The following is a 114,241-nucleotide window of genomic DNA, read 5'->3' as shown; positions in this document are numbered from 1 at the left end:
CCGCCGACGGCTGTGCGGTCAGTTCGTCCGGCACACGCCCTTCGGCGATCAGTGTTCGGAATCGAGAGAGGTCCAGGGTGTTCGAACGGTTCGGCAGGGACCTGAGCAAGGAGGTCCACAGCACTCGGGGGGGCATGTCCGCCGGCAGCGGGAGCCTCTTCGCCAATTCCTCGAAGTCGCTTCGCGTGACGATCGAGGACTCGGCGCGGCGGAACATCAGGCCCACCCACGCGGGAACAGCGCGGTCGCGGGCCGAGCGCTGTACCCGATGCGGGACGCCACCGGCGTGCAGGAGCTCCGAGACGAGCAGAGCCTGGCCGTTCGTCCGGCACAGGATCGCCGTGGTCCCGTCGTGGTCGCGGAGCCCGGCACAGACGAATTCGTCTTCGAGGTCGCCGATCAGGAGGGTGTCGAGAAGCGCCGTGCGAAGTTCCTCGTACCGGACGCCCGCGACTCTTCCCCGCCCCTCCGCTCCCGCCTGCAGGCGAGGTCCGAAGGGCAGGGCCACCCTCGCCTCGTCCGTCGCGGCCCGGAAGTTCCGGCTCAGCCGCAGTTCCGTCAGTTCTTCGCCGAATCTCGCCCGCAACCAGTCGAAGAATCGGTTCGTCTCGCCCGCACGCTCCTCCGGATCTCGCACCTGGAAGCCGTAGATCGCCTGAGCCGGGTCGCCGACCACGGTGAAGCCGCACTCGTAGGTGTCGAGCAGCGCCTCGACCAGTTCCCGACGCTCGCCCACGAGGTCTTGGACCTCGTCGATGACCACATGGCGCAGGTCCTCGTAGAGGTCGTTCACCGCGTCGTCGCCCATCAGCTCCGCGGCGGCGACGATGCGCGCGTCGAAATCGCGTGACCGCCAGTCGCGGGCGGCGTCCACCTGCGTCAGCAGTTCGAGCGCCCAGGAGTCGAAGGTCCGCACTCGGACGTGCCGGGCGGCATCGCCGTGCCGAGCGAGCCGCTCCTTCAGCTCGCGGACGGCCGCACGGGAGAAGCTGAGGACGAGGATCTCGCCGGCGCCCAGACCCTCCCGGTCGACGAGTGCGTCCAGCCGACGGACGAGCGTATGGGTCTTGCCCGCTCCCGCACCGGCGATGACCAGTGCCATCTCGTCCGCGGGCAGGTCGACCACGGCGCGCTGCTCGTCGGTCAGCGGCGGTGCGCCTTCGTAGGGGGTGGTCACCGGGCCCTCCAAAGTTCCTCGAACTCCGTGAAGGCCAGCTTCCTGTCGTAGTTGACGATGTTGTCGTGCACGTCCAGGATTCTGCAGACCTCCTTGCCGCCGTTGAGCGGACCGCGCAGACCGCGTCCGATCATCTGGGTGTAGGTGTTCGGGCTGTAGGTCGGACGAGCGACGATCACGGCCCTCGTCGCCGGGGCGTCGAAGCCCTGCGCCAACACGTTGTAGTTGGCGAGGACCCTGATCTTGCCATTGCGGAACTGGTCGATGCTGCTGCGCCGCTCCGCCGTCGGCGTACCGGAGTCGATCGATGCGGATCTGATGCCCATCCCGTTGAGGACCGCCGTCATCAGCCGTGCGTGGTTGACCGACGTCGCGAAGAACAAGATGGGCCAATCGGCCGGCATGGACTCGATCTCATTGACCAGCATGTTGTTGCGCTCGTCGTCCGCGGCCAGACGCTGTTCGGCGGTGGTGGGAAGACCGCGGAGCAGCGCCACGTTCCGCAGTTCGTCGTCTGACAGGCTGATCGTCGCGCCCCGCAGTTCACGGTGCTCGACGCGCGCCAGCACGCCCAGCTCCTGTAGGTGAGTGAAGGGATCGCCGTCCGGGAAGACCCCGTGGTCGAGCCGCCGCTTCCCGTATCGCTGAGTGAGGAGCCGCGTCTCCTCCGGATTGAATCCTCGGTAGGGCGTCGCCGACAGACCGACGAGAGGACGGGACGTCATGCTCGACGTGAGCCCGAGCGACCGCAGGATCGACGTCATCCGGGTATACGAGCTGTGGGCCTCGTCGACGATGACCACCGCGGCCTCGCGCAGCCACGCGTACTCGTCCTTTTCCAAGACCATCTCGAGCTTCGCGTCGGTGGCCACCACGAGATGCGGACCGCTCCTGTGCGCGGCGGCCTCGAAGCTGCTCCAGAGCCTGCTGATCGTGAGCGGCTCCCCGGGGCCGACCTTCTGCCACACGAACTTCCAACTCTGCACCGCCTGCTCGCACAGTTCCCATGTCTGCGCGATCCAGAGCACCGGGCCCGTCAAGCCCCGCTCCTTGAAGACCCTGATGACGGACTCGGCCGCGACCCGTGTCTTGCCGGCGCCGGTCGGCATGCTCAGCATGGCCCTGCCGGGCCTGCCGTCGATCAGGAGGTCGTACATGTTCGTGGCGAGCCGCTCCTGGTAGTCGTGGAGGCGGGGGAACATCGTCGGTCCCTCCACGACCTCTGTCGGATCGAGTGACTCGACTTTCGTCCCGGCGTACTCCTCGGGCAGGCCGAGCTCGTTCACGAACTGACGGGCGGTGTTCTCGCCGCTGAAGCGGGACGGGGCGTCCGGAATGCGGGCGGCGATGTCCTTGCTGTGGGTCCGCAGCAGGCCCGCGCCATGGGCGTTGACCGCGAGTTCGGCGATCCGCTTGTCGTCGGGCGCCCGCCCGGTGCGTGCCTTCTCGCTCTCGATGAGACCCTCGGGGAGCCGACTCTTGAGGTTCTCGACACCGACGATCTGGAGGACCTTCTCGGCGGAGCTCTGCGCCTTACGCGCCCGCTGGACGCGTTCGTGATTGCGCATCTGTTCGCGCCGACTCAAGATCGACTCGCAGCCCGCCCGGCCCAACCCCAGCTTCAGCACACGATCGACGGACATGAGCGCCGCGAGGTCGTCCTCCGGGCTCTTGACGAGCACCACCTGGTCTTGGGACGCCTCCCGAATCGGTATGGGGCGCTCACCGTTGGGCGACCGGGTGATCTCCTCGAGTTCTGTGCAGCGACCCAGGGACCAGCCGTCCACCTTCGCTCGATGAGACACCTTGAGATGGGGGAATTCGTCCACGAGCAAGGTGGGCTGAATCTCAAGGACGTACCGGAGCTCCTTCTGGATGACGTCGGATGGGGGGATCATCCCCCACGTCTCGATCATCTGCTCAGCGCTCTCGACGGTTGGCGCCAGCAGCGCCGGAATGCCCTCTCGGACGAGGGCGTCGTACTCCGAGCGGATCGCCGTCACGGCGATCTCCTGATCGGGACGGTCGTTCGACCAGTCCTCGCCGACCCGGCACCGGGTGGTGATCTCAGCCGGCCACTCGGCCTCGGCCTCCAGGAACAAGGCGTAGACCTTGCCGGGGAACGCGTCGTCCTCGCTCGACTCGGCCTCCCTGAGCAGACTGGTCCAGGTGCCCGCGCGAATCTCGCCCAGACTGCCGGGCAGCTTCAGAGTCTCGGCGATCCCGGTCGCCACGTCCGCCACTGGAAGCACATCCCCGTGCGCTCTGAGCCCGGGACCGACGGACAACGGAACGCGTCGCAGGCCGCGAGACGTTTCAAGGAACCCGTGCATGCGCGCCATCCACACCAGAGGCGACATCCGGTGGTGACGAGTGGACGGCAAGGCGCCGACCTGGAGCGTCCAGTTGGTCACGTGACCCGTGGGCGGGAGGCTCTTCAGGAAGGCCGCCCGTCCCTCCTTGGAGAGTTCCGTGAGGAAGTGCAGCGGGCCGGCAGGGTCGGCGCCCTGGGCGCGCATCGTCTTCAATTGAGGCCGAGAGGCATCGGTGGGCAGACCGGCGAGGTACTTCTTCCAGCCCGCCTCGACGTACGACTCGAACCATGGCTCCGAGCGCGGGTCCACGCCCATCATGGGACGGTCGAGAAGGCCGAGGGCGCGGAGGATCTGCCGGTCGTGCTCGTGGAACCGCATGTCGACGGCGATCCGCGCGTCGCGTGAGCCGTCCCCCGGAACCACGGGTCCCGGCGCGAGGCAGTCGCCGATGCTTCGGAAATCACCGGACACCGTGCGCACCTTCAGTTCTTCGGTCGGCTTCTTCACGTGCGCCTGGAGCACCGCGAGGGCATCGGTGGGGTCGGCCTGGCGGGACAGGTCCCAGAAGGCCTCCCACTTCGCGTCGGAGTAACCGTGGAAGCCCTGCTCGAGCACCGCGGAGAGTCGCCCGGCGGGGTCGGCCTCATGAATGCCGAGCCCGTCGAGGGCGTGGGACGCCTCGAAGTCGCCCGCCACGGCCGGGTGCACGTAGAGCAGGCTGTCACCCAGAGCGTCGCCGGAGCTGCGGCGGAAGATCTTGCCTCGCACCGGTGCCACCAGACCGTCCGACTCGGTCAAGAGGATTCGGGCCTTGGCCGCCTCCTCCGTGAACTTGCTCTGGTCGCGGCGCATGTCGGAGACGATGCGGATCGCCAACACTGACGCCTCGGGGGAGCCGTCCTCGACCAGCGCCTCCAACCACTCGCGAACGGAGGCCGGGTGAAGGTCCGCCGCCGAGAGGATCCGCTCTGCCCGCGCCCGCCGCTCCCGCGTTTGGACGGAGTGATGGCACCAGGCGACCGGACGGCCCGGGTGGCTCGCCCACAACTTGAGCCACTCCTCCTTCAACTCGTCCGGGTGCAGTCGAATCTCCGTCGGATGACGCAGAATCCCGTCCTGATCCGGCAACGAGGGCTTCTCCCCCGCGATCTTCCAGATGGCAAGGGTCAGTTGCCTGTCAGCCCACTGGGGCGCCTCTCGGCCGCGTCCCGGAAGCAGGTCGATGTACGCGGCCGGATCATCCTCCCGAACCAGCTCCGGCAGGGAGTCCAGCACCAGTGTCGCCGCCTCGTTGATCAACTCGTCGTTGAAGGCGTTGTTCTTGTAGAGGTTCTGCCGGTCCTCGCTTGTCTTCCACGGCGCGTTGAGGATGCCACGGAGCAGCGTGGCGTAGTTGGTGGGGAAATAGGCCCAGAAGGTGCCGAGTTCACGAACCCTGCGTCCGTCGGGCACCGCCCAGGACAGGTCGATCTCCGGACGATCGTGCAGTTCGCCGGCGGCCGAGAGCGCCGCCCGGCTCGGCCGGATCGTCCGGGTGAAGACGCGCCACTCAGTAGTGACATCCGACCCGTCGCGCTTCTCCTCCTGGATCGTGTGGCGTGTTCCCTCCACCTTCTGGGAGATGAGGCGCCGGGCGGGCGGAACGACGCGCCGGTCCTCCAGCGTGACCGTGCCCACGTGCGAGGAGAAGAGAGGGAACTCGGCCGGGAAGTTCATGAGATCCGCACCGAGCCGCTTCACGGACTCCGGCTTGAGCGGGAGCCGGACGACCGTCGTCGCCCAGGCGAGGAGATCGGCGAGGACCGGGTCGGCGGCCATGGCCTCGTCGCGGTCCAACGGCCGCCCCATGCGCAGCACGGGGATCTCCTCGGCCTCGGGGTGGACGGACCTGATCTGCTCCGTGGACCAGTCGCGATCGAATCCGACGCATCCCGTCCTGCTGAAGAACTGCGGGGAGTCCGACACGCTCAGCACCGACTTGACGCCCACCCCGAAGCGCCCGATCTGGCCACCGCGCTTGCGCGAGACGCCCATGCGCAGAATGGTGTCGACGCCCTCCGGAGTGATCGGCGCACCCTGATTGGCGCAGTACAGGTGGGTCGCGGTCAGGATCACGGCGATCTCGCCACCGGGGTCGGCGCGAAGTTCGTCGGCGCCGTTCTGCACCAGTTCGTAGATCTGGCGGTCGCCGTATCCGCCCTGGCTGATGCGGCGCTCTCCGTTGGCGTGCTCCTCGATCAGCCGCGGATCGACCTTGTAGGTCTCCAACACCCGGCGCGACTGCTCGATCACCACGTCCAGCACGGACTGTCGGGGTGGGTGCTCGGACATCGAACGACTCCTTTGAAGCACGAAATGTCGGCGGGGAGCGAAGGGTGAGCGGCCGGCGCGGGAGCAAAGAGCCGGCCAGGGGCGAACGCGATTCGTGTGCAGGCTCGCGCCCGCCCCTGGCCGCAGACAGCCATGACTCTGTGGAACGTCGGGTCGCAGGTCGATTTCTAAGATGGTGATGGCGTCGGTGACGACCCTCCGGACATGGAGGCCCTTCTTGGCGCTTTTGTCCGGATTTGCTCGATTCGGGACGTTGGCTAGATGGACTTGTTCCTCTTGTTGCCTCGAGTCCCCGCCCGCGGATAGTGGACGGACCCGTGGCACGCGGCGCACGTCGAGTGCGCGGTGCCGATGTGCGGCATTTCCTGCCGCCAGCGGTTGACGTAAGTCAGGGGGACGTCCTCGGCGCGCAGCAGCGCGTCCGCCGCAGAGGGGGACACCTGCGACGCCAGGTCGTAGGCCCGTACCAGCGTCTCCTTATAGTGCGCTGGGAAGGTGCGGCGCTGCCTTCTGCCCCCGTGAGGTCGACTCATCCGGGGCCTCCCTTTCAGTCGTGAACTTCTATTGGCCGGTCCGTGTCGACGATCGGTCGTGGGCCGTACTGCTCCTCATGTGAACGCGAGTCGAGTACCGATTGACTCGGGTTCTCGGTCGTCCACCTTGCCACGCCGCACAGGTCGTGTGAAGCCGTGGAATCACGGAAGTCCGAACGATACGAGGTCATGCTCATGACGAGACGAGGCGTCTTCTGGGTCGAAAGACAAGTCGCCCCTTCAAGCGACACTCTTCGGCGCCGCTCCGGTTTCGAAGAAGGTAATGCCTGAGGCGGTGCTCCGCAACACCGGGAGATGTCCGAATTGTATTCTGTCCTGGCCAGAATTGCTCTCGACTACCTATAGTCAGATTGTGGCGACGGAGAGTCGTCGACGTGAGCGTCCGTCCGATGTATAGGCTCGCCTTCGGCGGCCTTGATTTCAAGTCTTTTTGACGTACGATGTGGTGTATAAAACGCGAGGTGATGGAGGGGTGAATGGGTGACCTGGAGGAGTTCGGGCCCTGGCTCGGACGGCAGTTGCGGCGTCGAGGGCTGAGTCAGTCGGAGTTCGCCGAGGAGATCCAGGTCACGCGGGCGGCGGTGTCGGCCTGGATGACCGGCCGGGCCCAACCGCGGATGGACAAGATCCAGGCGATCGAGGAGGTCCTCGAGCTGCCGGCCGGGTCGCTGGTGACTCGGCAGGACCCGGGAACACCGGTCGAAGGACTGACCTGGTACCACCGGCCGGCCTACAAGGACGGCGGACGCGAGTTCGGGAACGCGGCCGCCTTCGCGTTCGACGCCGATCTGAGCGTCCTCGCGCGGGAGGCGACCCAGAACAGTCTCGATGAGCGGCTCGACGAGGGCGAGCCCGTGCGCGTCCGCTACACCCTGCATGAACTGACGGGCGAGCGGCTCCACAGCTTCCTGGAGGTGCTTCGATGGGGTGACATCGAACCCCACCTCCAGGCGTCCGCCGACGCCGACAACAAGGTGGGGCGCGTCATCGCGGACGGCCTGGAGGACCTGCGCAACACCGGTCGACTGCTACTGCTCCGCATCGACGACTACAACGCCTCCGGCCTGACCGGGCCCGATTATGACGACGGGCGGTTCGCCGCCGTGGTGCGTCGCCAGTTGGAGAGTCGAAAGGAAGGGGCCGGGGCGGGAGGCTCGTACGGACTCGGCAAGGCAACGCTCTGGGCTGCGAGTCGGCTCGGCCTCGTGCTTATCAACAGCACGCTCTCCACGCCCTACCAGGGACACAGCGAACGACGCATGATCGGTCGTTTGGAGCTTCCGTGGCGGCAGACCGTCGATGGGCAGTGGGCAGGCCCGTCCTGGTTCGGCGAACCGGATCCCGAACGCGATGGCGCCACCCGTTCGTGGTGGGCGGACGAGCAGACCGCCGAACGGCTTCATATCCGGCGCGACAGCGGCGCGCCCGGTACGAGCTTTCTCATCGTGGGCGCGCACGACCCGAGCGGAGAGGCCGACGACCTGGAGAGCATGCACGCCGCTCTCGTCAAGGGTCTGGTTCAGAGCTTTTGGGCATCGATGGTGTCGACAGCGGACACGCGGCCCATGCTCGCCGCCTCTGTGGTCGCCAAGCGCGACGGCAACGTCGTGGTGGAGGAAGAGCAGATCGACCCGTATCAGTACGAGCCCGCTCGGACTCGGGCGCTGCGAGCGTTCCTCGAAGGCGCCACTGTCGAGCGCCTGACGTCCACTGATGACGTTCTTCTTTCGCACGTGCCGCTTCACGTCCCGGCGCTGAAGAGCAAGGGAAAGGCGCCCAAGATCGAGCACCGAGCGGTGCTGCTTGTCACGCCGACCGACGAGCAGGACATGGACGCCAACCAACTCGTCTGCATGCGCAGCAACCGTATGGTCGTCATGGCGCGTCCCATGACGGACCTGCCACTCGGGGCGCCGCGAGTGCAGGGCGTGCTGCTGGCGGGACACGCGGCCGGTGCGGACAGCCCGGGCGCGGATGCGGCCGAGCACTTCCTGCGCACTGCGGAGCCGCCGGAGCACAACGACTGGAAGCGAACGGACGACCTGACGGCCACCTACGCGCGGGGGGCTGCCACCGCCATCAGGACCTTCCGCACGGCCATGATGGAGGAGATCCGCCGACTGCTCCGGCCCACCGAGCAGAAGAGCGACGACGGGCCGGCCTCCCTGCGGGAACTCCTCAGTCTGGAGCCGCCCTCCGCGCCGCGCAGCCCCGGTTTCCCCACGGTGAAGCACGTCGACGGTTCCGTGGACGCCTCCGGTGCGTGGCGGGTGCGGGTCGAGGTCAGACTGCCGCGGCGCGACGATCCGTGGCTGCTCAGTCCGACCCTCCGTTTCGCCACGCGTTCGGGCCCGAAGCCGATGGCCGAATGGGCTGAACTCATCCCGGAATCGAACTGCGAGCTCACTGAGGCCGGGAACTTGCGCTTCGCGCCCGGCGCGCGCACTGCCGCCTTCCGAGGCGTCAGCGACGTCTCCAGCCACCCGGTGTCCGCGAGGATGGCCGCCGCCGACGTGGATCTGCGACGAGTCAAGGAGGCTTCGGCGTGAACAGGCTCATTCCGTATCCGACCCTCGCCGGTGAGATCTCACTCGAAGTGCGGGAGGTACGGCTGGACGGTGCGCCGCTCAACCTCAACATGATCTCGAGTTCGCGTCACGTCGTGGCCCTTCACGAGGTCGAGCGCGAGAGATGGGACGAGGCGAGGCTCTCGGTCCGGCTTCACCCGCCTCGGCACGAGTTGGACGACGCCGCGTGGTCGGACGTGAACTGCGTGGCGGTGCTCGCGGAGCGCCGGACCAACGCCCGTTCGGTCACGCCCCTCGAAAAGGAACCCGATGGCACCTGGACCGGAGTGGTCGTCATGCACGGCGACCATCACCTCGGGCAGGCGCAGCTCAGCGGCCACGTGATCGCCACGGTCGACGGCGTCGTCGGCCGGACGATCGGTGTCACGGACCGCGCGTGGACGGTCGACCTGCAGGCGCGGACTCCCGCCCGACAGCAGAGCATCAAGGTTCTCACCGTGGACTTCGGCGATGCGGAGCATCCGCATCTGCACTCGTACAAGGACGATCCGTGGACGGTCGAGGCCGTGGGGGAAGAGCCGCTCGTCTACCTCAATTCGAGGTTCGAAGGGCTGGTGCCGCTGCTGACGGACGGCGACCGCGGCGCTCGGGACCTGCTGGCCGCGCAGATCGCCGCGGACGCCTGGACGGCGTTGTTCAACGCGGCCGTCTACGCCGCCGACATGGAGGACGGGCAACCGTTGTGGCCCGGCGGCTGGCACGGTGCCGTCCTCAAGCGAATGCTGCCGGACGTCTTCCCCGACCTGTCGCCGGACGACGCCCTGATCGAGGCGGTCACTCGACGTCTGAACGGCGATGGCGGCGACCTGCAGACCAGGCTCGGCCACGCGGCGGGCAGGCAGGCCCTCATCTCCCGCCGACTCGGCGGATTCATCCGCGCGACCAATCGTAAGGAGCACTCGTGACCGTGCAGAGGCCCGCCCGATCGGTTGCGCGTCTCGCCCTGCTGGCGGAGCGTGAGGCGACCGAATACCTGACCTCGGCCGTCCTGCAGGGGTTGGAGGACCTTCCGCAGACTGCTCTGGAGAAGGCGTGCGAACCGCTTCCCGACGAGGCGCGTTGGGACGCCGTGCCCGTCCGGGAACTCCTGGACGAGGCGATGGACCGGTTCGACGAGGAGCCGACCAAGGCGGACGCGTGGGTGGCGCCGAGGCTGCACGCCACATTGCGGCTCAGCCGGCGCGAAGCCGCGGACTCCCGGCTGTGGAATTTCATGGCCATGCGTTTGGCCCCGGACTACGTCGTCTGGAGAAACCCCCCACGCGCTTTTCCGGGGAACCCCGTTTCGCAGGTCAACAAGAACCACTTCATCGGAGCCTTCCACAAGCAGGCGTTCGCGCGGCTGTGGTGGGCCGCCGAGTTCTTCCGGAACGGGTCCGACTACCGTCCCGTGGAGATCGCCTGCCGGAACCAGGAGACCTTCAACAGCGCCCTGCGGCTGGAGATCGTCTACCACCGCGCGACCGCCCATACGATGGCCCAGCTCATGAGCGACGGGACCATCCGGACGACGCGCGAGGCGAACGCCTTCTTCAAGGCGGTCAACGCAGCTGGGAGCACGCTCTTCTTCGATGTGATGGCGCCCGACGAGCCGTGGGACGCCGACGCTCACCGAGCGTGGGTCGCGGACGCGGGTACGGCTCACGTCCAGTACGAGTCACTGCCGGACGGCCCGGACGACTGGCATGTGCCCGACTCCGCCGTGGACGCGCTGTCACCGCTCTTCAAGGAGCTCTTCGTCGAGGCGCCGATCCGTGGAAAGGAACAGGTCGAGAGCGATGAGTGAGGTGACGGTCGTCAGCCGGCGTCCGAAACCTCGCCCGCGTCCTTGAGGTATGCGAAGACCTGAGCGGCGATAGCGCGGGACAGACCGACCGGGACCGCGTTGCCTATCTGGCGGGCGATCTGGACCTTGGAACCGCACCAGAGGAAATCCTCGGGAAACTCCTGGAGGAGCGCCGCCTCGTAATGGGTGATCGGCCGGTCCGCCCAGGGGTGCAGGTACCTGCCCTTCTCCGGCTTGTAGAACTCGGTGCGGATCGTCACCGCAGGACGGTCGAGGTACATGCGGCCCATGACGTCCCCGGACCCATTGCGGTGATTGAGCCAGTTCTCGGTCGAGAGCTCGGGCGGGAGGTCCCAGCGGTTGCCGCCCTCAGGGATGCTGGCGTATCGGCGCAGCGAGAGATCGGTCGGATTACGACCGATGTGCAACTCCGTCGTCTTGAAGGGGCCGGGCATCGACTTGCCAAGCAGGTCGACCCGGGCGTCCGGCAGTTCGGTCGTCCGTGGCCTCAACGGCGTCCTCGGCTCTCGTTTCAAGCCGAAGACGGTGCTGCTGGGAATCCAAGGCCGCAGACCGTTCGCGAGGACGCCGGACGACGGATCGCCCTCCTCCCAGAGGACCGCCTGATCGTCGTGGCGTCCGCCCTTCACCTCACAATGGGTGGGCTTCGGGTGCGTCAGCGGTAGTGACGAAGGGTGCGCCGCGACCAGGTCCCGGTGGGTGGCGAGCACGATGGTGCGCTTCCGAGCCTGCGGAACACCATAGTCGGCCGCTACCAGATGCCGGGACTCGAGGACATAGTCCTTGAGGGGGCCGCCGTCCACCGCCGCCGTGAGCGCCGCGTACTCGATCGAGGAGAAGAACCGGTCGACGTTCTCGATCACGAAGATCTTCGGTCGTATTCGCTGCACAACGCGCATGTACTCGCGCCAGAGCTGGTTTCGCGGGTCCTCCGGATCCTCACGGCCCAGCCCTGAAAAGCCCTGGCAGGGCGGACCACCGAGAATAACGTCGACGTCCTCGCTGACGTCGTCGGGGTTCCACTGCTCGATATCGCCCGGAAAGATGTATCCGGTACCTCCGGCCTCCGGAGCGAAGTTGGCGGCGTAGGTCGTGGCGGCGGCGACGTCGATTTCCACGGCGCCGACCGTCCGGAACGGCGACCGGTCATGCCCGGGGGGAGTGAACTCGTGGAAACCCTGCGTGAAACCGCCGCACCCCGCGAAGAGGTCCACGATGTTGATGTGATCGGCGGTCATGCGGACAGCCTATCGAGGCGGGACATGACGGGTGGGATGAGAACGATCTTCTCGCCGGGGGGCCGCACGCCGCGTCGATGCGTTCAACCGAGCGCGCCCGCGACACTTCTCCCCACGGCCTCGGCGAGGGGCGGCGGCATGGCGTGGCCGACCTGGCGGTACCGGGCGGTCTTGCGTCCGGCGAACTTCCAGTCGGGCGGGAAGCCCTGGAGCAGCGCCACCTGCTCCACGGTGAGCTTCGGCAGCCCACTGCGATCCTTCGGAACCAACTCCGGGCTCATCCGGAAGTCCGGGCCGGGGACGTCGTCGGCGATGCTGCCGCCGTTGACCCCGAGGCGAGCCCACGTCTTCTTGGAACCGGTGGGGCCGAGGTCGGCGCCGCCTCGGTCCTTCGAACCGCCCACGATCGTCGGTGCGATCTCGTTCGCCCGCGCACGCCACTCCAGGGCCCCCGCCCACCCTCGACTCGCCATCGAGCGCCAGAGGACATCGCCGACCGTGGCGGCGCCGCCCGTCGACGCCGGCCACTCGAACCGGGCCATGCGCTCGGGGCTCATCGCAACGAGCACACCGTGCGGTCGGCGTTGTGGAACACCGTAGTCTTGGGCGTCCAGGACTCTCCAGGCACATGCGTAGCCGTTCGCACCCAGCTCCGCTTCGACGAACTCGCGCACGTCCGCGTGAGCATCGTCCGTCACGAGGCCCGGGGTGTTCTCCAGAAAGATCGCGCGGGGACGTACCTCGGTCGCCAACCACACGGCCGCATGCAGCGGATCACGCTGTTCGCTCTCCCTGCGTCCGGCCCGCGGCCGGGGAAGCCCGCCGGCCAGGAGATCGACGTCCAGGACCTGCCGATGCTCATGCCCCACGAACTCGAAGAGGTCGAGCTGCCTGACATTCCACTTCGGCCGGTTCTCGCGGAGCGTGGCGCAGGCGTTCGCGTCCTCGTCGAAGAGCATCACCGGATGGAAATCCGCCCCCTCGAGACCGAGCGCCAGCCCACCGGCGCCCGCACAGATCTCCAGACTCGTGTAACCCCGTCCCGTCGTCATCACCACGGAGGCTAGAGGCCCGGTGGCCACCTGGGAAGGCCGAGCCGCGGAGTCGGCCGTCCGGCAGCGGCCGTCATGGCTTTTCCGTACGGTTGTCCTGTGGGAGTGGAGAGGCCGACCCGGGCGTCGAGCGCCGGCGTTCGTAAGAGCATGCAGAGCAACAAGAGCCGGGACACGAAGCCGGAGTTGGCGTTGCGTCGTGCCGTCCATGCACTCGGTCTGCGATACCGAGTCTCCATGCGTCCGCTCCCCAAGGTGCGTCGGACGGCCGACCTCGTCTTCACCAAGGTCAAGGTCGCGGTCTTCATGGACGGCTGCTTCTGGCATGGCTGCCCGCAACATCACACGAAGTCGGCGACCAACGCCGCCTATTGGGCGGACAAGGTCGAGCGCAATCGCGAACGCGACGCCGAGACGGACCGGCTGCTAAGAGAAGCAGGTTGGACGGTCATTCGCATATGGGAGCACGAAGACCCGATAGAGGCCGCATCGAGGATCGCCGGTACGGTCTCCGAACGTCGCTCCCAGTAGCCCTTCCACCGCGTCGGTGCGATGGAAGACGAGCCGAACGGCCAGTTGGTTGACACCGTCCGCCCGATCGCGCGTGATCTCTGAACACGTCAGGTCGGGCGTGGCGATCTGTGGTCGTCGTGGCCGCATGCGCCGACCGAGCGTCGTGCAGGTTGAATGATGAGCCGACTGACGGGCCCGAATGACCACGAGACTCGACCGTGAGTTCCTCGTTGCGATCGGTGGGAGCGAGGTCGCCGCTGATGCGTGCTTGAGTGACGGTGACGGTGACGGTGGTCATGGGCGGGCGGGAGGTGGGCCAGGCAATGCTGGGGGGCCGAATGAGCCTCATTGGCCTGACCGGGCGCGACATACAGGCCGAACAAGCGCTGTAGGCGGGTGGTTCAGATGAAGTGGGCGAACCAGATGGTGAGCCAGAGGATGGTCAGCACTAATCCGGCCGTCAGGCTGCCAATTCTGCCTCGGGGGGACAGCCGCCTGCTTCGCCAGGCGAGGAGAATGGCGACGAGCGCGATCCCGCAGGCCCCTAGCCCGACGCTGGCAAGCTCGAACGCCCCTGGCCCTCCATTGCAGTTTGAGTGCTCGCAGGGTCTGATGGCGAGCTGATGAGAGAGAATCCAGCGGCGCCTAAGGCAAGCGCTGGTGCCAGCAGTATCGTAAGGGCGATCATCAGGCGGTGACTGGACGACGTCGGCTGGCTCGCCGGGGACGCCCGCAGTTTCGTCGGCACCGTCCAATCGGTCCCACTCCACCAGCGTCCCGGAGCGGCGGGGCTCTCTGGATCGGGATACCAGCCTGGCGGTGAACCTGGTTCTGGCGCCTCGGAGTGCATGGCCCGAGTGTGAATGCGCTTCGGGAGTGCCGCTAGCCCGAGAGGTTGAGGTGCAATTTAACCGTTAGGAGCGTGTGAGGAGGTAGCGGGCGAGGATGACGTCGCCGATAGGGCGGACCTCGTCGAGGGTCATCCGGTTGCCGGGGTGGTGCGGGAACTCGCCCGTTCCTACAAAGCGCGGGGCGCCTGAGTCGCCGACGAAGAACGGGGCGATGACGAGTTGAAGCTCGTCGGCCAGTCCGGCGGTGAGGAACTGGGTGTGGACGGTGCCGCCGCCTTCGACCATCAAGCGCTGCACCCCTCGGCGGGCGAGGTCGGCAAGGACGGTGTCGAGGTCGACGGGGTCGCCTGCGTCCATAACGGTGGCGACGTCGCCGAGGCGCTCACGGCACTTGTCGACCGCGGCGCTCGAGCAGTACACGATCTTCTCGACGTCGCCGGCAGCGAAGAACTTGGCTTCGCGATCGAGGTCACCGCGGGCGGTGAAGGTGACCTTGACCGGGCTTTCGGGCAGGCCGCGGGCGACGCGTGCCTTGCGGCGCTCCTCGGTCCGGACGAGCAGGCGCGGGTTGTCCCGGCGGATGGTGTTGGCGCCGACAAGGATGGCGTCGCAGCCGGCCCGGACTTCGTCGACTCGGTCGAAGTCCTCGTCGTTGGACAGCAGGAGCCGCTCGTCGGTCGTGTCGTCGATGTAGCCGTCGACCGAGGCGGCGCAGGACAGTAGCACGTAGGGGCGTTCGGTCATGTGGTGCTCCGAGGGTCGTTGTTGATCAGTTGCTCGACGATACGGGCGAAGTCTTCACCGGGGTCGGCGCAGGCGTTGAGGGCGGCGAACTGTTCATCGTCCAGCGGGTCGCGGAGACGGTGGTCGCGGGCCGCTTGGTGGTAGAAGCGGCGGGCGGTGCCTCCGCTGGCCGGCAGGGCGATGATCGGTTTGCCCATCGACAGGGCAAGGTCGATCTCCGCCTGGGTGCCCGCCCCGCCACCGAGGACGATGACGAACTCCGCGTCCTGGATGACGTTGCGGTGGCCGAACAGTCCGATGGCCAGGGCAATGTCAGGGGGACGGTACTGGTCGGCGATGTAGGTCATGACCTCGATGCCCACGCCGACCGGGCCATGGCTGACCTTGTAGTTGCGGCTCATGACCAGGCGGGCCAGACACCGTACGGCGATGTCGATCACGCAGGCGTCGGTGTCGGGCGCCCTGCTGCCGCAGATGGCCACGTGCACCGGTGCCGACGCCGCTCCATCATCCGCGTCACGCGCGTCCGCACGTTGGCGGGGTACGGCTGGCCTCGGGTGGAGCGGAAACGAACCGGCCGGGGCGAGACCGAGCAAGAGACGGGCCTGATCGGGGATCTGCAGGCCGTCGGCGATGCGGGTGAGTACCTCGATGTCGGACACTCGGCCCTGGCGGGTACCACGCACCCAGTTGGAGATGTCGGAACGATCATGCTGGGTGAGTAATGCCAACTGGGTCTGGGTGCAGTCGGCGAACTGCCCGAGGAACAGTCGGAACAGTTGACCGACATCGCGGCCGGTAAGGGCCTGCGCAACGTCCTCGCGACACCAGAATCCTACGGGGACCACTCCGGGATCGAAGGTTCTGCGTCTGGTCACGTCGCTATTCGTCCTTGACTCGCTGAAAGCCCCTTGTCAGAGGGTAGTGGCGCAGAGCCCGTGCGCAACGGTGATTGGCAAGACGCGTCCGTGGGCCCCTTCCACGGGAACAGCCCACGGTCTCGGTCACTGTTCCACTCGCGCCAGCCGCCACAAGCTAGGGCCCGACAGCACCGCCGACCAGAGGCGGGCGGAAAGGAGAGCTTCAGTGGACAGCGAGAACGCCGGCGGCCTGGTGGTGGCCGTGGAGGAGATCGTCGCGGCGCGCGGCCGCGCCACCCAGCCGTCAGACGGCGGGGGCTCCGGCAAGTCCGACCTCAACGACGGCTGACCAGCGATCATGATCGATCTGATCGTCGAGGTCCTGGGCGGGGACCGGTTCCTCGCCCAGGATCTGGGCCGCACCCACCGCGTCTACTCCGCCGCGCTCACCGCCCGAGACCGGTTCGCCGGTCTGCTGGCCTGGCCGGCACTGAACCGGATTCTGGACACCCATCGACTGGACCCACCGCGTCTGCGCCTGTCCGCGGATGGCGCGACTATCCCGGCGTCGGAGTACTGCCAGCGCCGGACGTACCGGCGGATGCCGCCGTGGGAGGCTCCGCAGCCGCATCTGGTCGCCCAGCAGCTCCGCGACGGCGCGACGCTGGTCCTGGACGCGATAGAGGAGATGCATCCGCCGATCCGCGCCATGGTGAGCACGCTGGAGCACCACCTTCGTACGAGCGTGCAGGTCAACGCCTACGCATCGTGGACGGGGAAGGAAGGCTTCGGCGTCCACTGGGACGACCACGACGTCATCGTCCTCCAAGTCTCGGGCGCCAAGCGATGGCGGATCTACGGCCCGACGCGCCCCGCTCCGCTGTATCGAGACGTCGAGTTCGACGACACACCACCCGAGCATTCGATCGACGAGTTCACCCTCCAAGCCGGGGACGCCCTGCACGTCCCGCGCGGCTGGTGGCACGCCGCCGCCGCGTCCACCGGGCAACCCTCGCTCCATCTGACCTGCGGCCTGGCCACGCACACCGGCGTCGACCTGCTGTCGTGGTTGGTGGATGACCTGCGCGCACAGGACTCCGTCCGCGCCGACATCCCGCGCCTGGCCGACCAGGACACCCAGACAGCCTGGCGCTGCGAGATGGGCAAGCTCTTGGCCGAACGCCTCAACGACTCGACGGTGATCGATGCCTATCTGGCGGCGTGTGATGCCGTCCGTGAGCCGCGAGGCGGCTTCTCACTGCCGCACGCGGTGCACGAGCGGCTCCCGGACGACCCTGCCCTACCCGTCCGACTCACGACGCCCAGGGCGGTCCTGCGCCGCGCTGAGCAGGCCGTGACCTTGGAAGCCGCAGGGCAACGCTGGACACTCGCCGACCAGGCGGCCCCGCTCTTGAAGGCGCTCGTCTCCGGACGGCCGACCACGCTCGGCGGCCTGGCCCAGGCCGCGAACGTCACCATCGACCAGGCCGCCGAGTTGCTCGACCAGTTGTTGCGCAGCGGGATCATCGCCGTAGGAGAGACATGATGGCGGTTCTCGGTCTTGGCACCTACCGATGCCGCGACGTGGCCGCCGCCGCCCGCGCCGCCATGGCGACGGGAGTCACGGTCATCGACACCGCCCCCGTCTACGCCAAGGGCAACGCACACGACCAACTGGCCGCCCTGTTGCCCCATCACCCTGGCGTGCAGATCTCCACCAAGGTCGGCCACATGACCCGGAGCCAAGCCCAGGCAGCTCGACGGGCGGGCCTCATCACCCCTGGGGAGGCCGTCCGCTGCCACTCCATCACCCCCGCCTACCTTCGACACCGCATCACCGCCAACATCAGCGAGATAGGCCGCGATCGACTCGACCTGCTGTACTTGCATAATCCCGAACATGACGCGCACGGCGACCGGGGACGACTGCTCGAGCAGATCGCCCAGGCGTTCACGACGTTCGAGGAAGCCGCGCACCGAGGCGACATCGCCGGCTACGGCATCGCCACTTGGAGCGGCTTCGCCAGCGGCGCCTTCACCGCGCATGAACTCATCGCCGCGGCGCAACAAGCAGCGGGAGGCACCCGAACCCACCTGCGGGCGATCCAGCTACCTGTGAGCCTCATCGAACTCGCCGCCCTTGCCGAAGCTCTACACGGTGCCGGCCCGATCGCAGAGGCCGCCGGGGCCGGTCTGGACGTGTGGGCATCCGCGCCCTTGAACGGGGGCGAACTCGCTGACCTGGTCACGCCCGACCTGGCCCAGTTCATCAAACCCGGTTCCTCGCACGTCGCCGCCGCGCTCGCGGTCGTGGCCTCCACGCCCGGACTTACCGGAGCCCTGCTTTCGGCCTCGACTGGGGCACACTGGCAAGAAGCATTCGACGCCTTTCAGGGCCCAGCCATCCCACCCACGCATCTCCAGGACATCTGCCGTGTTCTCCGAGCCTGACGATCCCGACGTCCGCGAACGGATGCGTGCCGCTTTCGCCGACGCGACGGTCCGGCTCGGCTACGCCTCCACAGATGGCATGACCGAAGCTTGGGGCCACAACGGAAGAACCATCGGTGCCCCCGTAAGGACGTCGTACGGAAACGCTTGGCTTCGAGTGCTGGAGGCGCCAGAAGGCAAGGAGGGCGGGAAGCTCTGGACCGGTACCCAGAAAGCCGCCGCCCTGCCGACTGAGGTTCCGCGCCCTGAGCTGTTGGACACGGCCGACTGGATCCATGAGGGGTACGCCTACCGGGCCGAACTCAGCACCTACGTGGCAGCGCTCGTCTGCTCCTCGACTCCAGACCTCATCAAACCCATCCCCCTGCCCGAGGCATGGTGGACGCGATTGCGGCAGGCCATCAGCGCGACCGCGGCCACCCCGGTCCCCGACGACCGCCCACGCGTCATCACCCAGGACTACGTACACCGCACCATCCGGCGCTACCTCGGGGACGTCGGCATCGACACCACCGTCCACCACTGGGAGTTGGCCCATGGCGACCTTCACTGGGCCAACCTCACCAGCCCGGAACTGACCATCCTCGATTGGGAAGGCTTCGGTCCCGCCCCGCACGGTTTCGACGCGGCGCACCTGTACGCCTACACGCTCCCCGTCCCTGAACTGGCGACCCGCATTCGTGCCTTGTTCGCCGACGTTCTGGCGACACCCGAAGGCCGACTCGCCGAACTCACGGTCGCGGCCATCCTCCTGCAAGCGGCCGACCGCGACCCCGTCCACGCCCGACTTGCCCCCGACGTCCGAGAACATGCGCGGGAGTTGTTGAAGCGCCAGGATTGAGGCAGTCCCGAACACGATCGCCGAACCCTGCGGGATCGACTCGCCTCACTTTGTGCAGGTCTTGCCTGCGCCAGGTCAGGTGTTCGATGGGCTCGTATCCGCGGCGGGCCGTGTAGGGGACGGCCAGGTGTGCATGGCTTGGGTGGCTATGTCGGTGAGGGTCTTGTGGGTGGCGCCGTCTCGGGCTTGTTGGGACATGCCTTGGATTACTGCGGCGAAGTAGTGGGCCAGGGCCTTGGGGTTGGCCGTGGCGGGGAGTTCGCCGTCTGACTGGGCCTGCTGTAGGCGGGTCTCGAAGCGATTCAGGTTGGTGTTGCGCAGGTCGCGTAGGAACGTCTCCATCTCAGCGTCCTGCGGGGTGACGTTGGTGGCGGCGCTGATCGTTAGGCAGCCGGCCGGGTGGGACGGGTCCGGGTAGATGGCTGCGGCCTCGTTGAGGATGCGGGCGAACGCCTCGCGGGCAGTGGGTTCTTCGGTGAGGGCGTTGGACATGAACGCGCCCTCTGGGGAACGGCCGTACGCCTCTACTGCCTCTTTGAACAGGGCCTTCTTGTCGCCGAACGCCGCGTAGAGGCTCGCCGGCCTGATGCCCATCGCGTCGGTCAGGTCGCTGACGGACGTCGCCTCGTAGCCGCGCTCCCAGAAGAGGCGGACGGCTGCCGTCAGGGCCGCGTCTCGGTCGAAGGTGCGGGGGCGTCCTCGTGCCATGGGTTCATTGTAGAGCGCTCGCTCAATAAGTTGTGCTACCTTCTTGTTGAGCGATCACTCAACAAAGGAGGACGACATGGGTACGTTGGACGGCAAGGTCGCGCTCGTCACCGGTGGCAGCCGGGGGATCGGGCGGGGGATCGCCGAGCGGCTCGGGAGTGACGGGGCCGTGGTCGTCGTCACCTACGCGCGGGAGCGGGCGGCGGCAGAGGAGGTCGTCGAGCGCATTCGCAAGGACGGCGGGCAGGCTTTCGCGATCCAGGCCGAGTTCGGGCGGCACGGTGATGCCCACGCGATGTGGGACGCCTTTGACGCGGTGGTCGAGCGGCCCGGTGTCGACATCATCGTGAACAACGCGGCCATCGGGACCAGTGGGGACCTGGAGTCGATGAGCGAGGACGAGTTCGATCGGCTGTTCGCCGTGAACGTTCGGGCGCCCTTCTTTCTCGTCCAGCAGGGACTCGGGCGGCTGAGGGACGGCGGCCGGATCATCAACATCTCCAGCGGCGCGGCCTCGATCGCGTTGCCGGACATCATGGCCTACGGGGCCACCAAGGGAGCGCTCGACACCCTGACGCTCAACCTCGCCAAGCAGCTGGGGCCGCGGGGGATCACCGTGAACTCCGTCGCGCCCGGGATCGTGGACACCGACACGAATGCTCCATGGCTGAGGGGCAATGCGGAGGCGCTTGCGCATGCCGAGTCGCTGTCCGCGCTGGGACGGATCGGGCAGCCCGAGGACATCGCCGGTGTCGTCTCCTTCCTTGCGTCCGATGACGCCAGTTGGATGACGGGACGAGTCGTTGACGTGACCGGTGGCGCCGGGTTGTGAGGGCTGGTGGCGTCCGCCCTCGTGGGCTGCGCGAGGGCGGGCGTCGCGTGCAGGGTGGCCGGAAGTGGCGAGTGCGGGCGGGTCGGGGAGCGGCGTTCTAGCATCGGTGCAGTTGGCCTGTGGGCTGGGCGCGGTGGGGGCCTTGATGCAGCGTGTCGTTCCGTTGGAAGCGCGTGACCCTCGGCAGGTCGGCGGGTTCCAGATCCTCGGTCGGCTTGGTGTGGGCGGCCAGGGAGTGGTGTATCAGGGGCGCGGGCAGGACGGGACGCTCGTCGCGGTCAAGGTGCTGCATGAGCAGTTGGTCGCCAGCCGCGCGAACCGGAATGCGCTGGCGAGGGAGCTGGAGGCCGCCCGTCGAGTTGCGCCCTTCTGCACGGCTCAGGTCATTGCCGCCGACTTGGATGCCGAGCGGCCGTATGTGGTGAGCGAGTACGTCGATGGCGCGTCCCTTGAGGAGGTCGTGGAGTCGGAGGGGCCCCGGAAAGGCAACGCGCTCCATCGGCTGTCGGTCGCGACGGCTACCGCACTGGTCGCCATTCATGAGGCGGGGATCGTCCACCGAGACTTCAAACCGGCGAACGTTCTGATCGGGACGGACGGGCCGCGGGTCATCGACTTCGGGATCGCGCGTCTCTTCGAGAACACGACGACGTTGACGGGCAAGGTCGTCGGCACTCCCACGTACATGTCTCCTGAACAGGCCGCCGGGGAGCGGGTCGGGCCGGCGACCGATGTGTTCGCCTGGGGCGGGGTCATGACGTACGCCGCAGTGGGACGGCCGCCTTTCGGGCGCGGGCCGATGGCCGCGGTGATGGTTCGCCTCGCCCATGAAGACCCCGATCTCGGTGACCTTCCGGAGCCGATGCGTGGTCTGGTCATGGCGTGTTTGGAGAAGGACCCGGCGCGCCGGCCGACGGCTCATGCGGTGCTCATGCGCCTGGTCGCAGCGCCCGTGAGCTTGCAGGCGCCGGTCGAGGCGCCTGCGCCGTACCCGGAGCCGGGGCCCGCGCGTAATGTCACCCAATCCGATCCCGAACCTCAGCCCGCCACTTTGTCGCCGGACACGAACCCGGAGCCGGTGCCGCCTGTGGTGGCTCCTGATCGACTGTTGATCCGGCGTCCTTCGCTCGGCCGGAAGCCCTCGCTGTGGTGGTCGACGCTTTCGGCTGTTGCCGCCTTGCTCGTCGTCGCTGGGTTCCTTTTCGTGCAGAACGTGCGGAACGGCTACTACGTCGGGGAGGAGGACGGCAAGGTCGTCCTCTATCGGGGTACGAAGGACACTGTGCTGGGCCTCAGCCTCTCCCGCAAGGCAGCCAATAAGGAGCAGTTGAATCCGCCGATCGTGGTCGCCGACCTTCCCGGGAGTGTGCAGGGGCAGGTGAAGGAGACCTTTGCGGTGCAGGGGCCGGAAGCGCTGCGCGACTTGGCGAAACGGGTCTGTAAGTACGGTCTCGTTGAAAACGAGGGCAAGGTCGTCATCGTGAAGGGGCGCGGGCAGGCCGATTGCCGTCAGACCATGGTCGCGGCCAGCGACATTCGGGTCAGCGAGTTGCCCAGGTCGGACGCGGCCAAGGTGACGGCTGGGGAGTTCGCGTTCGTCGGTCGGGCGGCGGCTGACGCGGCGCTCTCGCAGCTTGCCAACCGGCGGGACGTTTGTAAGCAATCGATCGAGCCGGCGATCGCGGACTGCCCGAGCGCGGCGTGACAGCGGGCCGCGGGCCGGTAGAACAAGTTCTTGTTTTCCAGGGCGGCAGGGGCCAGTCTTGGGCACATGGACCTGGTTGCTCTGGAAGAGATCCGGCGGCTCAAGTACCGCTACCTGCGGTGCGTCGACCTGAAGCTGTGGGACGAGTTCGCCGACGTGTTCGCGGAGGACGCCGTCGCCGAGTACGACACCCCGGTGCTCGGCAAGACGCTCCGGCTGGAGGGGCGGGACGCGATCGTCCAGTACATGCGGGAGAACCTGGACGACGGGAAGATCAGCACCCATACGGCCGGGTGCCCGGAGATCGATCTGGACGGGGACCGGGCCACCGGGATCTGGTCGCTGGACGACACGATCATCATCCCGGAGCACCGGCTGCTCATCCGGGGCGCCGCCTTCTACTACGACACCTACCGGCGCGAGGACGGGCGCTGGCTCGTGGAGAAGACCGGGCACCGGCGGACGTACGAGTACATGGTGTCGCTGGACGACGCCCCGAGCCTGAAGTTCACCACCTCCCATTGACCGGGACCGGCGTTGACCCGCTCCTAGAACGGGTTCTAACGTCCGGTCCTCAGTGTCGCGATCTCAACGGCGCTCGCGCCCCGCGTCCGTTAGGAGTGCCCGGTGGCCACCGAAGGCAAGACCGATTCGTTCGAAGCCGCGACGCGCGCGTTCGCCGACGCGGTCGTGGAGGCGGAGCGCATCATCCGCGCTGCGCCGCACGTCAAGACCGACCAGGACTTGGCCGAGGGGCTCGACTACCTCGCCGGCAGCATTAAAGCCTCGCTGCACATGGTCGGCGCCTACCAGCAGGACTATCCGTTCTTCGCGTCGTCCACCGGGCCGTACACCAAGCTGGGGCTCGATAACCCCGACACCTTGTACTTCCACGCCTACATCCGGGACGACGCCGAGTACGTGGTCACCGGACGGCGGGGGACGACCTCCGATCTGAGCTTCCAGGTCATGAACGGCGACTACTCGCCCACGCAGTCGCCGGACAGCCTGACCGCGTTCGACGACCGGGAACTCGACATCGCCGCGGACGGGTCGTTCCAGCTGCGGTTCGGGCCGCCCAAGGACGATCCCGGGCCCGGTTACGTCACGCTGCCTTCGGGTGCGGCGATGCTGATCGTCCGGGAAGTGTTCAGCGATTGGGAGAACGAGCGGCCGGGCGAGATCCGCATCCATCGCGCCGACACGATCGGGACCTCGCCGCTGGCCGTTCCGGCCGAGCGGATGGCGCGGCGGTACCAGATCGCCGGGAAGATGCTGGTGTCCAGGATTCGCACGTTCCTGGCCTTCCCGGAATGGCACTACCTGCAGCTGCCGGTCAATACGCTGACCGAGCCGCGGCCGACGCCCGGCGGGCTGGCCACGCAGTTCTCGTCGGTGGGGCACTACGACCTCGATGACGACGAGGTCATCGTCATCACGGCGCCGGCCGCCGAGCGGGACGTGGCGCCCTATCAGGGCTTCCAGCTCGGCAGCATGTGGTACATCTCGCTCGACTACATCAACCATCAGACGAGCCTCACCGCCGACCAGGCCAGGATCGACGAGGACGGCAAGATCCGGTACATCGTGAGCGAGCGCGACCCGGGGCTCGCCAACTGGATCGAGCGGACCGGGCATCGCCGGGGATATCTGCAATTCCGCTGGCAGCGGCTTGCGCGGGACCTCACGCCCGAGGACGGCCCGACGGTGGAGGTCGTGAAGTTCGACGACCTTCCGCGCGTCCTGCCGTTCTACGAGAAGCAGCGGGTCACCCCGCAGGAATGGTCGGAGAAGATCGCGGCCCGTCAGGTCGCCGTCGCGAAGAGGATGCTCGGCTGATGGCGGGACTGCTGGAGGACAAGGTCGTCGTCATCTCGGGCGTCGGGCCCGGGCTGGGACGCGGGCTGGCGGTGCAGTGCGCCAAGGCCGGTGCGGACGTGGTGCTCGCAGCGCGCAACGAGGAACGGCTCGCCGAGGTCGCCAAGGAGGTCGAGGAGATCGGGCGCCGGGCCGTCACGGTTCCGACCGACATCAATGACGCGGCGGCCTGCGAGCGGCTCGCGGAGACCGCCCGGGAAGCGTTCGGACGGGTCGACGGGCTGGTCAACAATGCCTTCGCCACGCCGCCGCTGACCGACCTCACGAAGGTCGACCTCGATGCGGTGCGGGCCGGGTTCGAGACCAATGTGCTCGCGGCGCTGCACCTGACCCGGTTGTTCGTTCCCGCGCTCGAAGAGCACGGCGGGTCCGTGGTCATGGTGAACTCGGCCGTCCTGCGGCATTCGCGGCGGACGTTCGGCGCCTACAAGATGGCCAAGGCCGCCCTTCTCGCGATGGCGCAGAACCTCTCGACCGAACTCGGGCCGCGCGGCGTCCGGGTGAACACGATCGCCCCCGGATACATCTGGGCCGACAACCTCCAGTGGTATTTCAACCACCTCGCCAAGAAGCGCGGCATCACCGCGCAGGAGGTCTACGACGAGAACGCCGCGACGACCGACCTCCGGAAACTGCCCGAGCCCGACGAGGTCGCCGACGCCGTGGTGTTCATGCTGTCGCCGCTGGCGCGGGCGGTCACCGGGCAATGCCTGGACGTCAATTCCGGCGAGTGGCACCACTAGGAGAGGGCGGACCGATGAGCGCGGGTCGCGACAGCGTTGGCACGGTCGAGGATCTCCACGCCTCCGCCGGCAAGGTCACCGGCATGGACGACTTCGGTGACGACGACTACCTCGACGGGCTGAAGGTCCTGCTGGAGTCGCTGGCGAAGGAGGCCGGCCTCACTCCGCTCGGGAACAAGGCGCAGCGGGCGATGCTGCGGGGCGCGCTGGCCGCGCGGCAGTTCTCCGAGGCGGCCTGGAAACGGCATCCCGCGCATGCGGAGGTGCCGATCGAGCGCCCGATCTTCGTCACCGGCCTGCCGCGGACGGGGACGACCGCCCTGCACCGGCTGCTCACCGCCGACCCCGCCCATCAGGGGCTCGACCTGTGGCTCGCGGAAGTGCCGCAGCCGCGCCCGCCGCGTGAGACGTGGGCGGACGACCCGGTCTTCCAGGCGATCGACGCCGGATATCGGCGGCACCATGTCGAGAACCCCGAGTTCATGGGCGTCCACTACATCTCGGCCGACTCGGTCGAGGAATGCTGGCAGCTGCTGCGGCAGAGCATGCTGTCGATCTCGTTCGAATCCCTGGCGCACGTGCCGGGCTACTCGTCCTGGCTCGCCGGGCAGGACTGGACGCCCACCTACCGCCGCCATCGGCGCAACCTCCAGCTCATCGGGCTGAACGACGCCGGACGGCGGTGGGTGCTGAAGAACCCGAGCCACCTCTTCGCGCTGGACGCGCTCCTCGACGTCTATCCCGACGCGCTCATCATCCAGACGCACCGGACACCGCGCACCGCGATGGCGTCCATGTGCAGCCTCGCCGCGCACGCGACCGCCGGATGGTCGGAGACGTTCACGGGCGCCACGCTCGGACGCGACCAGCTGGACCTGTGGAGCCGCGGGCTCGACCAGTTCCGCGCCGAGCGGGCACGGCACGATCCCGACCAGTTCGCGGACGTCCACTACGACGACTTCGTCCGTGACCCGATCGGCACCGTGGAGGGCGTCTACGCGCGTTTCGGGCTGCCGTTCACGGACGAGGCCCGGACGGCGATGACGCGGCTGCACGGCGAGAGCTCCAGCGGCGCCGCGAAACCGTCCCACCGGTACTCGCTCGAAGACTTCGGCCTCACCGCGGAAGAGGTCGACGAGCGTTTCGCCGACTACGCCGCCGGCCTCCGCGCCTGACCGCCCCGGCCCGCGCACGGCCGACCGTCATCACCAGGCGCGAGAGGCTTTGAACAAGCGCTCATCGTGCTTGTTCCGGTCTGCAGTCGACGTCGGCGAAATGGCCGATGACATTGCCGCCCGTCCACACGCCGACGATGGTGATCAATAGAGCCTCCGCCGCCGTGGCGTGCTGATGGCAAATTCCGACCAGATTATCGAAGATCCATTTTTGGGCATCCCGCCGCGCCCCGCCCATGGCGGCGGCCCGGCGGGGCATGCCGGCGATCAGTCCGCCGCCACAGACGCCTTACTCCGTGTTTTCGGAGAGTGAGCATCGGGAAGCTGAGAGTAGTCGGACGTGTGCCCGGGGTGACCCGGGCGGCGCGTTCGGCGGACGTTCAAACTCCCCAGAAGGTGGTGGCTTCGATGACCGGCAAGACCCCTCAGCCGTCGATGGTCGTGCAGCCGGGCGACGTGCGGTACCCCTCCCTCAGCCGCGGCTTCAACCAGCGGTGGATCGGCGAGCCCGAGTACGTCGTGGTGGTGCGGTCGTCCACGGAGGCCAAGGAGGCGCTGCAGAAGGCGGTCCGCGAGGAGCCGAAGAACCCCAAGCGCACGCGCATCACGGTCCGCTCCGGCGGGCACTGCTACGAGAACTTCGTCTGCGGCGACGACGTGCGGGTGATCCTCGACGTCTCCCAGATGTGCAAGATCGAGTACGACACGAAAATGGACGCCTATTGCGTGGAGGCCGGTGCCAGCAACTGGCACACCTACAGCCATCTCTTCCCCGTGAGCGGGCGGGCTCTGCCGGGAGGGTCCTGCTATTCCGTGGGCCTGGGCGGGCACATCACGGGCGGCGGGTACGGCCTTCTCTCGCGCCAGTTCGGGCTCACCGTCGACTACCTGTACGCGGTCGAAGTGGCGGTGGTGAAGAGGGACAAGACCGTCGAGCTCGTCGTCGCGCGGCGCGACGACACAGAAAACCCCGATCTGCAGAAACTGTGGTGGGCGCACACCGGTGGCGGCGGCGGGAACTTCGGCCTCATCACCAAGTTCTGGTTCAGGGACCCTCCGAAACCGCCCAGCAAGGTCCGTCTGGCGGGCATCGCCTGGAACTGGAAGGACCTCACCAAGAACGACTTCACCGCGCTGCTCAATTCGTTCGGGAAGTACTTCCACGACAACCAGGACCCGACCCAGGCGAGCGGCAAGCTGTTCGGGATGCTCGCGCTCAACCACCACTGCAACGGCCAGATCGGGCTGACCGCGCAGGTGGACATCGACGACCCGCACGGCATCGCGGCCATGGACGAGTTCATCACGAAGATGAACCGCGGGATGAAGGCCGATCCGACGGAGATGCGCACCTTCATGGGCGAGCGGCCGTCCCTCGGGCATCTGAAGATCCCGCGGGACATGCCCTGGCTGACGGCCACGCAGGTCCTGGACAGCAGCGGCGAGGACCAGTGCGGCAAGTACAAGTCCGCCTACATGCGCAAGCCGTTCAGCACCAAGCAGATCGACGCGATGTGGGCCCATCTCAGCAAGGACGGCCCCTACCGCGACTACAACAACCCGCAGTCCCTCATCCAGATCGACTCCTACGGCGGAGCCATCAACAGACCCCCACGGGACACGGCTGCCCGGCAGCGCGACTCCATCATGAAAATGCAGTACCAGGTCTACTGGACGGCGACCGACCAGCAGGAGCACACCTACCTGGACTGGATCCGCAACACCTACCGGGCGACCTTCGCCGACAGCGGCGGCGTCCCCAAGGTGGGCAGCAAGCAGGACGACCTCGCGACCGACGGCTGCTACATCAACTACCCCGACGTCGACCTGAACGACACGACGACCTGGAACACGTCGGGTCAATCGGCGTCGACCCTCTACTACAAGGACGGCTACACCAGGCTCCAAGAGGTGAAGCGCCGCTGGGACCCCCTTGACATCTTCCACAACAGCCAATCAGTCAAGGAACAGAAGGCCCCATGACGAAATCGCCGCCACGCCGGAAGACGAACCTGAAGCACAACCTGAAGCGGAACCGCGCCAGCCTGGCGTACCGGCTGCGCTATGCGGCCCAGAACCCGGACAAGGTGCGGGCGTACCTGTCGCGGCTGGCGCGGGACGTGAAGCTCCGCGCCGCCAACCGGGGCCACGTCGCCTACTACCGGGCCGTGATGAGGTCGGACGCGGCCCGGAGCCCGGAGGCCGCCGTCGGCAGCCCCACGCGGGAGCGCTGGCTGCAACTCGGCCAGATGCAGTTCGACTACCTGCGCAAGCACGGGCTGAAGCCGGACGACCGGCTCCTGGAGATCGGCTGCGGCAACCTCCGCGCCGGCTGGCGGTTCATCGACTACCTGGACGGCGGCAACTACTACGGCATCGACATCTCACCCGACATCCTGCTCGCGGCGCAGCACACGCTCGTCCAGCAGGAGCTGCAGGACAAGATGCCGCATCTGACCCTCGTCGACGACCTGAAGCTGCGCTTCCTGCCGGACGCGCACTTCACGGTCGTCCACGCGCACAGCGTGTTCAGCCACTCGCCGATCGAGGTGATCGACGAGTGCCTGGCCCACGTCGGCCGCGTCCTCGCGCCCGGCGGCTTCTTCGACTTCACCTTCGACCGGACGGAGGGGACCGAGCACCACGTCCTCCGCGAGGACTTCTACTACCGCACCGAGACGCTGACGGCGCTCGCCGAACGCCACGGCTTCGCCGCCCGCTTCATGGACGACTGGGAGGAGCTCCCGCACGGCCAGTCCAAGCTGCGCGTCACCCGTCCCCAGTCCTGACCCCTGAACCGTCACCGTCGATTGCGTATGGCGACCACCGTGTTCTTGGGCAGTGAGCGCACCGTGAAGTGGCTCGGGCTGAACTGGGACGGGCTGAAGCGCAGATCGCCCCACGTCCACGCCTGCGGATTGGTGTGCAGCACGAACACCTCGATGCCGCCGAAGCGCGTGTTGGCGGACGCCTTGGCGAACGCGGCCGGGTCCTGGACCTTGGCCAGTGCCGCCAAGGCGTCGTGCCGGTCGTCCCAATGGCTCGTGCTGGCCGCCGCAGTGCGGTCAACGGCGATGTAACCGGGCCACGGCAGGTAGGCGAACAGGCGCTCGTCGTAGGAGAGGGTGCGCGGCGCGGCGTCGCGGCCGAGGACCTCCGTCACCGCATTATTGATCTGCTGCACCGGGAACCACCGGATCCTGGGCTCGGCGGGCGCGAACCGTGTGCGCTTCCCGTTGGGACGCGGCTCGGCATGCGCCAGCACGGCGTAGCGGTGGGTGTCGGTGACCTCCGCTATGTCGGTACCGGGCGGCGGCGGCGTCCACTCGCGCCAGTAGCTGAACGCCGACCAGCCCACCAGCGCGGCCAGGGCGGCGGCGGTGATGCCGTGCGGGACGGTGTCCCGGGTGGCGAACCGCCGGACCAGGCCGGGCCCCGCGTGCACGATCGTGAGCACCCCGGCGATGGCGAGCAGCACCGTGATCATCCGCGCGGTGTGGTAGAAGAGCCCGGTGTGGTCGGTGAAGACGTAGCGGGCGGCGGCGACCGCCCGGTACAGGTAGGCGCCGCCGATCAGGCACAGCAGCGGAGTGGCCCACCAGGTCGTGCGGCGGTACCAGATGGCGCCGGCAAGGCCGGTCAGCTGCAGGAGCCCCAGCGGCGTGGCGGCCAGGAATGGGAACGGGTTGCTCGTGATGGCGGGCGCGGGGAACTGGTCGGAGACCATCTGCCCGCCCTCGCTCAGCAGCGTCCAGCCGTAGGGCACCAGGTACCAGCTCGCCGTCACGGCGGCCACCACGACCACCTTCGCCAGGTACGCCAGGTACCGGCGGCGGTCGTCGGCCGCCCGCCAGGCCAGCCACGCCAGGACGAGGATGCCCGCCGCGCCCCACAGCATGAACCCCAGGTAGGTGGCCACGACCAGGCCGCCGAGGACCCCGGCGGGCAGCCAGTGCAGCCGGCCGCGCGGCGGGCGGCCGAACGTCGCCGGCACCCACGGGATGAACACGGCCAGCGCGACGACCTCGTGCGCCTTGCGCGGATCGCCGAACGCGACCAGCGAGGCGGCGGCGATGGCGAGCGCGGCGGGCGCGGGCACCAGCCGCGTCCACAGCAGGAACGCCAGCAGCACCGCGCCGGAGATCGTGAGGGTCTGCGCGTCGCCGAGCACCTGCCAGGCGTGCAGGTCCAGCAGCGCGGACGCCCTGCCGACCACCCACGGGAACAGCGGCGGGTACTCGGACGGCACCCCGGCGACGATGCCGTCCGTGGGGACGGCGGTGGCGCTGTAGCGGGTGACCATCGCGCTCATCCGGCCCTCGTCCCCGAGGAGCCCGGCGAACCCGAACGGGGTGCCGTGCAGCGTGCTGCGCAGCGCGAGCACCACCCACGCGGCCAGCAGCCCCGCCGCCACCCCGGTCAGCGGTTCGGTGCGGAGCGGCACGCGCCACCGGCGGGGCCGCGCCGCCGCGACCGCCAGCGCGGCGGCCAGCAGCACGCCGCCGGCGGCGACGGGCAGCACCGCGCCGCGCGGGGTGAAGGGGTCCTGGTCGGCGAGGCTCGGCAGCAGCATCGCCACCGGCGTCATCACCAGCCAGGTCAGCAGCGCCGGGACGGTGGCCCGCCGCATCGCCGCCGCCCCGGCGGCCCGCAGCCGCGCCGCCGGGGCGCCGGCGGCGGGCGCGCGCACGGGGCGCGCGCTCGCCGGTCGCCTGCTCGCCGCTCGGCTGTTCGCCGGTCGGCTGTTCGCCGGTCGGCTCGTCCGGTTTCTGCTGGTCGGTCACTCGTGCGTCGGATCCTGTCATTCGGGACCGCTCGTCAACCGGTCTCGAGGATGCGGTCGGCGACGCGGCTGGCGGCCTTGCCGTCGTCCAGCTCGCAGAAGCGCCGGACGAACCGGTCGTAGGGTTCGGCGTAGTCGCGTTCGACCTGGTCGAGCGAGCGCAGCGCCTCGATCACCTCGTCGGACGAGCCGAGCAGCGGGCCGGGCGCCTCCTCCTCGAAGTCGAAGTAGAAGCCGCGCAGCTCGTCCCGGTAGTGCTCCAGGTCGTAGGTGAAGAACAGGATGGGCCTGCCCGTGTTCGCGTAGTCGAACATCAGCGACGAGTAGTCGGTCATGAGGACGTCCGCGGCCAGGAACAGCTCCGCGATGTCGGGGTAGGCGGACACGTCGCGGACGAAGCCGTCCCCCACCTCCGGGACGGTGTCGACCACGTTCGGGTGCCGCCGGACCAGCAGCACGTGGTCGTCGCCGAGTTCGGCCGCCGCGCGCTCCAGGTCGAGCCGCATGTCGAGCCGGTACTTGCCGGGGCCATAGTAGCTGTCGTCCCGCCAGGTCGGCGCGTACAGGACGGCGCGCTTGTCCGCGGGCAGGCCGAGCCGCTCGCGCACCCGCTCCGCGAGGAGGCTGCGGTCGGGCGAGGCGAGGATGTCGTTGCGCGGGTACCCGGTCTCGATGAGCTCGCCCTCGTAACGGAACGCGCGGCGCAGGATCGGGGTGCTGAACGCGTTGGGGGAGACGAGGTAGCTCCAGTTCGGCGCCTCCTTGGCCACCTTCTCCAGGTAGCGGGCGTTGGCGAAGTGGACGTCCTCGATGTCGAACCCGATGCGCTTCAGCGGCGTGCCGTGCCAGGTCTGGACGACGACCTGGCCGGGCCGGCGGACGAACCACTCGGGCAGGTGCGCGTTGGAGATGACGTAGCGGCTCCGGGCCATGGCCTCGTACCACTCCGCGCCCCACAGCCGCACGGGCCGCGCCGTCTCGGGCAGCTCCACCTGCGCGTCGCGCACCACCCACAGGTGCTCGACGTCGGCGCCGCGCCGCACCAGCTCCTCGTGGATCGCGCGGGGGCTGTCGGAGTACTGCTTGCCGGAGTAGCTGTCGTACAGCACCGCCGGGCGCAGCGACCGCAGGCGGCGCGGCGCGCGGTAGTGCCGGGCGCGGGTGCGCGCCTGCCGGTACGCGCCGCGCTCGCCGGGCCGCAGGTCGGAGTGGACCTCCAGGACGGGCACGTCGTAGCCCTGCTCCCGCAGGACGTAGCGGCGGCCGTCGATCGTCCTCTCGACCGGCATCCGGTCCAGCGCCGCGTGGTCCAGCGGCACGGCGAGGTTCCGCCCGGCCGGGGACGACGCGGTCGCCGGGCGGCGGACGCGCAGGTCCCACCGGCCCGACGCGAGCGGCAGGACGCCGCCGAGCGAGACGAGCCGGCTCACCGGAAGTTCGGCGCGGAACCGGCCGTCCGTCCGGGTCAGCGGGAACGCGCGCTCCTCGTTGCGGTCGCGGCTGCGCAGCACCAGCTCCGCCGGGTCGGGGGTGGCGGGCGGGCAGTCGCCGGTGAGGACCAGCGTCCCGTCCTGCTCCCAGGCCGCGCCGGTGAGGACCGGGCGGGGGATGCGGGCCTCCAGCCCGGCGTAGCCGTGCCGGGAGCGCAGGACCGCGAACTCCGTGTCGGCGTAGGTGTAGAGGCCCTCGTCGATGTCGGTGTCGAGGACGATCCGGATCATCTCGTCCGGCGCCGCGGAGGCGTCGTCCGAGGCGGACGCGGGGACGTCCCCAGAGGCGGCGTCGTCGTCCGCCGCGTCGTCGTCGGAGGCGAAGTCGTCCGGCGCGCCGGGGGTGTCGGACGTCTCGGGGGCGCCCGCCGCCGGGCGGTCGGCCGGCAGCGCGGGGTCGCTGGCCACGGTGGCGGCTCCGGCCGCCGTCTCGTCCTCGGGGGTCGGCGCGGCGGCGTCCGCGCCGTCTGAGGGCTGGGCCGCGCTGTCGTTCGGCAGGCTCAGTTCGAGCCGCCACTGAACCCCGGTGTCGGCCGCGGTGCCCGGCGGGGTGCCCGGAACGTCCGGCCCCTCGTCCTGGGCGGGCATGTCGTCGATGAGTGCGCTGAGCGGGATCCGTGCCCGGAAGCCGCCGGTGCCGTCGGCGTCCGGTTCCACCGGGTAGCGGTCCAGCAGCGTCCCGGCGTTGCGCTGCACGGCGAGCGCGGCGCCGTCGGGCACGCCGCCGAGGACCGTTCCCGTGACCTCCAGGGCGTCGCCGCTCACCCGGTGGCCGGTGAGGCGCGCCCGTACGGTCTCCACCCGGAGCCGCAGCGTGCCGCCGCGCGTGAACACGGGGACGACGCGCACGTCAGGCGCGACGTAGTGCCAGCCAGGGTGCGCGGCGCTGCCCGAGGACGCCGCCGCCAGCGCCCCGCGCCGCAGCACCCCGCGGTCGTACACGCCGGCCGCGATCAGCCAGGTCCCGTCGATGTACCGGCCGTCCCGGCGCAGCCGCTTCGGGTCGATGGTGGCGGAGAACCCGGACCAGGCGTGGCTGCGCTCCGGATCGCGCGCGCTCTCGTCGGCGTCGCGGCAGCGCCGCGTCCACGCCGGGACCACCCGGGTGGTGCCGCTCTCCGGCTCCCGGAGACCGATGACCTTGAGGGACGACCAGGGGAAACGCGTCCCGACATTGGCGATGAAAGCGTGCCCGGTGATGTGCAGCTTTCCGTCCCGCCAGGTCACTTCGTGCAATCGCGTGCGGGCGGCGAGTTCCTCGCCGAGCCGGAACACCCGGCGCGGGATTTTCAGCCGCCGGTCGCCCCAGTACGGGTACCGCGCGTAATGGCGCCACAACCTCCGCGTCACCGGAATCCGCAGTTTCCGGCGCTCGTACTCCAGCACCTGGAGCAGCTCCGGCACTAATCCGCGGCCGACGAGATGCCACTTCAACCGCATCATCGCGGGGAGGTCGTTCAGCGCGGTGCGGTCGGCCTGTTCGAGGAAACCGTGGGCCAGTTCCACGAACCGGGCGCGGAACTCCTCGTCCGCCTCGGCCAGCACGTTCAGGAAGATGCGCAGGTCGCTGCGCAGCGCCACCTCGTCGTACTCGCGCTTGCAGGCGCGCACCTCCGGCTCCGTCCGGGCGCCGAGGAACCGGCTGACGGTCTCCACCGCCGCGAACCGGTCGGTGACCGCGCCGATCTCCGTGCGCCGCTGGGTGATCGACAGGTCGCCGCCCGCGCGCTGCCGCCAGTAGTAGACGGGCTCGCTGAGCACGTCCACTGACGTGGCGAGGAAGTGCGCCGGCAGCGTCACCGGGATGTCCTCGTACAGGACGCCCTCGGGAAAGCGCAGGTCGTGCTCGTCCCAGAACGCGCGGCGGAAGACCTTGTTGGGCACCAGCCGGTCGTACATCAGCAGGTGGTCGCGGGTGACGTGGATGCGCAGCCGCGTCGACGCCATCGGGCGGCGGTGCATCGGCGACTGCCGCAGGCCCTCCTCGGTGAGCAGCTGGACGTTGCCCGAGGCGATGTCCGACCCGGTCCGCTCCAGGGTGCTCACCAGCAGTTCGAGCGCGTAGCCGGGCAGGACGTCGTCGCTGTCGACGAACGCCAGGAAACGGCCGCGCACGCCGGCCGCCCCCACATTGCGCGCATTGCCGAGCCCGCCGTTCGCCTGCCGGATCAGCCGGAACCGGGGGTCCTCGTTCACGAAGTTCTGCGCGATCTTCGCGCTGGTGTCGGTCGATCCGTCATCGACCAGTACGACGTCCAATTCGCGGAGCGACTGCCGCGCGATGGAGGTCAGGCATTCCTCCAGATACGGCTCCACGTTGTATATGGGCACTACCACGCCGACTCGCGGCTCAGTCATGGATTTCACCAACTCGTCTCCCGTTCCCCCCGACCATTTCCCCTCCCCGTTCTGGAGACGCTTATGCGGGCCGAAACGATCACACGCGATCGAGATTGATTTTTTCGGCCGGTGCCGGACCGGGGCCGCCGCCCGTGCGCGGGCGGCGCCGCGGGCCGCTGCCGCGGCGGGCGATTCGTCCCGTCACATCCCTTCACGGTAACTCCGCGGGCGGCCGGGCGGGCGGCGCTCGGAGGCGGACTGTTAGCGGTACCAGCGCCCGGCGTCAAGGGCCGCGATCGGGTCCCGAAAGACCCCTGGGGGATTGACATGGTGGAGAGTTAGCGCAAACATTCGTGACACGCGCCACACTGAGCCCCGCCTCGGCGGGGTCCCGTCCTCGGCTCCGAATGTTACCGCTAACATTCGCGGGCCCGCGGACGCCGCCCCAGACGCCCTTCGCCGACCCCCCGAGGAAGAAGGAAGATCCCATGCTCAAGCGGCTCATCGTCGCCGTCGCGGGCGCCTCGCTCGCGCTGACGGCCCTCAGCGCCTGCGGCTCCGGCGACGACGGCTCCGGTTCCGGCTCCGGCAAGCTCGTCCTCGGCTTCTCCCAGGTCGGCGCGGAGTCCGGCTGGCGGACGGCCAACACCAAGTCGATCCAGGAGGCCGCGAAGGCCGCGGGCGTCGACCTGAAGTTCTCCGACGCCCAGCAGAAGCAGGAGAACCAGATCGCCGCGATCCGGTCCTTCATCAAGCAGAAGGTCGACGTCATCGCCTTCTCCCCGGTGGTCGTCACCGGCTGGGACGCCGTCCTCAAGGAGGCCAAGGCGGCGGACATCCCGGTCGTCCTCACCGACCGGGCCGTCGACTCCGACGCGTCCCTCTACGTCACCTTCCTCGGCTCCGACTTCGTCGCGGAGGGCAAGAAGGCCGGCGACTGGCTGGTGTCGGAGTACAAGGACGCCAAGGAGCCGGTCAACATCGTCCAGCTGGAGGGCACCGTCGGCGCCGCGCCCGCGATCGACCGCAAGAAGGGCTTCGAGCAGGCCATCGCGGCCGCCCCGAACCTCAAGGTGATCGCCTCGCAATCCGGCGACTTCACCCGCGCCAAGGGCAAGGAGGTCATGCAGGCCCTGCTCAAGGCGCACAAGGACATCGACGTGCTGTTCGCCCACAACGACGACATGGGCCTCGGCGCGATGCAGGCGATCCAGGAGGCCGGCCTCACCCCCGGCAAGGACATCAAGATCGTCACGGTCGACGCGGTCAAGGACGGGATGCAGGCCCTCGCCGACGGCAAGTTCAACTTCATCGTCGAGTGCAACCCGCTGCTCGGCGGCCAGCTGATGGACACGGCGAAGAAGGTCAAGGCCGGCGAGAAGGTCGAGAAGCGCATCGTCACCGTCGAGACGGTCTTCGACCAGGCCAAGGCCAAGGAGGCGCTGCCCACCCGCAAGTACTGACCCCCAGGCTAGGAGGAGGCGGCCATGACCGTGCCCGTCCTGGAGATGGACGGCATCTCCAAGGGGTTCCCCGGCGTCCAGGCCCTCGACGACGTGGCGTTCCGGCTGTTCCCCGGCGAGGTGCACGCGCTGATGGGGGAGAACGGCGCCGGCAAGTCCACCCTCATCAAGGTGCTGACCGGCGTCTACGGGGCCGATGCCGGGACCGTCGCGATCGACGGGCGCGGCACCCTCGTCCAGGGGCCGCTGCACGCCCAGCGGCTCGGCATCAGCACCGTCTACCAGGAGGTCAACCTCTGCCCGAACCTGTCGGTCGCCGAGAACGTCTTCATCGGCCGCCAGCCGCGCCGCCGGTCCGGCCGCATCGACTGGGCGGCGATCAACCGCCGTGCCGCCGAGCTGCTGGCCCGGCTCGACCTCGACCTGGACGTCACCGCGCAGCTCGGGTCGTACTCGCTCGCGGTGCAGCAGCTCGTCGCGATCGTCCGGGCGGTGGACCTCCAGGCGAAGGTGCTGGTCCTGGACGAGCCGACGTCCAGCCTCGACCGCGGTGAGGTCCGCCGGCTGTTCGACGTCATGCGCCGGCTCAAGGACGACGGCGTCGCGATCCTGTTCGTCTCCCACTTCCTGGAGCAGATCTACGAGGTCTGCGACCGGGTGACGGTGCTGCGCAACGGCCGCCTCGTCGGCGAGTACCCGATCGGCGAGCTGAGCCGGTTCGAGCTGGTCGCGAAGATGACCGGGCAGGAGCTCGCGTCGCTGGAGGAACTCGACGAGACCTCCCTCGACGCCCCCGAGGGGGAGCGGCTGCTCGCACTCGAAGGCGTCGGCCGGACCGGCGCGATCGCCCCCGCCGACCTCGACCTGCGCGCGGGCGAGGTCGTCGGGTTCGCGGGCCTGCTCGGCTCCGGCCGCTCCGAGCTCGCCCGGCTGATCTTCGGCGCGGACCACGCCGACAGCGGCCGGATCCGGACGGCCGACGGCCCCGTCTCGATCCGCACGCCGCGCGCCGCGATCGACCGGGGCGTCGCGTACTGCCCCGAGGACCGCAAGGGCGACGGCCTGGTCATGGACCTGAGCGTCGCGGAGAACATCGTCCTCGCGCTGCAGGCCGCGCGCGGCTGGCTCCGCCCGCTGAGCCGGCGCCGCCGCGACGAGCTGGTGGACGAGTACGTCAAGGCGCTGCGCATCCACCCGCCCGACCCGGACACCCCGGTGAAGAACCTGTCCGGCGGCAACCAGCAGAAGGTGCTGCTCGCGCGCTGGCTCATCACCCGGCCGAAACTGCTCATCCTGGACGAGCCGACGCGCGGCATCGACATCGGCGCCAAGATCGAGATCCAGCGCCTCGTGGTGTCGCTCGCCCGCGACGGCATGGGCGTCGTGTTCATCTCCGCCGAGCTGGAGGAGGTGCTGCGCATCTCGCACAAGGTCGAGGTGCTGCGCGACCGCAGGCTCGTCGCCGAACTCCGCAACGACGGGTCGCTGACCCCCGAACGCATCCTGCAGACCATCGCGAACGGAGACGCGGAGGTATGAAGCCGGCGCACTCCCTCTCCCGACTCGCCGCCCTCACCCGGAGCACGCTGTTCTGGCCGGTGACCGTGCTGGTCGTCCTGCTGCTCGGGAACGTCGTCTTCACGCACGGCTTCCTGGCGATCCATGTGCGGCAGGGCCACCTGTACGGGAGCCTCATCGACATCCTGCTGTTCGGCGCGCCGCTGATCCTCGTCTCGCTCGGTATGACGGTCGTGATCGCGACGGGCGGCGTCGACCTGTCCGTCGGGGCGACCGTCGCCATCTCCGGCGCGCTGGCCTGCTACCTGATCAGCGAGGGCCACGGCCTCGCCGTCTCGATCGGCGCCGCCGTCATCGTGTCGCTGCTGCTGGGGATGTGGAACGGGCTGCTGGTCACCCGCCTCGGCATCCAGCCGATCATCGCGACGCTGATCCTCATGGTGGCGGGACGCGGTGTCGCCCAGCTCATCACCGGCGGCCAGATCATCACGATCAACGACCAGGACTACAAGATGATCGGCGGCGGCTACTGGCTCGGCCTGCCGTTCGCGATCATCCTGGTGGCGTTCGCGCTCGCGGCGACCGTCCTGCTGACCCGGCGCACCGCGCTCGGCATGCTGCTGGAATCGGTCGGCGGCAACGCCGAGGCGTCCCGGCTGGTCGGCATCCGCGCCGCCGGGCTGATCGTCCTGGCGTACGCGTTCTGCGGGCTGTGCGCCGGGATCGCCGGGCTGATGATCAGCTCCAACACGCTGTCGGCGGACGGCAACCACGCCGGGCTGTGGATCGAGCTGGACGCGATCCTCGCCGTCGTCCTCGGCGGCACCGCCCTCACCGGCGGCCGGTTCTCGCTCGCCGGGACGGTCGTGGGCGCCCTCATCATCCAGACCCTCGACACCACGATCTACACCGCGGGCATCCCGCCGCGCACCACGCTGGTCTTCGAGGCGGTCGTCGTCACGATCGTGTGCCTCCTCCAGTCGCCCGCCTTCCGCGCCAAGTTCGCCCGCCGCCGAAGGCCCGCGCGCCCGGAGCCGGCCAAGCCCAACAAGCAGGAGGTCACGGCATGAGCGCCGTCCCATCTGGTGCGGCCGTTCGTGGGCGGGCCCTCGTGCCGCGCCGCAGGCATGTCCCCGTCCTGGTGACGCTCGGGCTGTTCGTGGCCGCGTTCGCGGCGGGGGCGATCCGCTACCCGAACTTCGGCACCACCCAGGTCTTCCTCGACCTCTTCATCGACAACGGGTTCCTCATCGTCGTCGCCGTCGGCATGACGTTCGTGATCCTCACCGGCGGCATCGACCTGTCGGTGGGCTCCGTGGTGGCGCTGTCGGGGATGCTGTGCGCGATCGGCACGATGAAGCTGCACCTGCCCGCGCCGGCCGTCATCCCGCTGGTGCTCGCCTTCGGGACGCTGTTCGGCGCGGCCATGGGCTACATGATCCACGTGTTCCAGGTGCAGCCGTTCATCGCGACGCTCGCCGGGATGTTCCTGGCGCGCGGCCTATGCCTGACGCTGAGCGAGAACCAGATCTCCATCGACGACTCGTTCTTCGACGCCCTCGCCCTCAACTCCCTGCACCTGCCGGGCGGCGACCACATCTCCTACGGCGCGGTCACCGCCCTGCTCGTGGCCGCCGTCGGCGCCGTCGTCCTGCAGTGGACGCGCACCGGCCGCAACGTCTACGCCGTCGGCGGCAACGAGCAGTCGGCGATGCTGATGGGCCTGCCCGTCGGCCGCACGAAGATCCAGGTGTACGCGATCAGCGGCTTCTGCTCCGCGCTCGGCGGCGTGCTGTTCGCGCTCTACACCCTGTCCGGCGACCCGACCCACGCGATCGGCATGGAGCTGGACGCGATCGCCGCCGTCGTCATCGGCGGGACGGTCCTCACCGGCGGCTCCGGCTACCTCGTGGGCAGCGTGCTCGGCGTCCTCGTCCTCGGCGTCATCAAGACCATCCTCAGCTTCGAGGGCACGCTCAGCTCCTGGTGGACGCGCATCGCCATCGGCGTCCTGCTGTTCGGCTTCATCGCCCTCCAACGCCTCATCGGAGCCCGCCGCCGCACCCGCCCCGCCGTCCCCTGACCCGGGTCCGGCGGCTGGATGTGGTCAGGCCGGCTGGACTCCGGGCTTGCGGTCTTCGATGACGAAGGACGCCCGGGTGGAGACGGGGGCGCCCGGCCTGGTGACGTAGGGCAGGACGCGGAAGTCGCTGCGCCAGGCGTCGCGGTCGACGTTCACCCTGATGTAGCCGCGCTGGGCGTTGAAGAAGCGCATGTGCGGGTTCGCGGCGAGGAACCTGCGGCCGAGGTCGTCCATGTCGGCGCCGTCGCCGCCGGAGGTGACGGACGTCGTGACGAACTCGGTCGCGACGGTCGGCGAACCGGGCTCGTCGAAGTCGCGCTTGAGGTCGACGGCGTAGTTCTGGTGCCGGTCGCCGCTGAGCACGACCAGGTTCCGGACGCCGTGCTCGTGCGCGGCGGCGAGCACCTTGTCGCGGTCGGCGACGTAGCCGTCCCACGGGTCGACCCAGACGTCCTTGCCGGGGCCCGCGTCCCAGTCGGTCTCCCCCATCGGGACCTGGTTGCCGAGGATCTGCCAGCGGGCCCGCGACCGGGCGAAGCCGTCCAGCAGCCAGCGGCGCTGCTCGTCGCCGAGGATGGTGCGGGCGGCGTCGAAGCGCTCGTCGCAGGACGAGGTGCGGCCCGTCCCGTTGCCGTAGGAGCAGGCCTGGATGTCGCGGTGGCCGCGCGTGTCGATCATCGTGAAGTCGGCGAGCCGGCCGTAGGAGACGCGGCGGTGCAGCCTGATGTCCGGGCCCGCCGGCATCTGGGCGCGGCGCAGCGGCAGGTTCTCGTAGAACGCCTGGAAGGCGGCGGCCTTGCGGGCGGCGAACTCGGCCGGGTCCGGGTTGGGGTCGCGGCCCATGAGGACGGTGTCGTCGGCCCAGTCGTTCACCACTTCGTGGTCGTCGAGGGTGTGGATCCAGGGGCATTGCGCGTGCGCGCGTTGCAGCGGCTGCTCGGCCTTGTAGAGCGAGTACTGGAGGCGGTACCGGGCGAGGTCGAAGGTCTCCGTGCCGAACTGGGGCGGGACGGTCACCCCGCGCCGGTTGTTGTTCGTGAGCTCGTACTCGTAGATGTAGTCGCCGAGGTGGACGATCAGGTCGAAGTCCTCGTCGGCCATGTGGTCGAAGGCCGTGAAGTAGCCGTCCTGCCACGCCTGGCAGGACGCGACGCCGAACGAGAGCTCGCGCGGGAGCGACCTGGCGGCGGGCATGGTCCGGGTGCGGCCGACCGGTGAGATCTCCCCGGCGGCGCGGAAGCGGTAGAAGTACTCGCGGCCGGGGGCGAGCCCGGAGATCTCCGGGTGCACCGAGTGGCCGAGTTCGGGCGTCGCCACGGCCTCGCCGCGCCGGACGATCCGGCGGAACCCCTCGTCGTGCGCCACCTCGTACTCGACCTTGATGCGGCGGTCGGGCATCCCGGCCCTGCCGTCGGCGGCGAAGGGGTCGGGCGCCAGCCGGGTCCAGAGCACGAAGCCGTCCGGGGACGGGTCGCCCGATGCGATGCCGAGTGTGAAGAGACCAGATTTACGCAACGTGTAGGCGTGTGCGGCGGACGCGCCGAGCGCGCCGGTGCCGAGCAGGACGGTGGCCGCGCCGGCCCCGCTCCAGCCGAGGAACTTGCGCCGTGAGAACGGGTTGACGTGCGGAGACATGGGGACCTCCTGTGCTCGGGGGCAGAGCGAGGCGGCCCTCCGCCGCGGCGGCGGACGGGCGGTGCCGGCTGACCGACGTTGATCATAGGTCGGCACCGTGGAAAATATAACGTCTTGTTTTGCGAACATCGCAGTGATAGACGTGATGAACGTGCGAACAGATCAGCTGTTATCGCACCCGTCGTCCTCGGCTCGGCGGGTCAGCGTCCCTTGCGGGTCTGGCGGGTGATGGCCCGGCCCTCGTCCTGCGAGAGGGGGCCCGTGGTCTCGAGCGGCGAAGTCCCGAGGGACGTGGCGAGGGTGCGTCCGTGCAGGTCGACCGCGGCTTCGGTGAGGTCGGTGAGTTCGGCCAGCGCGGAGCGGGCGCGCGTCCACCCGGTGAGGGCGACGGCGAGCGCGACGACCGCGGCCGGCCACCACCACACGGTCAGCACCGCGTACGGGATCGCCCAGGCGAACGTGACGACGGTCGCGGCGAACTGGCCGTGCGCGGCGGAGATGTCGGCGCGGACCGGGTCGGGCAGGACGAGCCACAGCCGCGGCCAGGCGAACGCCAGATCGAGGGAGTAGCGGTTCAGCGCGACCTGCTCGACGGCGGCGACCCGGTCGCCCATCCAAGTGGGACGTGCGGGAGGGGCGAGGGCGATCCGGTTGGCGCGGTCGGCGGCGGCGTCGATGGCGGCCTGCTGCGCCGGTGTCCGCTCGGCGGCGGGGTGCGCGCGCTGCAGGGCGTGGCGCGTTTCGACGTGCGCGTTCCAGCGGTCGGACCGTGCTCTGGTGAGCCGGTCGCGGAGCCCGTGCAGGCCGCGCGGCCACTGGCCGAGCCACAGCCCGCGGACGGGCGCGGTGAGCGCCTGGACGACGAGGCCGATCCCGCACGCGGCCAGCAGCAGCCAGACGGCCGTGAGGATCTGCGCCGAGACGGTGAGCTTGCCCTGCTCCGTCCCGAGGGCGGTGACCTGGGCGCGGAGCATGGTCAGGTCGAGGGCGTGCGCCCAGCCGAGCCGGGACCCGGCCCAGGTGACCCCGACGAACAGCAGTCCGGGCACGGCGAGCAGCCCCACCCAGCGTTCGGCGAGCTTCTTGGCCAGTTCGGTGAAGAAGGCGTTCACGTCGTCACCGCGGGGCCATCGGGAGACCGGTGACGCGGCAGCGCGGGAACGGCCCGGCGGGCACCCCGTCGGCGATCCGGTCGCAGGCCCCGTCGGGGCAGCCGAAGGTCTCCTCGTCGGCACGGCCGGGCCCGGCGCCGGGGAGGCCGGCGGCGGGCCCGCGCCCCGGGCCGCCCGGGTCCCCGCCGACGAGTTCGGCGAGCAGCGCCCGGACGGGGCGGCGGGCGCGGGCAGCGGCCTCGACGCGGGACAGCAGCAGCCGCTCGGGCCCGTCCGCGCACTGCTCCCGCAGCGCCGGGAGGTCGTCGCAGAGCGCGCCGAGCGCCCGCCGTTCGGCGGATTCGTCGTTGTTCCGTTGTTCCACGGGCGAGAACGCTATCCGCGCCGGGTCGGCCGGTGGCCGTTTCCCGGCATCTTCCCGGCATCGCGTACAAGGGAGGTGCCCGTGGTTAGGATCGCCGCGTGCCCGGCGCCAGGTTCTGGAACTTCGCATTGGACGATGGTCATTCCCCGGTGATGCAGTGGGTTCTGTGTGACCACGATCCGATTGAGGGGCCCGTCCATATCCAGGTCGGCGAACTCGGCTCGGGCGGCTGGTATGTGCGTCACCAGGGCTTCGGCGTCCGCGCGTTTCCGGATAAGGGCGCGGCGTGGCAGGCGGTCCAGGCGCAAATGCGGCGGCATAAGGGGCGCTGGGAGCCGACTCCGGTCGACGCCGAGCCGTTCCGCCGGGTATGCGGCGCCGACGGGTCCCGAGTCCTTTACGACACCGGCGGCTCCTGCCTGTACGAATGCTGGGGCGAACTGAAGGACGACCTCTGGGACGAACTCCACTCCGCGGTCGATGCCGGGACGACGCTGCACCGGACGGAGACGCACGCGCTTCTCGGAGGCTCGATCGAGGTGGCGCGGTACGACGATCCGAAGGACGGCGTGCGCCGGTTCGCCGTCATCGAGAACATGGATCCGGGCGGCGAGTACCGGGTCGTCGACTATCTGGACGAGGACACCGCCGTCCGGAGGTATGTGGAGATCGTCCGGGCCAATGAGGACCCCGAACTCCCGTACCGCGACACCGACCTCGACGGCGTCGGCTTCGAGGCGCCGATCGAGGGCCGTCCCGAGATGCCCGCGGGCCTCAGCGCCCTCCCGGACGGGTCGGTGATCGCCAGTATCGACGCCGACGAGTGGCGGTACGTCTACGGCCGGCCCCGGTCCGAGTGGGCGCTGACACCGGACGGGCCGCCCGCGCCGGACGGGCTGACGCCGTCCGGCCCGGTCCGCGCCGCCACGGGGAGGCCGCGTGCCTGGGCGCCTGCGCGGGTGGACGTCCGCGACATCACGCCGCCCGCCTGGCCGGACACCGCCGGCGGCGGGCCGAGCCCGAACGCGCTGGCCCTCGCCGCCCTGCCCGACGGCCGGACCGTGCTCGCGTCCGCGCACGACGACGCGGCCCGCCTGTGGAACCTCCGCGACGGCGCGGCGGCGCGCACGTTCGCCGGCCACACCGAGTGGGTGCTGGACGTCGCGCTGGCCGTGACCGGCGACGGGACGACCGTCCTGGCGACGGCCGGGAAGGACCAACTCGTCCGGGTCTGGTCGGCGCTGGACGGCACCGCCCTCCAGGAGATCGACGACCACGAGGGCGCGGTCAACGCGGTGGCGTGGGCGTGCCCGCCGGGCCAGGTCCCCTCGCTGGTCTCCGGGAGCGACGACGGGACGGTCCGGGTCTGGTCGGTCGAGTACGTCCGCGAGCGGGCCTGCTTCACCGTGGGCCCGCCCGGCGTCGAGATCGTCTGGTCGGTCGCGGCGGCGGTGCTGGCGGACGGGCACACCTGCGTGGCCGCCGCGTCGGACGACTCGGAGCGCTCGACCGTCCACGTCTGGGACGTCGACACGGGCGCGAAGGCGCACGAGTTCGCGCTGGAGTCGCGGGCGATGGCGGCCATGCCGAAGGTGGCCCTCGCCACGCTGGACGACGGCTCCTTCCGGGTCGCGGCCGCGTCCGGATCGGCGGTGCACGTCTGGGACGGCCTCACCGGCGAACTCCTGCGCACCTTCTCCCTCGACGCGGCCGGTTCCGCCGACGTCGCCCTCGGCGTCCTGCCGGACCTGCGGGTCGTGGCCGCCGCGACGAGCGGGCCGCTGACGCTGGCGTGGGAGGTCGAGTCGGGCGCGGAGCTGGTCCGGCTCGACCACGGCGCGAGCGGCCTGTACCAGCCGGTCGAGCTGGTGGCGCGTCCCGGCGAAGGGCTGGTGCTGGCGGCGGCCCGCGAACGCGACAGCCCGGCGCGCGCCCTGCTGCTGAACCTGCACTGGTAGCGGGCTCCCCGATGCCGTTGGACGACCTGTCCGCCAAGCTCGCGGACCTCCTGGCGGAGTACGAGGCGACCGGCGACCGGACGCTGCCGCTGGGGGCGGAGGCCGGCGAGTACGCCGAGGGGCTGTGGCGGAACGTCCGGGCCGTCGACACCGCGACGGCGTCGCCGGTGCTGATCGACGCGTACGCGCGGGCGAGCGTGCTGCTGGCGCGGCTGCACTACGAGCGGCACAGCCTTCGCGGGGGAGCGCCGGGGGACGTCGATCTGGCGCGAGCCGTGGTTGCGCTCGCGCCCGTCGCCGCCGACCGCCGCCGGGTCCCGCCGCCGATGCGGCCGCTGCTCGGCCGGGCGTCCGACGACGAGACCCAGGCGGCCGCGGCGCACGCCATGCTGCGCTCTCCCGCGCGGGATCCGGCGCTGCTCGACGCCGCGATCGCCCTCATGACCCCGGCAGCGGCCCGCAGGCCCGCCGACGTCTCGCGGCAGGCGGCGCTCTGCACGGCTCTCCGCCTCCGCCATGAGCGGGACGGCTCACCGGACGACCTGGACCAGGCCGTCACCGCCGGAGAGAAGGCCGTGGCGGGCCACCCCGAAACAGCGGCGGCGTGGGAAGCCCTCGCGGCCGCCTACCGGTGCCGGTACAGGCTGCGCGGAGACCCCGAAGACCTCCGGCGCGGCATCCGCCTGCTCGAATGCGTCGCGCACGACGGCGGCGGGCCGCACGTCCTCGCCGATCTCGGCACCGCCCACCGGCTCCTGTTCGAGCACAGCGACGACCCCGGCCACCTCAACACCGCCGTGCGCCTCTGCGAGAGCGCCCTCACCGCCGCCGGGGAGGACGCCCGTCCGGCATGGCGCTCCGAACTGAGCGCGGTACTGCTGCGCAGGCACGAGCGGACCGGATCGCGCGCCGACCTGGACCGGGCCGCCGACCTGGCCGAACAGGTCGCCGCGTCCGCACCCGAGGACGACCCCGACCGGGGCGTCCACCTGGCGGAGGCCGCCACCGCCGTGCTCCGCAGGCAGCGCCGCACCGGCGACCCGGACGAACTCGACCGGGCCGTCGTCCTCGCCGGGGACGCCCTCGACACGCTCCCCGAGGACGACCGGCGCCGCCCCGTCGTCCTGCGCAGCCTCGCCGACGCGCTGCACCGGCGCTCGATCGCGACCGGTTCGCTCGACGACCTGGACCGCGCCGCCACGGTCGCGGGCTGGGCGCTGGCCGCCGTCCCGTCCGGGCATCCGGCGCGCGGCCCGGCCGCCGCGCACCTCGCCGCCGTCCACCTGACCCGGTACACGCGGACCGGCGTCCTCACCGACCTCGCGCGGGCGGTCGAGGCCGGGGAGGAGAGCCTGGCTTCGCCCGGGAGCCTTCCGGCGCGGTGGTCGATGCTCGGCGAGGCGTACCGGCTCCGGTCCGGCACCGTCGCCTCGGACGCCGACCTCCACCGCGCGATCGAACTCGGCCGGCGGGCGGTCGGCGCCACGGCCGCCGACGATGCCGCGCTGGCCGGCCGGCTCGCCCGCCTCGCCGCCGCGTACTGGACGCGCCACCAGGCCACCGGCGACTCCGCCGACCTCGACCGGGCGATCATCCTCGGCGGCCGGGCCGTCGCCCGGACACCCGCCGGCGACGCCGACCTCCCGCGCCGGTGGGCCGACCTGGCGGCGGCGCGGCTGGCCCGGCACCGCGCCGGCGGTTCCCCCGGCGACCTCGCCGCCGCCGTCGACCTCGCCGAACGCGCCTGGACCGGCCTGCCCCGAGACCACCCCGACCGGCCGCGGGCGGCGGCCGGGCTGTGCCGCGCCTACCAGGCCGGAGTGGAGCGCGGCGGCGACGCCCCGCCCCCGGACCGGATCCACGACCTCGCCGGGCTGGACGACGAGCAGCCGACCGCGTCCCCCGCCGACCGGGTCGCGGCCCGGCACGCGGCGGGCCTGCTCGCCCGGGCCGCCGGAGCCGGCCGCCAGGCGGCGGAACTGCTGGACGCCGCCGCTGCGCTGCTGCCGTCCGTCGCGCCGCGCGAGGCCGGATGGGCCGACCAGCAGCACCGGATCGGCGCGCACGCGGGCCTGGTCGCCGCGGGCGTCGCCGCCCACTGCGACCGCGGCGACCCGGCGGGCGCCGTCGAGTTCGCCGAGCTGGGCCGGGGCGTGCTGCTGGCCGCGCAGGCCGGCACCCGGGCGGGGGCGGCCGACCTCCGCGACCGCGACGCCCGGCTCGCCGACCGGTTCCAGTGGGTGTGCGAGCGGCTCGCCACCCCCGGCTTCGGCGCCGACGAGCGCCGCCGCTGGTGGCACGACCACGACACGCTGCTGCGCCGCATCCGCGCCCTGCCCGGGCTGGAGGGCTTCCTGGCGGCGCCGCGCCTGGACGACCTGCGCGCCGCCGCGGCCGGCGGCACCGTCGTCCTGGTCAACGCGGGCCGGGACGGCGGTGACGCCGTCCTCGTCACGGCCGACCGTCCGCCCGTCCGAGTGCCGCTGCCGGAACTCCGGGACGCCTCCGTGGCCGACCAGGTCACCGCCCTGCTCGCGGCGCTGTCCGGTGGGGGGACGCTCAGCCGTGTGATGGTGCGGAGGCGGACCGTCCGCGACGTCCTGGCCTGGCTGTGGCGGACGGCCGTCGGCCCCGTCGCGGACGCCCTCGGACCGCCCCGGCCGGGACCGCACCGCGTCTGGTGGCTGCCGACCGGCGCGCTGGGCCTGCTGCCGCTGCACGCCGCCGAGGAACCGGGCCGGCCCGGTGCCCTCGACGTCATGGTCTCCTCCTTCGTCCCGTCCCTGCGGGCCCTGAGGGACGCACGGAACCGCCCGCCCGCCACCCGCCGGGAACCGCTGACCGTCGTGCTGGAGCAGACCCCCGGCCAGGCCGACCTGCCCGGAGCGGCGGCGGAGGCGTCCCTCCTCGGCGGTTCGACGCTGACGGGCCCGCGCGCCACCGCCGCGAACGTCCTCACCGCCCTCGGCGACGCCACCTGGGCGCACTTCGCCTGCCACGCGGTCGCGAACCCCGTCTCGCCCGCGGCCGGCGGCCTGCTGCTGCACGACCGGACGCTGACGCTCCCCGAGATCGCCGGCCTGCGGCCGGCCGAGGCGGAGCTGGCGTACCTGTCGGCCTGCTCGACCGCCGACCACGGCGTCCGGTACGCCGACGAGGTGCTGCACCTGGCGTCGGCCTTCCAGTTCGCCGGGTTCCGGCACGTCGTGGCCAGCCTCTGGCCCGTCGACGACACCGCCGCCGCCGAGGCCGCCACCGCCTTCTACGCGGCGCTGCCGGAGACCCCGGCCGCCGACGCCGCCGCCCCCGTCCTCCGCGAGGTCGTCCTCGCCATGCGCGCCCGCCACCGCGCCGACCCCACCCTGTGGGCACCCCTCGTCCACAGCGGGCCCTGACGCCCGGGCGGGTCCGCGCCGTGGCGGGTCGGTAGAGTCGGTGGGGCGGTCGACCAGTGCGAAAGGGAGCCGATGGCGGGTTCGGAGAGCGGGTATCAGGCGCGCTGGGAGGAGCACAACACCGCGCGCCAGCTGATGATCCTGCGCGCCGCCGTCGACCTCATCGAGGAGACCCCGCCCGGCACGCACATCCCGGTGCAGAAGATCGCGAAGCGGGCCGGGCTCGCGAAGTCCGTCGTGTACCGGCGGTTCGCCGACCGCGACGACCTCGACCGCCGGATCAGGTCCTACCTCGTGGACGACTTCGCGAGCACGCTGGCGGTCAAGCTCGACATCTCGCACGGCTCGGTCGAGGAGATCCTCCGCAGGACCATCGACACGGTCGCCGGGTGGATGTCGGAGCACCCCCGCCTGCACGACTTCATGCGGCAGGGGCCGACCCACGACGACGTCGCGGGCGCCGACGCGGTCAGCAGCCTCCGGGGCCGGATCGCGACCCGGGCGCACGAGATCATCGCCGCGTTCCTGGCGTCGTTCGACCTCGACGACGGCGGCCTGGAATCGCTTCCGCTGGCCATCGTGACGATGGTCGAGGGCATGCTGACGCAGTGGGTGCGCGAGCCCGCCCCGCGCAGGCCGCGCCCCGAGATCGTCGCCGAACTCGCCTCCTACGCGTGGTTCATGCTGGACGGCGCCGCCCGGTCGCTGGGCCTCGTCATCGACCCCACGGCGGAACTCCGGACGGTCGTCGAGCGGCTGACCGGCGCCGGAGCGGCGAGCGGCGCGGGAGCGGTCAGCGGCGTCACGGCGTGAGCACCGGGCCCCGCTCCAGGCGCGCCGCCAGGTCGCCGGTGCCGGCCTCCGGATCGGCGAGGACGCCCGCGTTGAAGTCGTCCACCAGCGCCCGCACGGTCTCCTGCGCGCACGACTTGTTCGTGCCGATGAAGCCGGTCGGGCCGCGCTTGATCCAGCCCGCGACGAACGTGCCCGGCACGGCCCGGCCGGTCGCCGGGTCGAGGACGCGGCCGTGCTCGTTCGGGACGGTGCCGGTCGCGTCGTCGAACGGCAGGTCCGGGACGGGCACGCCCCGGTAGCCGATCGCGGTCAGCACCAGCCCGGCGTCCACGGTCTCCGTCCGGCCGGTCGGCTCGACGCCGTCGCCGGTGAGCGCGTTGCGCCCGAACTCGACGCCCTCGGCGCGGTCACCGCCGAGGATCCGCAGCGGCGAGAGCAGGTACCGCAGCCGGATCCGGCGCGGCGCGGACGGGTCGGCGGCGAGCCCGCGCAGCACGTCGAGCTTGGGACCGGTGGCGCCCTCGGGGCCGAGGTCGTCCGGTGGGACGGTGAGGCCGACGCCGGGCGTTGAGCGAAGGCCGATCAGTTCGGGGAGGGTGAACGCCGACTGCGCGGGCCCGCGCCGTCCGGCGACGACGACCTCCTCGATCGCGCTGTCGCGAAGCGCGTCCAGCGCGGCGGGGGCGATGTCGGTGCCGGCGAGGATTGCCGGGTCGACGGTGAGGATCCGGGCGACGTCCAGCGCGACGTTGCCGTTGCCGATCACCACGGCGCGGGGGTGCGACAGGTCGAACGTCCGGTCGGCGAAGTCCGGGTGGCCGTTGTACCAGGCGACGAACTCGGTGGCGGACGCCGTGCCGGGCAGCCCCGCCCCGGGGACGTCGAGCCGGCGGTCCGTCGAGGCGCCGACCGCGTAGACGACCGCGTGGTGGTGGGCGAGGAGGTCGTCGTGGGTCACGTCCCTGCCGACCTCGACGCCGAGGTGCAGGTCGAGGCCGTCCTGCGCGCGGATGGCGTCGAACTGCCCGGCGACCTTCCGCGTCCGGCGGTGGTCGGGCGCGACGCCCGTCCGCGCCAGCCCGTACGGCATCGGGAGCCGCTCGAACATCGAGACCCGCGCGCCGGGGACGGTCAGCACCTCGTCGGCCGCGTACATCGCGGCCGGTCCGGAACCGACGACGGCGACCCGCAGCGGGGCGGGCCGCTCGCGGACCCGCAGCGGCGGCACCACCGGGGCGAGCAGCGGCCGGGACCGCGGGGCGTCGTAGAACGCGGAGTTGACCGACAGGAAGTCCAGCTCGTCCCCGGTGAGCTTCGTGTGCGGCTTGATCGCGTCCACCGGGCACGCCGAGACGCAGGCGCCGCAGTCGACGCAGGCGGCCGGGTCGATGTACAGCATCTCCGCGGTCGCGAAGTCCGGCTCGTCCGGTGTCGGGTGGATGCAGTTGACCGGGCAGGTGTAGACGCAGGACGCGTCGCCGCAGCACGACTGCGTGACGACGTGCGGCATCAGGCGAGCCCGCGCGCTTCGCGGTGCGGCTCGCCCCGGTACCGCGACGGCTTCCCGTCGATGTGCAGCGCCTTCCACAGCCGCTTGGCGGCCGGCGTCATCAGCCCGAGGTCGGCGGCGAGCTTGCGCATGTCGCCGAAGTACCCGGAGAGGATCGCGCGGGAGTGCGGGCTGCGCCAGAACGCCTCCCGGTAGACCTCGCGCGGGATGCCGAACTGCTTGGCGAACGAGCGCGGCGGCGTCATGATCTCCCCGGCCAGCCAGCGCATCGCGAGGGGGAACGCCAGCGCGCACGCCGCCCGGCTGCCCCGGCCCATCCGCGGGACGTGCACCCGCAGGAAGTCGTTGGCGAACGAGATGTGCCGCGCCTCCTCGGCGATGTGGATCTCCATCGTGCGCAGCATCGCGGGCGGGATGCGCTCGCCCGACCTGATGAGCGCCTTCTGGTAGTGGTCGATGGGCTCCTCGCCCGCCAGGATCCCGATGAACAGCACCACGTGCGCGTAGCCGCCCGCCACGCCGATCAGCGGCGACAGCCGCCGGAACCACGGCCGCATCCCGGGCACGTCCACGCCGATCCGGTTGACGAGCTCCTGGAACATCTGGATGTGGTTGCACTCCTCCGTCATCTCGTGGAGGCAGTAGCGGAACTCGGCCGACCCGTTGGGCAGCTTCATGATGTACTGCATCATTCCGCGGATCAGGATGCTCTCGAACGCCGCCCCGACCTTGATCGAGTTGGCCATCCGCCACTTCCCGATCTCGATCTGCCGCTCCAGCGGCAGCTCCTGGTACCAGCGCGTCGCGCCCAGCGGGTCGATCTCCGGTGACAGCACCCAGCGCGGGTCGTCCGGGTCGAGGGCGAACTCCGGCGCGTCCCAGTCGATGTCGAGGAAGGGGTCGAAGCGCCGGTGCACCGACCCTTCGGACAGCGTCCGCAGCAGGTCCCGGTACGCCTGGTCGAACGGATCGGTTCCGGAGTTGATCGACCCGGTCTTGGCGGACCCGGTGTTGGTGGACCCGGTGTTGGTGGACAGCGTCATCGAGACCTCCTCGTCGTGGCGGATCCCGTCTGGCCCGCGGCGCGGCCGGCGTCGCGGGCCCGGCCCTGATGCGGAATTTACTGAGACACTGTGTCCCATGCAAGACGTCGGGCGCGGATGAGCCCGACGTCACGTCCGCGCGGCGACCTGCTCCTCGGTGGCCTGGCCGACCGGGGTGCCGGACGCGGCGGGCATCCCGACGGCGTGCGGCGGCAGAACGCGCTCGGCGCACAGCAGGATGACCGCGCCCGCCAGCACCATCAGCGCCAGGACCGCCCACAGCTGCCATGGCCCCGCCTCCAGCAGGAACCCCAGGAGCAGGGGCGCGATCGTCCGGCAGAGCGACCAGGACGACTGGTAGACCGACAGGTACCGTCCGCGCAGATGGTCGGGTGCGGCCTGGACGGACAGACCCTGCGCGGGCACGGAGTGGATGAGCTCACCGGCCGTGTAGAGCACCGCGATCGCCAGGACGGCGGCGATGGCGTACGCGCCGCCGAACAGTTGCGGGACGAGCGCGAAGGCGGCGAAGGACAGCCCGAACACGGCCGCGCCGAGCGCCGCGCTGCGCGTGCGCCTGCACCGCATCGTCAGGCGCGCGATCGGCACGCCGAGCGCCGCCACCAGGACGGTGTTGAGCGCGAACACGCCTCCCGCCAGGGCGTCGGGCAGGCCGACGTCGCGGGTCAGGAAGACCGGCAGGGCCATGGCCTGGGTCGTGTAGCCGAAGGCGATCAGGAAGTTGGCGGCGGCGATGAGCAGGTAGGGCCGGTCGGCGAGCACCTGCCGGTAGCCCTGGCGTTCCTCCCTCCGCCGTCCGGCGCTTGCGCGGACGGCCGGGATCCGGGCCACGAGCACGGCGGCGAGCAGGAACAGCGCGGCCAGGACCATCGCGGCGGTGAGGAAGCCGCCGTTGCCGTTGAACGCCAGCAGGCCGGCCGCCGCCAGGCTGCCCAGGCCCATCCCGCCGTTGCGCAGGCTGCGGTCCCAGGCGAGCAGCCGGTCGCGTTCGGCGCCCTGAGCGATCTCGCCGATGAACGCGTGCTGGCTGGGCGTGGACGTCCACATCCCCACCGCGACCACCACGGCGACCCCGAGGAAGGAGAGGTAGGTGTCGGCGAAGGGGTAGGCGGCGAAGCCCGCCGCGCGCAGCACCAGCGCGATCATGACCATGCGCTTGGCGCCGAGCCGGTCGATGAGGGCGCCCGCGACCGGCATGAACGCCAGCGCGCACAGCCCGGCGAGGCTCAGACCGGCGCCGATCGCCGTCAGCGACAGCCCGGTCAGCGCGTGGACGAACAGCATCGTCAGCGGGACGTAGATGCCGTCGCCGACCGAGCCGACGAGGGCGGCGGCGTAGAGGCGGCGGCGCGTGGACACCTCGGATTCAGCTGAAGTCGAGTGCACCCCGAGCCCGCTTCAACTCGGCGAACGCGTCCATCTCGGCCAAAGTCTTCAGGGACCGGAACAGCCGCACGGCCTCCTTGCCCTTCGGGGTGGCGCTCAGGACGGGCCCGAAGAAGGTCGCGCCGTCCAGGGTGATGAGGGGCGTGCCGCCCTCCTCACCCAGGGCGTCCTGTGCGGCCTGGTGCCTGGCCCGAAGAGCGTCGTCGAACTCGTCCGTAGAGGCGGCTTCGGCCAGAGATGCAGGCAGCCCTAGCTCGTCCAGAGCTTCAGCGATGACCGCGCTGTAGTCCTTGTTGCGCTGCACGTGGATGCGGTTGCCGAGCGCCGTGTACAGATCGCGCAGGATCCCGGTGCCGTGCTGAAGCTCGGCGGCTGTGCAGACCCGGGCCGGTCCCCAGGCGCGGTCGTTGAACTCGCGGTACCAGGGCTCGATGTCCCGGTGCTCGTTGAGCACCGACAGGCTCATGATCCGGAAGCTGAGGTCGATCGGCTCCAGCCGCTCGACCTCCAGCAGCCACCGGGAGGTGATCCAGGCGAACGGGCAGGCGGCGTCGAAGTAGCAGACGACCTGCGCGGACGTCGGCGACGCCAGATTATCTTCCATGGAAGCTAATATAACTTCCATGGAAGATATAATCAACGCATGCAGCCCGACGCCACCGCCGCCATGGTCGCCCAGTGGAACCGCGAGCGCCCCGACCTCGACGCCACGCCGATGCTGGTCGTCGGCCGGCTCTTCCGCCTCACCGACGAGGCCGACCAGCGGCTCCGCCCCCTCTTCGCCGCCGCCGACCTGGGCAACGGCGACTTCGACGTCCTCGCGGCGCTGCGCCGCTCCGGCGCGCCCTATGCCCTCTCGGCGGGCGAGCTCAGCCGCACCGTCCTGGTCACCACCGGCGCCATCACCAAGCGGGTCGACCGGCTCGAGACCCGCGGCCTGGTGAGCAGAACCGTCGCCGAGAACGACTCGCGCGGACGCCTCGTCACCCTCACCTCCGACGGCATCGCCCTCACCGACGAGCTCATCGCCGACCACCTGGACAACCAGCGCCGCCTGCTCGCCGGCCTCACCGAGCAGGAACAGGAGCAACTCGCCGCCCTCCTCCAGCGGCTCGCCACGACACTCGACTCCTGATCGGCCCAAGGTCGGCAACGCGCGGCAAAGTCCTCGAAAACCGGCGGATGCCTGCGGCTCGTCCGAACACACCCAGGTGGACGGACGAGCGGGAGCGTGCACATGCGTGGGGACGAGACGCGGGTCATCGAATCGCGAAGGGCGTACATCTGGGACGGCTGGGGGACCTGCCTGTCCTGGTGGGCCAACACCGAACTCGGCCGGCGCGACGACTTGGCCGCCGCCCTGTTCGGCCTGGACCCCGTGCACGTCGGCACCACCGGCGGCGAGGTCGAACTTCCCGGGCTGGGCCTGAACATCGTCCGCTACAACCTCGGCGCCTGCACCTGGACGGGCACCGGGATGGTCGAGTCGCCCGCCATCGTCCGCCGCAAGCAGATCGAGACGTTCGGCGACGGCGACGCCTGGAACCCCGACGCGGACCCGAACCAGCGGAGCATGCTCGCCAAGGCCCGCGACCACGGCGCCGACGCCTTCGAGATGTTCTCCGTCTCCCCGCCCTGGTGGATGACGGTGACCGGGAACCCCTCCGGCGCCGAGCGCGGCGACGTCGACAACCTCGAGTTCGCGTACCAGGAGGCGTTCGCCGACTACATCGCCGCGGTCGCCCGGCACGCCCGCGACGAATGGGGCATCCGGTTCGGCTCGGTCGAGGCGTTCAACGAGCCGTCCCTCGCGTCCTGGCACGCGCGGCAGAACCAGGAGGGCTGCCACTTCACCCTGGGCGCGCAGGAAGCGGTCCTCGCCCACCTGCGCCGCGCGCTGGACGCCCGCGACCTGCCGGACGTGCTGATCGCCGCGTCCGACGAATGCCGCTACGCGGAGGCCACGGGCACCTGGAAGAACTTCACCGAGGACACCAGGCGCCTCGTCGGCCGCGTCAACGTCCACGGCTACGAGCGCGACGACGGCGGCCGCAGCCGCGCCGCCCTCCGCGAAGCCGTCGGCGCGGACACGCCCGTATGGCAGACGGAGTACTCCGAAGGCGAACCCGACGGCCTCACAATGGCCCTCAGCATCGGCCGCGACGTCCACCACCTGCGGATCCGTGCCTGGTCCTGCTGGCAGCCGGTGGAGGCCCTCGACTGGGGCCTGCTGGACGGCGAGTACGACGACGCCACCCCGAACCCGGCCGGCGGAGCGAACGGCACCCTCGAAGGCCGCGTCGGCGGCGTCAACCCGAAGTACTACGTCCTAGCCCACTACACCCGGCACATCAGACCCAACGTGCGCATCCTCGACTCGGGCCACCCGCACACCGTCGCAGCCCACGACCCCGCCACCGGCCGCTTGGCCCTGGTCACCGCCAACGACAACAAGCCCCGCAACGTCACCTACGACCTGAGAGCCCTAACCGAGGACGCAAACCCCGTCCGCGCATGGACGACCGACCCAACGTCCGCTCACCACTACACCCGCACCCCCGACACCCACCTGCAAGACGGCCGCCTAACAGTGACCCACGCCCCCAACACCGTCACCACCCTGGAAATCGAAGACGTCCAAACCCCCTGACGCCTGGCCTACTCCCGGTCACCCTTCTCGGTGGTGACTGCGGTGGCGGAGAGGAGGGTTGCGGCGGTGAGGGTGCCCCAGAGGGCGGCCGGGCCGTGGGAGGCGAGGGCGGTGATGGCCGCCGGGGAGACGGCGAGGCCGAAGCCCGTGGAGAGTTGGAAGCGGGCGAGTGCGCGTCCCAGGACATGGGCCGGGACGAGAGCGGTGACGAGTGCCGTGGCACTGCCCGCGTAGATGATCTCGCCGAGGGTGCAGGCCACGGACACCGCGGCGACGGCCGGAGCGCTCCAGACGTGTCCCGGTGAGGTGACCGCGAGGAAGCCGAGGTAGGACGCGGCGAGCACCACGCCGGCGAGAGCCAGCACAGTCCGTCGAGGGAGGCGGGACATCAGGACGGTGACCGGTACCTGAAGGGTGACCACCAGCACGGTGTTGGCCACGAAGATGGCCGCCGCCCACACCGGCGACGCGTGCAACTGCGTCACCAGCACGAGGGGGACAGCGATTTCGGGGACGTTCAAGCAGAAGACGTAGACCACATTGGCGGCCAGCAGCGCGCGCATCCGTGGCGCGGGCGCCTCGGCCCTGTCCTCGGCCGGGGAGGCGGCCGGTCGCGCGTGCACATGGACCGACCATGCCAAGGCCGCCGCAGCGAGATAGGCGAGCCCGGTGACGGCTGCCAGCGCCTGCAACGCGGTGGTGCCGGCCGCCAGGCATGCGGTGGCAAGGAGTGCGCCCACGCCCAGGCCGGCGTTGCGCAGGGCGCGGCCGGCCGCGAGAGCGGCGTCGCGTTCGCGGCCGTGAGCGACTGTTGCCACGAGAGCCGCATGGGCGGCCGGCCATGCCTGGTTGCCGATGCCGAGGAAGAGCGCCGCCGTCGCGAACAACCAGGCGTGCCCCGCCGGAGTGGCCAGCAGCAGCGCCACGCCCAGCACCCGTACCAGCATCGATGCTGCCACGACCGTGCTGCGTGCGCCCCCGTCCAGCCACCGGCCGACTCCGGGCATGCACATCAGACCCACCACGACGCCGACCGTCATGGCGATGCCGGTAGCCGGCGCGGACAGTTCCAGCACCGTCACCCCGTAGAGCAGCAGGAAGGGCCGCAGCAATCCGGTGCCGAGCGCGTCCACGGCCAGGGCGATGGCATAGCGGGGGCCTCCGGAGCCGCGGACGAGGGCGCGCGGCTGGAGCTTGGTGGTGGTCGCCATGGCGTCCACGGTGCGTCCGGCCGCCGGGCATGCCGCGACGGTTGACGGACACCGTCAATCGACGCGTTCACCGGCCGTCCGACCAGCGATGATGGCGGGATGACGTTGAGGATCGACATCAGCGGCCCGGCGTCCGGGCGGCTGCGGTTCGCCGTCTCCCCACTGGCCGAGCTGACCGCGATGCTGCACGTGCTGGCCGAACCCGGGCACCACCCGCAGCACGCGGGCTGGGCCGGGGACGTCTGGGCCGGGCTGCGACCCGAACTGGCCGAGCGGCTCAGGGAGGCGGAGTTCCTCTGGCGTTCCTCGCGAGCCGACTTCCTGGTCCCCGCCCGTCCCCGTCCGACCCTCGCCGAGGAGCTGGACGATGTGGACCGGATCGACGATGAGACCTATGTGACCGCCGCGCTCATCACCACCTGCGGCAGCAACCGGGTCCACTTCACCGGGCCGTCGCCGCTCGCCGACGCGACAGCCCGCGAACAGGCCCTGGACCGGGCCCAGGCCCGCGGCGCGCTCCAAGAGGCTTTCGCGGAGCGGCTGCTCGCGGACCCGGCCGCCGTGCGGGCACGAGTACGCCACACCCTCGAACAATGCGCCGAGGCATTCTTCGACGCCGCCTGGACGAGCGTCGCCGTGCAACTGGCCACCGACCTGCGCCTGAAGAACGACCTGCTGAAGCGCCAGGGCATCGGGGCGGCGCTCGCATCTGTCTCCAGCGCCGTGACCCTGGCACCGGACGGCGACCGCATCATCGTGGACAAGCTGCAGGACAACGCGACCACCGCCCACGACACCGGGGTCACCTTCCTCCCCAGCGTCTTCGGCCGCCCGCACCTGGTGGCGGTCCACGCGCCCGGATGGCGTCCGGTGGTGCAGTACCCCGTGGCGGAGGCGAGCCCACCGGAGCCGGTATCACTGGAAACGGTCACGCTGCGGCTGGACGCACTAGCGCATCCGGTACGGCTGCGGCTGCTGCGCACTCTGGCCCGCGGCCCTCACACCACCGGCGAACTGGCCCAAGCCTGGGAACTCACGCCCCCCGAGGTGTCCCGCCACCTAGCCGACCTGCGCCGCGCGGGCCTGCTCACAGCCCGGCGGCAGGGACGGTACGTCCGCTACACCCTCAACCTGCCCGAACTGACAGCGCTGGGCCCCGACCTTCTGGCCGCCCTACTGCGCTGAGCATCTTCGACGGCGACGATCGCACGCCTGTCTACGGTGTACCCCCTACGGAATACCGCGCGCATGGCTGCACGCACAACCCCGCCACCCACCGCTGCCAACTAACGATCCCGGCCCGCTTCCCAATCCCGTAACCGTGCGCGGCCGTGTTGCCGGGGCAACCACGACCATTAGCGCATGCCACCGACACCTTAAACGAAGATGTCTGCCGCGTCATGCTGAGGGTTTGCCGTAGCCGTAGTGGCATAGTGGTGTTTTGGCTCCCGACTTGCCAGGCCGAGCCCACTGCAGGGAAGGCCCGCCGGCCGACTCGTATGATCGAGCGTCCGCGCAACTTGGACTACGAGTCATGGGGCCTCCCTGGACTCAGAGCTTTCCGCATCGAGCCGTGCCAGCTCGCTCCGCAGCTGTTCAGCTTCGGCTTCCTTTTGTTTCAAACGCCTTTGTAGGCTAGTGCGGGAAGGTGGCTTCGGCTTCTTGGGTTCTGCCTTCTTTGGAATCAGCCAGCCGACGCGCTGGTAAGCAACGATGTAGCGTACGCTGACGCAGGCGTGGCAAGTTGTGTCCGGTTGGGGAGTCGGCCAGCCCAGGTCAAGCATTCGCCTCATGTGCTCGTGGATTCCTTGATCATCCTGGACCTGTAGAGTTGGGGAAGATTCAAAATCAGCGACCATTTTCCGCAGTCTCTCCGGGTGACGTGGGATAGGTCTTCCCGTGTCGGTTCGAACCAAGTACGGGATCTGCTATGGACCGGCTCCACCCTCCACCCCGCCCAACGCCCGCCTAACAATTCCATCCCCCTTCCCGATCCCGTGACCGCGTGTCGATGGAGTGACCGGGTCCGGTCACGCAAGGTTCCGGTGGGACTGGCCGGCGGGGTCAGTACTCCAGTTCGGGACGCAACGGCCCGCCGACGGCATGGAGATGGCGCAGCGCCTGCGCGTAGGACTGGAGGAGACCGGTCTCGCAATAGGTGATGCCGTGGCGTTCGCTGAAGGTGCGCACCAGCGTCTGCGCGCGGCGCAGGTTGGGCCGCGGCATGGACGGGAACAGGTGGTGCTCGATCTGGTAGTTCAGCCCGCCGAGCGCGAGATCGGTGATCCGGCCACCGCGGATGTTGCGCGCGGTCAGGATCTGCCGGCGCAGGAAGTCGGTCTTGTCGTTCCTGCCGAGCATCGGCATGCCCTTGTGGTTGGGGGCGAAAGAACAGCCTAGGTACAGGCCGAACAGGCCCTGCTGGAGGAGGAGGAAGCCTATGGCTTGCAGTGGAGGGAGTACCCAGAACAGGGCGGTGAGATATCCGCCGATGTGGGCGAGCAGCAGACCGCCCTCGGCCAAGCGGGCCCTGCCCGGCCCGCGCGCGGTGGCCGTGCGGCCGAGCAGGGCGCGGGCCCCCGCGAGATGCAGGTGGAACCCTTCCAGCAGCAGCATCGGGAAGAACAGCCATGCCTGGTGCCGGGCCAGCCAGGCGCCGGGGCCGTGCCGGGCCCGAGCGCTCTCGCGGGTGAAGGTGAGTGCTCCGGTCGCGATGTCGGGATCGCGGTCGACCTGATTGGGGTGGGCGTGATGCCGGTTGTGCTTGGAGATCCACCACCCGTAGCTGAGCCCGACCAGCAGGTTGCCGTGCAGCCGCCCCAGCAGCTCGTTCACCCGCTTGGAGCCGGATATCTGCTGGTGGCCCGCGTCGTGCCCGAGGAAGGCGGTCTGGGTGAAGGCGACTGCCAGGAACGCCGCCACCGCCAGTTGCCACCAGGACGGCCCGATCAGCGCGAAGGCCGCCCAACCGGCCGCCAGCAGGACGAGATTTGAGACGATCTTGACTGTGTAGTAGCCCGGCCGCCGGGTCAGCAGCCCGGCCCGCTTCACCTCGCGGGACAGCAGCGCGTAGTCGCTGCCCCGCGGAACCGCTTCGCCACGGCCCCGGGCGGGGGCACCACCGGGGGTCGGAGCGTCCGTGGTCGCGCTTGTGGTCACACTGTCTTCTTCCATTCGGGCGAGCATTCCCCAGAGGGCACGCCCATCACTTCCAGTGGAACCTGCTGGCCTGGGATGCCGACACAGGCGATCTGAGCAGGGCTTATCGGCAGAGCTGATCGCCGGGCGGCCGTGGGCCGGTAAGCCCGGGTGCCGTTGGCCGTCACCGGCGTGAACCACGATGGCTGCCGGTGTTCGGCGCCCGTCGACGCTGTTCGGGAGGCTGTGGGACGCTGGGGCCGAGGTGTGGCCATCCGGTCGCTTCGGACAGTGGGCGGTGAGCGGCGATGCCGACGGCGGGCGAGGCGCGGGCGGCCCGGTTGTGGGCGTTGGTCGCCGGGTGCGCGGACGGAGAGACGGTGTCGCCCGCGCACGTGTGCCAGGCGGCCGTGGCGGCGGTAGAGGTGGACGGGGCGGCGGTGTCGGTGGCGACCCGGCCGGACCGGCGGCAGCGGGCGCACGCCACCGACGCGGTGGCCGCGTTCTTGGAGGAGCAGCAGTTCACCCTGGGGGAAGGTCCCGGCATCGAGGCCGGTGCCCTTGGAGGCCAGGTGCTGGTCGCCGATGTCTCCTCGCCGGCCGTCGCCTCCCGGTGGCCGGTGTTCGCGCCGGTGGCCACCGCGGCCGGAGTACGGGCGATGTTCGCCTTCCCGCTGCAGGTGGGGGCGATCCGGCTGGGCACCCTCACCATGTACAGGGTCAGGCCGGGACCGCTGACCGCGGAGCAGGTCGCCGACGCCGTGACGCTGTGCCGGACGGCGGTGGCGGTGATGCTGACCGCGGGCCGGACCTCGCCGGACGGTGCGGCCTCGGATCAGGGGGTGTGGCCGCTGGGCGGGCCGGGTGAGGGCAGGATCGAGGTGTATCAGGCGACCGGGATGGTCGCCGTGCAGCTGGGCGTCGGTCTGCAGGACGCGTTCGCGGCGCTGCGCGCCCGCGCCTTCACCGACGGTGTCCCGCTGGCCGGGCTGGCCCGCCAGGTGGTGGACCGCCGGTTGCGGTTCCACCCCGACGATCTTCCCGAGGGCTGACGACACGATGGATCGACACGATGATCACTGTGGTCTACGAGAGACGACGTCACACGACAGGAACCCCCCAGCCACTGGGCCGAGGAAATGGATTGAGCAGCCATGCCACAGCAACAACGACTCGCTGAGGTGTTCGTCGAGCTGGCCGACACCCTGGTGGTCGATTTCGATCTCATCGAGTTCCTGCACCGGCTGGCGGAGCGCTGCGTGGAACTGCTGGAGGTCGAGGCGGCCGGGATCCTGCTCACCGACCAGGCCGACGAGCTGCAGGTGATCGCGGCCTCCAGCGAACAGACCCGGCTGCTGGAGTTGTTCCAGCTCCAGTCCCGGCAGGGCCCCTGCCTGGACTGCTTCGCCACCGGCCGGCCCGTCAGGGTCGCCGACCTGGCCGCCGAGGCCTCCCGGTGGCCGCTGTTCAGCGCCGCGGCCCTCGACGCCGGTTACGGCGGGGTGGTAGCGCTGCCGATGCGGATGCGAGAGCGGATCATCGGCGCGATGAACCTGTTCACCGCCCCCTCTACGGTCCTGGCCGTCGACGAGGCGACCACGGTCCAGTCGCTGGGGCAGGCGATGGCCGACGTGGCCACCATCGGCATCCTGGGCGAACGCGCGGCCCGCGAACATCAACTGCTGTCCCAGCAACTGCAGATCGCGCTCAACAGCCGTGTGATCATCGAGCAGGCCAAGGGCATGCTCGCCGAACGCCACCAGACCTCACTCGATCAGGCCTTCGCCGCTCTGCGCGCCCAAGCCCGCAACACCAACCGCAAACTCGCCGACCTCGCACAGGCCGTCATCGACGACGACCCCGCCGTGGCGGGCCTCCTGCACCCGCAGCACGATCCCGGCCGCCCCGTCGACAACGGTTGACCACGGAACGGTGACGGCGAGGCGGCGACGAGCACGCGGAACGCCGGCCCGCTCGGCGGCCACCGCGGCGGATGCCTCCACACGGACGGAGCGCTGGGCAGGTCAGCCGTCGGGGGCGCCTTCCGGACGCTGCGCCGTCCGGTCGTCACGTCGGCGCAGCGCCGCCAACGCGTCCGCCGGCTCCGGATGCAGGGCGATGACGTCGTCGATGCCGGTAATGCGAAGAACGCGGTCGACCCGCCCTGTGGCTCCGGCCAGGCTCAGGGCCAGCCGCTGATCGCGGGCGTGCTTGAAAGCCTTGACCAGTGCCGTGATGCCACCGGCGTCGCAGAACCTGAGGCGGGTGAGGTCGATGACCACGCCGCTGCTCGGGGCGGCGCCGGCGTGGCCGGCGGACGCGCTGGTGATCATGGTGCTGAGCCGGACGGCCAGCCAGTCGCTGTTGGAAGCGTCGATCTCGCCGGCGAGGGCCAGCAGCATCGCGGTCGACCCGGCACCGCACTCCACGTCCGTCCGCCGGAGACTGACCTGCGCCCCGGCTCGGACGCGGTCGTCGGCCGCGGTGTCCGGAATCGCCCGTGTTTCCGGTGGAACCGAGGATGGGGGCGAGGATTCGAACGCCGTCATGGCAGCCCTCCCTGGAGCGTACGCATTTACGCCGCCAGGGTCTGGAGCGGCCCGACAGACGGCTACCGCCGTCACACGCAGCATAGGCCGCCCACAAGTTGCGGTCTAACCCTGTGGTCGTGTCCGCACCTTTCCGGCCCGTGGCCGGTAAGGGGAGGCGGTGGGAGGACCGCGCCGGGACCGGAGAAAGCGCGTACTCGCGCACGGCGGTCGACCGGCAGCCCTGCTCGTGCCTGAACTCGTCCGCGCACGCCGAGGAAGGGGGCCGCGGGTGACCGCGATGCCGGAAATCACGCCGGATGCCGCCCGTCGGCAGCGCCGGGATCTCGGGGAGGCCGGTGAGGGACAGGAGACGGCCGCTCGACCGGACCGGCGGTCGAGCGTTGGGCGCGCTGATGAGGGAAGAAGAGCCGTGTGGGAGTGGTCTGCCGGATGGACGCCTATCAGAGGCGGCATCGCTGGGCGGGTCTGCCGCTGGCGGTGGTGTACAAGTTCGTGGACGACCAGGGCGCGTATCTCACGGCATTGATCACCTATTACGGGTTCGTGTCGCTGTTTCCGCTGCTGCTGCTTCTTGTCACCGCGCTGGGGTTCGCGCTGGAGGGCAACCCGGGGCTGCAGCAAAGCGTACTGGATTCGGCGCTCGCGCAGTTCCCGGTCCTCGGGGACCAGATCGGCGCGAACATCCATTCCTTCCACGGCAGCATCCTGGCTCTGGCCACGGGTGTCGTAGGCAGCCTCTACGGCGGCCTGGGCGTCGTACAGGCCACGCAGAACGCCTTGAACAAGATGTGGGGAGTGCCGCGCAACTCCCGGCCCAACCCGATCGCCGCCAGGGTGCGCAGCTTGGCGCTGCTGGCGGTCGGCGGCGCGGTGATCCTGGTGACCACGCTGCTGTCGGCGGTGACCGCATCCGGTGGCGTCTTCGGTGCCGGCGCCGGTGTGCGGGCGGCGGCGATCCTGGTGGCCGTCGCCGTCAACGTCGTGCTGTTCACCGTCGCGTTCCGGGTGCTGACCGCCCGGCGGCTCACCATCGCGCAGGTCCGGACAGGAGCGGTCACCGCGGCGCTGGTCTGGCAGATCATTCAGTGGGTCGGCGCGTTCCTGCTCGGCCACATGCTCACCGGCGCCAGCGCCACCTACGGCATGTTCGGCATCGTCCTCGGCCTGCTGACGTGGATCTATCTGGGCGCGGCCACCTTCGTGCTGAGCGCCGAGATCAACGTCGTCCGCGAGCGGCGGTTGTGGCCCCGCAGCCTGCTGACGCCCTTCACCGACAACGTCGAGCTGACCGCCGGGGACCGGCGCGCCTACACCTCCTACGCCGAGACCGAACGTCACAAAGGCTTCGAGAACGTCGACGTGGAGTTCGACCCGCCTCGACGCGACGACGCGGAGTGACCTCCGGGCCCCCCGCGCGCCGGGCCGCGTCAGCGGCGGGCGATCCGGCGTCCGCCGCCGGTGCCGGGCCGATAGTCCAGCCCGTAGTGCCGGAAGACGGCCTCCTCGTCCTCGGCCGGCAGGACGTCGTCGGTGCCGATCGTTGGGCAGTGCCTGACCAGCGCCTTGTCGTAGGCGACCCGGACGTGGCCGGGCCCGGCGGTCGCACCGTCCAGCGGAACGAAGGTCAATCGGTGGCGGGTGGGCATGCCGATCCGCACGGTGGCCATGGCGGCCTCGTCGGTGCTGGTGTCGACGTGAACGGACTCCAGTGTGCCGATCTAGTTTCCGCCAGAGTCGAGGGCGGTCTGGGTGCGCCATTCCCGGATGTCGGCCAGTCGGATCATCATGGCTCCTTACACCGGGCTCGACGGTCCGCTCGTCCAGGGCCGCCCGCTCGGGGAGGAGTAGACGGCCCTGGCGCGTCCGGCCCGACCTCCCCCGGGCAGTGCGGGCCGGCCATGTCCAGCGAAGCGCGACGCCCCGGGGACGGACACAGTCAATCCATGCATAACTCATCACTCGCGCCGATAGCCCGTCGCCTCGACCGGAAAACAGCAGAAATGGGAGGTGGGTTTCTCGCCCCCGGCGCTGCCGGTTGCGATGCGTGAGTGAAGCGCTCGGAAACTATCTGCGTTTTCCGCATATCGGCAATTAGTCGAGTAGGATAAAAGTATCCGGCAAACGGCGACATCCTGTTCTGAGGGTTGATCTGCCACGCCGGCCGCCCCCTGAGAGGGGGAGTCATGCAGATCTCGCACAGGCCGCACATCAACGGGCGCGCTGGGCAGACCGGTTCAGCGTCCCGGCTCAACCCACCTGACCCCGGAGTCCTCCCCGATCGGCGCGAGCCGACGCCCGCGCAGCGGACGGTGACGGCGGTCCGCACCAGCGTGGTGTGGTCAGAGCTGTGGGCCGTCGCGGCCATCTCGGTCCTCTTCATGGTGCTCGTGGTGAGCAACACCGGCGATGTGCGGGTCTCGTTCGCCGGGCTGAGCGGCGCCCTGCCGCTGGCGATCGTGCTCATGGCCGCCATGGCCGCCGGGATCGCGATCACCCTGATCCTGGGAGCCGCCCGCCTCACGCAACTGCGCCCGCTGACCCGCAAGCGCCTCCGCTGAGCACCCCCAGCCGCCGCACCGATCGGAAACCGAGGAAGGCGCCCGCCATGTGGACCACCGCCGAACGCCGCACCACGATCAGCTTGTCACCGCCCTCGACGCCGCGGCTGCTGCTGCGCCCCTCGGCCCCTCCCGGCTCGGCGCGGACTGTGCTGGACGGCGGCTGGTGGCCCCGGTCGGCCGACCCGGTCGCGGAACTGCCGGGCCTGATCCTGGCACTGCAGGACCACGGCCCCATCGACGACCACCGCCCCATCACTCACGTCCTGCTCCGGGCGGACGACTGGGACAGCCGTCCCCGCCGGTTGCGCATCGACGGCCCGGCCGACACCCGGGTGGTGCGGCTGAGCTGGTTCGACTCCCTGCCCTCGGGGCTGCTGACCGCGATCCACGCCGACGGCCGGCGCGTGGACCTGTTCACCGTCCCGGCCGCCACGCCCCGGGACGAGGCCGAGGCGTCGATGGAGTTGGCGTCCGACCCTCACAACGTCCTGCACACCCCTGACCTGCTGGCCGCCCTCGCCTCACCACCCGGCCGGGCGAACCGCCGGGCCGGCCCCCCGGACGGCTCGGAGTGCGCCTGGGAGTCCGAGGGCGGGCGGCTCCGAGAACAGTCCGCGGCACGTTGATCCGGCCCGCTGCCCCGGGCCGCCCGGCACTATGGACCATCTGCGATCGGAGATCGCCATGACCGCTCTCATCACCATCCCGCGTCCTGCCCGAGCTTTGGCCCGGGCCCCCGATGAGGTGAGGACGCCCGCCCGCCAGCGCCCCGGCCACACCATCGTCGCGTTGTCGGGCGCCCTGGACGGCGCCGCGGCTCCAGCGTTGCGCGAGCACCTGATCGGCGCGTTGCGGCGCAGCGGCCGCCTGCTGATCCTCGACCTGGGGGAGGTGGCGTCCGCCGACGCGGCCGGATTGGCCGTACTGGTCGGCATCCGGCGCCGCGCCGCCGTACTCGGCATCACCCTCCGGCTCGTCGCCCTCCGCCCTCAGGTCGCCGCGCTGCTCCGCGCCACCGCGCTCGACCGCGCACTCGCCGTCTACCCCGATCCGGATTCGCTCTCGGAAGCGCCTGCCCGATGACCATGAAGGACGAATATCTGCGGCTGATGAGGGGTCTCGTCGGCGGCATGGCCATTGCGGTCGCCCTCGTCTGTGCGCTCATCGCGGCGGTCGTCTTCCTCTCCTGACGCGGCCGAGGGCAAGGAACCACATCGTGCTGGGCGCTCGGTCGACCCGGCCGGCCCGGGATCTTTCGGTCACAAGAGTGGTCGGGTGAGGTGGTCGGCGGTGCCGCCGCGCCATTCGATGAGGAAGAGGGTGGCGTCGTCGCTGGTGATCCCGCCTCGTTCGCGCATGAGGGTGTGGGAGAGGTCGTGCACCATCTGCTGGACGCTCGCGCTGGCGGGTCCGACGCGTTCGATGGTGGCGATCAGGCGGTCCTCGCCGAACAGTGCCCCGCCGGTGGTGTGCTCTTCGACGAGGCCGTCGGTGTAGGCCAGGACGCGGTCGCCGCGGCGCAGTTGCCGGGTGTTGATCTGGGGTTTCGAGCCGCCGAAGCCGACGGGCAGGGTGCCGGGGCCTTCCAGGGCGCCGATGACGCGGTGGTCGCGGATCAGCATCGGGGCGGGGTGGCCGGCGTTGACCCATTCCAGGTGGCCGGTGCCGATGTCGAGGCGCATCATCTGCGCGGTGACGAAGTGGTCGGGGCCGAACTGGTCGTCGATGGCGGTGTCCATGAATGCGTACAGTTCGGCGAGGCCGGGCTGGGCGCGTCTGGCGTGCCGGTAGGCGCCCACGGCAACGGTGGCCAGCACCGCGGCGTTGAGGCCGTGCCCCATCGCGTCGATCATGGCCAGGTGCAGGACGTTGTCGTTGAGGGCGTAGTCGAGGCTGTCGCCGGCGACGTCGTAGGCGGGTTCCAGGATTCCGGCGACGGCGACCTGCGGCGTGGTCATGGTGAGTGGGGGCAGCAGCGACCACTGGATCTCCGCGGACACGCTCATCGGCTTGCGTCGTCGCGCCCGCAGGAACTGGTCGGTGTAGTTGTTCTTGGTGACCAGCATGTCGGCGACCAAGCCCGCGAGTCGCCGCAGCAGCCGACGGTCGTCGTCGTCGACGCCGTCGAGGGTCAGGGCCATCACGCCGATCTCGTCGCTGCCGTCCAGCAGCGGCAGGAACATCCGCACTCCGTCGTCCTGCGGCTGCTCGACGGTGGTCTCCGACAGGAACGCGCGCCCGGCCGCAGACCCCTCCAGCGGCAGCGGTTCGCCGTCGGTGAGGCCCCTGCCCGGCAGCGGCACCAGACAGAGCTGGGCGTAGTCCTGCAGCAGGATCGAGACGTCCCGGCCGCCGATCGCGCGTATCTCCTCGGCAACCAGGGGGGCGATGAGCTGCGGCGGCATCTCGTGCGCCCGGTCCAGCAACTGGCCCAGCAGCCGCTCGCCGAAGCCTTCGCTGCGGTCGACCGCGTCCCCGGGCCCGCTCAGTTCCCCCACAGCCGTCTATGTGCCCTCCGACACCGGTGGTAACTCCAAGTGCCTGACAATGTGCAGAGTGGTGAGGGGCCGGGCGGCCGCGCGATCGTGGCGGGAGGGGCGTCAGCCTGTGACGACGTGATCCCGGGCCCTTTATGGTGGGTGGTAAGGGGCTGACGGACAGCCTGAGCCGAGGAGATGGGGCCGGTGAGCGGGACGATGCACCAGGTCTGGATCGAGGCCGGCGGGGGGCATGACATGGTCCGCGCCGATGCGATCGTGATGCTCCGGCTGGACGGGACCGGACGGCTGACCGCGCAGCTGCGCGACGACGCCAAGGTCAGTGTGACCCTGCTGGAGGGCTCGTCCGACGCCCGCCCGCCCGACGACTTCCACCGCCGGCTGATCCAGACCGTCGCCCAGCTCGCCGACTCCAGCGGCGGGCAACTCGTCCACCCGCGATATGAAGGAGGCGTCTGGAGCTGGACCAGCGAACCCCTCTAGGGGCATGCCGCGCAGGCACCGCTCGGCGGAGGAAGCTGCGTCAGGAGGACGGCGCCTGGGAATCCACGGCACGGTACCTGGTGCTTCTTGAGTTCAGAACGGGAAAGCGCCCCAAGGCGCCGGTGTGGAGCACGCGTCACCGCGTGGCAGACCGGCTCTGAGCGGGAACCGGCGGCGCGGCTGGAACGTTCCACTCGGTGGCTTCCGGGGGCGGCGAACGCGGGGAGGTGTGCGGGGCTATGCGGCTGGGTCTCGACCTGGCAGCGGCGTCGCTGATCGTCCGGGGAGAGCCGCGTGAAGATCACCTACCGGGAGATCGAGGACGGGGACCCCGAGTCCGACGCGGGCGAAGACGTGATTCCGGTCGATTCCGGGCCGGACCCCGTGCTCGAAGCCCATCGCGGGCGGCAGGACGAGGCCCGGGCCGGGTTTCCGCCTGGTCGTGTCATCTTCGCGCGGGCGGGGGGCGGAGGGCGATGATGGGTGCGCACGGGCTGTCTGGCCGGGTGGTTGTGCGTCGGTCTTCGGCGAGTTGGACCAGGCGGGCGGCGGTGTCGGCGAACAGCAGTAGTTGGCGGGCGGTGGAGGGGCTGAACGGCTCGGCGTTCGGCCGCGCGAGGACGGCGAGGACCCCGTGGGTGGCCTCGCCGTTGTCGAGCGGCAGGATCAGGATCGGCCCGGCCGGTAGGGCGCTGAGCGTCTGATCGGTGACGATTCGCGCCGACAGGGCCCGGCGGGCGCTGAACGCCCGGCCGAGCATCGACCGCCCGCGCCGGACCGTCAGCCCGCGTATCCGGTCGCTGCCGACACCGACCACGACATCGATCCGCAGGGTATGGGCCTCTTCGGCCGGCAGGGCGATGAATGCCAATGGAACGCCCGCCATGGAACGGGCCCGCTCGGCCACGAGCTTCAGCAGGCTGGGCAGGGCGGTCCCGTTCAGGACCGCCGCCATCAGGTCGAACGAGGCGGTCAGCCGCCGCCGGTCGGCCGCGCCCCGGGACATGCCCGCTGGGCCCCAGACGGTCGCCGGTAGTTCGTCGCCGGTCATGTCGTCATCCCGCTCTCTTCGCTGGCCGGGCCTTGATGTCGCGGGCCGCAGATCCGCACTGGCCGCGGCCCGGTTCGGTGCGTGCGGGCGCCTGCGCCCGGTCAGGCCGCGGTCGACCGGATGTCCGGGGTCGCGTCCTGGGCGTCGGTGGCGGAGGAACCGACCATGAACACGCGGTGCAGTCCGGTGGCCCGCAGCAGATCGGCCGGCTGTGGGCGGGGGCGGGCGAGGGTCAAGGCGGTGCCGGTCGCTTCGGCCCGGCGGCGTGCACCGACGAGCATCGCCAGTCCGGACGCGTCGCAGGACGTCACGTCCGACAGGTCGACGGTCACGTGCGCGCCGCAGTCCCGCAGCGCGGCGTACAGGCGTTCACGCAGGAACGGGGTCGAGGTCGCGTCGAGTTCGCCGCTTATGGCGATGACGGTGCGCTCGTTGAGCCGTTCAAGGGTCAGGTCGACGGGTTCGGCGGAATGGTCGGCCGTTTGGACGAGGTGGTGTTGCGGCGTCATGGCGCCGGACCTGTCTGGGCTGAAGCGCCCGAGTATGGAGAAACCAGGGGATGCGGGCTTGGCCGCCCGCATCGAGAAGACCCTCGTCACCGTGAGTCTACGCGCTTGCCTTGCCATCGCGCTGTGTGTGAGGCTCCGACTGACCCCGGCTTCAGAGACGAGCCTGGACGCTCGAGGACTCCTCTGGGCGCTCCTGATCCGCGCCCGGGGCGAGAACGATGAAAGGCGCAGGGACGGCGTATCGCTCTGAAGCGCCGGCTTCGGCCGGCCTGAATTGCCCGCCGACGAGTGCGGCCGCGGGCGGGTCGCGTCCGTTGGACGGGGGCGGGTCAGCGATGCCGGGCCCGGCCGGGCTCGTCCGGGACGCCCGGATCCCGGTGGGCGGATCCGATGGACGGCTCGCGCGTGGAGTGTCCGGGATGTGCCGAGGGGAATGGGTCTGGTGTCCGATCGAGGGGATGAGCATGACCGGGCAGGTGGACGATCGGCCGGGCGCCATTCATGACCGCTTGGTGGAGGCGATGAACTCCGGGGTCCTGGCGACCGACGAGCACGGCCGGATCACGGCGTGGAACCCGCGCGCCCGGGAACTGCTCGGCTACACACGCGACGAAGTGCTGGGCAGGCCGATGCACCGGCTTCTGCACCGGGACGCCGACGGGCACGTCCCTCCCGAACGGGACTGCCGCCTCATGCGCGGGTTGCGCACCGGCGTTCCCGATCAGGGGGACGGCCAGCGGTTCGCCCACCGGGACGGGCGGCTGATGATGTGCTCCTGGTCGTCGGCGCCGATCTACACCGGGGACCCGGGCCGGACCGGGCCCGTGGACGGGGCGGTGGCCGGGCTGGTCATCGTCTTCCAGGACGCCGCCGACCGGGTCGAGGCCGAGCGCGAGCGGCGCGAGCAGATGGCGCGAGTGCAGCGGGCCAATTCCCGGTTGAGGCTGGTCGCCGAGATCACGACGGTGCTGTCGTCCACGCTGAACGAGCGGGAGGCACTGCGGCGGCTGGTCCGGCTCGTGGTCCCCCATCTCGGGGACTGGGCCGAGGTCGATCTGCTGGTTCGCGACGGCCGCGTGGAGCGGGTGGCCGCGACGCACCACGAACTGTCCGCCGCCGACATCGCCGGGCTTGAGGGGCCGCTTCCGCCGCTCCCGCGCGTGCCGCGGGGACCGCTGGCCCAGGTGCTGCGCGGTGGCGCGGCGGTCGTGGTCAGCGGCGAGGCCGACGTGCGCTCCGACGAACCGCTGGACGCCGCCCAGCGCGAACTCTTCCAGGTCATGGACGCCCAGAGCGCGATCATCGCCCCGCTGGCCGCCCGAGGTGAGACCTACGGCGCGCTGACACTGGGCTACTCCCGCCCAGGGCACGGCTACGGGCCGAACGACCGGCTCGTCGTCGAGGACGTCGCGCGCCGCACCGGCCTTGTCCTGGCCAACGCCCGCCTGTACGCCGAGCAGCGCAACACCGCTGAGGCGATGCAGCGCAACCTCCTCACCCCTCTGCCGCAGCCGGGCGAGCTGCGGCTGGAGGCCCGGTATGTGCCCGCGGCCCGAGTCAGCTGGGTGGGCGGCGACTGGTACGACGCCTTCACGCTGCCCGGTGGCGCCATCGGAGTGGTCATCGGGGACATCGTGGGCCACGACCTGCAGGCCGCGGCGCGCATGGCCCAGGTTCGCAACATGCTCCGGGCCCTGGCCTGGGACACGACCGCGCTGCCCAGCACCGTGCTGGCCCGCTTGGACGGCGTCATGGCCGGCGTCAGCGACGCCGACCTGGCCACCGGCGTGTTCGGCCGCGTCGAAGAGGCCACCGGCGGGCGGTGGCGGCTGCGCTGGTGCAACGCCGGCCATCCACCGCCGCTCCTGATCACCGATGACGGCGGCACGCATTTCCTGGACGAGCACGGAATGCTTCTGGGCGACCCCGACCTCACCGGGACTCGTCCCGACGGCGCTCGTGTCCTTCCACCCCTGTCCACACTGCTGCTCTACACCGACGGCCTCGTCGAGACCCGCGACACCGACCTGTCCGACCGCCTCACCAGCCTCCGCCGCCACGGTTCCCACCTGGCCCAGCTTCCCCTGCCCGACCTGTGCGACCAGCTCCTGGAGCGCATAGAGCCCAGCGGCGAGGACGACGTCGCGCTCCTCGCCCTCCGCATCCCCGGCTGACGGCCGCGGGCACGTGTACGCCGCTACCGGGCCGCAGGGCCAGAAGCCGGGGCCGCGGAACGGTCGGGCGATGGGGCGTCGTGGGAGCGGCGGCTCAGGGGCGGGCGGTGGAAATGTCGCAGGAGGCCAGGATCTCCTCCGGCAGTGCGAAGCCCGCCCCGGCGGACGCCCTGGCCAGAGCCGCCTGCGCCGAGGCCGGGTGCGCCTCGGGCGGCACGACCAGAAGCAAGAGCGGCTCCGCACGGCCGCAGGCGACCGCGACCATGTGGTCGAGGCGGGGAAGCCGGCCCACTCCGATCTCCCGGCCCAGGACCGCGATGCGAAGCGGCACGCGGTCCCAGTCGCCCACGTCGATGATCAAGCGGCTGGCGGTCATGCCCGACCGCCCGGCCAGGGCGGTCACCAATGCGGTGAGTTCAGCCGCGGCGTCGCGGGACCGGGGCCACCAGCCGCCGTCCATGACCCCGCGTCCGGCGCCGCCCGGCGTCAGCCGCAACCGCGGCGCCGCCGGAGATGGAAGCAGGGGCGCCGGGGGCGCGGCGGCGGGGTCCGCGAGCGGGACGCTGTGGGCCATGTCGGAGGCCCCAATCTCGGCCTGTCGATGGCCGGGCAGTACATCACCGAGGACGGCGCCGGCAATGCGGCCTGCGCACGAGATGCCCTCGGCAAGTACCACACTACGTCGCCGGGAGCCCTCAGCGGGGTCAAGAGCGTTCGGCCATTACCGGAGGTGAATCACCGCGACGCGCGTAGACTGCGGTCATCCGGCCAATGACGTCGTCCCGCCCGGCTGACTCGCCATACCGGCTCTTGCAGGGAACGCCGTGCCCCTTCCGGAACCCGCCCGCCGCGACCGCGCTCTGCGACCGTCTCCCATGAGCCCTGCCGGACCTGTGGCGATCATCGCTGTGGCGGTCATCGTCCTCACGGTGCTGTGGAAGACCGCCACGCCGCTGATGGCCGTCATCATGGCCGCGGCCGCTCTGCTCGCCGGAGTGATCCTGCTCGTCCTGATGTACGGGACCAAGCCACGCCGACGCCGTGAAGGCGCCGGTTCGCCGGGCCTGTGGCGGCGTCGGCGATTCTGAGAGTACGCCGCATCCGGCGGAGGTGAAGATCGCACAGCCGCCGCGGTGACGTCCGGCACCGGCAGTGCGGCCCAGGCTGCAGCCCGGTAGTGGTCGCGCCGCATTCCGGATCGTCTGACGTGCAACGTGGGTAGTGCCGCTCAGCGAAGGCCAAGAGAAGTGCAGTAAACGGCAATTGTATTTTGCCGCCCTCCGTCCGGAAAGTCGGCAAATTATGAGTATGATGTAGATATCTGATAAACGGGGGCATTGTCTCTATATGGGATGGCTCAAGTTGCCGGTCGCCCTGAGAATCACTTCTGCCGCATCTGTTGGGGTAGCGAAGCATCAGGTAGGCCCCGTCCCCGCCGACAACGCCCCCGGGGTCGCCGTCCGCGCCTCCCGGGAGAGGGGCCCAGACCTATGCGAACCACCGCCGAACGAAGAACGACCATCAGCTTCTCTCCGTCCATGACTCCTCGGCTGGCGATGCGGCCGTCGGCCCCGACCGACCGCGTTGGTCCGATGCAAGACGGTTCGAGTCGCGCGCTGCTGGACGGTGCCTGGTGGCCCCGCTCGGTCGATCCGGCCATGGAGTTGCCCGGGCTGGTCTTGGCACTGCAAGCACAGGGCCCGTCCGACGAGCACCGCCTCATCGTCCACATCATGCTGCGCGCGACCGACTGGGCCGCCCATCCGCGCCGGCTGCGCGTCGACGGCCCAGAGGACACCAGGGAGGTGCTGCTCAGCTGGTTCGGCAACCTTCCCGCCGGACTGCTCACCGCGATCTATGCCGACGGCCGTCGCGTAGACCTGCTCACCGTCCCGGCCTCAACCGACGATGCGGCGGCACGGGCCACCCTGGAAACAGCCGCCCGCCCCTGACAAGCCGACCGGCCCGCGCCACCCCACCCGGACACGAGCGACGACGCAGAACGCCGGGGAACTAGATGGGGAACGGCTGAAAGAACACCCCTCGGCACGCTGAACCGGACGCCGCCCGGCCCGTGAGTTACCAGCGGACGCGCTGGCGCCCGTCGGCGTAGGAGGAGCGCGCCGCCGATCCAGGCCCGCCCAACTCGGGGAGGAGTTTCTGGACACAGGCACTCCGCGCACGATTCATCACCTGCGCCGATGACCGTCGTATCCATGGAAACTCAGGGGATAGCCACCCCCGCCGACTGCGCGTCGACGGCCCGGCCGACGCCCGGGTGGTGCGGCTTAGCTGATTCGACTCCCTGCCCTCCGGGCTGCTCACCGCCGTCCACGCCGACGGCCGGCACGTCGCCCTGTTCACCGTCCCGGCCCCCCACACCTCGGGCTGAGGCCGAGACAGCGATGGAACTGGCCGCCCACCTTCGCTACCACATCCACATCCCGGCCTGCTTTCTGCCCTCACAATGGGGCCCGGCCATGTTTTCGTCCTTGCCATGGGCACCGCATCGGACGTACGGGCCTGAGGCCGAGCTGAACAGCGCCTGCTGGACGAGCCACGGCCCCAGCCAAAACGCCCGACCGGCCCGGGATACCGCCCACTCGCGCTGAATCGATCACCACGGCCGATCACCAGCCGATCACCGAGAGCCGGGCTCGACACCGACCGGGATCCGTGTCAGCCGGTCGCCTGGTCGGCGGCGTCCAGCCAGCTGAGCCGCTCGGACATGCTGCGGGCGCAGGCGACGACGGCGTGCACATGGTCGGAGTCGTCGGCCGCGCGCCACAGGATCGACCAGGGATAGAAGGAGACAGGTTCGGTGAGCGGGCGCCAGATCGTCCCCGGGAGCGCGGAGATGCAGGAGGAGGGGACGCAGTACAGGCAGCGGCCCTGGGCCACCAGGGCGGATGCGGCGTGGACGCTGTCGACGGTGCCCTTGTACACCGTCGGTGTGAAGCCGGCGGCGCGGCACATCTCGACGGTGAACTGGTTGAACTCCGGGGCCTTCATCTCCTCGGCCAGCAGCAGCGGTTCACGGGCGAGGGCCTCGGCCGGGACGGCGTCCAGGTCGGCGAACCGGTGCCCGCGCGGGACCAGGACTCCGAGGCGGTCCAGGCGGAAAAGGTGTGAGGCGACCCCGCTGGGGGCCAGTGCGGCGCGGCCGATGCCCACGTCCAGGCGCCCGTCGACGAGTCGCTGGTACTGCTCGGGGACTCCGGCCTCCACCTGGTGGATCACCAGATCCGGGAAGAGCGCCTGGGCCTCGTGCAGGATCTGCGGCATCGAGTCGTAACTGGCGTCGATGATGCCCACCCGCAGCGTCGGCGAGGTGCTCTGCGCGGTCCGGGCGACCTGGGCGGCGCGCTCCACCTGGTCGAGGATCTGCCGGGCCTCGACCAGGAGCGCCGCCCCCGCCGGGGTCAGGGCGACGTAGTGGGTGGTGCGGTCCAGCAGGCGCACGCCCAGTTCCCGCTCCAGCCGCTGGATCTGCTGACTCAACGCCGACTGCACGATGTGCTCGCGGGCCGCCGCGCGGCCGAAGTTGAGCTCCTCGCAGACGGCGACGAAGTAGCGGAGTTGGCGCAGTTCCACGTCTCCCGCCTTCCGGGCCGGAACAGCTGGACCCCTCCCAGCAGCGTACAGCGCGGTCCGCGCTGGAGTTCCGCGTCGCCGGGCCGACGGTTATCGCCGCCACTGATGACTCTTATCTGTATTGCCCGGTTCGGTCTTCCTGAAGGCCGGGCTCAACTGGTGATGGGCGCTTCCACGCGCCCGAGCCCGCCGGAGGCGTCCGAGCCGGTCGTCCCCCCCGGAGGGCGTCTACGTGGCATTGAGGACCATGACCACGATCGTGACCGCAGGTGACGCCAGCGGCAGCGCCCCGCACCGGACCGACGCCGGCGAGGGCGCGTGCGGGGCACCGACGACACGGTGCTGTCACGGCAGGGAGCGGGCCTCGAGGCGCTCGCAAGCTAGTACGCGCAGGTACTGCGTCACCTGCGCGCGGTCAGCGGACCCGCGCCCCGAACTGGACTATTGACCTGGCGGCAGCACATCGCAGTGCTGAGGAAGGGAGGCTTCGATGAAGCGCACGACGACATTCCACGCGCTGAGTTCGGGGGTGCCGTTCAGCACGAACGGCTCGGCACCGCGCTGCGGCCACGTGGACGATCTGACACCCGTCACGCCGCTCTCGCGCGGCTGCACGGCATGCGAGGCACAGGCCCACGGGTGGACCGCACTGCGTATCTGCCTCACCTGCGGCTGGGTGGGCTGCTCCGACGACTCGCCGCTTCGGCACGCGCGAGCGCACTATCAGGAGACCGACCATCCGCTTGCCGCCGCGATGGAGCCGGGATCGACGTGGAGATGGTGCTATGTCCACGAACGTCGTGTCTGACACTGTCGTTACTTAGAGTTACCCGAGATGCCGCCCCGGCTCATCGCCCCGCCGGTTGCCGAAGAGGTCCGGGCGATCGGCCGCCGGGACGCTGGTGGGCGGGTGCTACGGCCGCATGACGGCCGGCCGGGCACCGGGTACGGACCAAGGCGCCGCGAGATCCCTTCGAGGTCGTCCGCCCTCGGATACCCGGGCGTCCTCCGAGCCGTTCCGGGTGCCGGCACGGTCTGTCCCGCTGGGTGCCGCAGTGAGGGCGGCCAGCAGGTCGGGGGTGTCTCGGGGGTCGGTCGGCGGGACGTGGGAAGGGTAACGGGGCGACGCCGGTTCCATCACCGTCTCAGCTTCGGCTTCCAGCGTGGAGGCCGGGACGGTGAGCAGGTCAACGTGCCGCCCGTCGGTACGGATCGCGGTGAGCAGTCCTAGCCGGGAGCGCAACCGTCAGCGGTAGGACACCGCTCATACCGGCGGCTGAGATCCTCACGCCGCCGGGGGGCCGGTGTGACGGAACAACCTCAGAACGAAGACGACGCGGTCATCGACGCCGGCGACCGGGCCCAGCACGGGACCGGTGACCGTCCCGAGCCGATCGAGGTCGCCGCGACCCCGCCTGGACGGACCCGCTGCCGCACCGTATCCGGCACCGCCGCCCCGCGCCGAAGCCTCCGGCGGATCCCCCGCCGCCCCGGAGTGCGGCCTACGGACCAGCCGACCTGGGACGAATTGGACGACGAGTTCTGGGGGCCTGATTCCACCAGAAGATGAGGGAGTCCCGATGATCCAGATGGTCGACATCCGGGAATGGCGCACCCGCGCCGTCCTCGGCTCCGGCGGCCACAAGGTCGGCACTCTGGAGCCGGTCCACGTCGGCACCAGCGCGGCGACGGCACCATCGTGGCCCGGTCAGACTGCGGCGGGTTCCAGCGCCGGAGGCAGCGGTTGCTGGAGCGCTCGGGGCAGGGTCGAGTAGGTCCGAAGGCCGTGCTCAAGGACGGCATCTACCAGGATCCTCGCCACGTGCGAGCGGGGGGAGGCCAGACGCATCGAGACGCCCAGAGCCAGAGCACGGTGCCACACACTGATCAGAGCGGAGATCCCTGCCGCGTCACAGAACCACAGCTGTGACAGGTCCAGTACCAGCATCCGCTGCCCGGGGTGAAGCAGCGCCAGCAGCCCGTCGCGAAGCGCGGGCGCGGTCACCAGGTCAAGATCGCCTTGCAGGGCGGCGACGGTGAACGAAGGCCGACGCACGACCGACAGCACAACCCGCGGATGGATGTCGGTATGGCCTTGAGTCGTATACGTGGTGTTCATGATGTCGCTCCGATCGCGCAGCGGATCGCGCGGGCGGGTCGGTAGCGCGTTGACCAGCGGACGCGCTGCAACCCACGCTACGCCGCATACCGCCTGATCGAGGGCAACGACCTGCAAAGTCCCCTGAACGCGGATGCGCCCCGGGACTGGTGACGAGCAGGGCGCAGGTGGGCATGGTCCCACCATCAGGCGACGGGGAACTACCGGATCACGGTGGGGGATTAGCCACCCGAGGATCGCGCGCGCCGCAACACCCCGGCCCGTATGCGCAACGCATGCGTACGGGCCGGGGACCAGGTCGACGTTCAGGTCACGATCACGCCCGAAACGGCGGACACGCAACTACGGGCCGCCAACGCGGCGATCATGGGGGACGACGGCGGTCCGGATAGTGATCTTGCAGCCATGCGCGTGGTACCCCCTACCGGATTCGAACCGGCGCTACCGCCTTGAAAGGGCGGCGTCCTAGGCCGCTAGACGAAGGGGGCCCGGGGTGGCGGTGATGGTCGCCACTCGACTCGTCAAGTGTAGAGGACGGGGCGGGGCGGCGCGCAAACGGTTACCCGGGGGTGCTGGGACGGGTGGGGGACGGGAGGCGTCCGCCCGGGGCGCTCTCGGTCGGGGACGGGCTGCGGGACGGCCAGTCCGAGGGGAATTCGGACGGGAACGGGGAGGTCGGGGAGGCGGGCGGGGAGGACGCCGGGGGCTGGGGGTTGATGGTGCGGTCGGGGTCGGGTTCCAGGTGGCGCTCGATCTGGGCGGAGGTGAGGCCGAGGCCGCCGAGGCGCAGGTCGTCCCAGCCCTGGAGGCGGTGGGTGGCGCGGCTGAAGTAGAGGACGGACAGCTCGATCGGGGTGGGCTGCTCGTGCTCGAGGCCGCGGAGGCCGGCGCCGCCGGTGGAGCCCTGGACGAACAGGCGGGTGCCGGTCGGGAGGATCTTGGTGGAGCGGGTGTGGGTGTGGCCGGCGAGGACGAGGGGCGTCACGCCGGAGAACGCCTCGCCCTCGCTGGGGTCGTGGGTGACGACGAGGTCGGGGGTGGTGCCGGAGGCGCGGAGCTCGTTCGCGTGGCGGAGGCCCTCGGCGCGGAGCTGGTCGGCGCCGACGAAGTCGTCGCGGGTGCTCTTGTCGGGGGTGAAGCGGGGATCGCCGACGCCGTAGATGCGCAGGCCCTTGACCTCGCGGGTGCCGCCGTCGAGGACGATGGCGTTCTTCTGCCGGGCGACGGCGCGCTGGGTCTCCTTGGAGTCGTGGTTGCCGCGGACGTAGACGTAGGGGACCTTAAGGTCGGAGATGGAGTCGGCGAACTTGTCCTCGGCCTTGCTGCCGTGGTCCATGAGGTCGCCGCTGTCGATGACGAGGTCGACCTTGAACTGGGTGGAGACGGACTTGATGACGTTCCACGCGGCGGGGTTGAGGTGGATGTCGGAGACGTCCAGGACGCGGATGGTGGACGGGTCCGGCTCGTAGGTCGGGAGGGTCGAGGTGGTGGTGTAGAGCTCGGAGACGTTGCCGACGAGGCGGGCGAGCTGGGCGCGGTAGGCGGAGAAGCGCTCGACGATGCTGCGGGCGTCGCCGACGATCTGGGGGGCGTTGGCGAGGAGGCCGGTGTAGCGGGGCTCGGCGATCGACTGCGGGTTGAAGGTCGTCCAGGTGAGGAGGGTGAGGGCGGCGAGGCCGGCGGCGGCGGAGGACAGGCCGAGCAGGGCGCGGCGCCAGGAGCGGAAGAGGGCGAGGGACGCCAGGAAGCTCGCGGCGAGGGCGATCAGGACGGCCCGGACGAGCAGTTCGATGACGCCGTGCCGGATCTGGTCGGCGATCCGGTCGGTGAGGCGGTCGATCTCGGTGTCGTCCTCGATCAGCTTCTTGGCCTGGTCGGGGCGCAGGTCGGTGAGGCGGGCCTCCAGGGTGACGGGGCCCTCGTGGGTGTCGAGCCGGAGCGAGCCGAGGGGCGGGAGCTTCAGGGTCGTCCCGCCGTTCAGGGACGGCTGGAGGCTGAGCTGGACGTCGGTGGGGCCGACCGGGGTGATGTAGCGGCCGCCGAAGATGAGGCCGAGGTAGCCGGCGGCGAGGCCGATGACGGCGACGAGCGCGACGCGCGTCCACCGGTTGGTGAGGAACGGGACGACGGGGGAGCCGAGTCTGCGGGCGCGGTGGGCGGTGGCGGAGCCGAAGGTGCGGAGTGTCGCCAGGGCCTTGGTCAACCGGACCTCGGGCACGGGTTTCCCTTCTATCGAGCAGAATCGACGGTGTGATGGAGTTGTCGCGCGATGAGTTCGAGGACCTCGTGGCCGAGGCCCTCGACACCATCCCACCCGAGCTGACCGCCCACATGCGCAATGTCGTCATCGTCGTGGAGGACGACGCGCCCGAGCGCGGCCTGCTCGGCCTGTACCAGGGGGTACCCCTGACGGAGCGGGGGGACTGGTACGCAGGCGTCCTGCCCGATCACATTTCGATCTACCGCAGGGAGATCCTCCGGATTTGCGACACCCCGGATGACGTGGTGGAAGAAGTCCGGATAACGGTTGTACACGAGATCGCCCACCACTTCGGCATCGATGACGGGAAGTTGCACGAACTCGGATACTGACGCAAGGAATTGCGCACTGTAGGTCACGCGACTGCCACGCAGCGTGAGTTAATAGGGGAGGGCGCCCGGTACTGGGCGGACTGAACTGGAGCGCGCGTGGCGGGAAGGCAGACGGGCCGGCATCGTCGGCCGCCCGAGGAGCAGGCGACCTACCGCGAGGTGTTCGCGGTCAAGGAGTTCCGTGCCCTCTGGCTGGCGCAGGCGCTGTCGTACATCGGTGACCAGCTGGCGCAGGTCGCGCTGGCCGTCCTCGTGTACGACCACACGAAGTCGACGCTGCTGACCGCGCTGGTGTACGCCCTGACCTACCTGCCGCCGATCCTGGGCGGCCCCGTGCTGTCCGGGCTGGCCGACCTGTTCCCGCGCCGCACCGTCATGGTCGTCTGCGACGTGCTGCGGGCGGGCCTGGTCGCGGTGATGGCACTGGTGGCGATGCCCGTCGGAGCGCTGTCGGGCCTGGTGTTCCTGATCGTGCTCCTGGGGACGCCGTTCTCCGCCGCCCGCGCCGCCGTCATGCCGGACGTCCTGGAAGGTGACAGATATGTGGCGGGCTCCGCGATCGCGAACGTCACCCACCAGATCACCCAGGTCGTCGGCTTCCTGGCGGGCGGCGCGATCGTCGCCGTCGTCGGGACGTACGAGGCCCTCGCCTTGGACGCGCTGACGTTCGGCGCGTCCGCCGTGATCCTGATCGGCGGGCTCCGGCGGCGGGAGGCGCCGCGCCGCCGGGAGCGCCAGGCGCTGGGCCTGCTGCGCGGCACGCGGGACGGGGCGCGGCTCGTGTTCGGCGACCCGGTGCTGCGGTCGCTGGTGCTGTTCGCGTGGCTGTGCGCGTTCTACGTGATCCCCGAGGGGCTGGCCGTCCCGTACGCGGCGACGTTCGGCGGCGGCGCGGTCACCGCGGGGCTGCTGCTGGCGGCGATGCCGACCGGGATGGTGGTCGGCTCGGTGCTGTTCAGCCGGTTCGTCCGTCCGGCGAACCGGCTGCACGTCATGGGGTGGATGTCGATACTGGCCTGCCTGCCGCTGGTCGGCGCGGGCGTCCATCCGCCGCTGTGGTGGGTGGTCGCCCTGTGGGCGCTGTCGGGCGTCGGCAGCGCCTACCAGCTGGTGGCGAACACCGCGTTCGTGGCCGCCGTGCCGGCGGCCGGGCGGGGGCAGGCGTTCGGGCTCGCGCAGTCCGGCATCCTCGCCGGCCAGGGCCTCGGGATCCTCGCCGGCGGCGCCGCCGCGCAGGTCCTCGGGCCGGAGACGGTGGTCGCGCTCGCGGGCCTGCTCGGCCTGTCCGCCGCGGCGATGCTGACGCTCGGCTGGAACCAGCTCCGCGGCGCCGTGATCGCCGGGACGCGCGGCAACCCCGTCGCCGTCGCCCCGCCACCGGACGCGGACGGCGATGAGCTGGCCGCCGGGGCGCGGCGCTCCGCCCCGGCGCCGTAGGGGCCGCTGGGCCCGTGGGGCCGCTGCCCGGGGCGCCTCAGACCGTGGTGCGGTTCTTGTTGACCGCGTCCTTGGTCTTCTGGACGGCGTCCTGGACGGTCGGGGAGTCGCTGGCCTTCTTGAACAGGTCCTCGGCGATCGACGTCGGCGCGCCCTCCTCGGGGATCAGCACCCACCCGATGATGTAGAGGGCGAGCCCGGCGCCGCCGAAGATCGTGAAGACGGCGAGCGCGACCCGCAGGATGGTGGCGTCGACGCCGAGGTACTCGGCGGCGCCCGAGCAGACGCCCGCGACCATTCGGCCGTCGTGGGTCCGGCGGAGCTGCTTGGTCGGGGTCGAGGTGGTGTTCTTCTCCATGTCCATGCCTAGGATCATGCCCACCCGGCCGCCGGTACGACATCCGGATTCGCCCTGATTCACCCCTGAGAGTCCCCATGCCCGGTCAGGGGCCGTCCCTGGGGGAAGGAGCTCCGTTAAGAACAGGTTGACCCTTCCACGTAGGGTTATTGCCTGGACGTCCTGCCATCGACCTGGGCAGACTCGCCCGGGTCAAGCGATCTACCAGAGGGAGCGGCATGAGAGTCGGCATCGTCGGGGCCACCGGACAGGTCGGGGCCAAGATGCTCGAAATCCTGGCCGAGCGCGGATTCCCGGTGGACGAGCTGCGGCTGTTCGCCTCGGCGCGGTCCGCGGGGCGCACGCTCCCGTGGGACGGCACCGAGATCACCGTCGAGGACGCGGCCGCCGCCGACTACACCGGCCTCGACATCGTGCTGTTCTCCGCGGGGAAGACCACGTCCAAGGCGCTCGCGCCGAAGGTCGCCGCCGCCGGCGCCGTCGTGATCGACAACTCCTCCGGCTGGCGGATGGACCCGGACGTCCCGCTCGTCGTCGCCGAGGTCAACCCGCACGCCGCGGCGAACCGGCCGAAGGGCATCATCGCGAACCCGAACTGCACCACGATGGCGGCGATGCCGGTGCTGCGGCCGCTGCACGCGGAGGCCGGGCTGGCCGCGCTCGTCGTGTCCACCTACCAGGCCGTGTCCGGCAGCGGCCTCGCGGGCGTCGCCGAGCTGCACGACCAGGCGACCAAGGTCGTGCAGGGCGCGGACGCGCTCACCCACTCCGGCTCCGCCGTCGACTTCCCGGAGCCGTCGGTCTACGTCCGGCCGATCGCGTTCAACGTCCTGCCGATGGCGGGCTCGATCGTGGACGACGGCCTCGCCGAGACCGACGAGGAGCAGAAGCTCCGCAACGAGAGCCGCAAGATCCTGGAGATCCCGGACCTGAAGGTCTCCGGCACCTGCGTTCGCGTCCCGGTGTTCACCGGCCACTCGCTGCAGGTCAACGCCCGCTTCGAGCGGCCGATCAGCCCGGAGCGCGCGAGCGAGCTGCTCGCCGGCGCGCCCGGCGTCGCGCTGGCGGACGTCCCGAACCCGCTGCAGGCGGCCGGCCAGGACCCGACCTACGTGGGCCGCATCCGCCGCGACGAGACCGTGGACAACGGCCTCGCCCTGTTCTGCGCCGGCGACAACCTCCGCAAGGGGGCCGCCCTGAACACCGTCCAGATCGCCGAGCTCGTCGCCGCCGAGTAGCCCCGGCCCGGCCTCAGCTCGCCCGCCCTCCCCGGACCTCCAGGGTTTCGAGGAGGGCGGCGGTGCTCTGGGCGATCTCCGCGACGGCCCGCTCGAACGCCTCGGCGTTGTGGGCCGCGGGCGCGCGGAACCCGGAGATCTTGCGGACGTACTGGAGCGCCGCCGCGCGGACGTCCTCGTCGGTGACGTCCTCGGCGTACGGCGGGCGGAGCGTCTTGATGCTGCGGCACATGCCCCCATTCTTACTCCCCGACCCCGACATCCACGCCCCATCGAAGGACGGGCCCGGGACGGCGGGCCCGGGGACGGCAATGGCCCCCGGGCGGTCCTGCCTGGGAACTGAAGCAGGGCCGCCCGGGGGCCGGGCGGGGGGCGGGGACCCCGGTGGCGGAGGCACGGGCCGGGCCGAGATTCGTCCCGTGCGGTCCGCCGACTGTCAGCCCTGGGGGTGGGGGACGGGCTGTTCAGCAGTGCATCGCGGCGGCCGGTGGGGTGTCAACGGATCCATTCCGCACTGGATTTTCAATTGTGTGAACGGCATCGTGGAAAACACTGAAACCGGCCGCCTGCCTGCGCCTATTCGGTGATCTTGAGGTTGTCGAGCCCGGCCTCGACGAGGCTGCCGGAGCCCGCGTCGGCGGCCTCCACCAGGATGCGGACGGTCTGCCCGGCATAGGCCGAGACGTCCGCCGTCTGCGTCTGCCACGACCCGGCGCGGTTCACGGCCGCGCCCGCCTGGTCCAGCACGGTCGTGGACCCGTTCGGCCCCACGACCCGCACCCGGTACCGGTCGTCGGCCGAGCTGTTGTTGAGGTGGGCGAAGAACCAGGAGAACGACAGCGTCTTCGCCCCGGCAGGGAGCGCGATCGGCGCCGACTGGGCGGTGCTCGTCCCGCCGTCGAGGTCGTACGCGCCCGCGTCGGCCCCGGCCGCCGCGCCGGTCACGAGCGCGCCGCTGCCGCCCGCGGCGGCGAGCTGCAGGGTGGTGCCGGACCAGTTCGTCGGCTGTGGCGTGCCGCGCTCCCAGGCGCCCGCGGTGGCGGTGTCGGCGCCGTCCGGGTTCACCGTCCAGCCCGTGTCGGTCTCCAGGTCGTCGCTGTAGACGGTGCCGCCGGGCGGCTCCTGCGACCCGCCGTCGCCGCCGAGCGTCCAGACGGCGTACGCGATGGCGTCGGAGTTCCGGTCCAGCGCGGTGTCGCTGATGTTGGACGTGGTGTCGCAGGACGAGTGGTAGCAGCGGTCGAACGCGACGCCCGCCTGGCCGCCCCACAGCTGCGCCTGTTGGGTGGTCTTGCGTCCCTCGGCGCCGGTGAACAGCCCGCCGGCGGGGATGCCGACGCGGATGAACGGCCCGTAGTCGGACCGCCCGTCGAACGCCGTGTCCTGGACGGGCACGTTGATCGTCGCGAAGTAGGCGCGGAGCACCTGCTCGATCTGGGCGGACCCGGCCGGGCCGCCGCTGCCGGACGAGCCGTCCCCGTCGTAGGCGAAGTAGCCGGGGTTCGGGGAGCCGACCATGTCGAAGTTGAGATAGCCGGTGATCTTCGACTGCTCGCTCGCGGGCAGGTTGTTGACGTAGTACGTCGACCCGACGAGCCCGAGCTCCTCGGCGCCCCACCAGGCGAACCGCAGGTGCCGGGACGGCTGGTAGTTCGCGCGGGCGACGGCGAGCGCCGTCTCAAGGATGGCGGCCGTGCCGGAGCCGTTGTCGTTGATGCCGGGCCCGGCGGTGACGCTGTCGAGGTGCGCGCCCGTCATCAGGATGTCGCTGGTGTCGCCGCCCGGCCAGTCGGCGATCAGGTTGTAGCCGGTCGCGCCATTGCGCGAGAACGACTGGATGGTGGTCTGGTAGCCGGCCGCGTCCAGCTTGGCCTTCACGTAGTCGAGCGACGCGCGGTACCCGGGGCGGCCGTGGGCGCGGTTGCCGCCGTTGGCGGTCGCGATGCTCTGCAGCTGCGACAGGTGCGCCTTGACGTTGGTGAGCGGGATGTCGGGGGCGGCCAGGGCCGCCGGTGCGGCGGGGGCGGCCGACGCCGCGGCGCCGGGCAGGAAGGCGGACGCGGTCAGCGCCGCCGCCCCGAGCACCGCCAGGGTGCGGGATCTCATGGGTCCTCCAGAGGGGAAGGAACGGCCCGTGACGGGGGAGCGGGCCCCGTCACGGGCCGCGTGCGGGGGGCGGTCAGGACTTGGTGATCTTGAGGTTGTCGAAGCCGGCCTCGACGAGGCTGCCGGTGCCGTTGTCGGCCGCCTCGACCACGATGCGGACGGACTGGCCGGCGTACGCGGACAGGTCGTACGTCGCCGTCTGCCACGTCCCGGCCTTGTTGGCCATCGCGCCGCTCTGGTTCAGCACCGTGCTGGTGCCGGACGAGCCGACGACGCGGACGCGCAGGTAGTCGTCCGTCGAGCTGTTGTTGAGGTGGGCGAGGTACCAGTTGAAGCTCAGCGAGAGGGTCCCGCTGGGCAGGCTGATCGCCGGCGACTGGGCGGTGGTGACGCCGCCGTCGACGTCATAGGTGCCCGCGTCCGTCCCGGCGGGCGCGCCGGTGACGAGGTCGGCGCCGCCGCCGGCCGCCGCGAGCTGCAGGTTGGTGCCGGACCAGGTCGTCGGCTGCGGGGTGCCGCGCTCCCAGGCGCCCGCGGTCGCGGAGTCGGTGCCGTTCGGGTTGGTCGTCCAGCCCTGGCTGCTCTCGAAGTCGTCGGCGAAGACGGTCCCGCCGGGCGAGCCGTTGCCGACCGTGAGCGTGTAGGTCGCGGTGCGGTCGACGGACGCGCCGTCACCGAGCACCGTGATCCGGTACGTCCCGTCGGCGGTGCCCGCGGGGACGCTGACGGTCATCGTGGCCGACTGGCCCGCGGTGACCGTGCTCGGCGAGAACGACGCGGTCGGGCCGGACGGGCTGCTCGTCGCCGACAGCGCCACCTGCTGGGCGCTGCCGCCGGTGACGGTGGTGTTCACGGTGACGGTGGCGGTGCCGCCGGCCTGGACGCTGCCCGAGCCGGGGTTGAGCGACAGCGAGAAGTCGTTCTGCTGGGTGCCGCAGGACGCCTCACCGCTCTGCGCGGGGACGTCGATCGCGCTCCAGGCCGCCTTGACCGCGTTGCACTCGGCCGGCGAGCCGGGGAACAACTGCAGCGCCGCGTTGACGGTCTCGACGCGGGCGCGGGCGTGGCTCCAGCTGGTGACCTTGCGGTTCAGCCCGCCCATGAAGATCTGCCCGGCCTTCTTGACGCCGATGCCGGTGACGGTGGAGCCGTTGCAGGTCGGGCTGGCCGGGTTGCCGTTGGTCGGGTTCGAACCCTCGGCCAGGAGGTAGAACCAGTGGTTCTGGGGGCCGGCCGCCGCGTGCACCTCGGTGTTCGGGATCTGCGACGAGTAGCAGTTCGGGTCGCCGAGCGCCTGCGGGTTGTACATGTTGCGGATCGGGCCGGAGCCGACCAGGTCGACCTCCTCGCCGACCAGGTAGTCCGGCGGGTCGAGGTTGGCCGGCTCGTTCATGTAGTGCTCGGTCAGCGCGCCGAAGATGTCGCCGGCCGACTCGTTCATGCCGCCCTTCTCGTTGCCGTTGCCGCCGCTGTCACCGCCGGGCGTCGTGGTGAAGATGGCGTGGCCGTTCTCGTGCCCGACGACGTCCACGGACGTCGCCTGCTTGGTGCCGGCCTGGTTGCGGCCGAAGTTGGTGTAGCTGCCGTTCCAGTAGGCGTTGGCCTGGTTCAGGCCGACCCGGAGCGGGAACCCGCCGCCGCTGCCGTTGATGCCGTTGCGGCCGAGCCACTGGCTCAGCATGTCCCATTCCTTCTGGACGGCGTAGAGGGCGTCGACGCAGGCGGTCTCCAGGTTGGTGCCGCTGCCGTTGCCCCAGGCGCTGTCGGTGCCGGTGTAGGTGGAGCCGTTCTGGCCGCCGCACCGGATGCCGGACCGCTGCGGGTCCGTCATGGACGTCGCGGCGGTGCTGAGGTCGACGGTGCCGTGGTAGTAGCTCTGGTCGTCGGCCGCGTCGCGGACCTCGTCCCAGGTCTTGGCGACCTTGCCGGTCTTGGCGTCGACGAGCACGTGCAGCTTCGTCGGGGCGTTCTTCTGCGTGCCGGTGACGACGGTCTCGTAGACGAGCCGTCCCGTCCCTTCGGCGACCACCATCAGGCGCGGGGTGGACGCGCTCTCGACCTTGGCGACCTTGGCGCGGGAGGTCTTCGCGGCCTGCGCCGCGCTGACCGTCGCCTTGGTCGACACGTCGAGCTTCTTGGTCTGGTCGACGGACGTGCTCAGGACGCCGCCGCTCGCGTTCGTGGTGACGACGAAGTCGCCGCCGTAGACGGGCAGGCCGTCGTAGGTGCGCTCGTACTGGACGTGCTGGAGGCCGCGCAGGCCCGAGACGACGCCGCGCCGGACGATCCTGTCCTGCGGGGCCTTCTTGAACTCGGCGGGCTTCGCCGCGACCAGGCGGTCGGCCGAGGCGGCGGCGACGGTGCGGGGGTCCGGCTTGGCCGGGGCCGCGGGGGCGGTGCGGGTGGTCGCACCTGTGGCGGGGGAGGACATCGCCACGGCGAGGCCGACGGACAGCACCGTCGCCCCGATCGCGGTCTGGTGTCTCACGGGGGTGCTCCTTCCACATGCCGGACGGCGCGGGAGGACACCTGGAGGTCCTTGTGGGAGCGCTCCGTGGGGTCGCCGCCCGCCCGGCGGGGGGGTAGGGATGGGGGACTCATCCGGATGAGCTGCCCCGAAGTGCACCCCGAATTGTGAAAAGTGTCAATGAATCCATTTGTTACTGGATTTTCAAGTTCGGGGAGGAAGTTAATGGAAAGGCTGAATGCAACGTTCCTTGCAGCGCGAACGGGCCGGGCCGGGAAGACCGGCCCGGCCCGTCCGTCCGGGAACCTTTGTCGTGAAGTGAGCGTTGAATCGGCGCCGCGGCCCGGGGCCGCTCCGGCTCAGGGGGCGATGCGCCCGCAGAGCCAGGAGAGCGCCAGCGGGTAGCGGTAGTCGATGCCGCCGTGGCCCGCGTCGAACAGCTCGAACCGGATCGCGTCCTCCTTGACGCCCGCGTCGAGAAGCGCCTGGTGGAACGCCTGCGCGCCGACGTCGAGGAACCATTCGTCGCGCGTCCCGCCGTCGATCCAGATCGCCCGCTGCGACCGCATCGCCTCGGCGTGCTCCGGCACCATCCGGACCGGGTCGAAGGCGAGCCAGCGGTCCCACACGTCCTGCCGGATCACCCCGGTGACCGGGTCGAACGGCAGCTCGGGCGTGCCGTCCTCGCGGGCCGAATAGCACAGCGCCATGCCGAGGATGTTGAGCAGTTCCATGTCCTCGGGCTTGGTGAAGGACGTGCGCGAGGTGAAGTCGTGCCACCAGCGCCAGATGTCGCCGTCGTACTTGCGCAGATGCCGCACGCATTTCGGGAACTCGGGCAGGTAGCAGTACTCGAACAGCGCGTCGCCGGCGTGCGTCGCGAGCGCGCCGAACAGGTCGGGCCGCAGCATCGGCGTGATCATCGCGCCGTAGCCGCCGCTGGACTTGCCGCTGATCGCCCGGTGCTCGGGCGCGTCCAGCGTCCGGTAGCGGCCGTCCACCCACGGGACGATCTCGTCGCACAGGTAGGAGTGGTAGCGGCCGGTGCCGGGCGAGTCGACGAACTGGCTGCCGCCGTGCGCCGTCCAGGCGTCCACGAACACGACGATCGCGGGCGGGGCCTCGCCGGAGGCGAACACCGCGTCCGCCGTCTCGGGGAACGGCTGCCGGTACGGCATCCGGTTGCGCCAGATCCCGACGTGCCCGGTGAACCCGGTGATCACGTAGACGCTGGGGTAGCGGCGCTCCGGCTCGTCGTCGTAGCCGGGCGGGAGGTAGACGAGCACGGGCCGCTCGTGCGGGTCGTTCAGCGGGTTGCCGCGCAGCAGCTCGCTGTGCACGACGTGCTCTTCCAGGCGGCCGGCGAACTCGGCGGACCAGGGCAGCATGGGCACTCCCTCATCGCGGGTGGTGATCACCACGACGCTAACCCAGGGCGCGGCGTGCCGTCCGACGCCGATGTCACAATGCGGCGAGCCGTTCCGTCCACGTGGGAAAGGGAAGGGAGACAGGATGTCCGAAAATGCCGCACGGCTGCGCGAGCTGCACCGGCCCGGCGATCCGCTGCTGCTGCCGAACGTGTGGGACGCCGGCAGCGCGCAGGTCGTCCAGGAGGCGGGGTTCCCGGCGCTCGCCACCGCCAGCGCCGCGGTGGCCGCCATGCTCGGCTACCCCGACCACGAGGGCGCGCCCGTGGACGAGATGCTCGCCGCCGCCGGGCGGGTGATCCGGGCCGCGACCGTCCCGGTGACGGTGGACGCCGAGGCCGGGTACGGGCTGCCGCCCGCCGAGCTCGTCGAGCGGCTGCTCGCCATCGGCGCCGCCGGCTGCAACCTGGAGGACACCTACGGCGGCGAGCTGGCCGAGCCCGCGAAGCAGGCCGACTACCTGGCCGCCGTCCGGGACGCCGCGGGCGACGCGCTGGTGATCAACGCGCGGGCCGACACGTTCGTCAAGGGGGTGCCCGACCCGGTGGACGCGGCGATCGAGCGGGGCCGGCTCTACCTGGAGGCGGGGGCCGACTGCGTCTACCCGATCATGGCGCCGATGGACGCCGTGCCCGCCCTGGTCAAGGGGCTGCCGGGGCCGGTGAACGCGAACAACATGCCCGGCACGTCCCTCGCCGACCTGGCCGCGGCCGGGGTGGCCCGCGTGTCGTACGGCCCCATGCCGTACCTGCGCGCGCTCGACGCCGTGAAGGAGTTCGCCACCCGCGTCCTGGCGAAGGAGGACCCGCACGGCTGACGCGTGTGAGGGCGCCCACGCCGGGGCGCCCTTGCAAGCAATCACTTACACTGGCACAGTGAGACGAAATTCGCCTCTATGTCTCAGGAAGTGGGGCCGGTATGACAGCGATCGCGGCGGAGGCCGAGACCCCGAAGGTCGTCCTCGACTCCATCAGCGGCCTGGCGCTCGCGGGTGCCGCGGCGAACGTCGTCATGCAGCTCGCCCGCCTCCCCATCGGCCACGGCGTGGCCGAGAGCACGGTCGAGAGCGGCCGCGTCGACAAGCACCCGGTCAAGCGCGCCCGCACCACCCTCACCTACATCGCCGTCGCGATGCTCGGCACTGAGGACGAGCGCAAGGCGATGCGCCTGGAGGTCAACCGGGCGCACCGGCAGGTCCGCGCCAAGGAGCCCGTCGCCTACAACGCCTTCGACCCCGAACTCCAGCTCTGGGTCGCCGCCTGTCTCTACGTCGGCCTCGAAATGATCTACGAGATCCTGTACGGGAAGCCGTCCCCCGCCGAGGCCGAGGAGCTCTACCGCTACGGCGCCCGCTTCGGCACGACGCTGCAGGTGAAGCCCGAACTGTGGCCGGCCGACCGCGCCGCCTTCCAGGAGTACTGGGAGGACGGCATGAGCAAGATCCAGATGGACGACGTCACCCGCCGCTACCTGCGCGACCTGACCGAACTCCGCTTCCTGCACGCCCCGGTGCGCCTCGCCCTCGGCCGCTCCCACACCTTCCTCACCCTCGGCTTCCTCCCGCAGCCCTTCCGCGACGAGCTCGGCTACCCCTGGACGCCCCGCGACCAGCGCCGCTTCGACCGCCTCCTGCGCGTCCTGCGCACCGCCAACCGCGCCCTGCCCCGCCCGGCCCGCGAGTTCCCCTTCAACGCCTACCTCTACGACTTCCGCCGCCGCGTCCGCGCCGGCCGCCCCGTCGTCTGACCCGCCCTACGCGGGGTCGCCGAACAGGCACCGGCGGCCCTGCGGCGAGCCGAACATGGCCGCCGCGTCATGCCCGACGCCCGGCACGTGGACCAGCCGATGCACGACCCGCCCGGCCTTGAAGGCCAGATACCGGTGGTAGTTCTCGCCGCGCTCCCGCCGGGTGCCGCCCTGGGCCTCGGCGGCGGGATGGACCTCCAGCAGAAGCGCCCCGCGGTCGGCGTCCTCCTCGCCGAGGAGGTAGACGACGTCCCGCTCGGTGTAGCGCCGGAAGTACTCCGCGATCGCCGCCTCCTTGCGCGGACCGGCCGGAAGGCCCAGGTAGCCGGGCAGTGGACCGCCGAAACCGTAGCGCCACTGGTCGACTTCGAGGTTCCCGTGCGGGACGAACGAGCCGCCCTTCGGCCGGCACGTGTCGAAGTACAGGTAGGTCGACGGATTGGCGACCACGAACCGGACCGGAACCGCGAGACCGTCGGGCCCGCGACCCACGGCCGCGTACCGGTTCACGAACTGGCCGCCCGCCGAATTGCCGACGACGGTCACCCTGCGCAGCTCGGGGAACGCGCTCAGCCTGCCCAGCAGCTCGTCCATTACCGCGAACGAACTGACCTCCCCGAACCCGCCTTTCCAGCCCTCGGTGCTCCAGCTCAGGAAATGCGCGCGCTCACTGCGGCCGCGCACATCGTCTTCGGTGAGGAACTGCGGCGCGACGACCAGCCGGTGCGGCGCCGCCTCGATGGAGCGGAAGTAGTCACCGGCGTTGCGCAGGGCGCCGTGCACGACCACGACCGCCTCGGTCAGCCCCGGCCGCGGTTCGTCCAGTGACGAGGACGCGAACACGGGCAGGTTTCGGCCCTCCGCGACCAACGTGCGATCGCCCAGCAGCTCGATGGCCGTGTGCTGGACGTCGGCCTGGTTCGCGAAAGTCATCGTCCCCCCTCGGAGATCCCTCCATCTTGAGGGGGGCTCGGGTTGTCGGGGGCGGAGGGGCGGATCTGGAGTTCGAAGTCGCCCTTGTGGCGGCGGACGCCGGTGATGACGGCGTCCTCCAGGACCTCGGCGCCCTTGTTCTGGCGGCGCATCATCGGGTCGTCGCGGACGTCCTTCCAGAGGGAGAAGCACAGCAGGATCAGGACGATCGTGAACGGCAGCGCGCCGATGAAGGTGATGTTCTGGATGCCGTTGAGGGCCTCGTCGCCGCCGATCACCAGCATGATGGCGGCGACGCCGCCGGTCAGGGCGCCCCAGAAGATGACGATCCAGCGGGCGGGACGGGTGGAGCCGCGCTGCGACAGGGTGCCCATGACGATCGACGCGGCGTCCGCGCCGGACACGAAGAAGATCGCGACCAGCAGCATCACGATGACGCCGGTGATGGACTCCCACGGCAGGTCGCTCAGGACGTTGAAGGTGATCTGCTCCTCCGAGCCGTTCCCGTACGGGTTCAGGCCGCGGTGCTGCTGGTTGATCGCCGTCCCGCCGAAGATCGCGAACCAGACCAGGCTGACGGTGCTCGGCACGATGATCACGCCGGCGACGAACTGGCGGATGGTGCGGCCGCGGCTGATCCGGGCCAGGAACATGCCGACGAACGGGGCCCAGGAGATCCACCACGCCCAGTAGAAGATCGTCCAGTTGGCGAGGAAGTTCTTCATCGCCGCGCCGCCGGTCGCGCCGGAGCGGGACGCCATCTCGCCGAAGTCCTGGATGTAGACGCCGATGGAGGTGGGCAGCAGTTCCAGGATGAAGACCGTCGGCCCCACCACGAACACGAACAGGGCGAGGACGGCCGCGAGCACCATGTTGATGTTCGACAGCCACTGGATGCCGCGGGCGATGCCGGACACGGCCGACAGGATGAAGCAGATCGTCAGCACCACGATGGTCAGCACGAGGACGCTGGTGCCGAGGCTCTCGATCCAGCCCGCCTCCCGCATGCCCGTCTGGATCTGGAGGGCGCCGATGCCGAGCGAGGCCGCCGACCCGAACAGCGTCGCGAACAGGGCGAGGATGTCGATCAGCTTGCTCAGCGGGCCCTGGGTGCGCCGGTGGCCGAGCAGCGGCGCGAACGCCGAGCTGATCAGCTGGTCGCGGCCCCGCCGGTAGTGCCCGTACCCGATCGCGAGGCCCAGCACGGCGTAGATCGACCACGGGTGCAGCGTCCAGTGGAACATCGTGGTGGCCATCGCCGTCTCGATCGCCGCCTCGCTCTGCGGCGCGTCGGTGCCGGGCGGCGGCATGACGAAGTGGGTGAGCGGCTCGGCGGCGCCGAAGAACATCAGCCCGATGCCCATGCCGGCGCTGAACATCATCGCGATCCAGGAGACGGTGCGGAACTCGGGCTCGTCGCCCTCCTGGCCGAGGGGGATGCGCCCGTACCGGCTGACCGCCAGCCACAGCGAGAAGACGACGAAGCCGGTCGAGGCGAGGACGAACAGCCAGCCGACGTTGCCGAGGAGCCAGTTCAGCGTGCTCTGCGCGGCGGAGCTGAGGGTGCCGGTGGACGCCCCGCCCCAGATCACGAACGCCACCGACAGCACGGCCGTGACGCCGTAGACGATCCAGTCGGTGTGCGCGCGGCCATGCTGGGCGAGGCCCGCCGGTTCCGTGCCGGGGAACTCGGCCCCGGGCTCGCGCTTGCCCTTCATGATCTGGACTCTTGCCCGGATATTCACTTCTCAGTGATCGGGGAGAGTAATTCGTTCATGAGTGGCACGGCCGGCGGGCGAAGGCGTCCATCGGCGGCCGGACCGGCCGCCGATGGTGCGGTCGGCGAGCGTCAGCGGCGCGCGGTGACGCGGGTCGGCAGCGAGGCGAAGCCGCGGTCGTTGGACGAGCGGACCCGCACCGCCCGGTCGATGTCGATCTCGAAGTCGGCGACCGTGCCGGTGATCTCGCCGAGCGCGAGCCGCGCCTCCATCCGGCCGAGGTTCATGCCGAGGCAGTGGTGGCGGCCGTTCCCGAACGCGAGGGACTGGCCGGTGTCGCGGTCCAGGTCGAACCGCTCCGGGTCGGTGAACACGGCGGGGTCGTGGTTGGCGGCGCCGGCGAGCAGCAGGACGCGGGAGTCCGCCGGGATCGTCACGCCGTGCAGTTCGACGTCCTCGGTGGTGGTGCGGGCGAGCGCCTGCGACGGCGGGTCCCAGCGGAGCGTCTCCTCCACCCAGTCCGCGATGCGCCCGCCGAACGCCTTCGCGCGCTGCTCGGGGTGCAGCCAGGCGGCGTGCCAGGCGTTGCCGAGCGTCAGCATCGTCGTCTCGATGCCGGCGCCGACGAGCAGGATCAGCACACCGACGATCTCTTCGGGGGTGAGCCTGTCCTCGTCCTCGGCCGCGTCGATCAGGCCGGACAGCAGGTCGTCCCGCCGCTCCTTGGACCGCTCGATCGTCAGCTCGGTGTAGTAGCCGACGAGCGCGCCGATGGCCTGCAGCGCCTCCGGCGGCATGTCGGTGCCCGCCTCGTCCCGGTACATCACGGCCATCCCGAGGTCGCGGACCATGCCGCGGTCGGCCTCGGGGACGCCCACCAGCTCGGAGATCACATCGGTGGGGAACCGGCCGGCGAAATCGCGCATCAGGTCGAACTCGGCGCCGTCCAGCAGCGGCGCCGCGCACTCCCGCGCGATCTCGCGGATCCGCGGCTCCAGCGCCTGGACGCGCTTCGCGGTGAACGCCCGGGAGACGAGCCCGCGCATCCGGGTGTGCTTGGGCGGGTCCATCGCGACGAAGGAGAAGAACTTCTCCGCGTCCGGGCCCCAGAAGGCCGGTTCGATCCGCAGTCCGTTCCGGCTGGAGAAACGGGCCGAGTCCTTCAGCGCGGCGACGACGTCGGCATGCCGGGACAGCGCCCAGAAGTCGTCATTGTCGTTCCGGTAGACCGGTGACTTCTCGCGCAGTTCCGAATACACCGGGTAGGGGTCGTCCTGAATGGCGAAGTCGAACGGACTGTAGAAGAGATCCACCTCGCAACCATGGCACAACGCGCGCCGTTTCGGGGCCCCTGGCGGTGCGGTTTCCCGCCGCGACCTGCACAATGGGAGACTGCGATCTGCCCGTCCGCCGCGCCGGCGCGGCGGAACACCGAATCGAGGGCTGCGTTGGGTGATGAGCGGGTTCCGGCGGGGATCGACCCGACGAAGGCGCACCCCTCCCGGCGGTACAACTACTGGCTCGGCGGCAAGGACAATTTCGCGGTCGACCGGGAGTCCGCGGAGGTGGTCGCCTCCGCTTTTCCGACCGTCCGGCTGGCCGCCGTGGAGAACCGCGCCTTCCTGAAGCGGGTGGTGACCTACCTGGCCGGGGAGGCGGGAATCCACCAGTTCTTCGACATCGGCACCGGGCTGCCGTCGGCGGGGAACGTGCACGAGATCGCGCAGTCGATCGAGCCGACGTCCCGCATCGTGTACGTCGACAACGACCCGGTGGTGCTCGTCCACGCCCGCGCGCTCCTGAACAGCGCCCCCACGGGCCGGACCGCCTACATCGAGGCCGACCTGCGCGACCCGGAGGCGATCCTCGCGAGCCCCGCCCTCGCCGGCACCCTGGACATGACGCGCCCGATGGCGCTGATGCTGGTCGCGACCATGCACTTCGTCACCGACGACCACGACCCGTACGGGATCGTCTCGCGGCTGCTGTCGGTGCTCCCGTCCGGCAGCCACCTCGTGATGACGCACGCGACCGGCGACTACCTCACCGCCGAGGAGTACGCGGAGAACGAGGCGGCGAACGAGCGCAGCGGCGTCCCGTTCCGGCTCCGCAGCCGGGACGAGTTCGCCCGCTTCTTCGACGGGCTGGAGCTGCTGCCGCCGGGCGTCGGCTCCGTCGTCGAGTGGCGCTCGGACGTCCCCCCAAGGAACCGTCCCCGCATCGAGGACGTCTCCATGCTCTGCGCCGTCGCCCGCGTTCCCTGACCCTGGAACGCTCCTTCCCGCACTCGGTGGTGTAGCCCGCTACACCATCGATTCGGGAGCGCGGGCCCATGTGCCGGGTGCCCTCTCGAACCTAGATTCGTCAAGGTCAGAGGGGGATTTCACCCGGAGGGGATCATGACGACGATGACGGCCGAGGCGACCGCGCGGGCCGTGGGACTGGAGTCGGTCACCAAGACCTACGGCTCGGTCCGGGCCCTGGACGGCGTCACGTGGACGTTCCCGCGCGGCGGGTTCACCGCGGTGATGGGGCCGTCCGGCTCGGGCAAGAGCACGTTCCTGCACTGCGCGTCCGGGCTCGACCGCCCGACCGAGGGCACCGTCCGGATCGGCGACGCGGACATCGGCCGGCTCAGCGAGACCAAGCGGACCCGGCTGCGCCGGGAGCGGATCGGGTTCGTGTTCCAGTCGTTCAACCTGATCCCGTCCATGGACGTCGAGCAGAACGTGACGCTGCCGCTCCGGCTCGCCGGCGCCGCCGCCGACCCGGCGTGGCTGCGCGAGGTCGTCGGGCGGGTCGGGCTCGCCGACCGGCTGGCGCACCGGCCGTCGGAGCTGTCCGGCGGGCAGCAGCAGCGCGCCGCCATCGCCCGCGCGCTGATCACCCGCCCGGAGGTCGTGTTCGCCGACGAGCCGACCGGCGCGCTCGACCCGCGCACCGCCCGCGACGTGATGCGGCTGCTGCGCGAGGCCGTCGACCAGACCGGCCAGACGCTGGTGCTGGTGACGCACGACCCGATGGCGGCAGCGTGGGCCGACTCGGTGCTGTTCCTCGACCGCGGCCGGATCGTCGACGAGGTCGCCGACCCGTCCGCCGCCGCGATCATGAACCGCTGGGAGTCGCTGTGAGGAACCGCGGCGCGTTCACCGGGATCTTCGCGGCGCTGCTGTTCGCCGCCGCGCTGGTCGGCGCCTGCGGGGTGCTGATCGAGTCGGCGTGGCGGGCGCACGGCCCGGTGGAGCGGTACGGAGCCGCAGCGGCGGTCGTCACCGGGCCGCGCAGCGTCTCCACCACGATCAAGAAGCTCGGCGACCCGCCGGCGAAGGCGACCCGGCCGGTGACCGAGCCGTCCCGGGTCCCGGCGGGTGCCGCGGACCGGCTGCGGGCCGTGCCCGGCGTGCGGTCCGTCGTCGCGGACGTGTCGTTCCCCGTCCTGCTGCCCTCGGGCCGGACGCTGACCGGCCACGGCTGGGACTCGGCGGCCCTCCGCCCTTACGAGCTGAGCGCCGGACGCGCCCCGTGGGCCGCCGACGAGGTCGTGCTGAGCCGCTCCGCCGGAGTCGCGCCCGGCACGACCGTCAAGGTGCAGACCAACGGCACCCCGCGCCCCTACCGGGTCTCCGGCGTGGTGGGCGACGGCCCGGCCGCGGCGTTCTTCACCCCGGCCACGGCGGCGGCGCTCTACGGGCATCCCGGCCACGCCGACGCCCTCGCCGTCATCGGTGACCCCGACACGGACGACCTCCGGAAGGCCGCGCCCGGCCTCACCGTCTCCACCGGGAAGGCGCGCGGCGACGTCGAGTCCCCGGCCGTGGCCGCCGCGCGTCCCGACATCCTGGAGATGGGCGCCTCGTTCGCCGGCGTCGCCGTGATGACCGCGCTGGTCGTCGTGGGCGGGCTGATCGTGCTGTCGGTGCGGGAGCGGGCCCGCGAGTTCGCGGTGCTCCGCGCGATCGGCGCGACCCCCTGGCAGGTGCAGGGGCGGCTCGTCCGGGAGACGCTGCGCGCCGGGGTGCCCGCCGCGCTGATCGGCGGCGCGCTGTCGCTCGGCTTCGGCGCCGCGATGCTCACCGCGATGGGGCGCATGGACGTCCTGCCGGACGGGTTCGGCCCCGCGCTCAGCCCGCTGCCCGCCCTCGCCGCGGTCGCCGTCACGCTGCTCGCGGCGGTGGTGACGGCGCTCCTCGCGTCCCTGCGGGTCACCCGGATCCGGCCCGTCGAGGCGCTGGGCGAGGCGGCCGTCGAGCCCGCCGACCTGCCCGGATGGCGGATCGGCACCGGCGTCGTCTTCCTGATCATCGGCCTGGGCGCGCTCGGCTTCTCCGGCTCCACCTCCGGCGCGGCGGCGGTCGCCGCCGTCGGCGGGCTGGTGATGTCGCTGATCGTCGCGACCGCGTTCCTCGGGCCACTGCTCGCGCGGCACGGCGCCCGCCTCCTGGGCGGCGCCGCCCAGGCGCTCGCCCCGGTCACCGGACGCCTCGCCCGGCACGGCAGCGCCGCCGCCGCGCTGCGCGCCGGCTCCGTCATCACGCCGGTCGCGCTGGCCGTCGCGTTCGCCGGCACCCAGCTCTTCGCGCAGACCACGATCGTCCACGCGACGACCGAGCAGGCGGCGGCCGGGAGCCGCGCCGACCAGGTCGTCGTGTCGGCCGGGCCGGGCCTCCCGCCGGGCGCCGCCGAGGCCGTCCGCCGCGTCCCCGGCGTCACCGCCGCGACCCCCGTCAACCGCACCACCGTGGTCATGAAGATCAAGGAGATGGGCGACGAGGAGCTGACCTCGCTGCCCGCGCGCGGCATCGGCGCGGACGCCGAGGCCACCATGGACCCGAAGGTCACCTCCGGCCGCCTCCGCGACCTGCGCGGCACCACCGTCGCGCTCAGCCGCAACGCGGCGGGCGGCCGGCGCGTCGGCTCCACCGCGCCGCTGTGGCTGGGCGACGGCACCCGGATCGACGCCCGCGTCGTCGCCGTCTACGACCGCGACCTCGGCTTCGGCGACGTCCTGCTGCCGCGCGACCTGGTCGCCGCCCACACGGCCACCGGGCTGGACGATCACGTCCTCGTGCGCGGCAAGGCCGACCTGAGCGCCGCCACGGCCGCCTACACCGGAGTCCAGGCGATCGACCGCGACGCCTTCGACGAGGCCCTGTCGGAGGAGATCCGGCTCCAGGGCTTCGTCAACCAGGTCGTCGTCGCCGCGATCGGCGGGTTCATCGCGATCGGGCTCGTCACCACCCTCGCCCTCGCCACCGCCGCGCGCCGCCGCGAGTTCGGGCTGCTGCGCCTGGTCGGCACGACCCGCCGGCAGGTGCTGCGGATGCTGCGGCTGGAGGCCGCCATCATCCTCGGCACCGGAACCGCGATCGGCGTCGCCATCGCGGCCGTGACCCTCATGGCCTTCGCGACGGCGGTCACCGGCGTGCCGCTGCCCGCCGTCTCACCGGCCGCCTGCGCGGCCGTCCTCCTCGGCGTCGCCGGCTCCGGCACCGCCGCGATCCTCCTCCCGGCACGGGCGATGCTGCGCCGCCGCACCTCCCCGTCCGTCCACTGAAGACCCGTCCCTGAGCAGACCCCCCACATGAAAGGCACTCCCATGGGCAACAGCCTGCGCTGGACCATCGTCGCCGTCCTCCTCGCGATCAACGTGGTGGTGAGCGTCGCGTTCGCCGACACCTGGCTGTCGATCACCGTCAACGCCGTCACCGGCCTCGGCGCCATCGCCCTGGTCGTCGACTACTTCGTCCGGGGCCGCCGCCGCACCTGACCGCGCGGCAGACGGGCCCGCGTCAGGACGCCGCGCGCGCCTCGCCGACGGCCCGGACGAGTTCGTCGACGTCGGCGGGCGCGGTGCGGTGGCTGATGACGCAGGCGCGCAGCGCGGCGCGCCCGGCCAGCCGCACGGGGCTGATCCACGCGCGTCCGCCCTCGACGACCCGGCGGGCGAGCGCCTCGTGGTGCTCCCACGTCGCGGCGCCGGGGTCGGCGAAGCAGACGACGGGCAGCGGGGTGTCGTTGACGATGTCCCAGCCGGCGGCGGCGAGCCCGCGGCGGAGCGCGTCCGCGAGGGCGGCGTCGTGTTCGAGCTGCTCGGCGTACCCGGCGCGGCCCGCGACGGCGAGGCCGAGGAACAGCTTGAGGCCCATGAACCGGCGCGACCACTGCTGGCTGGACGTGTACGGGTCCGCGGTGCCGGGGACCTCGGCCGGCATGTAGGACGTGGCGACCCGGAACGTCTCCGAGAGGCCCTCCGCGTCCGTGCACAGGAAGGCCCCGGCGCCCATCGGGACGCTCAGCCACTTGTGCGCGTCCACCGTGATCGAGTCGGCGCGCTCGATGCCCGCCAGGGCGGGCCGCAGCCGGTCCGACAGCGCCGCCGCGCCCCCGTACGCGGCGTCGGCGTGGAGGCGCAGGCCCAGGTCGCGGCACAGGTCGGCGAGGTCGTGCAGCGGGTCGACGACCCCGGCCGCCGTGGTCCCGGCGGTCGCGACGACGAGGAACGGCAGGTCGCCGTCCGCCCGGTCGGCGGCCACCCGTTCTGCGAGGGCGCCGGTGTCCATGCGCAGGTCGGGCCCGACCGGGACGAGCCGGACGGCGTCCCGCCCGAGGCCCGCCGCGTGCGCGATCTTGAGCCAGGCGAGGTGGCTCTCCGCCGACGCGTACATCACCGGACGGCCCGGCAGCGCCCGCAGCCCCTCCTCGCCGTAGCGGGGCCAGGTCCGCGTGAGCGCCAGCAGCACGGCGGTCATGTTCGCCTCGGCGCCGCCGCTGGTGAACGATCCGGCCACCGCCGCGGGCGGGTAGCCGAGCCGTCCGCCCAGGAAGCGCAGCAGGTGCGCCTCGATCTCGACGGCCGCGGGCGCGTGCGACCAGGCGGCGAGCTGCGGGTTGAACGCGGCGGCGAGCGTCTCCCCGACGACGCCCAGCAGCGCCGGCGTCGGGTTGAACAGGCCGAAGTAGCGCGGGTGGGTCGTGTGGACGGTGGCCGCCCGCAGCATCCGGGCCACGTCCTCGACCACGCCCTCGGCGGGCACCGGACGGCCGAAGTCGTACGCGCCGAGCGCGTCCCTGAGCGCCTTCAGGTCCCGGTCGCCGACCGGCGCGCTCACCTCCCGCTCGGCGACCTGCTCGCGCTCGTCTTCCAGAAGGTCCACGACGTGCCGCCACATCGCCTCGGCGTCCGCGCGGGAAGGGGCGAGGGAGGCGCGTCCAAGGGGAAATCCATGCATGACCCGACCTTCGCGCCTGGGCGGTGACCAGGCAAAGTGGCAGCAATGACCATTACCGCTAAATAAATGACAGAGTGCGGGCCCGCCTGCCCGCGCTCAGCGGCTCAGGGTGGTCTCCTGCTCCAGGCGCGACAGCTTCTCGGGGTTGCGGACGAAGTAGAACCCCTTGATGAGGCCCTTCTCGACCCGGATCGTCATGACGGTGTCGGTCTGCCCGTCCAGCCGGATGACGAGCCCCGGCAGGCCGTTGACCTGGACCGGCACGAACGACGCCTCGGCGTGGAGCCGCCTCAGGCCGAGGCCGAGCAGGCGGCTCACCTTGTCGGACCCCACGACGGGCCGCGGCACGGTCCGGCGGATGCCGCCGCCGTCGCTCAGCACGACGACGTCCGGCGCGAGGATGTCGAACAGGTGCTGCAGGTCGCCGGTCTCGACCGCGCGCTGGAAGGCGTTGAGCGCCGCCTGCGTCTCGCTCACCGACACGGCGTCGCGCGGGCGGCGGGCCGCGACGTGCGAGCGCGCCCGGTGGGCGATCTGCCGGACCGCCGCCGAGGTCTTGCCGACGGCTTCGGCGATCTCGTCGTACGGCAGGTCGAACACCTCGCGCAGCACGAACACCGCGCGCTCGGTCGGCGTCAGCGTCTCCAGGACCAGCAGCATCGCCATCGAGACGTTGTCGGCGAGTTCGACGTCCTCGGCGACGTCGGGCGTGGTCAGCAGCGGCTCGGGCAGCCACGAGCCGACGTAGTTCTCCTTGCGGCGGCCGAGCACGCGCAGCCGGGACAGCGCCTGGCGGGTGGTGATCCGCACGAGGTAGGCGCGCTTGTCCCGGACGGTGGCGAGGTCGACGCCCGCCCACCGAAGCCAGGTCTCCTGCAGGACGTCCTCGGCGTCGACGGCCGAGCCGAGCATCTCGTAGGCGACGGTGAACAGCAGGTTCCGATGGGCGACGAACGCCTCTGTGGCCGGGTCGATCCGCTCGGTCCGCTCGGTCATCTCTGGCTCCCACCTGCCTGTCTCCAACAGAGCTGTACGCACGAGACGCCCGTCCCCGCCATTTTGTGACATCGGCGTCCCGTGGGACACGTCACACGGCCGGGCTGTCACAGCGGGCCGCCCGCCGACATCTCGTGGTCGTCAGGACGCCGCGCGACGATCCGCGCGGCGCGCGACGCAGACGAGTGAGGAAGCCATGTCAAACACGAAGGCGCCGCTCCCGGCGGCCTTCCCGCGCCGCTGGGGGGCGCTGGTCTTCATCGGGCTGGCCCAGCTCATGCTCATGCTGGACGCCACCGTGGTGAACATCGCGCTGCCGTCCATCCAGCGGGACCTCGGGATCTCCGACGGCGACCGGCAGTGGATCATCACCGCCTACACGCTGGCGTTCGGCGGGCTGCTGCTGCTCGGTGGCCGGATCGCGGACTACACCGGACGCAAGCGGGCGTTCCTGATCGCCCTGTTCGGATTCACGGCCGCGTCCGCGCTGGGCGGGGCGGCGGGCAACTTCGAGATGCTGCTGGTCGCCCGTGCCCTCCAGGGCGCCTTCGGCGCGCTGCTCGGGCCGACCGCGCTGTCGCTGCTGACGGTGATGTTCACCGAGCCGAAGGAGCGCGCCAAGGCGTTCGGCATCTGGGGCGGGATCGCCGGCGCGGGCGGCGCGTTCGGGCTGCTGGCCGGCGGGGCGCTCACCGACTACCTGGACTGGCGCTGGTGCCTGTACATCAACATCCCGATCGCCCTGGCCGCCGCGATCGGCGGGTACGTGATGCTGTCCGAGTCGCGGAGCGACGGCAGGGCGCGGTTCGACGTCCCCGGCGTGCTGCTGGTCACCGGCGGCCTGGTCGCGATCGTGTACGCCACGGGCCGCGCCGAGTCGGACGGCTGGGGCTCGGCGACGATCATCGGCCTGCTGGTCGCCGGCGCCGTGCTGCTCGCCGCGTTCGCGGTCGTCGAGGCCCTGGTGGCGCGGCCGCTGCTGCCGCTGCGCGTGGTCGCCGACCGCACCCGGGGCGCCGCCTACCTGGCCGTGGCCGTCGCCGGCGCCGGCATGTTCGCCGCGTTCCTGTTCATGACCTACTACCTGCAGGTCGTGAAGGGGTACTCGCCGATCAGGACGGGCGTGGCCTTCCTCCCGATGACCGCGGCGGTGCTGGCGTCGGCGGGCGGGCTCGCCTCGCGGCTGCTGCCCAAGGTCGCGCCGCGGACGCTGATCGTCCCCGGCATGCTCCTCGGCGCCGTCGGCATGCTGTGGCTGATGCGGCTGGACCCCGGCACGTCCTACGCGTCCGGTGTGCTCGTCTCCCAGCTCGTGTTCGGCTTCGGCGCCGGCATGATCATGCCGGTGGCCATGAACTACGCCACCCACGGCGTCGACCAGGGCGACGCGGGCGTGGCGTCGGCGAGCGTCAACACCGCACAGCAGGTCGGCAGCTCGATCGGCATCGCGCTGCTCAACACCATCGCCACCACCGCGACCGCCGACTACCTGGCCGAGCACGGCCCGAGCCCCGCCGTCGCCAAGCTGGCCCTGGTGGAGGGCTTCGCGGCGGCCGGCCTCTGGGCGGCGGGCATCCTCATCGGCGGCGCGCTGATCGTCGCGGTCCTGATGAACACCCCGCGTCCGGGAGGGAAGGCACCGGCCGCCGACGCCACCCCGGCGGACGGCGCCGAGGGCGTCGAGCCGCTGCCCGCGCACACCTGACCCCGGGGTGCGCCTGGTCGATGGGGGGCCTGCGCCGCCGCGACGTTGCGGCGGCGCACCGCCTTGGCTCGTGGGGGACGGGCGGGATTAGAAGACCGGCGAGGCTAGAAGACCGGCGAGGCTAGAAGACCGGCGTGCCGTCCCTGGTCAGGCGCCAGTTCTCGGTGTGGAACGCCGCTGGGTCGATGGTCCCGGCGGCGGAGGCGTACTCGACGATCGCCTCGCGGATCGCCACCTGGGCGTTGTAGACGACCTCGGCGGCGGTGATGTGCGGGAAGCCGCCGCCGCCCGACTGGCGGTAGTTGTTCACCGCGACCACGAACCGCTGGTCGGGGGTGACGGCCGTGCCGTCGTAGGAGAGACCGGTGATGCGGGAGCCCTCCGGCTTGGCGATGTCGACGTCGTAGGTGACGCCGGAGAACTGGTCGTAGTTGTAGTCGGGACGGCTGCCGGCGTTCGTCCACGAGGTGGGCTCGACGGGGGCGTTCGCCGCGACCTGCTTGAAGTACTGCGCGGAGTACTCCAGGTAGTCCTTGATCTGGGCGCCGGTGAGGACGCTCGCCATGAGGGTGTTGTCGTAGATGTAGAGGCCCGCGATGTCCCGGATGGTGACCTTCCCGGCGGGGAACGTGGCGGCGCGGCTGAAGGGTGCCGCGATCGACACCACGCGGAGCGACGCGTGCTCTGAGCCGGCCAGGGCGTCCTTCACCTTCGCCGTCTGGACGAGGTGGACGTAGTCGAGGATCGCGGTGTCCTTCCAGCAGGACTCCGCCGCCGACATGTCCTCGGTGGAGGTCGCCACCTCCTTGTTCACGTACGCCACGACCGCGTCGTGCTGCTTCTTGACGAGGGTGACGAGCGCCGGGTCCTCCAGGACGGTGTTCGTGTTCACCGCCGTCGCCGACTTGCCGGTGACCTTCCACCGGCCGCGCTCGTGGCGCAGGGTCAGGTCGAAGACCGACAGGCGCTCGCCCCAGCACTTCGGCTCGCTCATCACGACGGTCTCGCCGGTGGTCGTGTTCGTGACGAAGCGCTCGGGGATCTCCAGGTGCGCGTGCCCGAACAGGATGGCGTCGATGCCGGGGACCTGCTCGGCCACCAGGGCGGACGCGTTCTCGACGGGCAGCGCGTCGCCGTAGGACGAGGTGCCGCTGTCGCCCGAGTGGGCGCTGACGATCACGACGTCGGCCCCCTGCGCGCGGATGACCGGCACCCAGCGGTGGGCCGTCTCGACCAGGTCGAGGAAGTCGAGCTTGCCGGAGACGTTCGCCTTGTCCCAGATCGCGATGCCGGGGTTGGTCAGCCCGAGCAGGCCGACGCGGATCGGCGGGTACCCGCGGACGTGCATCTTTTTGATCATGTACGGGCGGTAGGCGGGGCGGCGGGTGCCCGCCCGGACGGCGTTCGCGGCGAGCACCGGGGCGTCCATCTGGCGGATCCACGCGTCCAGGAACGGGATGCCGTAGTTGAACTCGTGGTTGCCGAGGGCCACGGCGTCGTAGCCGATGGCGTTCATCTGGTCGGCGATCGGGTGCGTCCGGCCGGTCTCGGTGATCGGCTCCACGGTGGCGTAGTAGAAGCCGAGCGGGGTGCCCTGGATGGTGTCGCCCGCGTCGAACAGCAGGGTGCGGTCGCGTCCCCGGGCGGCTCGGATCTCGTTGACCAGGCTGGAGACGCGGGCCAGGCCGACCACGTTGCCGTCGTGGTCGCCGTACTCGGCGTCCTTGTAGTAGTCCCAGTTGACCGCGTGGCTGTGGATGTCGGACGTGCCCATCACGGTGATCGTGACGGACTTGCCGTGGCGGGTGCTCTCCGTTGCGACGGTGGCGGAGGCGGAGGCTGTGCCGGGCCAGCCCGCGAGGGTGAGGGCGCTCGCGGCCGTCAGCCCGCCGAGGACCTGCCTGCGGGTGACGCCCCGGGCGGTGTCGTGGCCGGGGCCATGGCCGGGGTTCGCGTTGTCCGGTACCCGGCACGAGCACCAGCGCGGCTGTGGATTCTCCATGGCGCACCCGTTCCTTCCGCAGGGGGACGGCAGAACGATAGGCCCGTCACTCGGCTCCGCGTTCGGTGAGATCTTCCGATCCTGGGGGACATTCGTTGGCACTCAACGACAAGCCGGGCGCTTCTCAAGGGGGATCTGAGGGGGATCTGAGGGGCGAATGGAGGCCGGGGGCGGCGCCGGTGTGGTCTGGGTCACAGAAGAAGTCCAATGTCCCAGTAGATCACTCTAAAACCAGTTTCTTGCTGTTTCGCCACTGTTGCCGGGTATGAGGATTCGTGTTCCTCTATTGAGGACGTTGTCCGGTTGTGTGAAGTCGCCGGCCGATTTCGCGGCCGCCGCCCGTCCGCCGCCGTGCGACCGCCCGCCAGCCAGCCGCCACCAGCCACATCAGCCGCCCAGCCACCGACGACGCACGCACGTACGCCACGCAGCGACAGCGGAGGGTCCGGATGCGCAAGGAGACGCTGGAGAGCTTCGTCCTCGGGGACGTACTCCGGTCACAGGCGCAGGTACATCGAAGACGGCCGTTCCTGAAGTTCCGGGACGGGGAGGTCACCTACGGCGAGGTCGACGCCGCCGCCGACCGGCTCGCCCGGTCCCTGTCCGGCGCCGGGATCAGGCGCGGCGACCACGTGGGCGTGATGCTGCCCAACTGCGCCGACTTCGTCCACATCGTGTTCGCGCTGGCGCGGCTGGGCGCGGTCGCCGTGCCGATCAACATCGCCTACAAGCACGAACTGCTCCGGCACGTCCTGGACAGCTCCGACTCCGGCTGGCTCATCATCGACGGCCCGTACGCCGAGCGCATCCCGGACATCGCCGAGCGGCTGCCGAAGCTCGGCGGGGTCCTCGTCCGCGACGCCGCCGCGGCCGGGGTGCTGCTCGACCGGCTCGGCAAGCCCGCCCGCGACCTGGGCTCCCTGCACGACGAGGGCGGCACCGTGGACGTGGAGGTCGGCTTCGGCGACCTTCAGGCGATCATGTACACGTCCGGGACCACGGGGCCGTCCAAAGGCGCGATGGTCCCGCACGCGCTGGCGCTGACCTGCGCGTACGACTCGCTCGACTTCCTCGACCGGTGGGGCAAGACGGTCTACTGCCCGCTGCCGCTGTTCCACGCGGCGGCGCTGTGGGACGGCATGCTGTCGGCCCTGCTCGGCGGCGGCTCCATCGCGATCGTCGAGCGGTTCAGCGCGTCGCGGTTCTGGGACGACGTGCGCCGCTTCGACGCGCAGGTCTGCATGAGCGTGTTCTCGATGATCCCGATCCTGCTGAACCGGCCGCCGACGTCGCGGGACCGCGACCACCGGCTGGAGACGTTCTACATGGGCAAGTCGAACCTCGACGAGCCGATGCGGGAGCGGTTCGGCGTCCGGTCGGTGGAGACCTACACCAGCACCGAGGCGGGCATCGCGACCGGCAGCCCGTACGGGGAGTGGCGGGTCGGGTCGTGCGGGCAGGCGCACGAGGAGCGGTTCCACGTCGCCGTGGTGGACGAGCAGGACCGCGAGGTCGGGCCCGGTGAGCCCGGCGAGCTGGTGCTGCGGCCGAAGCAGCCGTTCGTCCTGACGACCGGCTACTACGGCAACTGGGAGGCGACCACCCACTGCTTCAGGAACATGTGGTTCCACACCGGTGACCGGGTATGGCGCGATGAGGACGGGTACTTCTACTTCCTCGACCGGATGAAGGACGCCATCCGCCGGCGCGGGGAGAACATCTCGGCCTTCGACCTGGAGACGGAGATCAACCAGCACCCGGCCGTCCTGGAGTGCGCCGCGATCGGCGTGCCCTCGGAACTGGAGGACGAGGACATCAAGGTGTCGATCGTGGTGCAACCCGATACCGGGCTCGACCCGGAGGAGCTGGTCGCCTACTGCGAGGAGCGGCTGCCGCGCTCGATGGTGCCCCGCTACGTCGAGTTCGTGGACGCCCTGCCGCGCACTCCCACCGACAAGGTCGCCAAGTACAAGCTGCGCGCGCAGGGGGAATCGGGCATCACCGAGACGACCTGGGACCGGGAGGCGGGGGGCCGGTGAACTGGGAGGACACGCCGGAGCAGGCCGCCTTTCGCGCGGAGGTACGGGCGTTCATCGAGGAGCGGTTCCCCGCGTCGTACCGTCCGGCCGGGGACGAGGAGCAGAGCCTCGAACCCGAGGACGTCGCGGGCTACAACTGGCCCGTCGACCGGGTGTCGGACGATCCGGGGCGGCGCGAGGGCGCGCGGGCGTGGGCGGCGGCGCTGGCGGAGCGCGGCTGGATCGCGCCGCACTGGCCGGCCGAGTACGGCGGCGCCGGGCTGTCGCCGCTGGAGGAGTTCGTCCTGCACGAGGAGATGATGCGGGCGCGGGTGCCGACGGTGAACGGCATCGGCGCGTTCCTCCTCGGGCCGACGCTGCTGGTGCACGGCACGGAGGAGCAGAAGGCGCGGCATCTGCCCGCGATCGCGTCGGGCGAGGCGACATGGGCGCAGGGCTTCTCCGAACCGGGATCGGGCTCCGACCTGGCCTCGCTGCGGACGCGCGCCGTCCGCGATGGGGACGTGTATGTCGTGGACGGCCAGAAGGTGTGGACGTCCCTCGGCCAGTACGCCGACTGGCTGTTCGTGCTCGTCCGAACCGACCCGGACGCGGAGAAACCACACCGGGGCATCACATTCCTGCTCATCGAGGCAGACGCGCCAGGGGTCACCGTCCGTCCCATCACCGACATCCGGGGCGCGGCGCCGTTCTGCGAGATCTTCTTCGAGGGCGTGCGGGTGCCGGTCGCGAACCGGGTCGGCGAGGAGAACCGCGGCTGGTACGTGGCGATGAGCGCGCTCGGCTTCGAGCGCGCCGGGATCGGCGCCACCATCAAGTACGAGCAGGCCCTGGAAGACCTGGTCGCCTACCTGCGGTCGCCGGAAGGGCGGCGGTTCGCCCGCACGACGCCGGCGCTGCGGCAGGAGATCGCGCGGCGCCGGACGGAGATCCGCGTCCTGTACAACCTGGCCCGCTACACCGTGTCGCGGCAGGCGGCGGGCGACGAACCCGACTTCGAGGCGTCCATCAACCAGCTGTTCGGAGCCGAACTGCACCAGCGCCTGGCCCGCACCGGCGCGCGCGCGTTCGGACGTTCGGCCGCGCTGTGGGGCCGTGAAGACGCCCCACTCGACGCCGTCTTCACGCACATGTGCCGCGACTCGGTGGCGTCCACCTTCCTCGGCGGCACCACCGAGATCCAGCGCAACGTCATCGCCACCCGGGGCCTGAACCTGCCCCGCAGCTGACATTCACCCATGTATCCACCCCACCCGGGAGGAGATCCACCGATATGCCCGACGAGAACGACTACGAGACCGTCGACCTGCGGATCGAGGAACGCGTCGCCTGGCTGACGCTGAACCGGCCGGACAAGCTCAACGCACTGACGCCCACCACCATGACGGAGCTGCGCGACATCTTCCGGAGCGTCGACGACGACGAGGACGTCTGCGTGGTGGTGCTGCGCGGCGCCGGCGAGCGCGCGTTCTGCGCCGGGATGGACCTGGCCTGGTCGGAGAAGCTGACCCCGCGCGAGCGGATCGAGCAGGGGCGGCTCGGCGAGAAGACGTTCGCGATGATGGAGCGGCTGTCGGTGCCGGTGATCGCGGCCGTGCACGGGTACGCGGTCGGCGGCGGCCTGGAACTGGCGCTCGCGGCCGACTTCATCATCGCCTCCAGCGACGCGAAGATGGGCCTCGTCGAGATCACGCTGTCGGCGCGCCCGCCGTACCGGCCGAAGATGACCGAGGACGGCGACCCCGACCAGCCCGAGTTCGGCGGGTCCGCGCCCGGATGGGGCGGCGTGAAGCGGCTCCCGGAACGGATCGGCAAGGCCCGCGCCAAGGAGCTGCTGTTCACCGGCGCCCGCATCGACGCCGACCGCGCGCTCCAGCTGGGCCTGGTCAACGACGTGTACCCGGCGGACGAGTTCGACAAGCGGATCGGCGAGCTGGCCGAGCGCATCGCCGCGATGAACCGCTACAACCTGCGTCTCGTCAAGGAACTCGTCACGTACGGCTACGACTGGATCGAGCCGCACCCGAGCTGAGCCGGGCTGTGCTGGGGAAGGGTTTCGGCTAGGCAGGGCTAGGAGGGCCAGTGCAGATCTATCGCATCGATCATGTCGCGCAGGTGACGCCCGACCTCGACGCGCAGGTGGGGCTACTGGAGGGGCTGTTCGGTTTCCGGCGCGTCCGGAGCTGGGACAACCCGGGCGAGGGCGTGCGCGGCGCGCGGCTGGAGATCCCCGGGAGCCGGGGGCAGGCATGGGAGGTCGTCGCGCCGTCCGGCGACGGTTCGTCCTTGCGGACATGGCTGGACGAGCACGGTGGACGTCCCGGGCTGCACCATGTCGGCGCCGAGGTCCCCGACCTCGAAGCCGTCCGGGCGGAGCTCGAAGTGCGCGGCATCAAACCGACGGACGGGGCGCGCGGGCGGTGGCTGGAGGCGTCGCTGAGCCCGCCCGAGCACGGGACGGGGGTTCTGTGGCGGCTTCGCGGGCCGGGCAGCCTCGACATGTGCGGCGACTCGTCCGACGCGGCGGTGGTCGAAGGGGCGGGAGCTTCTGGGGCGGCGTCCTCGGGGGCGGGGTCCGCGGGGGCGGGGTCTTCGGAAGGGCCGTCGCTCGGCGTCGTGGCGCTCGACCACATCTGCCAGGCGTTCCACGACCGTGACGCGCTGGCCCGCTGGTACCGCGAGCTGGCCGGGTTCGTGCAGGTGTGGCGGACTCCGGACGACGAACACCCCGACATGGCCGACCTCGTCCTGAACATCCCCGGCTCGGCCATCTGCTGGGAGGTCATCATGCCGCGCGGGGAGGACTCGTTCATCGAGCGGTTCCTCGCGAAGGGCGGTCCCGGCGCCCACCACGTCACCTTCGAGGTGGACGACTGGGACAAGGCGATGGCCGCCTGCGAGCACCACGGCACGCCCACCTTCGACGACGAGGACGGCGTCACCGACGGGGCGGCCTGGAAGCACACGTTCATCCACCCGAAGCACACCGGCGGCGTCCTCGTCCAGCTGTTCTGGGAGGAGCGGCCCGGGGTGTGGGTCCGCTCGGACAAGGTGCCGCCGCTATGGACCTGAGCCTGACCGAGGACCAGGAGCTGATCGCCTCCACCGCCCGCGAGGTCCTGACGTCCCGCGCCGAGACCGCCGGGGCGCGGGCGATGGACGGCGACCCCGCCGGCTACTCGGCCGCGCTGTGGAAGGAGATGGTGGAACTCGGCTGGACGGGCCTCGCCTTCCCCGAGGAGCACGGCGGCGTCGGCGGCGACTTCCTGGACGTGTGCCTGCTGTTCGAGCAACTGGGATACGCGCAGGTCCCGAGCCCACTGCTGGTCTCGGTCGCTTGCTGCGGGATGCCCGTTGCCCGGTTCGGGACGCCGGAGCAGAAGGAGCGCTGGCTGCGCGCCATCGCGGACGGCCAGGTCGTCACTGCTGCACCGTTGCCGTGGGATCGTCCAGGGGACGGACCTACTGCGGTGCGGGACGGCGACGCCTTCGTGGTCAGCGGGATGGCGATGTTCGTGCCGTACGCGGCGTCGGCTGAGAACATCCTGGTCGTAGCGCGGCTCGATGGTGAGCCGCGTGCCTTCTGGGTGGACGCCTCGGACGTCACGCTGCACCCGGTGGAGACGATCGGTGCCGACCGTCCGTGCCATGTGGAGCTGGACGGCGTTCGCGCTTTGGACGTTCTCGGGGCCGACGCAGCGGGGACCGGCGCAGCGGGGACCGGCGCGGCAGGGGCCGACGCAGCGGGGACCGGCGCGGCGGGGGCCGACGCGGCGGAGGCCGTCTCGTTGTTCGGGGCGGCCGCGACGTGCGCGGAAATGGTGGGCGCGGCGCAACACGTCCTGGACATGACGGTGCAGTACGCGACGGAACGGGAGCAGTTCGGGCAGGCCATCGGGTCGTTCCAGGCCGTCCAGCACCACTGCGCGAACATGGCGATCGACGTGCTGGGGTCGCGGTTCATCGCGTACGAAGCCATCTGGCGGCTGTCGGCGAACTGGGAGGCCGCGCAGGAAGTGGCGATGGCGAAGGCGTGGGTGAGCGAGGCATACGAACGTGTGTGTGGTCTCGGTCATCAGGTGCATGGAGCCATCGGCTTCACGCATGAACATGATCTGCACTTGTTCTCCGAGCATGCGATGTCGGCGTCGCTGGCGTTCGGCGATGCTGACCTGCATTACGAGAGTCTGGCTGCAGACCTGCGCCTCGACTGATGTGAGAAGCCCGGCCGGGGCTGCTTCCGGCCGGGCTTTCTCTGTGCGGGTCTTTGTTCTTGCGTGCGCTCTACTGGTGGACGTTCTGGTGTGCTCTCGGTGGCTGATCTATTCGTTTGGCTTCACGTCTGGCCGGTTGCGCTCTGGTTGGGTCGCTCGGGGCGTGTGCGTGGCTTAGGTCCCTTTTTCTGCCGGTATTAGGGTGGCTCGGGTAGGTGGGCGGCTGAGGTGGCCTTCCGAAGGCGGTCGCGTCCGTTTCTGTTTTCGCCGGTTGCTGTCACGTTGGTTGCGGTAGCGGGCTGGGGGATGTCTTTTACGTGTCGGGTTTGGTGCGTGGTGCGGTCTGGTCGCGCTTCGCGCGGACGGTGGCGGCTGGGGCCGGGCCACGTGCCTCAACTCCACTACCGCAACCAACGTGGCCTTGGCCGGTGACTGGCGGGAGTGTGTGCGCGTGTCCGCAGGGGCCACCGCAACTGTCCACCTGCAGCAACCACACTTATCCGATAAAGCCGTGCTCAGCCACCGGCGACCGTTGGATGATCGTAAAGCGGTAGGGGCGTCCTTTTGTTTGTCCGGTGTGCGTGCGCCGGGAAAAAAATCTTGATGTAATTCTTGGGTGTGTCCAAAATGTCTGCAATGCAACTCGGGGGATGTCATATAATCTAATGGAGGTTGAGAGGGGAGGTGAATTGTCATGTTGGTTGCCGCCGAGACTGTCGAAGTTGAAATCGTTGGCGGTCAACGTCAACGTGAGTGGGAGGATCGAGAGTGGTTTCCTCCTGGTCCTCAGCTGGCCGTCTGTCTGTCCGGTGGAAAAGAGCGCTTGGCGGATCTGACCGATGACGAACTGCTCCAGGTGGCCGCCGCCGCACGTCGCCAGACCTCCTGGGCGCAGGCCCGGGAACTGGCCGCCCTCGCCGAACTGTCACGGCGGCGTACCGACGCCGAAGATGACGGCGACCCCGATTACCGCATCCTGTCCGCGCACGAGTCGGTCACTGAAGAGGTCGCTGCCGCGCTGACCGTCACGGGCAACACCGCAGCCACCTTGGTCCACTTGGCCGAACGTCTCACCGGTCCCTTGGCCGCAACAGGCAGCGCACTGGAGACCGGTCGGATCGACATGGCGAAAGCCCGTGTCATCTGCGACGCCGCCGACAACGTGCCGGACGAGGTCGCCGAGCGACTCGAAGCCGCCGCGCTGGAGAAGGCGTCCGAGCAGACCACCGGCCAACTCCGCCGCCGGATCAAGCGGATCGCCGACCGGCTGGCCCCGGCCGCCGTCGAGGAACGCAAGCGAGAAGCCGTCCGCAATCGTCGGCTCGAACTCTGGGACAACCCGTCCGGAACGGCGAACCTGGCTCTGTGCGACCTCGCCCCCGAGGACGCCCACGCCATCTACAACAAGATCACCGCCGCCGCCCACGGCGTGAAGCAGGAGGGTGACACGCGCACCCTCCCTCAGATCCGCGCCGACCTGGCCACGCTTCTCCTCTCCGGCACCGAACTCCCCGTCGCGGTCAAGACCCTTCACGCCCAGCCCGGCAGTCATCCGACGGCCGAGGCCGCCCGCAACCCCGCAGTTGCGGTGGTCGGCGCTGTTGCCGAGCCGACCGAGAACCCGGTCGTTCGCGACCTCGCGGCCATGGTCGAGCAGAAGCTCACCCACGTCCGCGATCGTGTCTCTCGGCGTGCACTCCCCGCCGCGATCGCGGACGCCGTCCAGCGCGTCCACGACCAGCTCGCCGACGCGCGGGACGCCGTCTGCCAGGCGGGAGACGAAGTCCACGGACGCCCCGGCTACCGGCCGTCGGCCACAATGCGTCGCGAAGTGCTGGCCCGTCACACCATTTGCGTGTTTCCAAGCTGCAATAGGGACGCGCAGCGATGCGACCTCGACCACACCATCCCGTGGCGTCCCGGAACCACCTGCCGCTGCAACCTCGCCCCGCTCTGCAGACGACACCACCGCCTCAAACAAAGCCCCGGCTGGACGCTCCACCAGATCTGGCCAGGACTCATGCTGTGGACAACTCCGTCCGGCAACTGGCACCTCGTCCGCCCGGACAGGCTGTAGCCGCGACCACCGCCCAATGCACATCACCACGACCACACCGAGCCAGCCCCTCCGGCAGCGACCGGGGGTATTCCCTCAGGTGTGGAAAGTGATCTTGCTGGGGAGCAAGTGATCAGTGGGTGAAGCGCCCACGTTCTTCGGGGGGAGAACCACACGTC

96 protein-coding genes and 1 tRNA gene (1 of these 97 cut by a window edge) are annotated in these 114,241 nt (G+C 70.7%); 55 read left to right on the top strand and 42 right to left on the bottom strand.

All coding sequences use genetic code 11. The annotated features are described in order from the left end of the window. The 3 genes from AB0K34_RS08180 to AB0K34_RS08170 form a co-directional block, all read right to left on the bottom strand. Positions 1 to 1,177, bottom strand: partial view of an ATP-dependent helicase gene (locus AB0K34_RS08180; RefSeq protein ID WP_364546513.1) — the 5' portion only. 734 nt of this gene lie to the left of the window's left edge; the window shows 1,177 of its 1,911 coding nt (coding positions 1–1,177); it begins with the start codon at positions 1,175 to 1,177; the stop codon falls past the left edge of the window. After that, a complete protein-coding gene (locus tag AB0K34_RS08175) occupies positions 1,174 to 5,823 on the bottom strand; it encodes a helicase-related protein (protein ID WP_364546510.1) in 4,650 nt (1,549 codons plus the stop codon). Before AB0K34_RS08175 ends, AB0K34_RS08180 begins: the two co-directional genes overlap by 4 nt. Positions 5,824 to 6,080: 257 nt before the next feature. Next, positions 6,081 to 6,356: a hypothetical protein gene (locus AB0K34_RS08170; protein ID WP_364546507.1), complete on the bottom strand. Its 276-nt coding sequence runs from the start codon at positions 6,354 to 6,356 to the stop codon at positions 6,081 to 6,083. 497 nt (positions 6,357 to 6,853) lie between these two features. On the opposite strand from AB0K34_RS08170, the gene AB0K34_RS08165 reads away from it, so the two are divergent. From AB0K34_RS08165 to AB0K34_RS08155, 3 genes are read left to right on the top strand one after another with little or no spacing between them, the layout of a single operon-like run. Further along, positions 6,854 to 8,926 (top strand): helix-turn-helix transcriptional regulator, encoded by a 2,073-nt coding sequence (locus tag AB0K34_RS08165; RefSeq protein ID WP_364546504.1) that lies wholly within the window; start codon positions 6,854 to 6,856, stop codon positions 8,924 to 8,926. After that, a complete protein-coding gene (locus AB0K34_RS08160) occupies positions 8,923 to 9,870 on the top strand; it encodes a hypothetical protein (protein WP_364546501.1) in 948 nt (315 codons plus the stop codon). The genes AB0K34_RS08165 and AB0K34_RS08160 overlap by 4 nt, the downstream gene beginning before the upstream one ends. Continuing rightward, positions 9,867 to 10,751, top strand: coding sequence for a DUF6339 family protein (locus AB0K34_RS08155; protein ID WP_364546498.1), 885 nt, complete (start codon positions 9,867 to 9,869; stop codon positions 10,749 to 10,751). The genes AB0K34_RS08160 and AB0K34_RS08155 overlap by 4 nt, the downstream gene beginning before the upstream one ends. Before the next feature lie 11 nt (positions 10,752 to 10,762). On the opposite strand, the gene AB0K34_RS08150 is transcribed toward AB0K34_RS08155, so the two are convergent. Next, entirely contained in the window at positions 10,763 to 12,010 is a 1,248-nt protein-coding gene (locus AB0K34_RS08150; protein WP_364546495.1) for a DNA cytosine methyltransferase, read from the bottom strand. Between the two features lie 83 nt (positions 12,011 to 12,093). Beyond that, entirely contained in the window at positions 12,094 to 13,062 is a 969-nt protein-coding gene (locus AB0K34_RS08145) for a DNA cytosine methyltransferase (protein WP_364546492.1), read from the bottom strand. A gap of 75 nt (positions 13,063 to 13,137) precedes the next feature. Here AB0K34_RS08145 and AB0K34_RS08140 point away from each other — a divergent pair, with 75 nt between their 5' ends. After that, positions 13,138 to 13,593, top strand: a complete 456-nt coding sequence (locus AB0K34_RS08140) for a very short patch repair endonuclease (RefSeq protein ID WP_364546489.1) — start codon at positions 13,138 to 13,140, stop codon at positions 13,591 to 13,593. Between the two features lie 526 nt (positions 13,594 to 14,119). Here the strand turns inward: AB0K34_RS08140 and AB0K34_RS08135 are convergent. From AB0K34_RS08135 to AB0K34_RS08125, 3 genes are all read right to left on the bottom strand, one after another. Beyond that, positions 14,120 to 14,425 (bottom strand): DUF2510 domain-containing protein, encoded by a 306-nt coding sequence (locus tag AB0K34_RS08135; protein WP_364546486.1) that lies wholly within the window; start codon positions 14,423 to 14,425, stop codon positions 14,120 to 14,122. Positions 14,426 to 14,489: 64 nt separating this feature from the next. After that, a complete protein-coding gene (locus AB0K34_RS08130) occupies positions 14,490 to 15,170 on the bottom strand; it encodes a dihydrofolate reductase family protein (protein WP_364546484.1) in 681 nt (226 codons plus the stop codon). Then, positions 15,167 to 16,048 (bottom strand): hypothetical protein, encoded by an 882-nt coding sequence (locus tag AB0K34_RS08125; RefSeq protein WP_364546481.1) that lies wholly within the window; start codon positions 16,046 to 16,048, stop codon positions 15,167 to 15,169. The genes AB0K34_RS08130 and AB0K34_RS08125 overlap by 4 nt, the downstream gene beginning before the upstream one ends. 208 nt (positions 16,049 to 16,256) lie before the next feature. Between AB0K34_RS08125 and AB0K34_RS08120 the strand changes: the two genes are divergently transcribed. From AB0K34_RS08120 to AB0K34_RS08105, 4 genes are read left to right on the top strand one after another with little or no spacing between them, the layout of a single operon-like run. Beyond that, entirely contained in the window at positions 16,257 to 16,379 is a 123-nt protein-coding gene (locus AB0K34_RS08120; RefSeq protein ID WP_364546478.1) for a hypothetical protein, read from the top strand. A 9-nt stretch (positions 16,380 to 16,388) separates the two neighbouring features. Continuing rightward, positions 16,389 to 17,576, top strand: coding sequence for a cupin domain-containing protein (locus AB0K34_RS08115; protein ID WP_364546476.1), 1,188 nt, complete (start codon positions 16,389 to 16,391; stop codon positions 17,574 to 17,576). Beyond that, a complete protein-coding gene (locus AB0K34_RS08110; protein WP_364546473.1) occupies positions 17,573 to 18,481 on the top strand; it encodes an aldo/keto reductase in 909 nt (302 codons plus the stop codon). The genes AB0K34_RS08115 and AB0K34_RS08110 overlap by 4 nt, the downstream gene beginning before the upstream one ends. Next, positions 18,465 to 19,322 (top strand): phosphotransferase, encoded by an 858-nt coding sequence (locus AB0K34_RS08105; RefSeq protein ID WP_364546470.1) that lies wholly within the window; start codon positions 18,465 to 18,467, stop codon positions 19,320 to 19,322. The genes AB0K34_RS08110 and AB0K34_RS08105 overlap by 17 nt, the downstream gene beginning before the upstream one ends. Before the next feature lie 75 nt (positions 19,323 to 19,397). Here AB0K34_RS08105 and AB0K34_RS08100 read toward each other — a convergent pair whose 3' ends face one another. Continuing rightward, positions 19,398 to 20,030: a TetR/AcrR family transcriptional regulator gene (locus tag AB0K34_RS08100; RefSeq protein ID WP_364546467.1), complete on the bottom strand. Its 633-nt coding sequence runs from the start codon at positions 20,028 to 20,030 to the stop codon at positions 19,398 to 19,400. A 76-nt stretch (positions 20,031 to 20,106) separates the two neighbouring features. On the opposite strand from AB0K34_RS08100, the gene AB0K34_RS08095 reads away from it, so the two are divergent. From AB0K34_RS08095 to AB0K34_RS08070, 6 genes are all read left to right on the top strand, one after another. Next, entirely contained in the window at positions 20,107 to 20,862 is a 756-nt protein-coding gene (locus AB0K34_RS08095; RefSeq protein ID WP_138639382.1) for a glucose 1-dehydrogenase, read from the top strand. Between the two features lie 145 nt (positions 20,863 to 21,007). Then, a complete protein-coding gene (locus AB0K34_RS08090) occupies positions 21,008 to 22,567 on the top strand; it encodes a serine/threonine-protein kinase (protein ID WP_364546464.1) in 1,560 nt (519 codons plus the stop codon). A 66-nt stretch (positions 22,568 to 22,633) separates the two neighbouring features. Continuing rightward, complete coding sequence (locus tag AB0K34_RS08085; RefSeq protein ID WP_301176028.1) at positions 22,634 to 23,092, top strand: nuclear transport factor 2 family protein; 459 nt, start codon at positions 22,634 to 22,636, stop codon at positions 23,090 to 23,092. A 102-nt stretch (positions 23,093 to 23,194) separates the two neighbouring features. Next, positions 23,195 to 24,406 (top strand): hypothetical protein, encoded by a 1,212-nt coding sequence (locus tag AB0K34_RS08080; RefSeq protein WP_364546461.1) that lies wholly within the window; start codon positions 23,195 to 23,197, stop codon positions 24,404 to 24,406. After that, on the top strand, positions 24,406 to 25,188 hold the full coding sequence (locus tag AB0K34_RS08075) for an SDR family oxidoreductase (RefSeq protein WP_138639386.1): 783 nt from the start codon (positions 24,406 to 24,408) through the stop codon (positions 25,186 to 25,188). Before AB0K34_RS08080 ends, AB0K34_RS08075 begins: the two co-directional genes overlap by 1 nt. A 14-nt stretch (positions 25,189 to 25,202) precedes the next feature. Next, the gene (locus AB0K34_RS08070) at positions 25,203 to 26,363 is read left to right on the top strand and encodes a sulfotransferase (RefSeq protein WP_364546458.1); all 1,161 of its coding nucleotides are present in this window, start codon (positions 25,203 to 25,205) and stop codon (positions 26,361 to 26,363) included. Positions 26,364 to 26,424: 61 nt separating this feature from the next. Here the strand turns inward: AB0K34_RS08070 and AB0K34_RS08065 are convergent, their stop codons facing one another. Beyond that, complete coding sequence (locus AB0K34_RS08065) at positions 26,425 to 26,622, bottom strand: hypothetical protein (RefSeq protein ID WP_364546455.1); 198 nt, start codon at positions 26,620 to 26,622, stop codon at positions 26,425 to 26,427. Between the two features lie 149 nt (positions 26,623 to 26,771). Between AB0K34_RS08065 and AB0K34_RS08060 the strand changes: the two genes are divergently transcribed. Both AB0K34_RS08060 and AB0K34_RS08055 read left to right on the top strand, forming a co-directional pair. Then, complete coding sequence (locus AB0K34_RS08060; RefSeq protein ID WP_364546452.1) at positions 26,772 to 28,346, top strand: BBE domain-containing protein; 1,575 nt, start codon at positions 26,772 to 26,774, stop codon at positions 28,344 to 28,346. After that, entirely contained in the window at positions 28,343 to 29,152 is an 810-nt protein-coding gene (locus tag AB0K34_RS08055) for a class I SAM-dependent methyltransferase (RefSeq protein WP_364546450.1), read from the top strand. The genes AB0K34_RS08060 and AB0K34_RS08055 overlap by 4 nt, the downstream gene beginning before the upstream one ends. Positions 29,153 to 29,163: 11 nt before the next feature. Here AB0K34_RS08055 and AB0K34_RS08050 read toward each other — a convergent pair whose 3' ends face one another. After that, positions 29,164 to 31,053, bottom strand: coding sequence for an arabinofuranosyltransferase (locus AB0K34_RS08050; RefSeq protein WP_364546447.1), 1,890 nt, complete (start codon positions 31,051 to 31,053; stop codon positions 29,164 to 29,166). A 128-nt stretch (positions 31,054 to 31,181) separates the two neighbouring features. After that, complete coding sequence (locus AB0K34_RS08045; RefSeq protein WP_364546444.1) at positions 31,182 to 34,994, bottom strand: CDP-glycerol glycerophosphotransferase family protein; 3,813 nt, start codon at positions 34,992 to 34,994, stop codon at positions 31,182 to 31,184. A gap of 470 nt (positions 34,995 to 35,464) precedes the next feature. On the opposite strand from AB0K34_RS08045, the gene AB0K34_RS08040 reads away from it, so the two are divergent. The 4 genes from AB0K34_RS08040 to yjfF are packed head-to-tail and all read left to right on the top strand — an operon-like array spanning position 35,465 to position 40,040. Continuing rightward, entirely contained in the window at positions 35,465 to 36,439 is a 975-nt protein-coding gene (locus AB0K34_RS08040; protein WP_138635648.1) for an ABC transporter substrate-binding protein, read from the top strand. Positions 36,440 to 36,463: 24 nt separating this feature from the next. Beyond that, positions 36,464 to 37,978, top strand: a complete 1,515-nt coding sequence (locus AB0K34_RS08035; RefSeq protein ID WP_364546441.1) for a sugar ABC transporter ATP-binding protein — start codon at positions 36,464 to 36,466, stop codon at positions 37,976 to 37,978. Then, a complete protein-coding gene (locus tag AB0K34_RS08030) occupies positions 37,975 to 39,027 on the top strand; it encodes an ABC transporter permease (protein WP_364546438.1) in 1,053 nt (350 codons plus the stop codon). The genes AB0K34_RS08035 and AB0K34_RS08030 overlap by 4 nt, the downstream gene beginning before the upstream one ends. After that, the gene (gene yjfF / locus AB0K34_RS08025; protein WP_364546435.1) at positions 39,024 to 40,040 is read left to right on the top strand and encodes a galactofuranose ABC transporter, permease protein YjfF; all 1,017 of its coding nucleotides are present in this window, start codon (positions 39,024 to 39,026) and stop codon (positions 40,038 to 40,040) included. Before AB0K34_RS08030 ends, yjfF begins: the two co-directional genes overlap by 4 nt. 24 nt (positions 40,041 to 40,064) lie before the next feature. Here the strand turns inward: yjfF and AB0K34_RS08020 are convergent, their stop codons facing one another. The 3 genes from AB0K34_RS08020 to AB0K34_RS08010 form a co-directional block, all read right to left on the bottom strand. Next, on the bottom strand, positions 40,065 to 41,675 hold the full coding sequence (locus tag AB0K34_RS08020; RefSeq protein ID WP_364546432.1) for an alkaline phosphatase D family protein: 1,611 nt from the start codon (positions 41,673 to 41,675) through the stop codon (positions 40,065 to 40,067). A 200-nt stretch (positions 41,676 to 41,875) separates the two neighbouring features. Further along, the gene (locus AB0K34_RS08015) at positions 41,876 to 42,787 is read right to left on the bottom strand and encodes a hypothetical protein (RefSeq protein ID WP_364546430.1); all 912 of its coding nucleotides are present in this window, start codon (positions 42,785 to 42,787) and stop codon (positions 41,876 to 41,878) included. Between the two features lie 4 nt (positions 42,788 to 42,791). Continuing rightward, on the bottom strand, positions 42,792 to 43,151 hold the full coding sequence (locus tag AB0K34_RS08010) for a hypothetical protein (RefSeq protein WP_138635652.1): 360 nt from the start codon (positions 43,149 to 43,151) through the stop codon (positions 42,792 to 42,794). Positions 43,152 to 43,459: 308 nt separating this feature from the next. Between AB0K34_RS08010 and AB0K34_RS08005 the strand changes: the two genes are divergently transcribed. The 3 genes from AB0K34_RS08005 (at position 43,460) to AB0K34_RS07995 (ending at position 49,317) form a co-directional block, all read left to right on the top strand. Further along, the gene (locus AB0K34_RS08005) at positions 43,460 to 45,109 is read left to right on the top strand and encodes a hypothetical protein (protein WP_364546426.1); all 1,650 of its coding nucleotides are present in this window, start codon (positions 43,460 to 43,462) and stop codon (positions 45,107 to 45,109) included. 11 nt (positions 45,110 to 45,120) lie between these two features. Further along, entirely contained in the window at positions 45,121 to 48,504 is a 3,384-nt protein-coding gene (locus AB0K34_RS08000) for a CHAT domain-containing protein (RefSeq protein ID WP_364546424.1), read from the top strand. A gap of 72 nt (positions 48,505 to 48,576) precedes the next feature. Then, a complete protein-coding gene (locus tag AB0K34_RS07995) occupies positions 48,577 to 49,317 on the top strand; it encodes a TetR family transcriptional regulator (RefSeq protein WP_364546421.1) in 741 nt (246 codons plus the stop codon). On the opposite strand, the gene AB0K34_RS07990 is transcribed toward AB0K34_RS07995, so the two are convergent. From AB0K34_RS07990 to AB0K34_RS07975, 4 genes are all read right to left on the bottom strand, one after another. Next, a complete protein-coding gene (locus AB0K34_RS07990) occupies positions 49,307 to 50,809 on the bottom strand; it encodes an FAD-dependent oxidoreductase (RefSeq protein ID WP_364546419.1) in 1,503 nt (500 codons plus the stop codon). The two genes, AB0K34_RS07995 and AB0K34_RS07990, sit on opposite strands and share 11 nt — an antisense overlap. Beyond that, positions 50,809 to 51,852: a diiron oxygenase gene (locus tag AB0K34_RS07985; protein WP_364546416.1), complete on the bottom strand. Its 1,044-nt coding sequence runs from the start codon at positions 51,850 to 51,852 to the stop codon at positions 50,809 to 50,811. Before AB0K34_RS07985 ends, AB0K34_RS07990 begins: the two co-directional genes overlap by 1 nt. A gap of 129 nt (positions 51,853 to 51,981) precedes the next feature. Then, the gene (locus AB0K34_RS07980) at positions 51,982 to 53,232 is read right to left on the bottom strand and encodes an MFS transporter (protein WP_364546413.1); all 1,251 of its coding nucleotides are present in this window, start codon (positions 53,230 to 53,232) and stop codon (positions 51,982 to 51,984) included. A gap of 7 nt (positions 53,233 to 53,239) precedes the next feature. After that, positions 53,240 to 53,863 (bottom strand): DsbA family protein, encoded by a 624-nt coding sequence (locus tag AB0K34_RS07975; RefSeq protein WP_364546410.1) that lies wholly within the window; start codon positions 53,861 to 53,863, stop codon positions 53,240 to 53,242. A 39-nt stretch (positions 53,864 to 53,902) separates the two neighbouring features. Between AB0K34_RS07975 and AB0K34_RS07970 the strand changes: the two genes are divergently transcribed. Then, a complete protein-coding gene (locus AB0K34_RS07970) occupies positions 53,903 to 54,394 on the top strand; it encodes a MarR family transcriptional regulator (RefSeq protein WP_364546407.1) in 492 nt (163 codons plus the stop codon). 102 nt (positions 54,395 to 54,496) lie between these two features. Further along, complete coding sequence (locus tag AB0K34_RS07965; protein ID WP_364546405.1) at positions 54,497 to 55,909, top strand: glycoside hydrolase; 1,413 nt, start codon at positions 54,497 to 54,499, stop codon at positions 55,907 to 55,909. 8 nt (positions 55,910 to 55,917) lie between these two features. Here AB0K34_RS07965 and AB0K34_RS07960 read toward each other — a convergent pair whose 3' ends face one another. Continuing rightward, a complete protein-coding gene (locus AB0K34_RS07960; RefSeq protein WP_364546403.1) occupies positions 55,918 to 57,120 on the bottom strand; it encodes an MFS transporter in 1,203 nt (400 codons plus the stop codon). A 99-nt stretch (positions 57,121 to 57,219) separates the two neighbouring features. On the opposite strand from AB0K34_RS07960, the gene AB0K34_RS07955 reads away from it, so the two are divergent. Further along, positions 57,220 to 58,305, top strand: a complete 1,086-nt coding sequence (locus AB0K34_RS07955; RefSeq protein ID WP_364546400.1) for a helix-turn-helix domain-containing protein — start codon at positions 57,220 to 57,222, stop codon at positions 58,303 to 58,305. A gap of 879 nt (positions 58,306 to 59,184) precedes the next feature. Here AB0K34_RS07955 and AB0K34_RS07950 read toward each other — a convergent pair. Continuing rightward, positions 59,185 to 60,279: an acyl-CoA desaturase gene (locus tag AB0K34_RS07950; protein WP_364546397.1), complete on the bottom strand. Its 1,095-nt coding sequence runs from the start codon at positions 60,277 to 60,279 to the stop codon at positions 59,185 to 59,187. Between the two features lie 287 nt (positions 60,280 to 60,566). On the opposite strand from AB0K34_RS07950, the gene AB0K34_RS07945 reads away from it, so the two are divergent. Together AB0K34_RS07945 and AB0K34_RS07940 are read left to right on the top strand one after the other, a co-directional pair. Beyond that, positions 60,567 to 61,310: a GAF domain-containing protein gene (locus AB0K34_RS07945; protein ID WP_364546394.1), complete on the top strand. Its 744-nt coding sequence runs from the start codon at positions 60,567 to 60,569 to the stop codon at positions 61,308 to 61,310. 102 nt (positions 61,311 to 61,412) lie between these two features. Then, positions 61,413 to 62,180 carry a GAF and ANTAR domain-containing protein gene (locus AB0K34_RS07940; protein WP_138635666.1) on the top strand — a complete coding sequence of 256 codons (768 nt, stop codon included), beginning with the start codon at positions 61,413 to 61,415 and terminating at the stop codon, positions 62,178 to 62,180. Between the two features lie 102 nt (positions 62,181 to 62,282). On the opposite strand, the gene AB0K34_RS07935 is transcribed toward AB0K34_RS07940, so the two are convergent. Continuing rightward, positions 62,283 to 62,660: an STAS domain-containing protein gene (locus AB0K34_RS07935; RefSeq protein ID WP_364546390.1), complete on the bottom strand. Its 378-nt coding sequence runs from the start codon at positions 62,658 to 62,660 to the stop codon at positions 62,283 to 62,285. A 579-nt stretch (positions 62,661 to 63,239) separates the two neighbouring features. Between AB0K34_RS07935 and AB0K34_RS07930 the strand changes: the two genes are divergently transcribed. Then, a complete protein-coding gene (locus AB0K34_RS07930; RefSeq protein ID WP_364546388.1) occupies positions 63,240 to 64,208 on the top strand; it encodes a YihY/virulence factor BrkB family protein in 969 nt (322 codons plus the stop codon). Positions 64,209 to 64,237: 29 nt separating this feature from the next. Here AB0K34_RS07930 and AB0K34_RS07925 read toward each other — a convergent pair whose 3' ends face one another. Beyond that, positions 64,238 to 64,477 carry a hypothetical protein gene (locus tag AB0K34_RS07925; RefSeq protein WP_364546385.1) on the bottom strand — a complete coding sequence of 80 codons (240 nt, stop codon included), beginning with the start codon at positions 64,475 to 64,477 and terminating at the stop codon, positions 64,238 to 64,240. Positions 64,478 to 64,993: 516 nt separating this feature from the next. On the opposite strand from AB0K34_RS07925, the gene AB0K34_RS07920 reads away from it, so the two are divergent. The 3 genes from AB0K34_RS07920 to AB0K34_RS07910 are packed head-to-tail and all read left to right on the top strand — an operon-like array spanning position 64,994 to position 66,454. After that, entirely contained in the window at positions 64,994 to 65,368 is a 375-nt protein-coding gene (locus tag AB0K34_RS07920) for a lipopolysaccharide assembly protein LapA domain-containing protein (protein WP_138635669.1), read from the top strand. A 47-nt stretch (positions 65,369 to 65,415) separates the two neighbouring features. Further along, the gene (locus AB0K34_RS07915) at positions 65,416 to 65,997 is read left to right on the top strand and encodes a DUF5994 family protein (RefSeq protein WP_138635670.1); all 582 of its coding nucleotides are present in this window, start codon (positions 65,416 to 65,418) and stop codon (positions 65,995 to 65,997) included. A 58-nt stretch (positions 65,998 to 66,055) separates the two neighbouring features. After that, on the top strand, positions 66,056 to 66,454 hold the full coding sequence (locus AB0K34_RS07910; RefSeq protein ID WP_171068916.1) for an STAS domain-containing protein: 399 nt from the start codon (positions 66,056 to 66,058) through the stop codon (positions 66,452 to 66,454). Between the two features lie 176 nt (positions 66,455 to 66,630). Here the strand turns inward: AB0K34_RS07910 and AB0K34_RS07905 are convergent, their stop codons facing one another. After that, positions 66,631 to 67,869 (bottom strand): PP2C family protein-serine/threonine phosphatase, encoded by a 1,239-nt coding sequence (locus AB0K34_RS07905; protein ID WP_364546380.1) that lies wholly within the window; start codon positions 67,867 to 67,869, stop codon positions 66,631 to 66,633. 186 nt (positions 67,870 to 68,055) lie between these two features. Between AB0K34_RS07905 and AB0K34_RS07900 the strand changes: the two genes are divergently transcribed. Further along, a complete protein-coding gene (locus AB0K34_RS07900; protein WP_364546378.1) occupies positions 68,056 to 68,352 on the top strand; it encodes a hypothetical protein in 297 nt (98 codons plus the stop codon). A gap of 294 nt (positions 68,353 to 68,646) precedes the next feature. Continuing rightward, entirely contained in the window at positions 68,647 to 68,832 is a 186-nt protein-coding gene (locus AB0K34_RS07895) for a hypothetical protein (protein ID WP_364546375.1), read from the top strand. Here the strand turns inward: AB0K34_RS07895 and AB0K34_RS07890 are convergent. Together AB0K34_RS07890 and AB0K34_RS07885 are read right to left on the bottom strand one after the other, a co-directional pair. Then, entirely contained in the window at positions 68,798 to 69,403 is a 606-nt protein-coding gene (locus tag AB0K34_RS07890; RefSeq protein WP_364546372.1) for a GAF domain-containing protein, read from the bottom strand. The genes AB0K34_RS07895 and AB0K34_RS07890 overlap by 35 nt on opposite strands. A 101-nt stretch (positions 69,404 to 69,504) precedes the next feature. Continuing rightward, positions 69,505 to 69,912, bottom strand: coding sequence for an STAS domain-containing protein (locus AB0K34_RS07885; RefSeq protein ID WP_179271810.1), 408 nt, complete (start codon positions 69,910 to 69,912; stop codon positions 69,505 to 69,507). 464 nt (positions 69,913 to 70,376) lie between these two features. On the opposite strand from AB0K34_RS07885, the gene AB0K34_RS07880 reads away from it, so the two are divergent. Then, complete coding sequence (locus AB0K34_RS07880; RefSeq protein WP_301176863.1) at positions 70,377 to 72,086, top strand: SpoIIE family protein phosphatase; 1,710 nt, start codon at positions 70,377 to 70,379, stop codon at positions 72,084 to 72,086. A gap of 94 nt (positions 72,087 to 72,180) precedes the next feature. Here the strand turns inward: AB0K34_RS07880 and AB0K34_RS07875 are convergent, their stop codons facing one another. Then, a complete protein-coding gene (locus tag AB0K34_RS07875; protein WP_281259425.1) occupies positions 72,181 to 72,660 on the bottom strand; it encodes a DUF5994 family protein in 480 nt (159 codons plus the stop codon). A gap of 334 nt (positions 72,661 to 72,994) precedes the next feature. Here AB0K34_RS07875 and AB0K34_RS07870 point away from each other — a divergent pair, with 334 nt between their 5' ends. Together AB0K34_RS07870 and AB0K34_RS07865 are read left to right on the top strand one after the other, a co-directional pair. Next, positions 72,995 to 73,174, top strand: coding sequence for a hypothetical protein (locus AB0K34_RS07870; RefSeq protein WP_089329949.1), 180 nt, complete (start codon positions 72,995 to 72,997; stop codon positions 73,172 to 73,174). A gap of 504 nt (positions 73,175 to 73,678) precedes the next feature. Then, on the top strand, positions 73,679 to 74,038 hold the full coding sequence (locus AB0K34_RS07865; RefSeq protein ID WP_143228199.1) for a DUF5994 family protein: 360 nt from the start codon (positions 73,679 to 73,681) through the stop codon (positions 74,036 to 74,038). 727 nt (positions 74,039 to 74,765) lie between these two features. On the opposite strand, the gene AB0K34_RS07860 is transcribed toward AB0K34_RS07865, so the two are convergent. Then, the gene (locus AB0K34_RS07860) at positions 74,766 to 75,680 is read right to left on the bottom strand and encodes a LysR substrate-binding domain-containing protein (RefSeq protein ID WP_301176860.1); all 915 of its coding nucleotides are present in this window, start codon (positions 75,678 to 75,680) and stop codon (positions 74,766 to 74,768) included. A gap of 490 nt (positions 75,681 to 76,170) precedes the next feature. Between AB0K34_RS07860 and AB0K34_RS07855 the strand changes: the two genes are divergently transcribed. Together AB0K34_RS07855 and AB0K34_RS07850 are read left to right on the top strand one after the other, a co-directional pair. Further along, a complete protein-coding gene (locus AB0K34_RS07855) occupies positions 76,171 to 76,488 on the top strand; it encodes a UBP-type zinc finger domain-containing protein (RefSeq protein WP_089329946.1) in 318 nt (105 codons plus the stop codon). A 498-nt stretch (positions 76,489 to 76,986) separates the two neighbouring features. Further along, positions 76,987 to 77,250: a hypothetical protein gene (locus AB0K34_RS07850; RefSeq protein WP_364546365.1), complete on the top strand. Its 264-nt coding sequence runs from the start codon at positions 76,987 to 76,989 to the stop codon at positions 77,248 to 77,250. Positions 77,251 to 77,388: 138 nt separating this feature from the next. On the opposite strand, the gene AB0K34_RS07845 is transcribed toward AB0K34_RS07850, so the two are convergent. The 3 genes from AB0K34_RS07845 to AB0K34_RS07835 all read right to left on the bottom strand — a co-directional run bounded on the left by AB0K34_RS07845 (position 77,389) and on the right by AB0K34_RS07835 (position 80,017). Beyond that, positions 77,389 to 77,799, bottom strand: a complete 411-nt coding sequence (locus AB0K34_RS07845) for an STAS domain-containing protein (RefSeq protein WP_179271808.1) — start codon at positions 77,797 to 77,799, stop codon at positions 77,389 to 77,391. 412 nt (positions 77,800 to 78,211) lie between these two features. Beyond that, a tRNA-Glu gene (locus tag AB0K34_RS07840) sits at positions 78,212 to 78,287 on the bottom strand. Positions 78,288 to 78,358: 71 nt separating this feature from the next. Then, a complete protein-coding gene (locus AB0K34_RS07835) occupies positions 78,359 to 80,017 on the bottom strand; it encodes a metallophosphoesterase (RefSeq protein WP_301174612.1) in 1,659 nt (552 codons plus the stop codon). 32 nt (positions 80,018 to 80,049) lie between these two features. Between AB0K34_RS07835 and AB0K34_RS07830 the strand changes: the two genes are divergently transcribed. After that, entirely contained in the window at positions 80,050 to 80,391 is a 342-nt protein-coding gene (locus AB0K34_RS07830) for a metallopeptidase family protein (protein WP_301174613.1), read from the top strand. A 96-nt stretch (positions 80,392 to 80,487) separates the two neighbouring features. Beyond that, positions 80,488 to 81,828, top strand: a complete 1,341-nt coding sequence (locus AB0K34_RS07825) for an MFS transporter (protein ID WP_301174614.1) — start codon at positions 80,488 to 80,490, stop codon at positions 81,826 to 81,828. Between the two features lie 37 nt (positions 81,829 to 81,865). Here AB0K34_RS07825 and AB0K34_RS07820 read toward each other — a convergent pair whose 3' ends face one another. Then, positions 81,866 to 82,192 carry a PspC domain-containing protein gene (locus AB0K34_RS07820; protein WP_301174615.1) on the bottom strand — a complete coding sequence of 109 codons (327 nt, stop codon included), beginning with the start codon at positions 82,190 to 82,192 and terminating at the stop codon, positions 81,866 to 81,868. A 212-nt stretch (positions 82,193 to 82,404) separates the two neighbouring features. On the opposite strand from AB0K34_RS07820, the gene AB0K34_RS07815 reads away from it, so the two are divergent. Continuing rightward, complete coding sequence (locus tag AB0K34_RS07815; protein ID WP_364546359.1) at positions 82,405 to 83,424, top strand: aspartate-semialdehyde dehydrogenase; 1,020 nt, start codon at positions 82,405 to 82,407, stop codon at positions 83,422 to 83,424. A gap of 13 nt (positions 83,425 to 83,437) precedes the next feature. On the opposite strand, the gene AB0K34_RS07810 is transcribed toward AB0K34_RS07815, so the two are convergent. The 4 genes from AB0K34_RS07810 to AB0K34_RS07795 form a co-directional block, all read right to left on the bottom strand. Further along, a complete protein-coding gene (locus AB0K34_RS07810; RefSeq protein WP_089329940.1) occupies positions 83,438 to 83,656 on the bottom strand; it encodes a DUF2277 domain-containing protein in 219 nt (72 codons plus the stop codon). 344 nt (positions 83,657 to 84,000) lie between these two features. Beyond that, positions 84,001 to 85,530 (bottom strand): M28 family peptidase, encoded by a 1,530-nt coding sequence (locus AB0K34_RS07805; protein WP_364546355.1) that lies wholly within the window; start codon positions 85,528 to 85,530, stop codon positions 84,001 to 84,003. Between the two features lie 73 nt (positions 85,531 to 85,603). After that, positions 85,604 to 88,018: a M4 family metallopeptidase gene (locus AB0K34_RS07800; protein ID WP_364546352.1), complete on the bottom strand. Its 2,415-nt coding sequence runs from the start codon at positions 88,016 to 88,018 to the stop codon at positions 85,604 to 85,606. 338 nt (positions 88,019 to 88,356) lie between these two features. Next, the gene (locus AB0K34_RS07795; RefSeq protein ID WP_138642047.1) at positions 88,357 to 89,385 is read right to left on the bottom strand and encodes an alpha/beta hydrolase-fold protein; all 1,029 of its coding nucleotides are present in this window, start codon (positions 89,383 to 89,385) and stop codon (positions 88,357 to 88,359) included. Positions 89,386 to 89,509: 124 nt separating this feature from the next. Between AB0K34_RS07795 and AB0K34_RS07790 the strand changes: the two genes are divergently transcribed. Next, a complete protein-coding gene (locus tag AB0K34_RS07790; protein ID WP_138642046.1) occupies positions 89,510 to 90,241 on the top strand; it encodes an isocitrate lyase/phosphoenolpyruvate mutase family protein in 732 nt (243 codons plus the stop codon). A gap of 101 nt (positions 90,242 to 90,342) precedes the next feature. Next, positions 90,343 to 91,170 (top strand): oxygenase MpaB family protein, encoded by an 828-nt coding sequence (locus AB0K34_RS07785; protein WP_364546347.1) that lies wholly within the window; start codon positions 90,343 to 90,345, stop codon positions 91,168 to 91,170. Positions 91,171 to 91,176: 6 nt separating this feature from the next. On the opposite strand, the gene AB0K34_RS07780 is transcribed toward AB0K34_RS07785, so the two are convergent. From AB0K34_RS07780 to AB0K34_RS07770, 3 genes are all read right to left on the bottom strand, one after another. After that, positions 91,177 to 92,103: a hypothetical protein gene (locus AB0K34_RS07780; protein WP_364546344.1), complete on the bottom strand. Its 927-nt coding sequence runs from the start codon at positions 92,101 to 92,103 to the stop codon at positions 91,177 to 91,179. Beyond that, positions 92,100 to 93,821, bottom strand: coding sequence for a BCCT family transporter (locus tag AB0K34_RS07775; protein ID WP_364546341.1), 1,722 nt, complete (start codon positions 93,819 to 93,821; stop codon positions 92,100 to 92,102). The genes AB0K34_RS07780 and AB0K34_RS07775 overlap by 4 nt, the downstream gene beginning before the upstream one ends. A 131-nt stretch (positions 93,822 to 93,952) precedes the next feature. Beyond that, on the bottom strand, positions 93,953 to 95,134 hold the full coding sequence (locus AB0K34_RS07770; RefSeq protein WP_301174623.1) for a cytochrome P450: 1,182 nt from the start codon (positions 95,132 to 95,134) through the stop codon (positions 93,953 to 93,955). A 135-nt stretch (positions 95,135 to 95,269) separates the two neighbouring features. Between AB0K34_RS07770 and AB0K34_RS07765 the strand changes: the two genes are divergently transcribed. The 4 genes from AB0K34_RS07765 to AB0K34_RS07750 all read left to right on the top strand — a co-directional run bounded on the left by AB0K34_RS07765 (position 95,270) and on the right by AB0K34_RS07750 (position 99,588). Beyond that, positions 95,270 to 96,085, top strand: a complete 816-nt coding sequence (locus AB0K34_RS07765) for an SAM-dependent methyltransferase (RefSeq protein ID WP_364546338.1) — start codon at positions 95,270 to 95,272, stop codon at positions 96,083 to 96,085. A gap of 144 nt (positions 96,086 to 96,229) precedes the next feature. Beyond that, positions 96,230 to 96,952, top strand: coding sequence for an ABC transporter ATP-binding protein (locus AB0K34_RS07760; protein WP_240808314.1), 723 nt, complete (start codon positions 96,230 to 96,232; stop codon positions 96,950 to 96,952). Further along, positions 96,949 to 99,375 (top strand): ABC transporter permease, encoded by a 2,427-nt coding sequence (locus tag AB0K34_RS07755; protein WP_364546335.1) that lies wholly within the window; start codon positions 96,949 to 96,951, stop codon positions 99,373 to 99,375. Before AB0K34_RS07760 ends, AB0K34_RS07755 begins: the two co-directional genes overlap by 4 nt. Positions 99,376 to 99,402: 27 nt before the next feature. Further along, positions 99,403 to 99,588 carry a hypothetical protein gene (locus AB0K34_RS07750; protein ID WP_138639730.1) on the top strand — a complete coding sequence of 62 codons (186 nt, stop codon included), beginning with the start codon at positions 99,403 to 99,405 and terminating at the stop codon, positions 99,586 to 99,588. A 22-nt stretch (positions 99,589 to 99,610) separates the two neighbouring features. On the opposite strand, the gene AB0K34_RS07745 is transcribed toward AB0K34_RS07750, so the two are convergent. Together AB0K34_RS07745 and AB0K34_RS07740 are read right to left on the bottom strand one after the other, a co-directional pair. Further along, positions 99,611 to 101,050, bottom strand: coding sequence for a pyridoxal-dependent decarboxylase (locus AB0K34_RS07745; RefSeq protein WP_364546331.1), 1,440 nt, complete (start codon positions 101,048 to 101,050; stop codon positions 99,611 to 99,613). 96 nt (positions 101,051 to 101,146) lie between these two features. Continuing rightward, positions 101,147 to 102,046, bottom strand: coding sequence for an RNA polymerase sigma-70 factor (locus tag AB0K34_RS07740; protein ID WP_301174628.1), 900 nt, complete (start codon positions 102,044 to 102,046; stop codon positions 101,147 to 101,149). Positions 102,047 to 102,242: 196 nt separating this feature from the next. Here AB0K34_RS07740 and AB0K34_RS07735 point away from each other — a divergent pair, with 196 nt between their 5' ends. Then, a complete protein-coding gene (locus AB0K34_RS07735) occupies positions 102,243 to 103,751 on the top strand; it encodes an MFS transporter (protein ID WP_364546327.1) in 1,509 nt (502 codons plus the stop codon). Between the two features lie 121 nt (positions 103,752 to 103,872). Here AB0K34_RS07735 and AB0K34_RS07730 read toward each other — a convergent pair whose 3' ends face one another. After that, positions 103,873 to 105,753 (bottom strand): 5'-nucleotidase C-terminal domain-containing protein, encoded by a 1,881-nt coding sequence (locus tag AB0K34_RS07730; RefSeq protein ID WP_364546324.1) that lies wholly within the window; start codon positions 105,751 to 105,753, stop codon positions 103,873 to 103,875. Between the two features lie 449 nt (positions 105,754 to 106,202). On the opposite strand from AB0K34_RS07730, the gene AB0K34_RS07725 reads away from it, so the two are divergent. From AB0K34_RS07725 to AB0K34_RS07700, 6 genes are all read left to right on the top strand, one after another. Beyond that, complete coding sequence (locus tag AB0K34_RS07725) at positions 106,203 to 107,792, top strand: AMP-binding protein (RefSeq protein ID WP_301174631.1); 1,590 nt, start codon at positions 106,203 to 106,205, stop codon at positions 107,790 to 107,792. Continuing rightward, positions 107,789 to 109,021 (top strand): acyl-CoA dehydrogenase family protein, encoded by a 1,233-nt coding sequence (locus AB0K34_RS07720; protein ID WP_301174632.1) that lies wholly within the window; start codon positions 107,789 to 107,791, stop codon positions 109,019 to 109,021. Before AB0K34_RS07725 ends, AB0K34_RS07720 begins: the two co-directional genes overlap by 4 nt. A 44-nt stretch (positions 109,022 to 109,065) precedes the next feature. Continuing rightward, a complete protein-coding gene (locus AB0K34_RS07715) occupies positions 109,066 to 109,824 on the top strand; it encodes an enoyl-CoA hydratase/isomerase family protein (protein WP_138642005.1) in 759 nt (252 codons plus the stop codon). 50 nt (positions 109,825 to 109,874) lie between these two features. Next, entirely contained in the window at positions 109,875 to 110,864 is a 990-nt protein-coding gene (locus AB0K34_RS07710; RefSeq protein WP_364546319.1) for a VOC family protein, read from the top strand. Next, positions 110,855 to 112,006 carry an acyl-CoA dehydrogenase family protein gene (locus AB0K34_RS07705; protein WP_364546317.1) on the top strand — a complete coding sequence of 384 codons (1,152 nt, stop codon included), beginning with the start codon at positions 110,855 to 110,857 and terminating at the stop codon, positions 112,004 to 112,006. Before AB0K34_RS07710 ends, AB0K34_RS07705 begins: the two co-directional genes overlap by 10 nt. A gap of 694 nt (positions 112,007 to 112,700) precedes the next feature. Further along, on the top strand, positions 112,701 to 114,083 hold the full coding sequence (locus AB0K34_RS07700; protein WP_364546314.1) for a DUF222 domain-containing protein: 1,383 nt from the start codon (positions 112,701 to 112,703) through the stop codon (positions 114,081 to 114,083). The last annotated feature ends 158 nt before the right edge of the window (positions 114,084 to 114,241 follow it).

Source organism: Actinomadura sp. NPDC049382, assembly GCF_040677125.1.
GTDB lineage: Bacteria > Actinomycetota > Actinomycetes > Streptosporangiales > Streptosporangiaceae > Spirillospora > Spirillospora geliboluensis.
Note: the sequence above shows the minus strand (reverse complement) of the source record. Positions and strands in the feature narration are given on the sequence as shown.

What these genes read in the sequence shown, in the direction of transcription:
- AB0K34_RS08055 (WP_364546450.1), top strand. Translation starts at nt 28,343, where the DNA reads ATGACGAAATCGCCGCCACGCCGGAAGACGAACCTGAAGCACAACCTG.
- AB0K34_RS08175 (WP_364546510.1), bottom strand. Translation starts at nt 5,823, where the DNA reads ATGTCCGAGCACCCACCCCGACAGTCCGTGCTGGACGTGGTGATCGAG.
- AB0K34_RS07845 (WP_179271808.1), bottom strand. Translation starts at nt 77,799, where the DNA reads ATGAACACCACGTATACGACTCAAGGCCATACCGACATCCATCCGCGG.
- AB0K34_RS07810 (WP_089329940.1), bottom strand. Translation starts at nt 83,656, where the DNA reads ATGTGCCGCAGCATCAAGACGCTCCGCCCGCCGTACGCCGAGGACGTC.
- AB0K34_RS08085 (WP_301176028.1), top strand. Translation starts at nt 22,634, where the DNA reads ATGGACCTGGTTGCTCTGGAAGAGATCCGGCGGCTCAAGTACCGCTAC.
- AB0K34_RS07985 (WP_364546416.1), bottom strand. Translation starts at nt 51,852, where the DNA reads ATGACGCTGTCCACCAACACCGGGTCCACCAACACCGGGTCCGCCAAG.
- AB0K34_RS07815 (WP_364546359.1), top strand. Translation starts at nt 82,405, where the DNA reads ATGAGAGTCGGCATCGTCGGGGCCACCGGACAGGTCGGGGCCAAGATG.
- AB0K34_RS07925 (WP_364546385.1), bottom strand. Translation starts at nt 64,477, where the DNA reads ATGGCCACCGTGCGGATCGGCATGCCCACCCGCCACCGATTGACCTTC.
- AB0K34_RS07760 (WP_240808314.1), top strand. Translation starts at nt 96,230, where the DNA reads ATGACGGCCGAGGCGACCGCGCGGGCCGTGGGACTGGAGTCGGTCACC.
- yjfF (WP_364546435.1), top strand. Translation starts at nt 39,024, where the DNA reads ATGAGCGCCGTCCCATCTGGTGCGGCCGTTCGTGGGCGGGCCCTCGTG.
- AB0K34_RS07945 (WP_364546394.1), top strand. Translation starts at nt 60,567, where the DNA reads ATGCCGACGGCGGGCGAGGCGCGGGCGGCCCGGTTGTGGGCGTTGGTC.
- AB0K34_RS08165 (WP_364546504.1), top strand. Translation starts at nt 6,854, where the DNA reads ATGGGTGACCTGGAGGAGTTCGGGCCCTGGCTCGGACGGCAGTTGCGG.
- AB0K34_RS08005 (WP_364546426.1), top strand. Translation starts at nt 43,460, where the DNA reads ATGCGGCGGCATAAGGGGCGCTGGGAGCCGACTCCGGTCGACGCCGAG.
- AB0K34_RS07955 (WP_364546400.1), top strand. Translation starts at nt 57,220, where the DNA reads ATGACGTTGAGGATCGACATCAGCGGCCCGGCGTCCGGGCGGCTGCGG.
- AB0K34_RS07740 (WP_301174628.1), bottom strand. Translation starts at nt 102,046, where the DNA reads ATGACCGAGCGGACCGAGCGGATCGACCCGGCCACAGAGGCGTTCGTC.
- AB0K34_RS08075 (WP_138639386.1), top strand. Translation starts at nt 24,406, where the DNA reads ATGGCGGGACTGCTGGAGGACAAGGTCGTCGTCATCTCGGGCGTCGGG.
- AB0K34_RS08135 (WP_364546486.1), bottom strand. Translation starts at nt 14,425, where the DNA reads ATGCACTCCGAGGCGCCAGAACCAGGTTCACCGCCAGGCTGGTATCCC.
- AB0K34_RS08150 (WP_364546495.1), bottom strand. Translation starts at nt 12,010, where the DNA reads ATGACCGCCGATCACATCAACATCGTGGACCTCTTCGCGGGGTGCGGC.
- AB0K34_RS07785 (WP_364546347.1), top strand. Translation starts at nt 90,343, where the DNA reads ATGACAGCGATCGCGGCGGAGGCCGAGACCCCGAAGGTCGTCCTCGAC.
- AB0K34_RS08065 (WP_364546455.1), bottom strand. Translation starts at nt 26,622, where the DNA reads ATGCCCCGCCGGGCCGCCGCCATGGGCGGGGCGCGGCGGGATGCCCAA.
- AB0K34_RS08100 (WP_364546467.1), bottom strand. Translation starts at nt 20,030, where the DNA reads ATGGCACGAGGACGCCCCCGCACCTTCGACCGAGACGCGGCCCTGACG.
- AB0K34_RS07715 (WP_138642005.1), top strand. Translation starts at nt 109,066, where the DNA reads ATGCCCGACGAGAACGACTACGAGACCGTCGACCTGCGGATCGAGGAA.
- AB0K34_RS07935 (WP_364546390.1), bottom strand. Translation starts at nt 62,660, where the DNA reads ATGCTGCTGGCCCTCGCCGGCGAGATCGACGCTTCCAACAGCGACTGG.
- AB0K34_RS07700 (WP_364546314.1), top strand. Translation starts at nt 112,701, where the DNA reads ATGTTGGTTGCCGCCGAGACTGTCGAAGTTGAAATCGTTGGCGGTCAA.
- AB0K34_RS07820 (WP_301174615.1), bottom strand. Translation starts at nt 82,192, where the DNA reads ATGGACATGGAGAAGAACACCACCTCGACCCCGACCAAGCAGCTCCGC.
- AB0K34_RS07745 (WP_364546331.1), bottom strand. Translation starts at nt 101,050, where the DNA reads ATGCATGGATTTCCCCTTGGACGCGCCTCCCTCGCCCCTTCCCGCGCG.
- AB0K34_RS07705 (WP_364546317.1), top strand. Translation starts at nt 110,855, where the DNA reads ATGGACCTGAGCCTGACCGAGGACCAGGAGCTGATCGCCTCCACCGCC.
- AB0K34_RS07865 (WP_143228199.1), top strand. Translation starts at nt 73,679, where the DNA reads ATGCAAGACGGTTCGAGTCGCGCGCTGCTGGACGGTGCCTGGTGGCCC.
- AB0K34_RS08140 (WP_364546489.1), top strand. Translation starts at nt 13,138, where the DNA reads ATGGCTTTTCCGTACGGTTGTCCTGTGGGAGTGGAGAGGCCGACCCGG.
- AB0K34_RS07725 (WP_301174631.1), top strand. Translation starts at nt 106,203, where the DNA reads ATGCGCAAGGAGACGCTGGAGAGCTTCGTCCTCGGGGACGTACTCCGG.
- AB0K34_RS07890 (WP_364546372.1), bottom strand. Translation starts at nt 69,403, where the DNA reads ATGACCGGCGACGAACTACCGGCGACCGTCTGGGGCCCAGCGGGCATG.
- AB0K34_RS08110 (WP_364546473.1), top strand. Translation starts at nt 17,573, where the DNA reads ATGATGGCGGTTCTCGGTCTTGGCACCTACCGATGCCGCGACGTGGCC.
- AB0K34_RS08045 (WP_364546444.1), bottom strand. Translation starts at nt 34,994, where the DNA reads ATGACTGAGCCGCGAGTCGGCGTGGTAGTGCCCATATACAACGTGGAG.
- AB0K34_RS07965 (WP_364546405.1), top strand. Translation starts at nt 54,497, where the DNA reads ATGCGTGGGGACGAGACGCGGGTCATCGAATCGCGAAGGGCGTACATC.
- AB0K34_RS08070 (WP_364546458.1), top strand. Translation starts at nt 25,203, where the DNA reads ATGAGCGCGGGTCGCGACAGCGTTGGCACGGTCGAGGATCTCCACGCC.
- AB0K34_RS07730 (WP_364546324.1), bottom strand. Translation starts at nt 105,753, where the DNA reads ATGGAGAATCCACAGCCGCGCTGGTGCTCGTGCCGGGTACCGGACAAC.
- AB0K34_RS07880 (WP_301176863.1), top strand. Translation starts at nt 70,377, where the DNA reads ATGACCGGGCAGGTGGACGATCGGCCGGGCGCCATTCATGACCGCTTG.
- AB0K34_RS08000 (WP_364546424.1), top strand. Translation starts at nt 45,121, where the DNA reads ATGCCGTTGGACGACCTGTCCGCCAAGCTCGCGGACCTCCTGGCGGAG.
- AB0K34_RS07855 (WP_089329946.1), top strand. Translation starts at nt 76,171, where the DNA reads ATGAAGCGCACGACGACATTCCACGCGCTGAGTTCGGGGGTGCCGTTC.
- AB0K34_RS07780 (WP_364546344.1), bottom strand. Translation starts at nt 92,103, where the DNA reads ATGACTTTCGCGAACCAGGCCGACGTCCAGCACACGGCCATCGAGCTG.
- AB0K34_RS07910 (WP_171068916.1), top strand. Translation starts at nt 66,056, where the DNA reads ATGACCGCTCTCATCACCATCCCGCGTCCTGCCCGAGCTTTGGCCCGG.
- AB0K34_RS08035 (WP_364546441.1), top strand. Translation starts at nt 36,464, where the DNA reads ATGACCGTGCCCGTCCTGGAGATGGACGGCATCTCCAAGGGGTTCCCC.
- AB0K34_RS07775 (WP_364546341.1), bottom strand. Translation starts at nt 93,821, where the DNA reads ATGAAGGGCAAGCGCGAGCCCGGGGCCGAGTTCCCCGGCACGGAACCG.
- AB0K34_RS08095 (WP_138639382.1), top strand. Translation starts at nt 20,107, where the DNA reads ATGGGTACGTTGGACGGCAAGGTCGCGCTCGTCACCGGTGGCAGCCGG.
- AB0K34_RS07805 (WP_364546355.1), bottom strand. Translation starts at nt 85,530, where the DNA reads ATGAGATCCCGCACCCTGGCGGTGCTCGGGGCGGCGGCGCTGACCGCG.
- AB0K34_RS08145 (WP_364546492.1), bottom strand. Translation starts at nt 13,062, where the DNA reads ATGACGACGGGACGGGGTTACACGAGTCTGGAGATCTGTGCGGGCGCC.
- AB0K34_RS07995 (WP_364546421.1), top strand. Translation starts at nt 48,577, where the DNA reads ATGGCGGGTTCGGAGAGCGGGTATCAGGCGCGCTGGGAGGAGCACAAC.
- AB0K34_RS07975 (WP_364546410.1), bottom strand. Translation starts at nt 53,863, where the DNA reads ATGGAAGATAATCTGGCGTCGCCGACGTCCGCGCAGGTCGTCTGCTAC.
- AB0K34_RS08130 (WP_364546484.1), bottom strand. Translation starts at nt 15,170, where the DNA reads ATGACCGAACGCCCCTACGTGCTACTGTCCTGCGCCGCCTCGGTCGAC.
- AB0K34_RS07960 (WP_364546403.1), bottom strand. Translation starts at nt 57,120, where the DNA reads ATGGCGACCACCACCAAGCTCCAGCCGCGCGCCCTCGTCCGCGGCTCC.
- AB0K34_RS08040 (WP_138635648.1), top strand. Translation starts at nt 35,465, where the DNA reads ATGCTCAAGCGGCTCATCGTCGCCGTCGCGGGCGCCTCGCTCGCGCTG.
- AB0K34_RS07930 (WP_364546388.1), top strand. Translation starts at nt 63,240, where the DNA reads ATGGACGCCTATCAGAGGCGGCATCGCTGGGCGGGTCTGCCGCTGGCG.
- AB0K34_RS07875 (WP_281259425.1), bottom strand. Translation starts at nt 72,660, where the DNA reads ATGGCCCACAGCGTCCCGCTCGCGGACCCCGCCGCCGCGCCCCCGGCG.
- AB0K34_RS07750 (WP_138639730.1), top strand. Translation starts at nt 99,403, where the DNA reads ATGAAAGGCACTCCCATGGGCAACAGCCTGCGCTGGACCATCGTCGCC.
- AB0K34_RS07990 (WP_364546419.1), bottom strand. Translation starts at nt 50,809, where the DNA reads ATGCCGCACGTCGTCACGCAGTCGTGCTGCGGCGACGCGTCCTGCGTC.
- AB0K34_RS07970 (WP_364546407.1), top strand. Translation starts at nt 53,903, where the DNA reads ATGCAGCCCGACGCCACCGCCGCCATGGTCGCCCAGTGGAACCGCGAG.
- AB0K34_RS08060 (WP_364546452.1), top strand. Translation starts at nt 26,772, where the DNA reads ATGACCGGCAAGACCCCTCAGCCGTCGATGGTCGTGCAGCCGGGCGAC.
- AB0K34_RS08170 (WP_364546507.1), bottom strand. Translation starts at nt 6,356, where the DNA reads ATGAGTCGACCTCACGGGGGCAGAAGGCAGCGCCGCACCTTCCCAGCG.
- AB0K34_RS08090 (WP_364546464.1), top strand. Translation starts at nt 21,008, where the DNA reads ATGCAGCGTGTCGTTCCGTTGGAAGCGCGTGACCCTCGGCAGGTCGGC.
- AB0K34_RS07915 (WP_138635670.1), top strand. Translation starts at nt 65,416, where the DNA reads ATGTGGACCACCGCCGAACGCCGCACCACGATCAGCTTGTCACCGCCC.
- AB0K34_RS08020 (WP_364546432.1), bottom strand. Translation starts at nt 41,675, where the DNA reads ATGTCTCCGCACGTCAACCCGTTCTCACGGCGCAAGTTCCTCGGCTGG.
- AB0K34_RS07885 (WP_179271810.1), bottom strand. Translation starts at nt 69,912, where the DNA reads ATGACGCCGCAACACCACCTCGTCCAAACGGCCGACCATTCCGCCGAA.
- AB0K34_RS08030 (WP_364546438.1), top strand. Translation starts at nt 37,975, where the DNA reads ATGAAGCCGGCGCACTCCCTCTCCCGACTCGCCGCCCTCACCCGGAGC.
- AB0K34_RS07790 (WP_138642046.1), top strand. Translation starts at nt 89,510, where the DNA reads ATGTCCGAAAATGCCGCACGGCTGCGCGAGCTGCACCGGCCCGGCGAT.
- AB0K34_RS08115 (WP_364546476.1), top strand. Translation starts at nt 16,389, where the DNA reads ATGATCGATCTGATCGTCGAGGTCCTGGGCGGGGACCGGTTCCTCGCC.
- AB0K34_RS07920 (WP_138635669.1), top strand. Translation starts at nt 64,994, where the DNA reads ATGCAGATCTCGCACAGGCCGCACATCAACGGGCGCGCTGGGCAGACC.
- AB0K34_RS07940 (WP_138635666.1), top strand. Translation starts at nt 61,413, where the DNA reads ATGCCACAGCAACAACGACTCGCTGAGGTGTTCGTCGAGCTGGCCGAC.
- AB0K34_RS07735 (WP_364546327.1), top strand. Translation starts at nt 102,243, where the DNA reads ATGTCAAACACGAAGGCGCCGCTCCCGGCGGCCTTCCCGCGCCGCTGG.
- AB0K34_RS07795 (WP_138642047.1), bottom strand. Translation starts at nt 89,385, where the DNA reads ATGCTGCCCTGGTCCGCCGAGTTCGCCGGCCGCCTGGAAGAGCACGTC.